The organism is Streptomyces sp. NPDC016677, from assembly GCF_055562815.1.
The window spans coordinates 222,559-333,424 of sequence record NZ_JBVHEO010000002.1; the positions used below are offsets into that span (position 1 = coordinate 222,559).

The 110,866-nt window shown below is 74.3% G+C and carries 105 protein-coding genes and 4 pseudogenes (2 of these 109 running past the window's edge); 53 read left to right on the top strand and 56 right to left on the bottom strand.

All coding sequences use genetic code 11. The annotated features are described in order from the left end of the window. Positions 1-522 carry the start of a phosphoketolase family protein gene (locus ACZ3IG_RS06310; RefSeq protein ID WP_467429556.1) on the bottom strand. It extends 1,908 nt beyond the left edge of the window, so the window shows 522 of its 2,430 coding nt (coding positions 1-522); the start codon lies at positions 520-522; its stop codon lies beyond the left edge, outside the window. A 219-nt stretch (positions 523-741) separates the two neighbouring features. Here ACZ3IG_RS06310 and ACZ3IG_RS06315 point away from each other — a divergent pair, with 219 nt between their 5' ends. Beyond that, the gene (locus ACZ3IG_RS06315) at positions 742-1,422 is read left to right on the top strand and encodes a TetR/AcrR family transcriptional regulator (RefSeq protein WP_467429558.1); all 681 of its coding nucleotides are present in this window, start codon (positions 742-744) and stop codon (positions 1,420-1,422) included. A gap of 171 nt (positions 1,423-1,593) precedes the next feature. After that, positions 1,594-3,165, top strand: a complete 1,572-nt coding sequence (locus ACZ3IG_RS06320) for an MDR family MFS transporter (RefSeq protein WP_467430519.1) — start codon at positions 1,594-1,596, stop codon at positions 3,163-3,165. Between the two features lie 92 nt (positions 3,166-3,257). On the opposite strand, the gene ACZ3IG_RS06325 is transcribed toward ACZ3IG_RS06320, so the two are convergent. After that, entirely contained in the window at positions 3,258-3,770 is a 513-nt protein-coding gene (locus ACZ3IG_RS06325) for a GNAT family N-acetyltransferase (RefSeq protein WP_467429559.1), read from the bottom strand. Positions 3,771-4,070: 300 nt separating this feature from the next. Here ACZ3IG_RS06325 and ACZ3IG_RS06330 point away from each other — a divergent pair, with 300 nt between their 5' ends. From ACZ3IG_RS06330 to ACZ3IG_RS06340, 3 genes are all read left to right on the top strand, one after another. After that, positions 4,071-4,523: a flavodoxin family protein gene (locus ACZ3IG_RS06330; RefSeq protein WP_467429560.1), complete on the top strand. Its 453-nt coding sequence runs from the start codon at positions 4,071-4,073 to the stop codon at positions 4,521-4,523. A 71-nt stretch (positions 4,524-4,594) separates the two neighbouring features. Beyond that, positions 4,595-7,234 (top strand): SpoIIE family protein phosphatase, encoded by a 2,640-nt coding sequence (locus tag ACZ3IG_RS06335; RefSeq protein ID WP_467429562.1) that lies wholly within the window; start codon positions 4,595-4,597, stop codon positions 7,232-7,234. Between the two features lie 196 nt (positions 7,235-7,430). After that, complete coding sequence (locus ACZ3IG_RS06340) at positions 7,431-8,615, top strand: Cmx/CmrA family chloramphenicol efflux MFS transporter (RefSeq protein WP_467429563.1); 1,185 nt, start codon at positions 7,431-7,433, stop codon at positions 8,613-8,615. A 237-nt stretch (positions 8,616-8,852) separates the two neighbouring features. On the opposite strand, the gene ACZ3IG_RS06345 is transcribed toward ACZ3IG_RS06340, so the two are convergent. Further along, positions 8,853-9,779 carry a M56 family metallopeptidase gene (locus ACZ3IG_RS06345; protein ID WP_467429565.1) on the bottom strand — a complete coding sequence of 309 codons (927 nt, stop codon included), beginning with the start codon at positions 9,777-9,779 and terminating at the stop codon, positions 8,853-8,855. A 6-nt stretch (positions 9,780-9,785) separates the two neighbouring features. Continuing rightward, on the bottom strand, positions 9,786-10,169 hold the full coding sequence (locus ACZ3IG_RS06350) for a BlaI/MecI/CopY family transcriptional regulator (RefSeq protein ID WP_215167261.1): 384 nt from the start codon (positions 10,167-10,169) through the stop codon (positions 9,786-9,788). A gap of 185 nt (positions 10,170-10,354) precedes the next feature. Here ACZ3IG_RS06350 and ACZ3IG_RS06355 point away from each other — a divergent pair, with 185 nt between their 5' ends. Then, positions 10,355-11,656, top strand: a complete 1,302-nt coding sequence (locus ACZ3IG_RS06355) for a phytase (RefSeq protein WP_467429567.1) — start codon at positions 10,355-10,357, stop codon at positions 11,654-11,656. A 30-nt stretch (positions 11,657-11,686) separates the two neighbouring features. On the opposite strand, the gene ACZ3IG_RS06360 is transcribed toward ACZ3IG_RS06355, so the two are convergent. The 3 genes from ACZ3IG_RS06360 to ACZ3IG_RS06370 all read right to left on the bottom strand — a co-directional run bounded on the left by ACZ3IG_RS06360 (position 11,687) and on the right by ACZ3IG_RS06370 (position 13,841). Beyond that, positions 11,687-13,348 carry a hypothetical protein gene (locus tag ACZ3IG_RS06360; protein WP_467429568.1) on the bottom strand — a complete coding sequence of 554 codons (1,662 nt, stop codon included), beginning with the start codon at positions 13,346-13,348 and terminating at the stop codon, positions 11,687-11,689. A 91-nt stretch (positions 13,349-13,439) separates the two neighbouring features. After that, on the bottom strand, positions 13,440-13,511 hold the full coding sequence (locus ACZ3IG_RS06365; RefSeq protein WP_467430522.1) for a hypothetical protein: 72 nt from the start codon (positions 13,509-13,511) through the stop codon (positions 13,440-13,442). A 39-nt stretch (positions 13,512-13,550) separates the two neighbouring features. Further along, on the bottom strand, positions 13,551-13,841 hold the full coding sequence (locus tag ACZ3IG_RS06370; RefSeq protein WP_467430524.1) for a lytic polysaccharide monooxygenase: 291 nt from the start codon (positions 13,839-13,841) through the stop codon (positions 13,551-13,553). A gap of 344 nt (positions 13,842-14,185) precedes the next feature. On the opposite strand from ACZ3IG_RS06370, the gene ACZ3IG_RS06375 reads away from it, so the two are divergent. The 9 genes from ACZ3IG_RS06375 to ACZ3IG_RS06415 all read left to right on the top strand — a co-directional run bounded on the left by ACZ3IG_RS06375 (position 14,186) and on the right by ACZ3IG_RS06415 (position 25,069). Next, complete coding sequence (locus tag ACZ3IG_RS06375; protein WP_467429569.1) at positions 14,186-14,839, top strand: class I SAM-dependent methyltransferase; 654 nt, start codon at positions 14,186-14,188, stop codon at positions 14,837-14,839. A 182-nt stretch (positions 14,840-15,021) separates the two neighbouring features. Beyond that, entirely contained in the window at positions 15,022-16,113 is a 1,092-nt protein-coding gene (locus ACZ3IG_RS06380; RefSeq protein WP_467429571.1) for a substrate-binding domain-containing protein, read from the top strand. Positions 16,114-16,238: 125 nt separating this feature from the next. Beyond that, positions 16,239-17,534, top strand: a complete 1,296-nt coding sequence (locus ACZ3IG_RS06385) for an ABC transporter substrate-binding protein (protein ID WP_467429572.1) — start codon at positions 16,239-16,241, stop codon at positions 17,532-17,534. 25 nt (positions 17,535-17,559) lie between these two features. Next, positions 17,560-18,549, top strand: a complete 990-nt coding sequence (locus ACZ3IG_RS06390; RefSeq protein ID WP_467429573.1) for a carbohydrate ABC transporter permease — start codon at positions 17,560-17,562, stop codon at positions 18,547-18,549. Further along, positions 18,546-19,412 (top strand): carbohydrate ABC transporter permease, encoded by an 867-nt coding sequence (locus tag ACZ3IG_RS06395; protein WP_467429576.1) that lies wholly within the window; start codon positions 18,546-18,548, stop codon positions 19,410-19,412. Before ACZ3IG_RS06390 ends, ACZ3IG_RS06395 begins: the two co-directional genes overlap by 4 nt. Before the next feature lie 47 nt (positions 19,413-19,459). Continuing rightward, positions 19,460-20,440, top strand: coding sequence for a hydroxyacid dehydrogenase (locus ACZ3IG_RS06400; RefSeq protein ID WP_467430526.1), 981 nt, complete (start codon positions 19,460-19,462; stop codon positions 20,438-20,440). Continuing rightward, positions 20,437-22,335 carry a DUF2264 domain-containing protein gene (locus tag ACZ3IG_RS06405; protein WP_467429577.1) on the top strand — a complete coding sequence of 633 codons (1,899 nt, stop codon included), beginning with the start codon at positions 20,437-20,439 and terminating at the stop codon, positions 22,333-22,335. The genes ACZ3IG_RS06400 and ACZ3IG_RS06405 overlap by 4 nt, the downstream gene beginning before the upstream one ends. 105 nt (positions 22,336-22,440) lie before the next feature. After that, complete coding sequence (locus tag ACZ3IG_RS06410) at positions 22,441-22,698, top strand: hypothetical protein (protein WP_467429578.1); 258 nt, start codon at positions 22,441-22,443, stop codon at positions 22,696-22,698. Positions 22,699-22,804: 106 nt separating this feature from the next. After that, a complete protein-coding gene (locus tag ACZ3IG_RS06415) occupies positions 22,805-25,069 on the top strand; it encodes a catalase (RefSeq protein ID WP_467429579.1) in 2,265 nt (754 codons plus the stop codon). Between the two features lie 166 nt (positions 25,070-25,235). Here ACZ3IG_RS06415 and ACZ3IG_RS06420 read toward each other — a convergent pair whose 3' ends face one another. Beyond that, positions 25,236-25,529, bottom strand: a complete 294-nt coding sequence (locus ACZ3IG_RS06420; RefSeq protein ID WP_467429581.1) for a hypothetical protein — start codon at positions 25,527-25,529, stop codon at positions 25,236-25,238. A 135-nt stretch (positions 25,530-25,664) separates the two neighbouring features. Between ACZ3IG_RS06420 and ACZ3IG_RS06425 the strand changes: the two genes are divergently transcribed. Beyond that, positions 25,665-26,030 carry an STAS domain-containing protein gene (locus ACZ3IG_RS06425; protein ID WP_467429582.1) on the top strand — a complete coding sequence of 122 codons (366 nt, stop codon included), beginning with the start codon at positions 25,665-25,667 and terminating at the stop codon, positions 26,028-26,030. Between the two features lie 17 nt (positions 26,031-26,047). Here the strand turns inward: ACZ3IG_RS06425 and ACZ3IG_RS06430 are convergent, their stop codons facing one another. After that, positions 26,048-26,398 carry an ATP-binding protein gene (locus tag ACZ3IG_RS06430; RefSeq protein ID WP_467429583.1) on the bottom strand — a complete coding sequence of 117 codons (351 nt, stop codon included), beginning with the start codon at positions 26,396-26,398 and terminating at the stop codon, positions 26,048-26,050. A gap of 440 nt (positions 26,399-26,838) precedes the next feature. On the opposite strand from ACZ3IG_RS06430, the gene ACZ3IG_RS06435 reads away from it, so the two are divergent. Beyond that, positions 26,839-28,056, top strand: coding sequence for a glycoside hydrolase family 64 protein (locus tag ACZ3IG_RS06435; protein ID WP_467429585.1), 1,218 nt, complete (start codon positions 26,839-26,841; stop codon positions 28,054-28,056). A gap of 477 nt (positions 28,057-28,533) precedes the next feature. Continuing rightward, complete coding sequence (locus ACZ3IG_RS06440; protein WP_467429587.1) at positions 28,534-31,233, top strand: SpoIIE family protein phosphatase; 2,700 nt, start codon at positions 28,534-28,536, stop codon at positions 31,231-31,233. Positions 31,234-31,368: 135 nt separating this feature from the next. Here ACZ3IG_RS06440 and ACZ3IG_RS06445 read toward each other — a convergent pair whose 3' ends face one another. Next, on the bottom strand, positions 31,369-31,542 hold the full coding sequence (locus ACZ3IG_RS06445; protein WP_467429588.1) for a CsbD family protein: 174 nt from the start codon (positions 31,540-31,542) through the stop codon (positions 31,369-31,371). Positions 31,543-31,715: 173 nt separating this feature from the next. Here ACZ3IG_RS06445 and ACZ3IG_RS06450 point away from each other — a divergent pair, with 173 nt between their 5' ends. Beyond that, positions 31,716-31,862 carry a hypothetical protein gene (locus ACZ3IG_RS06450; protein ID WP_215167017.1) on the top strand — a complete coding sequence of 49 codons (147 nt, stop codon included), beginning with the start codon at positions 31,716-31,718 and terminating at the stop codon, positions 31,860-31,862. A gap of 34 nt (positions 31,863-31,896) precedes the next feature. Here ACZ3IG_RS06450 and ACZ3IG_RS06455 read toward each other — a convergent pair whose 3' ends face one another. After that, positions 31,897-33,405, bottom strand: coding sequence for an MFS transporter (locus ACZ3IG_RS06455; RefSeq protein ID WP_467429591.1), 1,509 nt, complete (start codon positions 33,403-33,405; stop codon positions 31,897-31,899). A gap of 145 nt (positions 33,406-33,550) precedes the next feature. Here ACZ3IG_RS06455 and ACZ3IG_RS06460 point away from each other — a divergent pair, with 145 nt between their 5' ends. Both ACZ3IG_RS06460 and ACZ3IG_RS06465 read left to right on the top strand, forming a co-directional pair. Further along, on the top strand, positions 33,551-34,915 hold the full coding sequence (locus ACZ3IG_RS06460; RefSeq protein WP_467429592.1) for an FAD-dependent oxidoreductase: 1,365 nt from the start codon (positions 33,551-33,553) through the stop codon (positions 34,913-34,915). Positions 34,916-35,541: 626 nt separating this feature from the next. Then, on the top strand, positions 35,542-36,795 hold the full coding sequence (locus ACZ3IG_RS06465; RefSeq protein ID WP_467429594.1) for an AraC-like ligand-binding domain-containing protein: 1,254 nt from the start codon (positions 35,542-35,544) through the stop codon (positions 36,793-36,795). 138 nt (positions 36,796-36,933) lie between these two features. Here the strand turns inward: ACZ3IG_RS06465 and ACZ3IG_RS06470 are convergent, their stop codons facing one another. Genes ACZ3IG_RS06470 through ACZ3IG_RS06485 form a run of 4 tightly spaced genes read right to left on the bottom strand, consistent with a single transcriptional unit; the run spans position 36,934 to position 39,090 of the window. After that, complete coding sequence (locus ACZ3IG_RS06470) at positions 36,934-37,308, bottom strand: roadblock/LC7 domain-containing protein (protein WP_467429596.1); 375 nt, start codon at positions 37,306-37,308, stop codon at positions 36,934-36,936. A gap of 38 nt (positions 37,309-37,346) precedes the next feature. Beyond that, a complete protein-coding gene (locus tag ACZ3IG_RS06475; RefSeq protein WP_467429597.1) occupies positions 37,347-37,877 on the bottom strand; it encodes a roadblock/LC7 domain-containing protein in 531 nt (176 codons plus the stop codon). A gap of 38 nt (positions 37,878-37,915) precedes the next feature. Beyond that, the gene (locus tag ACZ3IG_RS06480; RefSeq protein ID WP_467429599.1) at positions 37,916-38,695 is read right to left on the bottom strand and encodes a hypothetical protein; all 780 of its coding nucleotides are present in this window, start codon (positions 38,693-38,695) and stop codon (positions 37,916-37,918) included. Continuing rightward, positions 38,692-39,090, bottom strand: a complete 399-nt coding sequence (locus ACZ3IG_RS06485; protein ID WP_467429600.1) for a hypothetical protein — start codon at positions 39,088-39,090, stop codon at positions 38,692-38,694. The genes ACZ3IG_RS06480 and ACZ3IG_RS06485 overlap by 4 nt, the downstream gene beginning before the upstream one ends. Positions 39,091-39,328: 238 nt before the next feature. Between ACZ3IG_RS06485 and ACZ3IG_RS06490 the strand changes: the two genes are divergently transcribed. Both ACZ3IG_RS06490 and ACZ3IG_RS06495 read left to right on the top strand, forming a co-directional pair. Then, positions 39,329-40,405: a YihY/virulence factor BrkB family protein gene (locus ACZ3IG_RS06490; protein WP_467429602.1), complete on the top strand. Its 1,077-nt coding sequence runs from the start codon at positions 39,329-39,331 to the stop codon at positions 40,403-40,405. Between the two features lie 38 nt (positions 40,406-40,443). After that, positions 40,444-40,791: a hypothetical protein gene (locus tag ACZ3IG_RS06495; protein WP_467429603.1), complete on the top strand. Its 348-nt coding sequence runs from the start codon at positions 40,444-40,446 to the stop codon at positions 40,789-40,791. Between the two features lie 49 nt (positions 40,792-40,840). Here the strand turns inward: ACZ3IG_RS06495 and ACZ3IG_RS06500 are convergent, their stop codons facing one another. Continuing rightward, positions 40,841-41,635, bottom strand: a complete 795-nt coding sequence (locus ACZ3IG_RS06500) for an SDR family NAD(P)-dependent oxidoreductase (protein ID WP_467429606.1) — start codon at positions 41,633-41,635, stop codon at positions 40,841-40,843. A gap of 196 nt (positions 41,636-41,831) precedes the next feature. On the opposite strand from ACZ3IG_RS06500, the gene ACZ3IG_RS06505 reads away from it, so the two are divergent. The 4 genes from ACZ3IG_RS06505 to ACZ3IG_RS06520 all read left to right on the top strand — a co-directional run bounded on the left by ACZ3IG_RS06505 (position 41,832) and on the right by ACZ3IG_RS06520 (position 46,900). Then, positions 41,832-43,022 (top strand): hypothetical protein, encoded by a 1,191-nt coding sequence (locus tag ACZ3IG_RS06505; RefSeq protein ID WP_467429607.1) that lies wholly within the window; start codon positions 41,832-41,834, stop codon positions 43,020-43,022. A 175-nt stretch (positions 43,023-43,197) separates the two neighbouring features. Then, a complete protein-coding gene (locus ACZ3IG_RS06510; protein WP_467429609.1) occupies positions 43,198-43,746 on the top strand; it encodes a (2Fe-2S)-binding protein in 549 nt (182 codons plus the stop codon). After that, on the top strand, positions 43,747-44,739 hold the full coding sequence (locus tag ACZ3IG_RS06515; protein ID WP_467429610.1) for an FAD binding domain-containing protein: 993 nt from the start codon (positions 43,747-43,749) through the stop codon (positions 44,737-44,739). Positions 44,740-44,770: 31 nt separating this feature from the next. After that, positions 44,771-46,900 (top strand): xanthine dehydrogenase family protein molybdopterin-binding subunit, encoded by a 2,130-nt coding sequence (locus ACZ3IG_RS06520; RefSeq protein ID WP_467429612.1) that lies wholly within the window; start codon positions 44,771-44,773, stop codon positions 46,898-46,900. 365 nt (positions 46,901-47,265) lie between these two features. On the opposite strand, the gene ACZ3IG_RS06525 is transcribed toward ACZ3IG_RS06520, so the two are convergent. Next, positions 47,266-48,675: a hypothetical protein gene (locus ACZ3IG_RS06525; protein ID WP_467429613.1), complete on the bottom strand. Its 1,410-nt coding sequence runs from the start codon at positions 48,673-48,675 to the stop codon at positions 47,266-47,268. Positions 48,676-48,916: 241 nt separating this feature from the next. Here ACZ3IG_RS06525 and ACZ3IG_RS06530 point away from each other — a divergent pair, with 241 nt between their 5' ends. The 3 genes from ACZ3IG_RS06530 (at position 48,917) to tgmB (ending at position 50,528) form a co-directional block, all read left to right on the top strand. Then, a complete protein-coding gene (locus tag ACZ3IG_RS06530; protein ID WP_467429615.1) occupies positions 48,917-49,204 on the top strand; it encodes a YkvA family protein in 288 nt (95 codons plus the stop codon). 120 nt (positions 49,205-49,324) lie between these two features. Beyond that, positions 49,325-49,516 carry a putative ATP-grasp-modified RiPP gene (gene tgmA, locus ACZ3IG_RS06535; protein ID WP_215167000.1) on the top strand — a complete coding sequence of 64 codons (192 nt, stop codon included), beginning with the start codon at positions 49,325-49,327 and terminating at the stop codon, positions 49,514-49,516. Between the two features lie 16 nt (positions 49,517-49,532). After that, positions 49,533-50,528 carry an ATP-grasp ribosomal peptide maturase gene (gene tgmB / locus ACZ3IG_RS06540; protein ID WP_467429617.1) on the top strand — a complete coding sequence of 332 codons (996 nt, stop codon included), beginning with the start codon at positions 49,533-49,535 and terminating at the stop codon, positions 50,526-50,528. A 26-nt stretch (positions 50,529-50,554) separates the two neighbouring features. Here tgmB and ACZ3IG_RS06545 read toward each other — a convergent pair whose 3' ends face one another. The 3 genes from ACZ3IG_RS06545 to ACZ3IG_RS06555 all read right to left on the bottom strand — a co-directional run bounded on the left by ACZ3IG_RS06545 (position 50,555) and on the right by ACZ3IG_RS06555 (position 51,744). Continuing rightward, positions 50,555-50,752 carry a hypothetical protein gene (locus ACZ3IG_RS06545; protein WP_467429618.1) on the bottom strand — a complete coding sequence of 66 codons (198 nt, stop codon included), beginning with the start codon at positions 50,750-50,752 and terminating at the stop codon, positions 50,555-50,557. A 104-nt stretch (positions 50,753-50,856) separates the two neighbouring features. Then, a complete protein-coding gene (locus ACZ3IG_RS06550) occupies positions 50,857-51,342 on the bottom strand; it encodes a hypothetical protein (protein WP_467429619.1) in 486 nt (161 codons plus the stop codon). A gap of 162 nt (positions 51,343-51,504) precedes the next feature. Beyond that, positions 51,505-51,744 carry a DUF5133 domain-containing protein gene (locus tag ACZ3IG_RS06555; RefSeq protein ID WP_437082332.1) on the bottom strand — a complete coding sequence of 80 codons (240 nt, stop codon included), beginning with the start codon at positions 51,742-51,744 and terminating at the stop codon, positions 51,505-51,507. Positions 51,745-51,972: 228 nt separating this feature from the next. Between ACZ3IG_RS06555 and ACZ3IG_RS06560 the strand changes: the two genes are divergently transcribed. After that, complete coding sequence (locus ACZ3IG_RS06560) at positions 51,973-52,332, top strand: hypothetical protein (RefSeq protein WP_467429621.1); 360 nt, start codon at positions 51,973-51,975, stop codon at positions 52,330-52,332. Between the two features lie 16 nt (positions 52,333-52,348). Here the strand turns inward: ACZ3IG_RS06560 and ACZ3IG_RS06565 are convergent, their stop codons facing one another. Together ACZ3IG_RS06565 and ACZ3IG_RS06570 are read right to left on the bottom strand one after the other, a co-directional pair. Next, complete coding sequence (locus ACZ3IG_RS06565; RefSeq protein ID WP_467429622.1) at positions 52,349-54,118, bottom strand: ABC transporter ATP-binding protein; 1,770 nt, start codon at positions 54,116-54,118, stop codon at positions 52,349-52,351. 158 nt (positions 54,119-54,276) lie between these two features. Further along, positions 54,277-54,822: a hypothetical protein gene (locus tag ACZ3IG_RS06570; protein ID WP_467429623.1), complete on the bottom strand. Its 546-nt coding sequence runs from the start codon at positions 54,820-54,822 to the stop codon at positions 54,277-54,279. A 539-nt stretch (positions 54,823-55,361) separates the two neighbouring features. On the opposite strand from ACZ3IG_RS06570, the gene ACZ3IG_RS06575 reads away from it, so the two are divergent. Next, positions 55,362-55,589, top strand: a complete 228-nt coding sequence (locus tag ACZ3IG_RS06575; protein ID WP_467429624.1) for a DUF397 domain-containing protein — start codon at positions 55,362-55,364, stop codon at positions 55,587-55,589. A gap of 125 nt (positions 55,590-55,714) precedes the next feature. After that, positions 55,715-56,638, top strand: coding sequence for a helix-turn-helix domain-containing protein (locus tag ACZ3IG_RS06580; protein ID WP_467429626.1), 924 nt, complete (start codon positions 55,715-55,717; stop codon positions 56,636-56,638). 21 nt (positions 56,639-56,659) lie between these two features. Here ACZ3IG_RS06580 and ACZ3IG_RS06585 read toward each other — a convergent pair whose 3' ends face one another. The 6 genes from ACZ3IG_RS06585 to ACZ3IG_RS06610 form a co-directional block, all read right to left on the bottom strand. Beyond that, on the bottom strand, positions 56,660-57,478 hold the full coding sequence (locus ACZ3IG_RS06585; protein WP_467430528.1) for an SAM-dependent methyltransferase: 819 nt from the start codon (positions 57,476-57,478) through the stop codon (positions 56,660-56,662). Positions 57,479-57,621: 143 nt separating this feature from the next. Further along, positions 57,622-58,896, bottom strand: a complete 1,275-nt coding sequence (locus ACZ3IG_RS06590; RefSeq protein WP_467429627.1) for an ABC transporter substrate-binding protein — start codon at positions 58,894-58,896, stop codon at positions 57,622-57,624. After that, positions 58,893-60,014 (bottom strand): branched-chain amino acid ABC transporter permease, encoded by a 1,122-nt coding sequence (locus ACZ3IG_RS06595; RefSeq protein WP_467429628.1) that lies wholly within the window; start codon positions 60,012-60,014, stop codon positions 58,893-58,895. Before ACZ3IG_RS06595 ends, ACZ3IG_RS06590 begins: the two co-directional genes overlap by 4 nt. Then, positions 60,007-60,903 carry a branched-chain amino acid ABC transporter permease gene (locus tag ACZ3IG_RS06600; protein ID WP_467429630.1) on the bottom strand — a complete coding sequence of 299 codons (897 nt, stop codon included), beginning with the start codon at positions 60,901-60,903 and terminating at the stop codon, positions 60,007-60,009. Before ACZ3IG_RS06600 ends, ACZ3IG_RS06595 begins: the two co-directional genes overlap by 8 nt. Beyond that, on the bottom strand, positions 60,900-61,700 hold the full coding sequence (locus ACZ3IG_RS06605; protein ID WP_467429631.1) for an ABC transporter ATP-binding protein: 801 nt from the start codon (positions 61,698-61,700) through the stop codon (positions 60,900-60,902). The genes ACZ3IG_RS06600 and ACZ3IG_RS06605 overlap by 4 nt, the downstream gene beginning before the upstream one ends. Further along, on the bottom strand, positions 61,697-62,479 hold the full coding sequence (locus ACZ3IG_RS06610) for an ABC transporter ATP-binding protein (protein ID WP_467429633.1): 783 nt from the start codon (positions 62,477-62,479) through the stop codon (positions 61,697-61,699). Before ACZ3IG_RS06610 ends, ACZ3IG_RS06605 begins: the two co-directional genes overlap by 4 nt. 613 nt (positions 62,480-63,092) lie before the next feature. Here ACZ3IG_RS06610 and ACZ3IG_RS06615 point away from each other — a divergent pair. Continuing rightward, positions 63,093-63,149, top strand: a pseudogene (locus ACZ3IG_RS06615) (hypothetical protein); the annotation flags it as partial. A gap of 222 nt (positions 63,150-63,371) precedes the next feature. Here ACZ3IG_RS06615 and ACZ3IG_RS06620 read toward each other — a convergent pair. Then, on the bottom strand, positions 63,372-64,646 hold the full coding sequence (locus ACZ3IG_RS06620; RefSeq protein ID WP_467429634.1) for a PucR family transcriptional regulator: 1,275 nt from the start codon (positions 64,644-64,646) through the stop codon (positions 63,372-63,374). Between the two features lie 279 nt (positions 64,647-64,925). On the opposite strand from ACZ3IG_RS06620, the gene ACZ3IG_RS06625 reads away from it, so the two are divergent. Further along, positions 64,926-65,240 (top strand): hypothetical protein, encoded by a 315-nt coding sequence (locus ACZ3IG_RS06625; RefSeq protein WP_467429635.1) that lies wholly within the window; start codon positions 64,926-64,928, stop codon positions 65,238-65,240. Between the two features lie 110 nt (positions 65,241-65,350). Here the strand turns inward: ACZ3IG_RS06625 and ACZ3IG_RS06630 are convergent, their stop codons facing one another. Together ACZ3IG_RS06630 and bdeA are read right to left on the bottom strand one after the other, a co-directional pair. Further along, positions 65,351-68,371: a helix-turn-helix transcriptional regulator gene (locus tag ACZ3IG_RS06630; RefSeq protein ID WP_467429636.1), complete on the bottom strand. Its 3,021-nt coding sequence runs from the start codon at positions 68,369-68,371 to the stop codon at positions 65,351-65,353. Between the two features lie 214 nt (positions 68,372-68,585). Then, positions 68,586-69,518, bottom strand: coding sequence for a bis(hydroxyethyl) terephthalate hydrolase (gene bdeA / locus ACZ3IG_RS06635; RefSeq protein WP_467429637.1), 933 nt, complete (start codon positions 69,516-69,518; stop codon positions 68,586-68,588). A 731-nt stretch (positions 69,519-70,249) separates the two neighbouring features. On the opposite strand from bdeA, the pseudogene ACZ3IG_RS06640 reads away from it, so the two are divergent. Together ACZ3IG_RS06640 and ACZ3IG_RS06645 are read left to right on the top strand one after the other, a co-directional pair. Beyond that, positions 70,250-70,456: pseudogene (locus ACZ3IG_RS06640) on the top strand (Gfo/Idh/MocA family protein); the annotation flags it as partial. A gap of 103 nt (positions 70,457-70,559) precedes the next feature. Further along, complete coding sequence (locus ACZ3IG_RS06645; protein WP_467429639.1) at positions 70,560-70,685, top strand: hypothetical protein; 126 nt, start codon at positions 70,560-70,562, stop codon at positions 70,683-70,685. Positions 70,686-70,701: 16 nt separating this feature from the next. On the opposite strand, the gene ACZ3IG_RS06650 is transcribed toward ACZ3IG_RS06645, so the two are convergent. Further along, positions 70,702-71,238 carry a hypothetical protein gene (locus ACZ3IG_RS06650; RefSeq protein ID WP_215166978.1) on the bottom strand — a complete coding sequence of 179 codons (537 nt, stop codon included), beginning with the start codon at positions 71,236-71,238 and terminating at the stop codon, positions 70,702-70,704. Between the two features lie 126 nt (positions 71,239-71,364). On the opposite strand from ACZ3IG_RS06650, the gene ACZ3IG_RS06655 reads away from it, so the two are divergent. From ACZ3IG_RS06655 to ACZ3IG_RS06665, 3 genes are all read left to right on the top strand, one after another. After that, positions 71,365-72,639 carry an APC family permease gene (locus ACZ3IG_RS06655; protein WP_467429640.1) on the top strand — a complete coding sequence of 425 codons (1,275 nt, stop codon included), beginning with the start codon at positions 71,365-71,367 and terminating at the stop codon, positions 72,637-72,639. Positions 72,640-72,823: 184 nt separating this feature from the next. Further along, positions 72,824-74,032 (top strand): beta-1,3-glucanase family protein, encoded by a 1,209-nt coding sequence (locus ACZ3IG_RS06660; protein ID WP_467429641.1) that lies wholly within the window; start codon positions 72,824-72,826, stop codon positions 74,030-74,032. 141 nt (positions 74,033-74,173) lie between these two features. Then, positions 74,174-74,395, top strand: a complete 222-nt coding sequence (locus tag ACZ3IG_RS06665; protein WP_467429643.1) for a hypothetical protein — start codon at positions 74,174-74,176, stop codon at positions 74,393-74,395. 10 nt (positions 74,396-74,405) lie between these two features. Here ACZ3IG_RS06665 and ACZ3IG_RS06670 read toward each other — a convergent pair whose 3' ends face one another. The 5 genes from ACZ3IG_RS06670 to ACZ3IG_RS06690 all read right to left on the bottom strand — a co-directional run bounded on the left by ACZ3IG_RS06670 (position 74,406) and on the right by ACZ3IG_RS06690 (position 80,627). Further along, the gene (locus ACZ3IG_RS06670) at positions 74,406-74,876 is read right to left on the bottom strand and encodes a DUF5709 domain-containing protein (protein ID WP_467429644.1); all 471 of its coding nucleotides are present in this window, start codon (positions 74,874-74,876) and stop codon (positions 74,406-74,408) included. 125 nt (positions 74,877-75,001) lie between these two features. Next, on the bottom strand, positions 75,002-75,853 hold the full coding sequence (gene prcB, locus ACZ3IG_RS06675) for a proteasome subunit beta (protein ID WP_467429645.1): 852 nt from the start codon (positions 75,851-75,853) through the stop codon (positions 75,002-75,004). A 71-nt stretch (positions 75,854-75,924) separates the two neighbouring features. Then, positions 75,925-77,421, bottom strand: coding sequence for a hypothetical protein (locus ACZ3IG_RS06680; protein WP_467429647.1), 1,497 nt, complete (start codon positions 77,419-77,421; stop codon positions 75,925-75,927). 114 nt (positions 77,422-77,535) lie between these two features. Beyond that, positions 77,536-79,890 carry a glycoside hydrolase family 65 protein gene (locus ACZ3IG_RS06685; protein WP_467429648.1) on the bottom strand — a complete coding sequence of 785 codons (2,355 nt, stop codon included), beginning with the start codon at positions 79,888-79,890 and terminating at the stop codon, positions 77,536-77,538. After that, positions 79,887-80,627: a beta-phosphoglucomutase family hydrolase gene (locus ACZ3IG_RS06690; protein WP_467429649.1), complete on the bottom strand. Its 741-nt coding sequence runs from the start codon at positions 80,625-80,627 to the stop codon at positions 79,887-79,889. The genes ACZ3IG_RS06685 and ACZ3IG_RS06690 overlap by 4 nt, the downstream gene beginning before the upstream one ends. A gap of 97 nt (positions 80,628-80,724) precedes the next feature. On the opposite strand from ACZ3IG_RS06690, the gene ACZ3IG_RS06695 reads away from it, so the two are divergent. Beyond that, a complete protein-coding gene (locus tag ACZ3IG_RS06695) occupies positions 80,725-81,402 on the top strand; it encodes a nucleoside/nucleotide kinase family protein (RefSeq protein WP_467429651.1) in 678 nt (225 codons plus the stop codon). A 196-nt stretch (positions 81,403-81,598) separates the two neighbouring features. Here the strand turns inward: ACZ3IG_RS06695 and paaE are convergent, their stop codons facing one another. From paaE to paaA, 5 genes are read right to left on the bottom strand one after another with little or no spacing between them, the layout of a single operon-like run. Then, positions 81,599-82,717: a 1,2-phenylacetyl-CoA epoxidase subunit PaaE gene (gene paaE / locus ACZ3IG_RS06700; RefSeq protein ID WP_467429653.1), complete on the bottom strand. Its 1,119-nt coding sequence runs from the start codon at positions 82,715-82,717 to the stop codon at positions 81,599-81,601. Beyond that, positions 82,717-83,232 (bottom strand): 1,2-phenylacetyl-CoA epoxidase subunit PaaD, encoded by a 516-nt coding sequence (paaD, locus tag ACZ3IG_RS06705; RefSeq protein WP_467429654.1) that lies wholly within the window; start codon positions 83,230-83,232, stop codon positions 82,717-82,719. The genes paaE and paaD overlap by 1 nt, the downstream gene beginning before the upstream one ends. After that, positions 83,226-84,068 (bottom strand): 1,2-phenylacetyl-CoA epoxidase subunit PaaC, encoded by an 843-nt coding sequence (gene paaC, locus ACZ3IG_RS06710; RefSeq protein ID WP_467429656.1) that lies wholly within the window; start codon positions 84,066-84,068, stop codon positions 83,226-83,228. The genes paaD and paaC overlap by 7 nt, the downstream gene beginning before the upstream one ends. A gap of 10 nt (positions 84,069-84,078) precedes the next feature. Next, positions 84,079-84,372: a 1,2-phenylacetyl-CoA epoxidase subunit PaaB gene (gene paaB, locus ACZ3IG_RS06715; protein ID WP_403534905.1), complete on the bottom strand. Its 294-nt coding sequence runs from the start codon at positions 84,370-84,372 to the stop codon at positions 84,079-84,081. Then, positions 84,369-85,355 carry a 1,2-phenylacetyl-CoA epoxidase subunit PaaA gene (gene paaA, locus ACZ3IG_RS06720; RefSeq protein ID WP_467429657.1) on the bottom strand — a complete coding sequence of 329 codons (987 nt, stop codon included), beginning with the start codon at positions 85,353-85,355 and terminating at the stop codon, positions 84,369-84,371. Before paaA ends, paaB begins: the two co-directional genes overlap by 4 nt. Positions 85,356-85,788: 433 nt before the next feature. Between paaA and paaK the strand changes: the two genes are divergently transcribed. After that, on the top strand, positions 85,789-87,135 hold the full coding sequence (paaK, locus tag ACZ3IG_RS06725) for a phenylacetate--CoA ligase PaaK (protein ID WP_467429658.1): 1,347 nt from the start codon (positions 85,789-85,791) through the stop codon (positions 87,133-87,135). A gap of 38 nt (positions 87,136-87,173) precedes the next feature. Here paaK and uppS read toward each other — a convergent pair whose 3' ends face one another. From uppS to ACZ3IG_RS06745, 4 genes are all read right to left on the bottom strand, one after another. Continuing rightward, on the bottom strand, positions 87,174-89,015 hold the full coding sequence (gene uppS / locus ACZ3IG_RS06730; RefSeq protein ID WP_467429659.1) for a polyprenyl diphosphate synthase: 1,842 nt from the start codon (positions 89,013-89,015) through the stop codon (positions 87,174-87,176). Between the two features lies 1 nt (position 89,016). After that, positions 89,017-89,391, bottom strand: a complete 375-nt coding sequence (locus ACZ3IG_RS06735; RefSeq protein WP_467429662.1) for a DUF6114 domain-containing protein — start codon at positions 89,389-89,391, stop codon at positions 89,017-89,019. 2 nt (positions 89,392-89,393) lie between these two features. Beyond that, complete coding sequence (locus ACZ3IG_RS06740) at positions 89,394-89,996, bottom strand: DUF6230 family protein (protein WP_467429663.1); 603 nt, start codon at positions 89,994-89,996, stop codon at positions 89,394-89,396. A 313-nt stretch (positions 89,997-90,309) separates the two neighbouring features. Further along, positions 90,310-90,474, bottom strand: a complete 165-nt coding sequence (locus ACZ3IG_RS06745) for a hypothetical protein (RefSeq protein ID WP_467429665.1) — start codon at positions 90,472-90,474, stop codon at positions 90,310-90,312. Between the two features lie 125 nt (positions 90,475-90,599). On the opposite strand from ACZ3IG_RS06745, the gene ACZ3IG_RS06750 reads away from it, so the two are divergent. The 3 genes from ACZ3IG_RS06750 to ACZ3IG_RS06760 all read left to right on the top strand — a co-directional run bounded on the left by ACZ3IG_RS06750 (position 90,600) and on the right by ACZ3IG_RS06760 (position 94,616). Next, complete coding sequence (locus ACZ3IG_RS06750) at positions 90,600-91,514, top strand: MurR/RpiR family transcriptional regulator (RefSeq protein ID WP_467429666.1); 915 nt, start codon at positions 90,600-90,602, stop codon at positions 91,512-91,514. 181 nt (positions 91,515-91,695) lie between these two features. After that, positions 91,696-92,079 carry a hypothetical protein gene (locus ACZ3IG_RS06755; protein ID WP_467429667.1) on the top strand — a complete coding sequence of 128 codons (384 nt, stop codon included), beginning with the start codon at positions 91,696-91,698 and terminating at the stop codon, positions 92,077-92,079. Between the two features lie 110 nt (positions 92,080-92,189). Beyond that, on the top strand, positions 92,190-94,616 hold the full coding sequence (locus ACZ3IG_RS06760) for a SpoIIE family protein phosphatase (protein ID WP_467429668.1): 2,427 nt from the start codon (positions 92,190-92,192) through the stop codon (positions 94,614-94,616). 30 nt (positions 94,617-94,646) lie between these two features. Here ACZ3IG_RS06760 and ACZ3IG_RS06765 read toward each other — a convergent pair whose 3' ends face one another. Continuing rightward, a complete protein-coding gene (locus ACZ3IG_RS06765) occupies positions 94,647-95,135 on the bottom strand; it encodes a flavin reductase family protein (protein ID WP_467430529.1) in 489 nt (162 codons plus the stop codon). 103 nt (positions 95,136-95,238) lie between these two features. Between ACZ3IG_RS06765 and ACZ3IG_RS06770 the strand changes: the two genes are divergently transcribed. Together ACZ3IG_RS06770 and ACZ3IG_RS06775 are read left to right on the top strand one after the other, a co-directional pair. Then, a complete protein-coding gene (locus tag ACZ3IG_RS06770) occupies positions 95,239-96,015 on the top strand; it encodes a TetR family transcriptional regulator (RefSeq protein ID WP_467429670.1) in 777 nt (258 codons plus the stop codon). A 112-nt stretch (positions 96,016-96,127) separates the two neighbouring features. Continuing rightward, the gene (locus ACZ3IG_RS06775; protein ID WP_403534949.1) at positions 96,128-96,541 is read left to right on the top strand and encodes a Zn-ribbon domain-containing OB-fold protein; all 414 of its coding nucleotides are present in this window, start codon (positions 96,128-96,130) and stop codon (positions 96,539-96,541) included. Between the two features lie 46 nt (positions 96,542-96,587). Here ACZ3IG_RS06775 and ACZ3IG_RS06780 read toward each other — a convergent pair whose 3' ends face one another. Beyond that, a complete protein-coding gene (locus ACZ3IG_RS06780) occupies positions 96,588-96,992 on the bottom strand; it encodes a PPOX class F420-dependent oxidoreductase (RefSeq protein ID WP_467429672.1) in 405 nt (134 codons plus the stop codon). Positions 96,993-97,044: 52 nt separating this feature from the next. Next, positions 97,045-98,202, bottom strand: coding sequence for a MalY/PatB family protein (locus tag ACZ3IG_RS06785; protein ID WP_467429673.1), 1,158 nt, complete (start codon positions 98,200-98,202; stop codon positions 97,045-97,047). 84 nt (positions 98,203-98,286) lie between these two features. Between ACZ3IG_RS06785 and ACZ3IG_RS06790 the strand changes: the two genes are divergently transcribed. Continuing rightward, positions 98,287-99,591: a S1 family peptidase gene (locus tag ACZ3IG_RS06790; protein WP_467429675.1), complete on the top strand. Its 1,305-nt coding sequence runs from the start codon at positions 98,287-98,289 to the stop codon at positions 99,589-99,591. Between the two features lie 7 nt (positions 99,592-99,598). Here ACZ3IG_RS06790 and ACZ3IG_RS06795 read toward each other — a convergent pair whose 3' ends face one another. The 5 genes from ACZ3IG_RS06795 to ACZ3IG_RS06815 all read right to left on the bottom strand — a co-directional run bounded on the left by ACZ3IG_RS06795 (position 99,599) and on the right by ACZ3IG_RS06815 (position 103,528). Next, entirely contained in the window at positions 99,599-100,426 is an 828-nt protein-coding gene (locus ACZ3IG_RS06795; RefSeq protein ID WP_467429676.1) for an EamA family transporter, read from the bottom strand. Between the two features lie 66 nt (positions 100,427-100,492). Then, positions 100,493-100,678 carry a hypothetical protein gene (locus ACZ3IG_RS06800; protein WP_215166945.1) on the bottom strand — a complete coding sequence of 62 codons (186 nt, stop codon included), beginning with the start codon at positions 100,676-100,678 and terminating at the stop codon, positions 100,493-100,495. Between the two features lie 118 nt (positions 100,679-100,796). Further along, entirely contained in the window at positions 100,797-101,711 is a 915-nt protein-coding gene (locus tag ACZ3IG_RS06805; RefSeq protein ID WP_467429677.1) for an SDR family oxidoreductase, read from the bottom strand. Positions 101,712-101,810: 99 nt separating this feature from the next. Beyond that, positions 101,811-102,440 carry an MBL fold metallo-hydrolase gene (locus ACZ3IG_RS06810; protein ID WP_467429680.1) on the bottom strand — a complete coding sequence of 210 codons (630 nt, stop codon included), beginning with the start codon at positions 102,438-102,440 and terminating at the stop codon, positions 101,811-101,813. Then, positions 102,440-103,528, bottom strand: a complete 1,089-nt coding sequence (locus tag ACZ3IG_RS06815) for an S-(hydroxymethyl)mycothiol dehydrogenase (RefSeq protein WP_467429681.1) — start codon at positions 103,526-103,528, stop codon at positions 102,440-102,442. The genes ACZ3IG_RS06810 and ACZ3IG_RS06815 overlap by 1 nt, the downstream gene beginning before the upstream one ends. Positions 103,529-103,644: 116 nt before the next feature. Between ACZ3IG_RS06815 and ACZ3IG_RS06820 the strand changes: the two genes are divergently transcribed. Further along, a complete protein-coding gene (locus ACZ3IG_RS06820; RefSeq protein ID WP_467429682.1) occupies positions 103,645-105,399 on the top strand; it encodes an ABC transporter ATP-binding protein in 1,755 nt (584 codons plus the stop codon). 68 nt (positions 105,400-105,467) lie between these two features. Here ACZ3IG_RS06820 and ACZ3IG_RS06825 read toward each other — a convergent pair whose 3' ends face one another. Further along, complete coding sequence (locus ACZ3IG_RS06825) at positions 105,468-105,986, bottom strand: metallophosphoesterase family protein (protein WP_467429684.1); 519 nt, start codon at positions 105,984-105,986, stop codon at positions 105,468-105,470. A 108-nt stretch (positions 105,987-106,094) separates the two neighbouring features. Between ACZ3IG_RS06825 and ACZ3IG_RS06830 the strand changes: the two are divergent. The 4 genes and pseudogenes from ACZ3IG_RS06830 (at position 106,095) to rfbC (ending at position 109,885) form a co-directional block, all read left to right on the top strand. Further along, positions 106,095-106,570 (top strand): annotated as a pseudogene (locus ACZ3IG_RS06830) (MarR family winged helix-turn-helix transcriptional regulator). 51 nt (positions 106,571-106,621) lie between these two features. Further along, positions 106,622-107,202 (top strand): annotated as a pseudogene (locus tag ACZ3IG_RS06835) (isochorismatase family protein). A 136-nt stretch (positions 107,203-107,338) separates the two neighbouring features. Beyond that, entirely contained in the window at positions 107,339-109,285 is a 1,947-nt protein-coding gene (locus ACZ3IG_RS06840) for a glycosyltransferase family 2 protein (protein ID WP_467429686.1), read from the top strand. A 3-nt stretch (positions 109,286-109,288) separates the two neighbouring features. After that, positions 109,289-109,885 (top strand): dTDP-4-dehydrorhamnose 3,5-epimerase, encoded by a 597-nt coding sequence (rfbC, locus tag ACZ3IG_RS06845; protein WP_467429687.1) that lies wholly within the window; start codon positions 109,289-109,291, stop codon positions 109,883-109,885. A gap of 302 nt (positions 109,886-110,187) precedes the next feature. Here rfbC and ACZ3IG_RS06850 read toward each other — a convergent pair whose 3' ends face one another. Further along, positions 110,188-110,866 carry the 3' portion of a class I SAM-dependent methyltransferase gene (locus ACZ3IG_RS06850; RefSeq protein WP_467429688.1) on the bottom strand. Its footprint extends 125 nt past the window's final position, so 679 of the gene's 804 nt are visible here — the last part of the coding sequence; the start codon falls outside the window, past its right edge; its stop codon occupies positions 110,188-110,190.

The window sequence follows — 110,866 nt, forward strand, 5'->3', positions numbered from 1 at the left end:
GGCGTGCGAGAGGGAGTAGCCCAGCTCACCGCCCTCGTGGATGGAGCCCGGGGTCTCCGGGGCGACGTGGCTGGGCACGCCGCCGGGGAAGGAGAACTGCCGGAACAGCCGCGCCATCCCGGCCGCGTCCCGGGTGACGTCCGGGTACGTCTCGGTGTACGTTCCCTCCAGCCAGGAGTTGGCCAGTACGGCGGGCCCGCCGTGGCCGGGGCCCCAGACGCACAGGGCGTCCAGGTCACGGGCCTTGATCACCCGGTTGAGGTGGGTGTGGACCAGGTTGAGGCCGGGTGAGGTGCCCCAGTGGCCGAGCAGCCGGGGTTTGACGTGCTCCGGGCGCAGTTCCTCGGTGAGCAGAGGGTTGTCCATGAGGTAGATCTGGCCGACGGAGAGGTAGTTCGCGGCGCGCCAGTGGGCGTCGAGGCCGGCCAGTTCCCCGTCGGTGAGGTCGTCGCCGGTCGGGTCGTCTTCGGTCGGGTCGTCTTCGGTCGGACGGTCGGGTGCCTCGTGCGGGTCGGCGGACATCCGGGGTCCTTTCCGTGTCGGGACGGCGGTCGGGCCGGTGGCGGACCGTGGTGCCGCCGGACCGCGCGGCCGAGGGGACCGGCCGGCCGCGGCGCCCGGTGCACATCCCACCACCCTGCGCGGACCGGCCGGGTACCCGACAGGGCCGTTCGGGTCACTCCCCCGGGGCCGGTCCGACCGGACAGGGCGAATTTTGCATGTCGTGCATCTTTGCATAACATGCAAGTTATGTCGGAGGGGAGTGCCGCGGGGGGCGGACTGCGCGAGCGGAAGAAGCGGGCCACACGGGCCGCTCTCACCGAGGCCGCGGTGCGTCTGGCGGCGGAGCACGGGGCGGAGAAGGTCACCGTCGAGGCGATCAGCGCCGCGGCCGGGGTGTCCGTTCGGACGTTCTTCAACTACTTCGACACCCGCGACGACGTGTTCGTCCTGGTGGGTGCCGAGACCGGCGCCCGCGTACGTCGAGCACTGCTCGCCGCACCGGCCGCGCTGTCCCCCCTCCAGGCGCTGCACGACGCCATGGCCGCCGAGCTGGCCGAGGCCGAGCAGCAGCACGAGCTGTGGCGGCTGCACGGCGAGGTGCTGCGCGCGGCGCCGCACCTCCTCGTCCGCAGCCTCGGCGCGCATCTGGCCGACGAGACCGAACTGGCCGAGGCCCTCGCCGAACGGATCCGCTCCGGCCCCGCCCCCGGCGGCACCCCGCCGGACCCGGCCGCCTCCCACGAGGAACGCCGCAAGGAGCTGGACCTGTACCCGCGACTGCTGGCCGCGGTGGCGGTCACCGCCGTCCGGGTCAGCGTCGACCACTGGTGCGCCCGCCAGGAGGAGCGCACCTTCCGCGAGGTGTTCCAGGAGGTCTTCGCGCTCCTGGCCGCCGGACTGCCGGCGCCGCCCGCGTAGTCCTCCCCCGCCTGCCCTGCCTCCCGCCGCGGCGCCGGCCCGGTCCGCGCCGGGACCACCGTTCAGCACCGCACATCGCTTCAACACCGTTCAGCACCAGCACCGTTCATCACCGTCGAAAGAGATGTCGTGACCGCATCGCAGGCGCCCGCCACCGCGCCGCCCAGTTCCATGACGCAGAAACAGATACTCCAGGCCATGTCCGGCCTGATGGCCGGCATGTTCGTCGCGATCCTCGCGGGCACCGTGGTGTCCAACGCGCTGCCGACGATCATCGCCGACCTGGGCGCCAGCCAGTCCTCCTACACCTGGGTCGTCACCGCCGAACTGCTGGCGATGACCGCGACCGTCCCGCTGTGGGGCAAGCTGTCCGACCTGTTCAACAAGAAGCTGCTGCTCCAGCTCTCGCTGTGCATGTTCGTGGTCGGCTCGCTGCTCGCGGGCTTCTCCCACGACGCCTCGCTGCTGATCTTCAGCCGGGTCGTGCAGGGCATCGGCGCCGGCGGTCTGACCGCGCTCGCGCAGGTCGTCATGGCCTCCGTCATCCCGCCCCGTGAGCTGGGCAAGTACTCCGGCATCTTCGGTGCCGTCTTCGCCGTCGGCACGGTGGCCGGTCCGCTCATCGGCGGAGTCCTGGTGGACACCGACTGGCTGGGCTGGCGCTGGTGCTTCTTCATCGGCGTGCCGTTCGCGCTGCTCGCCATCCTCCTGTTGCAGCAGACGCTGAAGCTGCCCACCGTCAAGCGCCAGGTGAAGATCGACTGGCTCGGCGCCTTCCTCATCGTGGCCGGTGTCTGCGCGCTGCTCATCTGGGTCTCGCTGGCCGGCAACCAGTTCGACTGGGCCTCCTGGCAGACCGCCGCGCTCGTCATCGGCGGCGTGGTGCTGCTGGGCCTGGCCGTCGTGGTGGAGACGCGCGCCGCCGAACCGGTCATCCCGCTGGACATCTTCAAGAACCGCACGGTCACGCTGACCACGGTCGCCAGCCTCCTGGTCGGTGTCGCCATGTTCGGCGGTACGGTCTTCCTCTCCCAGTACTTCCAGGTCTCCCTGGGCAAGTCGCCGACGGTCGCGGGCATGATGAGCCTGCCGATGATCCTCGGCCTGCTGGTGTCGTCGACCGTGGCCGGCCAGATCATCAGCCGGACCGGCAAGTGGAAGCGGTACCTGGTGGCGGGCGCCGTCATCATGACCGCCGGCCTGGCGCTGCTCTCCCTGATCGGCGCGGACACCCACTTCGGGCTGCTCAGCCTCTACATGGCGGTCCTCGGTATCGGCGTCGGCATGCTGATGCAGAACCTGGTGCTGGCCGCCCAGAACGACGTACCCGCCGCCGAACTGGGCGCCGCGACCTCCGTGCTGTCCTTCTTCCGCAGCATGGGCGGCACCATCGGTACCTCGGTGCTCGGCGCGATCCTGGCCAACCGGGTCACCGACGAGATGACCAAGAGCCTGGAGAAGGCCGGCGTCGCCGGCGCGGCGGGCGGTGACGCCGGCGGCGGTGAGAGCCTCCCGGACATGTCCACGCTGGCCGGCCCGATGCGGGAGATCGTGGAGCACGCGTACGGGGTCGCCACCGCCGACCTGTTCCTCGTCGCCACGCCGTTCGCCCTGCTGGCGCTGGTCGCCGTCGTCTTCATCAAGGAGAAGCCGCTGAAGACCACCAGCGGTATGGAGCGGCTCGCCGAAGAGGCGGGCGACGCCGCCCCGACCGACAAGGGCCCGGCGGCTCCGGTCCACTGAGCCGCCCCGGACACCCGCGCGCGGGGCCGCACACCCGTCCTGGGCGTGCGGCCCCGCGCGCTCGTACCCGGGGTTCCGGGGTGCGGCCGACGTCAGATGCCGAACGGCGCGGCGTAGCGGACGGTCCCCGCGGGCAGCGGCCGGCCGGGGTCCAGGGTGAGGGCCATGAGCGCCTCGTCCGGGACCTCGATGCTCAGGCCGATGCCGTGCGCCGAGGCACGGCCGAAGCCGAACCGGGGGTAGTACTCCGGGTGGCCGAGGACGACGACGTGGGCCTCGCCCGCGCGCCGGGCGGCGTCGAGGGCCGCCCGGACGGCCGCCGACCCGGCGCCCGCGCGCTGCCGTTCCGTGCGGACGGCGCACGGCGCCAGGCAGAGCGCCGGGCTCTCGCCGATGTGGCAGCGGGTCAGCAGGGCGTAGCCGACGGGACGGTCGTCGCCGTCGACGGCGACGAGGGAGAGTCCCTCGATCCAGGCGTCCGGATCGGCCCGGAGCGCGTCCACGAGATCGGCCTCCTCCGCCGTGGGGAAGGCGTCGAGAACGACGTCGCGGACGGCGGGGACATCGGCGGCGGTCTCGACCCGCGTGGTCCAGTGCTGGGGCATACGGCAGACGGTCCGTTCCTCGGGGCGGTGGGCGGGCGCGCGACAGTTTAGGGGGCGGTGGGCCGAGGGGACGGGCGTACGGACGTACGAGGAGCCGGGGACACGGCTGCGGACACGGACGCCGGCCCGGACCCGGGCCCCACACGGACACGGACCGGCCCCGGACCCACGCCCGACCCCGCACCCGGCCCCGCCCCGGCCCGCACGCCGCCCCGACGCCGAGCCTCCGTGACCACCAGCGCCCCGACGCGACACCCCCGTTCCTTGCCGATGCCGGGTGGGCGGCGGCAGGCTGCGGGGATGGCCACTTTGCTGATCGTGCATCACACCCCGTCACCCAACTGCCAGGCCCTGCTCGAAGCCGTGGTGGCCGGGGCGACCGCGCCGGAGATCGAGGGCGTCCGCGTGGTGCGGCGGGCGGCGCTGGCGGCCACCGTGTCCGACGCGCTGGCGGCCGACGCCTATCTGCTGGGCACGCCGGCCAACCTGGGCTACATGTCCGGCGCCCTCAAGCACTTCTTCGACCAGGTCTACTACCCGTGCCTGGACGAGACGCGCGGCCGGCCGTTCGGCGCGTACGTGCACGGCGGCAGCGACACCACGGGCGCGGTGCGCGCCCTCGACACGGTCACCACCGGGCTCGGCTGGCGGCGCGCGGCACCGCTGGTGACCGTGACCGGCGAGCCCGGCAGGACCGATCTGGAGGCCTGCTGGGAACTGGGGGCGACGCTCGCCGCCGGGCTGATGGAATGAACCGGGCCGGGTCCGCGAGCGGGCGCCGGGAGCCGAGGTGCGGGCCGGGCACCGCGCGGCACACTGGTGTCATGGGCGACGTCGACCGGCCGGAGAGCGTGTCACGGTGGTTCCCCGAGGTGCCCCGGAGCGCGGCGGCGGCCCGGCGGTTCGTACGGGCCGCGCTGGGCGACGGCGTGCCGCCGGAGCTGTCCGACACCGCCCAGTTGCTGACCGGCGAGCTGGTGACCAACGCGGTGCTGCACGCGCGCACGGCCGCCGAGGTGGCGGTGCGCGTCGACGACGGCAGGGTACGGGTGCGGGTCAGTGACGACCGGCCGGGCCGCGGCCCCGTACTCCGGGGCTACCCGCCGTACGCCGGGACCGGGCAGGGCCTGGCCCTGGTGGAGCGGCTGGCGTCGCGCCACGGGGCGGAGGCCGGCGGCCGGCGCAAGACGGTGTGGTTCGAGCTGTGGCCGGACGGCCCGCCGGCGCCGTCGCCCGGATGGGTCACGGCCGAGCCGTGCGGCGGCACCGGTACGACGGTGACGCTCGTCGACGTGCCCAGCGCCCTGTGCTCGTCGTCCCAGCAGCACCGGCACGCGGTGCTGCGCGAACTGGCCCTCGTCGCGTCGGCCGGTGACGTGCCGGGGGTGCGCGCCGAGGACCTCGCCACCGCCGCCGACATCGACCATGTGCTCAGCGCCTGTGTCGCGGCCGCGTCGGCGCGGCCGCCCCAGGAGGCGCATCTGGCCACCCTGCGCCTGCCGCTGCCGGCCGACGCCGCACCGGCGGTGCGGACCCTGCGCCAGGTACTGGACCTGGCCGAGGAGGCGGCCCGGGAAGAACGCCTGCTCACCCTGCCGGCGCTGCCCCGCGGCCGTGCCTTCCAGGACTGGATGTTCGAACAGATCCTGGGCCAGCTCGCCGGGGAACGCCCCACGGCGTGGACCGTGGTGCCCCGCGAGCCGGACGCCAGCGCCGCGGAGCTGGTGCCCTGGGACCCGGGAACCGTGCGGGCCAGCAGGTCCCCGGTCATCGCCGCCGACGCGGGCAACCGGATCATCGCGGTGAACGGGCCCGCCGCGGACCTGCTCGGCTGGCAGCCGGACGAACTCGTCGGACAGCGGCTCACGACGCTCATCCCCGAGCATCTGCGCCGCCGCCACACCGTGGCCTTCAGCTCGCTGCTGCTCACCGGGCGGGCCCGCATCGTGGGCCGCTCCGTGCCGCTGCCGGCGCTGCACCGCGACGGCCGGGTGGTGCCCGTACGGCTGTACATCGAGACCCAGGAGATGGCCGACGGCCGGACCGTCTTCGTCGCCCAGCTCTCGCCCCGGGCCACCACGTCCGTCGACGCACCGGCCCCGCCCGGCCGGAGCGCGGTGCCGTCGCTCCCCGAGGACTCCGGGGCGTCCGTGCCGGCCGCCCCGGAGCGCCGCCGGAGCACGAGCGGCGGGCGCACGGACCTGAGCGCGCTGGAGCGGCTCGCCCTGCTGGCCGACACGGGGGCCGCGCTGAACAACACGCTGGACCTGGGCGAGGGACTGCGCTCGGTCGGCCGGCTGCTGACCCGGCGGCTGGCCGACTGGTGCGCGGTGGACCTGTTCACCGAGGACGCCCGGGTGGAACGGGCCTGTGTGGTCCACCGCGACCCCCGCGGACTGCGTCCCGGGGCGTACGAGGGCCGGCTCCCCCCGGTGTCCGAGTCGTCCCGGGGCCCGCTGGCCCGGGTGCTGCGCGGCGCGGGGCCGCTGCTGCTCACCGACGCTCCGCCGGCGGGTCAGGTCGGCAGCGCGCTGGACGCCGACTACCGGGAGCTGTTCCGCGGGCTCGGCACGGGCAGTGCCGTCGTCGCGCCCCTGCGGGCCCGCCGGGAGATCTTCGGCTCCCTGACGGTGGCCCGTACGGCCGGGCGGCGGCCGTTCACGGAGGACGACCTGGTGCTCGTGGACGACCTGGTGCGCGGGCTGGCCCTGGGCGTGGACAACGCCCGCCTCTACCAGGAGACCCGCAACATCGCGCAGCGCCTCCAGCGCTCCCTGCTGCCCGTGCTGCCGGAGGTCGACAACCTCCAGCTGGCCGCCCGCTACGCCGCGTCCTCCACCACCGCGCAGGTCGGCGGCGACTGGTACGACAGTTTCGTCGTCCCCAACGGCGACACCGCCGTGGTCATCGGCGACGTCACCGGGCACAACCTGGACGCGGCCATCTCCATGAGCCAGCTGCGCAGCATGCTCCGTGGCATCGCCGTGGACCGCCAGGAGCCGCCCGAGGTGGTGCTGCGCCGGCTGGACCTGGCCAACCACAGCCTGTACCGGGAGGCCACCGCCACCTGCCTCTACGGTCTCGTCAAGGGCTCCGCGCAGGGCCCGTGGGAGCTGAAGCACTCCGCCGCCGGTCATCCGCCGCCCCTGCTGACCACCTGGGACGGCGAGGCCCGCTACCTGGAGGAGGGGTCGGGCCTGCTGCTCGGCATGGACCCCTCGATGCCCCGGCGCACGGCGCGCACGGTCCTGCCAGCCCGCTCGACCCTGCTGCTGTACACCGACGGCCTGATCGAGCGCCGCGACGAGGCCCTCGACCGCGGCCTCGACCGGCTGCGCCGGCACACGGCGGCGCTGGCCCGCGAACCGCTGGAGACGTTCTGCGACGAACTGCTGATCGGCCTGGGCGCCGACAGCGCCGACGACATCGCCGTCCTGGCCGTCCGCCCGGCTCCCCCGTCGTGAAACCGAGGTGCCCCGTCCGGCGCCGGTCGGGTACCGTGCGGGCCATGTCGAGCCCCGAGTCGGACGAGGTGGGGGCTTTCGGTCACGCCGTCAGCCCCCTGAACCACTAGTACGCGCACCATCGCGCTCCTGGTCGGGCGCTGACCGCGGTGACGAGCCGGCCTTCTCCCGCTCGCCCTCACCTCGGAGCCACTCGATGCCTCTTTCGCTGTACCTGCTCGCCCTGGCCGTCTTCGCCATGGGCACCTCGGAGTTCATGCTCGCCGGCCTGCTGCCGGACATCGCCTCGGATCTCGGTGTCACCGTCGGTACCGCGGCCATGCTCACCCCGGCGTTCGCGCTCGGCATGGTCGTCGGCGCCCCGCTCATGGCCGCCTTCGCCCGCGGCCGGTCCGGACGCTCCAGCCTGCTCGGGTCCGTCCTCGTGTTCGCGGCGGCCCACGCCGTGGGCGCCGTCACTTCCAGCTTCCCGGTGCTGTTCGCGACCCGGGTGGCGGCGGCCCTCGCCAACGCCGGGTTCCTCGCCGTGGCCCTGACCACCGCCGTCACCCTCGTCTCCCCCGACCGGAAGGGCCGCGCCCTCGCGGTGCTGCTGTCGGGCACCACGGTGGCCGTGGTCGCCGGTGTCCCCGGGGGCTCAGCGCTGGGCACACTGCTCGGCTGGCGGGCCGTCTTCTGGGCCGTCGCCGCGCTCTGCCTGCCCGCGGCCGTCGGCGTGCTCACCGCGGTCCCGGCCCGCCGGACGCGGCAGGACACCGCCGGCCGGCCGGCGCTGCGCGCGGAACTGGCCCAGCTGGCGCGTCCGCGGCTGCTCCTCGTCATGCTGCTCGGCGCGCTGGTGAACGCGGCCACCTTCGCCGGCTTCACCTTCCTGGCCCCCGTCGTGACCGGCCCCGCCGGACTGGGCGAGCTGTGGATCTCCGTCGCCCTGGTCCTCTTCGGCGCCGGTTCCTTCACCGGGATCACCGTCGCCGGGCGGCTCGCCGACCGCCGCCCCGGCCCGGTCGTCGCGGTCTGCGGCCCCCTGCTGCTGGCCGGCTGGCCCGCCCTGGCCCTGCTGGCCGAGCGGCCGGCCGCGCTGCTCGCCCTCGTCTTCGTCCAGGGCGCGCTGTCCTTCGCGCTGGGCGGCACGCTGATCACCCGGGTCCTGTACGAGGGCGCGGCGGCCCCCACCATGGCCGGCTCCTACGCGACCGCCGCGCTCAACGTCGGCGCCGCCACCGGCCCGGTCGTCGCCGCGACGACCCTGGGCACCGAAGCCGGGGACCTCGGGCCCCTGTGGGTGAGCGGCCTGCTGGTCCTGGTCGCGATGATGGTCGCGGTGTCCCTGCGAGGCGTGATGACGCGGCCCCGGTCACCGGAGACGTCACCCGCGCGCTGACCTCGACCGCAGGGACGTCACCCGCATCCCGACCGTGGCCGCTGACCTCGGGACGCCACCCGCGCCCCGGCCATGGCCGCTGACCCTCGGGACGCCACCCGCGCCCCGACCATGGCCGCTGACCCTCGGGACGCCACCCGCGCCCCGACCATGGCCGCTGACCCTCGGGATGTCACCCGCGCCCCGGCCTCGGCCGTCGGGGAGCCGCGCCCTACCTGCGGCGGACGTCCGCCCGCGTCAGAAGGCCGCCCGAAAGATCAAGAACATCGTCACCGTCGCGTTCGCGGACGACATCACCGACGCGGCGGTGCCCGCCGCCGCGGCCCACGCCGCCAGGCCCACCGAGGTGAAGACCGACGGGCGGCGGCGTGCCACCGGGGCGGGCCCGAGGAGGGCCGCCACCCGGCGCGGCACCGGGCCCGGCGCGGCGAGGCCGGCCAGGGTGGCGACCGGGGTGCCGCGGGAGACGAGGGCCGCCTTGCCGATGGCGGTGGCCACCGCCCGGCGGCTGCCGGTGACCCGGGCGGCCTCCTCGTCGGCCCACCGCTCGGCGGTGTACGCCACCGCCGTGCGCAGCGGCCTGAGGAACGGGTTGGCCAGCGCGGCGAGCCGGACGGCGAGCAGAAAGCGGTGGTGCCGGCCGGCCAGGTGGGCCCGTTCGTGGGCGAACAGGGCCCGGCGCTCGGCGGGTTCGAGCCGCTCCAGCAGGGCGGTGGTGACGACGACCCGGTCGCGCCGGCCGCCGGGCAGCGCGTAGGCGTAGGGAACGTCGTCCGGCAGGACGGCCACCGAGGTGCCGGGGAGTCCGGCCAGCGCCTCGTGGGCGCGGTGGCGCACCCGGCCGTGCCGCCACAGCGCCCGTGCGCAGGTCACGACGACGGCGCAGAGCGCGGGGATGGCGGCCTTGCCGGCCACCTCGTCGAAGGGGACGGCGGCCCGCACCTCCGGGTCGGACCAGCCGTCGGGCAGCGGGTTGCCGGGGAGCTGGGCGGTGCCGACCACCATCACCAGCCCCAGGCAGACCGTGCTGCACAGCGCCATCACCGCGGCCACGGCGGTCAGCAGCCGGGTCGCGGTCCGGGGGTGGAGATGCTGTTCGGCCAGGCGGGCGACCGGCCATGCCGTCAGCGGCAGGACCAGCGGGAGAAAGACGAAGAGCCCCATGAGGCGTCAGTCTTCCCCTTCGTCGCGGGACTGCCCCAGCAGGTCGCGCAGCAGCCGCTCGTCGTCGGGGTCGAGGCCGGTGACGAAGCTGGCCAGGACGGCCTCGCGGTCGCTCTCCCCGTCCAGGACCTTGCGCATCTTGCGGGCGGCCAGGCCCGCCTGGTCCGCCGCGGGGGTCCAGGCGAAGGAGCGGCCGGCCCGTTCCCGGGTGACCGCGCCCTTGTCCAGGAGCCGGGTCAGGATGGTGATGACGGTCGTGTAGGCGAGGCCGCCGCCCAGGCGCTCCTGCACCCAGCCGGCCGTCGCCGGGCCGTCCGCCTCGGCCAGCGCCGACAGCACCAGCGCCTCCAGTTCGCCCTGCCCCCTGCGGGGACGCGGGTGATCCGCCACGGTCCGTCTCCCTTCCGCCGCCGTCCGTTTCCCGAGGCGCCATCGTATAGACGCCGCGACGGGACGCGGTCCGTTCCCCCTCCGGACATCGTCCCGTCACCGGGAGAACGTCCGGCCGACCCCCTGCGCCACCAAGATCACAGAACGTACCGTGTTGTCATGTCTCCGACCTACGAGGAGTACTGGTGAGGCACCCCTTCGGACGGCTGGCCGTCTCCGTCCTGACCGCGGCCGCCGTCATCCTTCCGGCCGGCCCGGCCGTCGCACGGCACGGTCAGGCCGCGGCCCTGCCGACCGTACACCCCCGCGCCGAGACGGCTCCGCTGAGCGACGACGAGGCCGGCGGCAACGCCGACGCGGACGACCCCGCGATCTGGCGGAACGCGGCCGACCCGGACCGCAGTCTGGTCGTCGCCACGGCCAAGGAGGGCGGGCTGCGGGTCTACGACCTCGACGCGCGGCTGGTGCAGTCGATCGCGGCGCCGGCCGGTCCGACGCCCGAGGACGCGCCCGGCCGCTTCAACAACGTGGACCTGGTGCACGGCGTGCGGCTGGGCACCGGCCGCGCCGACCTCGCGGTCACCACCGACCGCGGCAACGACCGCCTGCGGATCTACCGCGTCGACCCCTCCTCCCCCGCCGGTCCGCTGACGGACGTCACCGACCCGGCCGCCGCGCCGGTGTTCTCCGCCGACCAAGCGGAGATCAACGAGGAGCGCACGGCGTACGGCCTGGCCACCTGGACCGACCGCTCGACCGGCCGCTCCTACGCCCTGGTCAGCCGCCGCGAGCGCACCACCCTCGCCCTGCTGGAGCTGACCCCCACCGCCTCCGGCACCGTCGGCTACCGCGAGGTGCGCACCCTCGACCTGCCGTCCTCCTTCCGCCTGCCCGACGGCACCTCCTGGTCCCCGTGCGCGGAACCGGACGAACTCCCCCAGGTCGAGGGCATGGTCGTCGACCCGGCCGACGGCGTGCTGTACGCCGGTCAGGAGGACGTCGGCATCTGGCGGCTGCGCGCCGACCTCACCGGCACGCCCCGGCTGCTGGACAGGGTGCGCGAGTACGGGGTGCCGGGCACCTACGACGAGAGCACCGAGGAGTGCGTCGCGGGCGCCGACCCCGGATTCGGCGGCACCCGGATCTCCGCCGACGTCGAGGGGCTGACGCTGCTCCAGGAGGACGACGGCGACGGCTACCTGTTCGCCTCCAGCCAGGGCGACGACTCCTTCGCCGCGTACGACCGCGAGACCGGTGACGGCAACGAGTACGAGGGCGGCTTCCGGGTCACCGCGGCCTCGGCCGCGCTGGACGGCTCCGAGGAGTGCGACGGGGCGGCGGTGCTCGACCAGCCGCTCGGGTCGCGCTACCCGGACGGGCTGCTCGTGGTGCAGGACGGCCATGACGCCCCCGGGGACGGCGAGACGGCCGTCACCAACTTCAAGTTCGTCGACCTCGGGGACGTGAAGGACGCCCTCGACGACTGACGGACGGCTTCGGGCGCGTGACAGGTGGCGTCAGGCGCAGCAGGAGCGCCGGTCGAGGCGGCACAGGCAGGACGCCTCGACCGGCACGTCCGCCAGCGCGGTCGCCGTCCGCAGCTGCTGGGCCACGATCCGGGCCTCGCCGTCCTTGCCGAGCCGCACCAGGCACTCGTGCAGCCCGTGCAGCGCCCAGACGTTGCCGGGGTGCTGGAGGGCGCGCGGCAGGGTGTCGTCCAGGCCCAGGTCGGCCCGGTACACCGCCTCGGCCTCCGCCACCCGCCCCTGTTCCAGGAGCAGGGCGCCGTACGCGTGCCGGGTGGGCTGCATCCAGCCCCACGGCTCGTCGTACGGGAGGCCGTCGTCCAGCTCGACGGAGCGCCGGAGGGCCGCGAAGGCGGCGTCGTGGTCGCCCTTGCGGTACTCCAGTTCGCCGTCGAGCATCGCGGAGGCGATGGCGAGGAGGTCGGCGCAGGTGTTGTTGAACAGGGTGCGGGAGGCGGGGACGCGCGCGGCGGCCTCCCGGAACAGTCCGCGTTCACGTTCGGCCTCGGGGACGCGGCCGGTGGCGGAGAGGGCCACCCCGCGCGCGTAGCGCAGCATCGCGGTCGTCACGCAGTACAGCTGCGGGTCGGCGGGCAGCGGCAGGGCGAGGATGTCCGCCCAGCGGCCGAACCGGATCAGTACGTGCGCGCGCAGGGCGAGGAAGCCCTCCAGCCAGTCGGCCATCGGCGGGCTCTCCACCCGCAGCAGCTCCTCCGGAATGGACGCCTCCAGGCGGTCCACGGTCTCCAGCGCGTCCTGGGAGCGGCCGAGGAACATCGCGCCGTAGATCTTGAAGTGGTAGTCGTGCGACCGGTAGAGGGTGTAGAAGTTCATCGATCCGGCCCGGGCCCGGTACTTCTCGTCGGCGGCGATCGCCGCGGTGTTGTCCGAGACCACGCGCCGGTAGTCGCCGCACAGGACCTCCAGGTGCGAGGGCATGTGCAGCAGGTGCCCGGCGTCGGGGACCAGGTGGCGCAGCCGGTCGGCGACGCTCAGGGCCGCCTCGGGGGTGGGGGACATCTCCATCAGGTGGACGTAGAGGTGCACGACGCCCGGGTGGTCGCGGCCGGCCTCCGTGGCGAGGGCGCGGTCGAGGACCGCCTTGGCCTCCAGGGTGCGGGCCCCCTCGGCCGGGCGGCCGGTGCGCAGGTCCCACAACCGCCACGGCGTCAGGTTCATCAGCGCGTCGGCGCGGAGGGCGGCGACGTCCAGGTCGTCGGGGGCGAGTTCGTGGACGGCGCGCATGGCGTCGGCGTACGGCGGGTTCCACACCGCGCAGTCCTCGACGGCCTCGGCCCGCGGGTAGCGGGCGCGCAGGGCGCCGATCAGCGCCTGCTCGACGGGGGTGGCCGCACCGGCCTTCGCGTGGGCGCGCTCCACGGCGGCGTGGGTCCGCTCCACCGTCAGCGCCAGTTCCCGGTCGTCGAACGCCTCCCAGGGCTTGTTGTAGTTGGGCCCGAGCGCGTAGGCGACGCCCCAGTGCGCCATGGCGCAGTCCGGGTCGGCCGCCGCGGCGGCCTCGAAGCAGGCGACCGCCTCCTCGTGGTGGAAGGCGTACGTCCACACCAGGCCCCGGTCGAACCAGGTCTGGGCCTCGGGTGACGTCGTCGTCACGGGCCGGCCGTGGGTTCCCAGGTCGTAGTAGTCGTCCATGCTGGACGTATAGCGCACGGCACGGGCGGGACCGTGGCCTTCCGGCACATTGCGCCGCATCGTGTACGGTCCGCCCGCCGGGCACCGGCGCTCAGGTGAAGGTCACGTCACTGCACAGGAAGTACGTCTGGTCCAAGGGCGACGTCTGCCAGACCGTGTACACGACGTGCCGGCCGCTCAGGCCCGAGGTGCTGACCGGATGTCACAGGTGTTGGCAGGGGCATACTTCCCGGTGGACGGTGAAGTCGCCGGTCGCGATGTCCGTGGTCTTCCAGGCGCCCACCGCGTCCGAGGCGTTGTACCGGCCGCCCTCGGTCCGGCCGCCGCTGCACAGCTGTCCGTCCGGGACGGCCGCCTGGAAGTTCCCGGCGGAGCCGTTGCGGTACAGGCCGTTCCAGTTCCACGTGGCGTCGGGGTCGGCCCGCCACGCCTGCCGGCACATGGGGTCCTGCTGGGCCACGGCGGGGTTCTGGAAGTCGCTGCCCCAGCGCAGCCGGCAGCCGTAGTTGCGGGAGGCCGGGTCGGCGACGGAGCCGTGTGCGACGGCGGGCGGTGCCGCTCCAGGGGATCAGGGCGAGCGTCGGGACGCGACGCCGCCCGGTCCGCGACATGGTGTTCATGTCGGGCTCATGCCAAGGCATGGGCCTCCTTCTTCCGGGGGGACCGATGGAGGTGGGCGCGCGGGAGCGCACAGGGCGCACCCTGCGCGCCAGGAGCGCTCCCACATGGAGTGCGGCGCTCGGCCCAGTGACCGTGCGGCCGAGGTCCTTCGGCCCGACTTGTCGGCCCCTCGCCCCGGTGGAACGATGCCGGGACCGGCCGGCGAAGGAGACGAATGTGACCGACGAGCAGCGGCGGGCGCGGGCCGCCGCCGTGTTCGACGCACTGGGCGCCGCCTACGAGCAGGCGTTCGCCGGTTCCGAGGCGCACCGGCGGTCGCTGGAGTGGCTGCTCGGCCGGCTCGCGCCCGGCAGCCGGGTGCTGGACGTGGGCAGCGGGACGGGGCGGCCGACGGCCGAGACGCTGGTGCGGGCGGGCCATGAGGTGCTGGGGGTGGACGTCTCGCCCGTCATGGTCGAGCTGGCGGCCCGGCAGGTGCCCGCCGCCGCCTTCCGGTGCGCCGACATCCGCGAGCTGCCGCTCGACGACGGCTCCTTCGACGCGGTCTGCGTGTACTTCGCGCTGCTCCAGATGGACCGGGCCGAGCAGGCGGACGTGGTCCGGCGGCTGACGCGGGCCCTGAAGCCGGGCGGGCACCTGGTCCTGGCCACCGTGCCGCTGGACGTGGAGGCCGTCGAGGGCGTCTTCATGGGGCAGCCCGTACGGGTGACCAGCTTCGCCGCGGCGGACCTGGCGACCGTGGTGGAGGGGGCCGGTCTGGAGGTCCTGAGCTGGGAGGAAGTGCTGTTCACGCCCGCGCACCCGGACGCCGTCCCGGAACCGCAGCTCTTCCTGCACTGCCGACGCGCGGACATCCGCCCGGCCGGCTGAGGCACGGCACGGTCGGCGCCGACGGCTCCCGGCTCCCGCTTCCGGAGAGGCGAGAGGCCCTTCCCGCATGATCACCTCTGACCCCGACGAGCCCCGCCACGCGCTTCGGACGATCGCTATGATGACCCGAAACGCTCAAACGAACATTCTCGGGTGAGACTCGGGTGGGTGGGGAGGCCCAGGTGCGGGAACCGGTCGATTCCAGGCGTCAGCGGATCCTGGCGGCGGTCCGGGCGCGCGGCACCGCGCGGGTGCGCGACCTCGCCGAGGAACTGCAGGTCTCGGTGGTGACGGTGCGCCGGGACGTGGAGGAGCTGACCCGGGAGGGCAGACTGCGGCGCGGCCACGGAGTGGTGCGCTCGACGGCGCCCGCCGCGGAGCCGCCCGCCGCGGACGCGCGGGACGGGGACCGGGTCGCCCTGGTGGTGCCGGAGCGGCACGCGTACCTGACGGAGGTCCTGCACGGCGCCCGGACGGTCCTGGAGAAGGCCGGCGTGCCCTTCACCCTGCACATCGCGCCCCGGAGCGCGGGCGCCGAGCGGCCGCTGGTGGAGCGCGCGCTCGCGGACGGCGCCCGGGGACTGCTGCTCGCGCCCCGCTGGCTCCGCCTGGCCGACGAGGAGGCCGACCACGGCTGGCTCGCCGCGCTGGACGTGCCGACGGTGCTCATGGAGCGGCGCCCCCGGCCGGGCAGCGCGCCGCACGCGCTGGACTCGGTCTGCTCCGACCACTGGTACGGCGCGCACCTGGCCGTGGAGCACCTGGTGGGGCTCGGCCACCGGCACATCGTGTTCGCGACGCGGGACGACAGTCCGACCGCGCGCACGCTGCGGGCCGCCTTCTGCGGGATAGCCCGCGACCACCCCCTGGTCGAGCAGTGGGCGTGGGCGCTGAGCGCTCCGGGGGCCGGGCAGGAGGGGCCGTACGCGGCGGACGAGACGGCCGACGTGCCCGCGCTGCTGCGCCGGGTGGGGGCCACCGCGCTGGTGGGGCACGGCGACGAGGACACCCTGATGATCGTCCAGCGGCTGGCCCAGGAGGGGGTGCGGGTGCCCGGGGACTGCTCGGTGGTGGCGTACGACGACGTGGTGGCCGGCCTCGGCACCCCGCCGCTGACGGCCGTGTCGCCGCCCAAGGCGGAGGTCGGGCGGGTCGCCGCGGAGCTGCTGCTCAACCGGCTGCGCGACGAGCCGGAGCGGTCGGCGCGGCGGGTGGAACTGCTGCCCCGGCTGACGGTGCGCGGCTCGACCCGGGGGCCGGCGTCCACTGAGTGAGCGTTTGATCGTTTGAGTTTCCTCTGATCGATCTATTGACCGTTTGAGTCAGGGCGTCCAGGATTCCCGTGTCCCCGAAGAGTCGTGCCGCCGGACGACGGCACGCAGGAGCCGCGGGAGGCGCCATGCCCGGTCGACACAGTCGTCGATCCGTGGGCGCCTGCAGCGGAGGCAGTGGCGGCAGCCGGTCGAGCGGCACGAGCAGTACCACGCGCATCACCTTCTGGTCCGCGCTGCGCGGCAGCCAGGAGGTGGTCGACGCGTTCAACCGCACCCACGACCGCATCCAGGTCGATTTCCAGCAGATCCCCTCCGGCGGGCAGGGCGGCTACGCCAAGCTCAGCAACGCCGCCCGGGCCGGCAACGCCCCCGACGTCGCCACCATCGAGTATCCGCAGGTTCCGGGGTACGCCATCGACGGCGTCGCCCGCGACATCACCGGCCTGGTCGACGACCGGCTGCGCCGCAAGCTGCTGCCGCAGGCGCTCGGGCTGACCACCTTCGAGGGCCGGGTGTTCAGCGTGCCGCTGGACATAGAGCCGATGGTGATGCACTACCGCGCCGACCTGTTCGACCGCTACGGGCTCTCGCCCGCCCGCACCTGGGACGAGTTCGCCGAGCAGGCGCGCACCGTGCGGCGCGCGGCGGCCGGCCGGCGGCTGGTGCTGTTCCCGACCGACGGCATGACCCAGATGGCCGCCTACGTCTGGCAGGCCGGCGCACAGTGGTTCGACACCTCGCGCGGCGCGTGGAACGTCTCCCTCGCCGACGCCCCGTCCCGGCGGGTCGCCGACTACTGGCAGCGGCTCATCGACGCCGACGACGTGTTCATGAACGCCGTCGAGAGCAGGCAGTCCGACGCGCAGATCGGCAACGGCCTGGTCCTCACCCGGCTCAGCGGGGCCTGGGACGCCGGGGCGCAGATGAACGCGCGGCCGGGGCAGAAGGGGCAGTGGCGGATCGCCCCGCTGCCGCAGTGGGACACCGCCCGCCCCGCCGTCGGCACCCACGGCGGTTCCACCTTCGCCGTCACCAAGGACAGCCGGCATCCCGAGGCCGCGATGGAGTTCATCGCCTGGCAGGTCTCCCACCCGGACGCGCTGCGGGCCCGCCTCTCCAGCGGCACCAGCAGCCAGTACCCGGCCGCGCCCGACCTGGTCCCCGTCGGCCGGGAGGCGTTCGACCGCTCGTACTACGGCGGGCAGGACATCTACGCCCTGTTCGAGCAGGAGGCCGAGAAGATCGGCGAACAGTGGCTGTGGGGCCCGCGGATGACCGCCACCCAGAAGGTCATGCAGGACTCCTTCGCCCGGGTGAGCGGCGGTCAGGGCAGCCTCGTCCAGTCGCTGCGCACCGCGCAGGAGGGCACCATGCCCGACCTCAAGGCCCTGGGCCTGGCCACCACCCAGCACAGCACCTGAGCCGCCGAAAGGCAGGTGACACCCCATGACCGCGACCACCCACGAACGGGTGCCGGCCGGCACCCCCCGCCCGGCCGCCCCGTCCCCCTCCGCCGCCGGTTTGCGCGCCCGCAGGGCGGCCGAGCGCCGTCGGCTGGCCGCCTGCGGCGTGCTCATGACGCCGTTCTTCGCGCTGCTGCTGACCGTCTTCCTGATCCCGGTCGGCACCGCCGTCTACCTCAGCTTCTACAGCGACGACCAGCCCGGCCTCGGCTTCGGCCCCGAACGCACCGTCTTCGTCGGCCTGCGCTCCTACGCGGCCGTCCTGACCGACCCGACCTTCCTCGGCGGGCTCGGCACGGTCGCGCTGTACTGCCTGATCTACATCCCGCTGATGGTCGCCGGCGCGCTCGTCCTCGCCCTGCTCCTCGACTCCGGCACGGCCCGGCTGCGCGCCTTCGCCCAGCTCGGCCTGTTCCTGCCGCACGCCGTGCCCGGCATCATCGCGGCGCTGATCTGGCTGTACCTCTACACCCCCGGCATCAGCCCGGTCATCGACCTGTTCGCACGCGCCGACATCACCGTCGACTTCCTCGGCGTGCACACCGTGATCCCGTCGATCGTGAACATCGCCCTGTGGAGCAACCTCGGCTACAACATGGTGGTCTTCTACGCCGCCCTGCAGGCCGTGCCCCGCGAGGTGATCGAGGCGTCGGTCGTCGACGGCGCCGGGCCGGTGCGCACCGCCCTCCAGGTCAAGACCCCGCTGGTGCGCGCCTCCATCGTGATGGTGGCCATCTTCACCCTGATCTGGGCGCTCCAGCTCTTCACCGAGCCGATGCTGCTCAGCCAGTCCTCCCCGATGATCAACTCTCGCTTCTCACCGAGCATGTACATCTACGACGCGGCCTTCAACCGCAACAACTACAGCCTGGCGGCGGCCGCCTCCGTGGTCCTGCTGGCCTGCACCATCGCCCTGTCCTACGGCGTCACCCGCTTCACCGGCCGCGCCGACACCACCGAGGAGGCCCGATGAGCGCCGTCGGCGGCAACACCCTGCCGCGCCCGAACCTGCTGGGCCGCCTCACCGTCAACGTGGTCGTCGCGGTCTCCGTCCTCTACACGCTGCTGCCGGTGCTGTGGCTGCTGCTGGCCTCCACCAAGACCCGGGACGCGCTGTTCAGCAGCGACCTGCTCTCCTTCGCCGACTTCTCCGTCGTCCAGAACCTCAAGGACCTGTTCGCCATGGACGGCGGGCTGTACGGCCGCTGGTACCTCAACAGCCTGCTGTACGCGGTGCTGGGCGCCGCCGTCGGCGCGCTGCTGAGCGTGGCCTGCGGCTACGCCTTCGACAAGTACCGCTTCCGGCACAAGGAGAAGCTGTTCGGCCTGGTCCTGGCGGCGGTCATGGTGCCGCAGACGGTGCTCGCGCTGCCGCTGTACCTGATGGCCTCCGAGGCGGGCCTGGTGAACACCTTCTGGGCGGTGTTCGTCCCCGTGCTGTTCAACCCGTTCGGGGTCTACCTCGGCCGGATCTTCAGCCGGGGCTACGTCCCCGACGAGGTGCTGGAGGCGGCCCGGGTGGACGGCGCGGGCGAGCTGACCGCATACGCCCGGGTGGCGCTGCGGATGCTCGGCCCCGGGCTGGTCACCGTCTTCCTGTTCCAGCTCACGGCGATCTGGAACAACTTCTTCCTGCCCATGGTGATGCTGTCGGACCAGGACCTGTATCCCGTCAGCCTCGGCCTGTACCAATGGAACAGTTCCGCCTCGGTCTCGCCGGAGTACTACCCCGTGGTGATCATGGGGTCGCTGCTCGCCGTCGTCCCCCTCGTCCTCGCCTTCGTGCTGCTCCAGCGTTTCTGGCGCAGCGGACTGACCGCCGGAGCCGTCAAGTGAGTCCGCACGTCCCTGGTCCCGGATTCCGGCCCCGCGCGGCCGTGGCCATGTCCCCGGCCGCCGCCGAGGCCGTCCTCGATCCGGAGTCGCGCGCCGCGCTGCGCGGGCTCTGCGACCTCGCCCCGTTCCCGGTCCTGGACGACCTGTCCACCCCGCGGGCGAGGGAGGTGCTGGCCGGCGTCGAGCTGCTGGTCACCGGCTGGGGCTGCCCGCCGCTGGACGCGCAGGTGCTGCGGGCGGCGCCCCGGCTGCGGGCGGTGGTGCACACGGCGGGCAGCGTCCGCGGGCACGTCACCGACGCCTGCTGGGAGCACGGCGTCGAGGTGTCCTCGGCCGCCGCGGCCAACGCCGTGCCGGTGGCCGAGTACACCCTCGGCATGATCCTGCTCACCGGCAAGCGGGCGCTGGAACAGGCCCGCGCCTACCGGGCGGCCCGCCGGCGCGACGACTGGCTGCGCACCCCGCGCACCGTCGGCAACCACCGTCGCACCGTCGGCATCCTCTCGGCCTCCCTGATCGGCCGCCGCGTCATCGAACTGCTGCGCCCGCACGACCTCGAAGTGCTGCTGCACGACCCGTACGTGTCCGACGCCGACGCGGCCGAACTGGGCGTGGAGCGTGTCGAGCTGGACGAGCTGTTCGCGCGCTGCGACACCGTCAGCGTGCACACCCCGCTGCTGCCCGAGACCCGCGGGCTGGTGAGCCGGGACCTGATCGGGGCGATGCCCGACGACGCGGTGCTCATCAACACCTCGCGCGGCCCGGTCGTCGACCAGGACGCGCTGACCGACGCCGTCCGGGCGGGCCGCGTCCGGGCCGTCCTTGACGTGACCGACCCCGAGCCCCTGCCGCCCGACCACCCGCTGTGGGACTGCGAGAACGCGCTGATCACCCCGCACCTCGCCGGTTCCGTCGGCAACGAGTGGCGGCGGCTGGCCGACCTGGCCCTCGCCGAGACCGCCCGCTGGGCCCGTGGCGAGGGCTTCCTCCACCCCGTACGACGCGAAAGGCTGGCCTTCCTGGCATGAACATCCCGTTCGAACTCCCCGCCGAGGACCGCGCGTCCAGCCCGTACACCGGGTACACCCGGGCCCACTGGGAGGCGGTGGCCGACGGGCTGCTGGCCGCCGCGTGGCGCTGGGCCACCCCGGGCGGCGCCCTGCTCGACCTGCCGGGCCGGCCGTCCCGCTCGGGGGTGCGCTCGGACGGCCTGGAGGGCTACGCCCGTACGTTCCTGGCCGCCGCGTTCCGGGTGGCGGGCGCCGGCGGCGACGACCCGCACGGCTGGCTGGAGCGCTACGCCTGGGGCCTCGCCTCGGGCACCCGCGCCCCCGGCCGCGACGACACCGAGTCCTGGCCGCTGATCCTCGACCACGACGTGCAGGGCCAGCCCATGGTCGAGTCGGCCTCGGTCGCCCTCGGCCTGCGGCTGACCGCGCCCTGGCTGTGGAAGCACCTCGACGCGGACGTCCAGGACCGGGCGGAGGAGTGGCTGCGCGGGGCGCTGCGGCACACCCCCGCGCCCAACAACTGGTACCTCTTCCCGTACACGGTCGCCGGTTTCCTGGAGTCGGTCGGCCGCGGTGACGCCGAGACGGCGGCGGCCCGGCACCGGGCGCTGGAGCTGCTGGAGGGGTGGTACCGGGGCGAGGGCTGGTACGCCGACGGCGACGGCCGCGCCTTCGACCACTACAACGGCTGGGCGCTGCACCTGTACCCGGTGCTCGACGCCCACCTCGGCGACGACCCCGAGGCCGCCGCGCGGTACGGGGAGCGGCTCCGCGCCCACCTCGACGGCTTCTGTCTGCTGTTCGGCGGGGACGGGGCGCCGCTGCACTTCGGCCGGTCGCTGACGTACCGCTTCGCCGCGTCGGCGGCCGTCGGGCTCGGCGCGCTGACCGGGCACACGCCGCTGGCGCCGGGCGTCTCCCGGCGGCTGGCCAGCGGCAGCCTGCGGTACTTCCTGGAGCGCGGGGCGCTGACCGAGGACGGGCTGCTGAGCCTGGGCTGGCACGGCCCGCACGAGGCCGTCCTCCAGTCGTACTCCGGTCCCGCCTCCCCCTACTGGGCGTCGAAGGCGTTCGTGTCGCTGCTGGCGCCGGCGGACCATCCGCTGTGGACGGCGACGGAGGAACCGGCCCCGGCGGAGGTGTCCGACCGGGTACTGGCGCTCCCCTCCCCCGGTCTGCTGGTGCAGGCGACCCGCGCGGACGGGATCGTACGGCTGCACAACCACGGCAGTGACCATGTCCGGCCGCACGAGGGCGAGTCGGCCGCCGAGGACGACCCGCACTACGGGCGCCAGGCGTACTCGACCCGGACCGGGCCAACGGCGCCCGGGAACGTCGCCGACAACCACCTGTCGGTGGAGGTGGCCGGCCGGCCGAGCGTGCGGCGCCGCGTCGAGCCGCTCGGCGCCGGGCACGGCGACGGCTGGGGCTGGGCGGCGTCCCGGCACCGCCCGGTCTTCAGGAGCGGGCCCCCGATGCTGCCGGGGCTGCGGGTGGACAGCGTGACCGTCGTGCTCGGCGCGTACGAGCTGCGGGTGCACCGGGTGGCCGGGGCGCCCGCCGGGGCGCGGGTCACCCAGACCGGGTGGGCCACCGGCCCCGACGAGCCCCTCGTCTCGTCCCTGCACGCGCTGCACGGCTTCGCCCCGGCGCCCGAGCCGCTGCGCGCCCCGCAGGGCACCGCGTACGTCCGCTGGGCGCGGGTGCCCCGCCTCGCCGGCCCGGCGGGCGGCACGTCCCTGCACGTGTGTCTGGCCGCCCTCACCGCCGCGCCGGGGCCGGGGCCGCTCGGGGAGGCCGTCACGGAGTTCACGGCGGACGGCACGAGGGGCGTCGAGCTGGCCTGGGCCGACGGCGGCGGGCGCACCAGGGTCTCCTTCGATCCGGTCCGGGTGACGCACGAGGCGGGCTGAGCCGCCCGGGCGGGCGGGTGTCCCCCGCCCGCCCGTGTCCGGTCGCGGCGCGCGCCCAGGGCCGTGAGGCTGGTACGGCACGGGTCACCGGAGCCGGGAGCTGCCATGCACAAGTCGTCCTGCGCGTTGGTCGCGGCGCTGGCCGTCGCCCTCGCCTTCCCCGTTCCGCAGGCGGACGCCGCCGCGCCGCCGCGCGTGCCCGGTGACGTCACCGCCGTCGAGTGCCTCGAAGGCGGCGGGTCGCTCCTCGTGCAGTGGGACGGCCAGGGCGGGTTCGTCCGGCAGTGCCAGGGCGGCGTCCACGACGGTGAGACGCTCGTCCCCCGCCCCTTCTCCCCGCTCGCCGCCGAACCGGCGCGCTGATCCCGGCGCCCGTGGGTACCCGCCGCGCGGCCGGGGGACTCGTGGCCCCCGGCCGTGACGACAAACGACCGGCCGGCCGTCGGCCGACATCGGAGGAATGAGACGTATGAGCGAGGCGAACCCTCTCAAGCGGGTGGCGGGCAAGGTCAGCGACGCCCTGCGGGGCGACGGACCGGAGGACGGCGTCCCCGGCAAGCCGGGCCCCCGGTCGCCGGCCGTCGGCGAACCCACCGAGCCGCGTGAGCCGTTGCCGCCCAAGGCCGACCAGAGCGGCCCGGACACCGTGTCGCCCACCGGGCAGCCGACCGGCGCCGACCAGGCGCGCAACGCGCAGTCCGGGGCGTACCTGACGAACGCGCAGGGCACGCGGCTGTACGACACCGATCACTCGCTCAAGGCCGGTCCGCGCGGGCCGGTGCTGCTCCAGGACCACCATCTGCGCGAGAAGGTCATGCACTTCGACCACGAGCGCATCCCGGAGCGCGTGGTCCACGCCCGGGGCGCGGGCGCGCACGGCACCTTCCGCAGCTACGGCACCGCGGCGAACGTCACCAAGGCGGCGTTCCTCGCGCCGGACGTGGAGACGCCGGTGTTCACGCGGTTCTCCACGGTGGTGGGCTCGCGCGGCTCCTCCGACACCGTGCGGGACACCCGGGGCTTCGCGACGAAGTTCTACACCAGCGAGGGTGTCTTCGACCTGGTCGGCAACAACATCCCGGTCTTCTTCATCCAGGACGCCATCAAGTTCCCGGACGTGGTGCACGCCGCGAAACCGCACCCGGACCGGGAGATCCCGCAGGCGCAGAGCGCGCACGACACGTTCTGGGACTTCGTCTCGCTGCACACCGAGGCGACCCACCACACCATCTTCTTCATGGGCGACCGGGGCATCCCGCGCTCCTACCGGATGATGGAGGGCTTCGGCGTCCACACCTTCCGGCTGGTGAACGCCGCGGGTGAGACGACGCTGGTGAAGTTCCACTGGAAGCCGAAGCTGGGCGTGCACTCCCTGGTGTGGGACGAGGCTCAGCTCATCAACGGCGTCGACCCGGACTTCCACCGCCGGGACCTGGCCGACGCCATCGAGGCGGGCGCCTACCCGCAGTGGGAGCTGGGCATCCAGACGTTCCCCGACACCCCGGAGCAGACCTTCGAGGGCATCGACCTGCTGGACCCGACCAACCTGGTGCCCGAGGAACTGGCTCCGGTGCAGCCGGTCGGGCTGCTGACCCTGGACCGCAACCCGTCCAACTTCTTCGCCGAGACCGAGCAGGTCGCCTTCCACGTCGGCCACCTCGTCCCCGGCATCGACGTCACCGACGACCCGCTGCTGGCGGGCCGGCTGTTCTCGTACCTGGACACGCAGATCACCCGGCTCGGCGGTCCCAACTTCCCGCAGCTGCCGATCAACCGGCCGCACGCGCCGGTCAACGACATGCTGCGGGACGGCATGCACCAGACGGCGGTCCACCGGGGCGTCGCGCCCTACCGGCCCAACTCCCTGGACGGGGGCTGCCCGTTCACGGCCGGCGCGGACGCCGGTGCGTTCGTCGAGGCGCCGGTGCGGGTGCCGGAGGGCCGGAAGGTGCGCGAGGCGCCCGAGTCGTTCGCGGACCACTTCAGCCAGCCCCGCCGGTTCTGGCTGAGCATGAGCCCGGTGGAGAAGGAGCACATCGTCGGCGCCTACACCTTCGAACTGGGCAAGTGCTACGAGCAGTCGGTCCGGGAGCGCACCCTCCAGGTGCTGGCCAACATCGACCCCGAGCTGTGCGAGCAGGTCGCCACGGGGCTCGGGCTGCCGGCGCCGGCACCGACGGTGCCGCTGGCCGACGTCGAGCCCAGCCCGGCCCTCTCCCAGATCGGGCGGACCTGGCCCACCGAGGGGCGGGTGATCGGCATCGTGACCGGCGGCGACGACCTGGACGGGGTCGCGGCCGTACGGGAGGCGGTGCTGGGCGCGGGCATGGTCCCGCTGGTCGTCGCGCCCACCGGCGGCACGCTCGGCGACGGCGCGCTGACCGTCCAGCGCACCTTCGTGACGGCGCGGTCCGTGGAGTTCGACGCCGTACTGCTGGCCGGGGTGCCGGGCGTCGGCAGCGACGCGTACACCGCGCGGGACGCCAAGTCCGACCCGGCGCCCGCGGGTCCGGCCGTCACCGATCCGCGGGTGGCGCTGCTGCTGTCGGAGGCGTTCCGGCACGGCAAGGCGATCGGCGTCTGGGCGGGCGGCGAGGCCGCGCTGGAGGCGTCCGGGGTGCCCACCGACGCGCCGGGCGTGGTCCTGGCCGCCACCGGCACCTCGGCCCTGGAGCAGGTGACCGGGCTCCTGGGCAGCCACCGGGTGTGGGAACGCTTCACCACACAGGTCTGAAGCACCGGCGGCGGGTGCCGTCCGGCGGGCACGGCGGGTCCGGTACGGGTCTCCGTACAGGGCCCGCCGTGCTCCGGGCAGTACCGGGCGCGGCGCCGCCCTCGGTCGGGCTGACGGACGGTGCCGCCCTGTTCTCTCCTGGGGGTCCGCGCCGGAAGGCGGGGCCCTAGCCGGGCGGGGCCGCCCCGTCACCGCTGTCCGGCCGCAGGGCCCGGCCCACTTCCGCCTCCACCTCACGGGGCGTCTGCCCGTGCCGCCTGACGTACTCGGCGAGCGCGGTGCGCCAGTCGCGGTCGAGGTCGCGCCAGGCCCGGACGGCGGTCTCGTAGGTACTGGACTGCCGCGGGGTCCACTGCTGCTGGGTGGGCGGCCCGTACGCGTCACGCAGCTGTTCGACCCGGCTCTGCGCCAGGTCCGCCGCACGCCGCTTGTGCACGAGTTCGTCGAATGTGTACGCCACAGGAAAAGACCCTAGTCACGGCAGGGCTTCCGCGCGCGTCGAACCGGTCCTCCACAAGTTGCCCACCAAGGGCCCCCGGACCCTTAACATCATGGTCACCAACCATGGCCGGACCTGCACGAGAAGTGAGGAAGCGTGTCGGACACCGAGGGAGCGGCGGTGCCTGAGCGGCTGCTGATCACCCGTACCACCACGGACGACGCCGTCTGTGTCGTCACCCTCGCGGGCGAAGTGGATCTCGACGGCAGCGCCCAGCTGCGCGACGTACTGCTGTCGGGCCTGGAGGGCGTCCGGGGCACGGTGGTCGACCTGGCGGACGTGGCCTTCATGGACTCCAGCGGCATCAACGTGTTCATAGCGGCGCACCAGGCGGCGGAGGCCGGCGGCGGCTGGCTGCGGCTGGCCGCCCCTCGGCAGGCCGTCCGGCGGGTGCTCCAGCTCGTCGGGGTGGACATCCTGATCGCCTGCTATCCGACGGTCGAGCAGGCGCTCGCCGACTGACGGCGGGCGGGCGGCGCTCACGACAGGGGAAGACGCGCGTACACGGTCTTCCCCTGGGCGTGCGGCCTGGTGATCACCTCGTCGCACAGCCGTGTCACGATCTCCAGTCCGTGCTGCCCGACCCGCAGCGGGTCGCGGGGCAGGAACGTGGGGAAGCCCTCCCCGGTGTCCGACACCGCGATCTCCACCTGCTCCTCCACCAGGGTCAGCACCAGCCGGCACGGCCCCGGCGCGTGCCTCAGGGCATTGGTGACCAGCTCGCTGGCGACCAGGCGCGCCGCGTCCAGGAACTCGGCGGACGCCGCCACCCCCGCCTCGGCGAGCCGTCCGACGAACCCCTGGACGATGTCCCGGGAGGCGGGGATCATCGCCGATCCGCCCCTGAAGTCCACCACCGTGGACAGGACGGACGAACCCGCGGCATCGGGTCTGCGCGCCGGAGTCATACAGAGCCTCACCGTCCGGTCCGGGGCCGAGTAGCGGAAGCCGAAGTCCGCGGCACCTCACGATACGCAGCCAACCGGCACTTGCGATTCGCTTGCCGTAACTCGCGCCCGTTCCGCGGATCTCCGGACACCGCCGAGGTGTGCCGCCGCGGACCGCGGGCAGAAGGGCGGCGCGGGCTGCTCCGCGTTCCTGTCCCGGTACGTATCAGGAGCAGCCCGTACACGCGGACCAGCCCACACTGTTGACATGCGCACACCCCACCGGCACTCTGAGAGCGCTCTCAGCAGGTCCGGACCAATACGTTCCCCCCTCCCCCCATGTCTCCGCGGCCCTGTCCTCAGGGCCCGTACGGAGGTTGCGCATGTTCGAAGGACTCCACAGACGACTCCGGCACCGGATCGCCGCGACGGCGGCCGCCCTGGCCACCACCGTGGCGGGCGCCCTCCTCGCGACCGGTACCGCCACCCCCGCCGACGCCGCGGTCCCCGCGACGATCCCCCTCCAGATCACCAACAACTCCGGCCGCTCCGGGCCGCTCTACGTCTACAACCTCGGCACCGAGCTGTCGACGGGACGGCAGGGCTGGGCCGACGCGAGCGGCGCCTTCCACGCGTGGCCCGCGGGCGGCGCCCCGCCCGTCCCGGCCCCCGACGCCTCGATCGCCGGACCGGGTCCCGGGCAGTCCACGACCATCCAGATCCCCAAGTTCTCCGGACGGATCTACTTCTCGTACGGCCAGAAGCTGGTGTTCCAGCTGGCCACCGGCGGGCTGGTGCAGCCCGCCGTGCAGAACCCGAGCGATCCGAACCGCGACATCCTCTTCAACTGGTCGGAGTACACGCTCAACGACTCCGGGCTGTGGATCAACAGCACCCAGGTCGACATGTTCTCGGCACCGTACGCGGTCGGCGTGCAGCGCGCCGACGGCACGACGGTGACCACGGGACACCTCAAGTCCGGTGGCTATAACGGGTTCTTCGACGCGCTGCGGGCGCGGTCCGGCGGCTGGGCCGGACTGATCCAGACGCGGTCCGACGGCACCGTGCTGCGGGCGCTGTCCCCGCTGTACGGCGTGGAGACCGGTGCCCTGCCCGCCTCGGTGATGGACGACTACATCAACCGCGTCTGGCAGAAGTACGCCACCTCGACGCTGACGGTCACCCCGTTCACGGACCAGCCGGCCGTGAAGTACTACGGGCGGGTCACGGGTGGTGTCATGAACTTCACCAACAGCTCGGGCGCCGTCGTCACCAGCTTCCAGAAGCCCGACGCGAACAGTGTCTTCGGCTGCCACCGGCTGCTGGACGCCCCCAACGACCAGGTGCGCGGCCCGATCTCCCGCACCCTGTGCGCGGGCTTCAACCGGTCCACGCTGCTGACCAACCCGAACCAGCCGGACACCTCCGCGGCCGGCTTCTACCAGGACGCGGTGACCAACCACTACGCCCGCGCGGTCCACGCCCAGATGGCGGACGGCAAGGCGTACGCCTTCGCCTTCGACGACGTCGGCAACCACGAGTCGCTCGTGCACGACGGCAGCCCGGCCAAGGCGTTCCTGACGCTGGACCCGTTCAGCTGATCCGTTCCCCCGGGGCGTACCGGACGGTGCGCCCCGGGTTTCCGGTCGCTTTCGGCGGCTTCGGCGGTGTGCGCGGCGGCCACCAGGGCCGTGGCGGCGACGAGCCCGGCCGTCACGGCTCTCCGTACGCGTGTCGGATACACGACATCCCTTTTCGGTGAATGAAGATATGAACGGCTCGAAACTTACGGTCTGATTTTCGAATGTCGCGAGAGAGGCCACGGATGCCCCACATCCGGGTCAACGGCCGTCACGACTCGTATTTCCGGAGGCCGGTGACACGCCGCCAACCCGTTACCTGGGGATGCGGCGATCGAAACATTCGGAACGATGTCATCGCCCGGGCACACCACCCGGACGGGCGTACCGGCGCCTGCCCACGGGGCGACCGCGTACCGGCCGCGGCGCGCGCCGTCGGCAGGCCGCCGCGGGGTGCGCCTGTCGCCCCATCCGGCCCCGCAGGGTAGACATGGACATATGGTCCGACTCCCGGGCGGATCGGAAGCCCGGCCCACCCGCAGTCCCGGCCGGCTCCGGCGCGCACCGGCCCCGGGGCTGCGGTCCGCGCTGTCCCGGCGCAGCCTGGCCGGGCAGGTGTTCGTCCTGCAAGTGGTCGTGGTGCTGCTCCTCGTGCTGGCCTCGGTGGTCGCGCTGGTGCTCCAGGCCCGCAACGACACCAGCACGGAGGCCCGCAACCGCTCGGTCGCGGTGGCCGGGGCCTTCGCCAACTCCCCCGGGATCGTCCAGGCGCTGCGCGCCCCCGACCCCACGGCGGCGCTGCAGCCGAGGGCCGAGGCCGCCCGCGAGGCGGCGGGCGTGGACTTCGTCGTCGTGATGAACACCGACGGGATCCGCTACACCCATCCGAAACCGGACCGCATCGGCCGCGAGTTCGTCGGTACCCTCGGGCCCGCCCTGGCCGGACGCACCGTGACCGAGGAGATCGAGGGCACCCTCGGCCCGCTGACCCAGGCCGTGGTCCCCGTCGAGACCTCCGACGGCACCGTCGTGGGGCTGGTGTCGGCCGGCATCACCACCGACCGTCTGGGCGGTGCCGTCCACCGCCAGCTGCCGCTGCTGCTGGGCGCCGCCGCGGCGGCGCTGGTGCTGGCCACGGCCGGCACGGCGCTGGTCAGCAGGCGGCTGCTGCGCCAGACCCACGGCCTGGGACCGGACGAGCTGGCCCGGATGTACGAGCACCACGACGCGGTGCTGCACTCCGTCCGGGAAGGGGTGCTGATCGTCGGCGGCGAGGGCACCCTGCTGCTCGCCAACGACGAGGCGCACCGCCTGCTCGACCTGCCCGCCGACGCCGAGGGACGCCGGGTGCTCGACCTCGGCCTCGACCCCGGCACGGCACAGCTGCTGGCCTCCGGCCGGGTCGCCACGGACGAGGTGCACCGGGTCGGGGAGCTGCTGCTGGCGGTCAACCAGCGCCCCACGGACATCCGCGGCGGTCCGCCCGGCAGCGTCGCCACGCTGCGCGACTCCACCGAGCTGCGTGCCCTGTCCGGCCGGGCCGAGACCACCCGGGAACGCCTGGACCTGCTCTACGACGCCGGCGTGGGCATCGGCACCAGCCTGGACGTCACCCGCACCGCCGAGGAGCTGGCCCGGCTGACGGTGCCGCGGTTCGCGGACTTCACCACCGTGGACCTGTCCGACGCCGTGCTCACCGGGGGCCCGCCGGAGCCGGGGCGTGGGCTGCGGCGGACCGCGGTCGGCGGGCTCGCGACGGACACCGCGCTCTTCCCGCCTGGCCGGCAGATCGACTTCGTCGGCTCCACACCACAGGCTGCGGCCCTGCGCACCGGCCGCGCCGTCCTCGAACCGGACCTGAGCCGGTCCCAGGGCTGGCAGGCGCAGGACCGGGAGCGCGCGGCGCGGCTGCTGGAGCACGGCGTCCACTCGCTGGTCGCCGTTCCGCTGCGGGCGGGCGCCCTGACGCTCGGGGTGGTCACCTTCTGGCGTGCCGGGCGGCCGGAGCCGTTCGACGCGGACGACCTCGCGCTCGCCGAGGAACTGGTGGCGCGGGCCGCGGTCTCCATCGACAACGCCCGCCGCTACACCCGCGAGCACGGCCTGGCGGTGACCTTGCAGCGCAGCCTGCTGCCCCGCACGCTGCCCGAGCAGAACGCCCTGGAGATCGCCTATCGGTACCTGCCCGCGCAGGCCGGGGTGGGCGGTGACTGGTTCGACGTACTGCCGCTGTCCGGGGCGCGGGTCGCGCTGGTGGTGGGCGACGTCGTCGGCCACGGACTGCACGCCGCGGCGACGATGGGGCGGCTGCGGACGGCGGTGCACAACTTCTCCGCGCTGGACCTGGCGCCCGACGAACTGCTCGCCCTGCTGGACGAGCTGGTCGCCCGCATCGACCAGGACGAGGAGGCGGCCGGAGAAAGTGCCCCGGTCACCGGCGCGACCTGCCTGTACGCGATCTACGACCCGGTCTCGCGCGGCTGTACGGTCGCCAGGGCCGGCCATCCGCCGCCGGCCCTGGTCCACCCCGACGGCCGGGTGGAGATCGTGGACGTACCGGCGGGTCCGCCGCTCGGGCTGGGCGGGCTGCCCTTCGAGGCGGCGGAGCTGCGGCCGGCCGAGGGCAGCCGGCTGGTGCTCTACACCGACGGGCTGATCGAGGACCGGGAGCAGGACATCGACGTCGGGCTGGACGAGCTGCGGGGCGCTCTGGCGGCGGCCGGGCCGTCGTCCGAGGAGACCTGCCGGGCCGTGCTCGACGCCCGGCTGCCGGACCGGCCCGGCGACGACATCGCCCTGCTCGTCGCCCGTACCCGGGCGCTCGGCCCGGACCGGGTCGCCCAGTGGCCGGTGCCCGCCGACCCGGTCGCCGTCGGCGAGATCCGGGGCGAGGTGACGCGGCGGCTGTCCGAGTGGGGGCTGGAGGAGCTGGCGTTCACCACCGAGCTGATCCTCAGCGAACTGGTGACCAACGCGATCCGGCACGGGGCGGAGCCGATCCGTGTCCGGGTGCTGTACGACCGCAGCCTGATCTGCGAGGTGTCCGACAGCACCAGCACCGCACCGCACCTGCGGTACGCGGCCATGACCGACGAGGGCGGACGCGGACTGTTCCTCGTCGCCCAGCTCGCCGAACGCTGGGGCACCCGTTACACCCCCTCGGGCAAGGTCATCTGGGCGGAACAGCCGGTGCCGTGACTTCTGCGCCGTGACCTCTGCGCCGTGGCCTCTGCGCCGTGTCTTCAAGGAGAAAGCCCCGGCGCCCGTGCGGGCGTCGGGGCTCGGTCGCCGGCGGCGGGGCGCACCCGTACGGAGCACCGGGCGCGCGGCGGGTCAGTGACGGAAGGCGTCCTTGGCCTTCTCCTTGGCCTGGCGGGCGTCGCCCTTCGTCTGATCAGCGCGGCCCTCGGCCGTCAGCCTCTCGTCGCCGACGGCGCGGCCCACCGCCTCCTTGGCCTTGCCCTTGGTCTGTTCCGTCCTGGCCTTGGACTTCTCGGTGCCTGCCACGGTCGTTCTCACCTCTGCGCTCTCATCGGTCGCGGATCCTCCGGGAACCCTCCGGGTTTCCCGCTTCCCGGCCGGGAAACGCCGCCGGGCCGCCGGGTGAGAGCGGGGCCGGGACGGGTAGGCGGGTTCTGCGCGGGCATCCAGCCCGCCGGGAAGACCACAGGAGGAACGTGATGGCCGCACTGCTGGAGAGGATCAAGCGGTACGCGCGCAGTCCGCAGGGGCGCCGGACGGCGGAGCAGGTGCGCCGGGCCGCCGCGGACCCCCGCCGCCGGGCGCAGGCCCAGGGGCTGCTGCGCCGGTTCGGGAAGCGCCATTGAGTCCTGGCTGATCCGGCCGGCCGGACCGGCCGGATCAGCCAGGGGCCGCGTGGCTGTGGCCGTGGGCCATTTCCGCCGGGCCGTGCCGGTCCCGGCCGGCACGGTCCCGCCGCCAGTCCGCGACGGCGACGGCCAGCGCGCACAGCATGAAGGCGACGCCGCTGCCGACGGAGAGCGCCACGGCGTCACGGTAGTTGTCGTGGGTGCTGGTCAGCACCAGGTAGAACAGGCCGGGCAGCGCGGCCGTGCCCACGGCCCCGCCGAGCCGCTGCCCCGTCTGCATGGCACCGCCCGCCGCGCCGGCCATGCGGACCGGGACGTCGCGCAGCGTCATGGTGACGTTCGGGGAGATGACGCAGCCGCTGCCGAGGCCGCCGAGGAACAGCAGCGGGGCGGCGACGAAGGCGGCGGAGTCAGCGGGCGCCAGCCACAGCACCAGTGCCGTACCGCCCAGCCCGGCCATGACGGCGACCAGTCCGCAGACGGTCAGCAGTCGCCCGAAACGGCCCACCAGGCGCCCCGCCACGGCGGCGGCACCGGCGGAGCCGGCCGCGAACGGCGTCACCGCGAGGCCCGAGCCGAGCGGTGAGTAGCCCAGCCCGTTCTGGAAGAACAGCGCGAAGACCAGCCAGACGCCGCTGAAGCCGACGAAGTACAGGGTGGCCAGGCTCGCGCCGGTGGCGTAGCCGCGGGTCGACGTGAACAGCCGGGGGTCGAGCAGCGGATCGCCGTCCCGGGCCGCGACCCGGCGCTCCCACCCCACGAAGCCCACGAGAATTCCCAGCCCCACCGGGAACAGCCACCACAGGCTGCCCAGCCCGCCGGCCTCCGCCAGCACCAGCGGCAGCATCACCGCGAGGATGCCGATGCCCAGCAGTGCCACTCCCACCGGGTCGAGGCGGCCCCGGCGTCCGGGGGCCACCCGGGGCAGCAGCCGCCAGCCGAGCACCAGGGCGACCAGCCCGACCGGCACGTTGACGTAGAAGATCCAGCGCCAGCCGTCGGCGCCGTCGGCGAGGGCGAGGATCAGGCCGCCCACCACCGGCCCGACGGCGCTGGAGACGCCGACGGTGGCGCCGAAGAGCCCGAAGGCCCGGCCGCGCTCGGCGCCCCGGAACAGCTGCTGGATCAGGGCGGTGTTCTGCGGCGACAGGGTGCCGGCGGCCACGCCCTGCGCGAGCCGGGCGACGACGAGCAGGGTCACCGTGGGCGCGGCGCCCGCCGCGGCGCTGCACACCACGAAGGCGGCCAGGGCGATCAGGAAGACCCGCCGCCTGCCGAAGGCGTCGCCCAGCCGTCCTGCGGTCACCAGGGTCAGGGCGAACGCCAGCGCGTATCCGGAGACGACCCACTGCACGGACGCGACGGAGGCGTCCAGTTCCCGCTGCATGGACGGCAGGGCCACGGCGACGATCGTGACGTCCAGCAGGGTCATGAACCCGGCGACCAGGGTGGCCCACAACGCCCGCCAGCGGTTCGGATCGTTCACGGGGACTCCCTCCACCGGTCCGGTCTCCGCCTTGGTGTCTGCGTCACCGGTCACCGAACCGGGGCGGTCCAAACAACCCGTAAGGGACTCATAAGCGGGCCTTATGGGCCCATAGACCGGACCCGCGTACCGACTTAGGGTCCCCTTAGCTTAGGCTTCCCGTCGAGTCGATCTGTCACCGCTCGAAGGGAAACCGCACATGCCCCGCCCTCTGCGGGTAGCCATCGTCGGATCCGGTCCCGCCGGAATCTACGCCGCCGACGCCCTGCTCAAGTCCGAAGTGGCCGCCGAGCCCGGCGTGTCCATCGACATCTTCGAGCGCATGCCCGCTCCGTTCGGGCTCATCCGCTACGGCGTCGCTCCCGACCACCCGCGGATCAAGGGCATCATCACGGCCCTGCACCAGGTGCTGGACAAGCCGCAGATCCGCCTCTTCGGGAACGTGGACTACCCGACCGACATCAGCCTGGACGATCTGCGCACCTTCTACGACGGTGTGATCTTCGCCACGGGTGCCACGGCCGACCGCGACCTGTCGATCCCCGGCGTCGAGCTGGACGGTTCCTACGGCGCCGCCGAATTCGTCGCCTGGTACGACGGCAACCCGGACTTCCCGCGCACCTGGCCGCTTCAGGCCGAGAAGGTCGCCGTGCTCGGCGTCGGCAACGTCGCCCTGGACATCGCCCGCGTCCTCGCCAAGACCGCGGACGAGCTGCTGCCCACCGAGATACCCCCGAACGTCTACGAGGGCCTGAAGGCCAACAAGGCGCTGGAGGTCCACGTCTTCGGCCGCCGCGGCCCGGCGCAGGCGAAGTTCAGCCCGATGGAGCTGCGGGAGCTGGACCACTCCCCCAACATCGAGGTCATCGTCGACCCCGAGGACATCGACTACGACGACGGCTCGATCGCCACCCGGCGCGGCAACAAGCAGGCCGACATGGTCGCCAAGACCCTGGAGAACTGGGCGATCCGCGACGTCGGCGACCGGCCGCACAAGCTGTTCCTGCACTTCTTCGAGTCGCCGGCCGAGATCCTCGGCGAGGACGGGAAGGTCGTCGGCCTGCGCACCGAGCGCACCGAGCTGGACGGCACCGGCAACGTCAAGGGCACCGGCAAGTTCACCGACTGGGACGTCCAGGCCGTCTACCGCGCGGTGGGCTACCTGTCGGACAAGCTGCCCAAGCTGCCCTGGGACATCGACTCCGGCACGGTCCCGGACCAGGCCGGGCGGGTCATCGAGGAGTCCGGCGAGCACCTGAAGTCGACGTACGTCACCGGCTGGATCCGGCGCGGCCCGATCGGTCTGATCGGCCACACCAAGGGCGATGCCAACGAGACCGTGGCCAGCCTGCTGGACGACTTCGCCAACGAGCGGCTGCACACGCCCTACGCGCCCGGCCCGGAGGCCGTCGACGCCTTCCTGGCCGAGCGGGGCGTCCGGTTCACCACCTGGGAGGGCTGGTACAAGCTGGACGCGGCGGAGAAGGCGCAGGGCGAGCCGCAGGGCCGCGAGCGCGTCAAGTACGTCGAGCGCGAGGACATGCTCCGCTGGAGCGGTGCCTGAGCGACCGCGTGACCGCGCTCCCGCGTCCCGCGTGACCGGTCCGACCCCCGGAAGCCCGGCTTCCGGGGGTCGGTCGCGTGCGGCGGGGGCGGCCGCCCGTGGCGAGGGCCCGGGGGCCGGTCGCGCGCTGCGGTGACGTCGCCGTCGACCGCGGTGAGCCGGATCGTGCGGCTGGCCGTGCCGCGGGCGGCGGGCACGTCGACCGAGGTGCCGCCGTTGTCGGTGGCCGCCCTGACCCGGTAGGCGGGCGCGTCGGCCGGCAGGGCGAGACGGACGGAGCCGTCGACCGTGGTCCCGCCGACGCCGGCCGGACGACGGCGCCGTACGGCCGGCCACCCCGCAACGGCTCGGTCCGCGCCGACGCGCTGCGCGCCGGGACGGTCCGCGCCGGGACGGTGAACGGCGACGTGACCCTCGCCCGCGCCACGGCACCGCCGCGCGCGGACGGTGACGGAGACGCCGTCGGGTAAGGCCACCCGGGGCATCCGCGGACACCGTCCGTCCCGTTCCGCGCGTTCCGCGCAGTCCAGATCGAGCACCGTGGTGTCGTCCCGGCGGGCCCAGCGGTGGCCGGCCCGGTCGTCCACGCCGGCCTCGTCGCCCGCGCCGGGGCGCAGGGTCACCCCGTGGTCCGTGGTGATGACGAGGTCGCCGCCGGCCGGCACCGGCAGCGCTGTCCGCGCGTCCGGCAGGCCGTCACCGCCCCCTCCCGCCCCGCATCCCGCCGTGCCGGAGACGAGCGCGAGGACCAGCGCCGCACACGGGCCGCTGTCGTCGGCTTCGTGCCGGACCTGCTTCCCCGTCCTGGACGGGACATGGCCCCGGGGGCCCGTGCGAGACTGCGCAACGAGGGGCGTGGAGGGGGAGGGCGGCACATGCTGGTGACGGAGTTCAGCACGGAGACGGTGGCGGCGCCGGAGCGGTTCGCCCTGTGGGAGGAGACCACGGCGCGGTCGCACATGCGCAACCTGATGCGCAGCGACGACCAGGACGACTTCCGCGCCCGGATGCTGCTCCTCGACCTGGGCGACGTACAGGTGTCCGCCCTGGCCTACCCGCATCTGGGCATCGCACGGACGGCGAAACTGGTACGGCAGTCCGATCCCGAGATGTATCAGACCAACTGCTTCATCGACGGACACGGGACCGTCCGCCTGGGCCGGAGCGAAACGGCGCTGCGGACCGGTGACCTGGTGCTGATGGACAGCAGCAGTCCCTATCAGGGCGATGTCCGGGCCGATCCGGGCAGTTGGTCGCATCTGACCGTGCAGTTCGCCCGCGGGCTGCTGCCGCTGCCGGAGCGGACGGTGCGGGACCTGCTCGCCGTCCCGGTCGACGGACGTCACGGCATGGGCGGGATGCTGGTCTCCTGGCTCACCGATCTCACCGCGCGCGCCGCCGAGTTCACCCCGGCGGACGCCCCCGCCCTCGCCTCGGTCACCCTGGACCTGCTGGCGTCCACGCTCGCGCGGTCACCGGAAGCCCAGGGGGCGCTGACCCCCGAGGCCCGGCGGCGTGCCCTGCGGATGCGGATCGACCAGTTCGTCGAGCGGCATCTCGCCGACCCGGAGCTGACGCCCCGGACGATCGCGGACGCCCACCACATCTCCCTGCGCACGCTGCAGCAGTTGTTCGCCCAGGCGGAGGAGTCGCCGGCCGCCTGGGTGCGCGCCCGCCGGCTGGAGCGCTGCCGCCTCGACCTGGCCGACCCGCGCCTGGGCGCGCGTCCGGTGCGGGCCGTCGCCGCCCGCTGGGGGTTCACCGACCCGGCGCACTTCAGCCGCCTGTTCCGGGCCGCCTACGGGATGCCGCCGCGGGAGTACCGGAACGCGGTGCGCCAGGAGGGGCGCGCGGATCATCAACAGTCCCGCGCGCGATGACAAGGCCGCGGGCGGCCGTCCTGGGCATGCTGGGTCGCGGGCCGGCCGCTCCGGGCAGGGGGAACCCGTGGCGGCGCCCTGTTTCCGGCGCGTCGCGCCGACGGGCCGGCGACCGCGCGGTCGCCGGCCCGAGCCGGTTCAGACCTCCAGTTCGGTCTCGATGCGGCGCAACTGGTGGCGGGCCATCGCCAGGTTCGCCCGGCTCGCGTCGAGCACCAGGTAGAGGAAGAGGCCGTTGCCGCCGCGCCCCTTGAGCAGGCGGATCAGGTGGTACTGGCTGCTGAGCGTGATCAGGATGTCCTCGATCTCCTCCTTCAGGCCGAGGAGTTCCATCGTGCGCAGCTTCGCCCGCACGACGTCGGTGTTGCCGGCGGCGGCGACCTCCAGGTTGAAGTCCTTGGTGCCGCCCAGGGTGCCGAGCGCCATGCCGCTCGTGTAGTCGACGAGCGCGGCGGCCGAGGCCCCGTCGATGACGCTGAGGCATTCCTTGAGCGAGGTTTCCAGGTTGGCCATGAGCCGATTTCCTTCCGGATGTGATCGATCGGGTCGGTTCAGGTCGGCCGGCGCTGACCGCCGGCCTGGGGACGGGGCGGATGGGCGGGCCGCTGCGGGGTGCGCACCGGCAGGGTGCCGATGGGGCGGGCGAGGCCGGCGGGGGCCACGGCGGGTCCACCGGCACCGGACCGGTCCCCGTCGGCATGGGCGGCACGGGTGTGGCCGGCGACCAGGTCGCCGATCCGCGCGCCGCTGCGCCGGCCCTCCAGGTGCAGCCGGCCCACGTTGACGCGGCCCCCGGCGAGCAGGGTGAGGACGGCGGCCGGACCGGCCGCGTAGGTGGCGACGTAACCCTCGGCGCCGCGCAGCAGCAGTTCGCGGAAGTCGCCGCGGCCGGTGGCGTCCGCCGTGCGGTGGGCGACACCGAGGGCGGCGGCGGTGAGCGCGGCGAGGCCCTCCGGTTCGGTGCCCGGCGCGTCGTGGGCGAGGACCAGTCCGTCGACGGTGGCCGCGAGGGAGCCGGTGAGCTGGGGCACGTGGTGGCGCAGACGGTGCAGTTCGGCCAGGACGTCGCTCTCGACGGCCATGAGCAGTCTCCTTTCGGCACGCTGGCGACGCGCGCGGATCACAGGGCCTCCAAGGCGTCTCGGAGCCGTCGCAGCAGGGCGGCGTCGGGGTCGTCCCAGGCGGCCCCGTACGGATCGGGGGCGGCCCTGCTGTCCTGCGCGGGGACGCGCGGGGCGGTGGTGACGAGTCCGTCGGCGGCCAGGCGGCGCAGTTCGACGAGGGTGTGGTACGTACGGCAGGCGAGGGCCTCCGCGATGGCGGCGGCGGTGCGGACGCCGTCGACCAGGGCGAGGACCCGTCCGCGCCGGGGCGGCAGACCGGCGGGGTCCGCGCCGGCCGCGCGCGCGAGCGGGGCGACGTCGACGAGGGGGTCGGGCCATATGCCGTGCAGCAGGTCGCGGCGGCGCCGCGACTCACGGACCACGGTGTCCACCGGGACCGGGCGGACCACGCCGAGCCAGTGTCCGGCGCCCGGCCGGAAGCGGTGCGCGCGCCCGTCGTGGGCCAAGGCGAAGTAGGCGGCGTCGAACAGCGCGCCCAGGTGACACAGCTCCAGCGCGCCGGCGGCGAGGCGCCCGTCGTCCACCAGCCGGCGGCCCACCCGGTGCCGGGCGCCGTCCCGGTCGATCGCCTCCCACCAGCCGTCCTCGGTGAGGGCCCCGCCGCGGACCAGCAGGACGCCGAGGTCGGGGGTGTGCGCGGACTCGACGTGCGTCACCCGGCCCGCCGAGAGGTAGAAGACGCCCCGCTCGCCGGTCAGGGCGCCGGTGGCCCCCTCGGCGGCCAGTGCGCCCAGCGCCGCCGAGGTGGTGTCGTACGCGGCCCAGGTCGTCGTCATCCGAGCACCAGCCGCCCCGCCATCTCGCCCAGCCGGATGCGGGCCAGGGCCAGGTTCCCGTCGTTGCGGTCCAGCCACAGGTGCAGGAACACGGTGCTGTCGAAGGGGGTGCTGACGAACCGGATCAGGTGGTACGCGTCCCCCGTCGTGACGATCATGTCCTCGACGGGGGACGTCCCGCCGTCCGCGCCGTCCGGGCCGCCCGGCGCCAGCGCACCGCTCTCCGCGGCGTGCCGGGCCAGCTCCGCGGTCACCGCGGCCGTCGCCTCCGCGTCGCCGCCCGGCGCCTCGCCCACCGCGCCCAGGGCCAGTCCGCTGATCCAGTCGACCAGCCACGCCCCGCGCGCGCCGGGCAGGCGCATCGCCTCCAGCAGGCTCTCGTCTATTCCGGGCACGCCGAAACCCCTCCCGCACGGCCGCACCGTCAACGTGACGGGGACACTACGGAAAGTGCGCGCGTCGGGTGGAGGCTTTGGCATTTTCCAGAGGAACGTGCGGCCGGTACGTCATACTGCGACGTCCACGGCCGTTCACGACCCGCGTCGGCGGTCGGGACGTGGCGGGAACGCGGACGGGCCCGCCTCGCCGCGGACCCGGATGCGTGTCCGGTGCCGGACGGGCTACTCGGGCTCCATGGCCCGAATCCACATGCCCCACCGCGGGAAACACACAGCAGGTCAGGACGGTGCCCCCGCCGCGCGGGGCGCCGGCGAGGACTTCGGTCCGGACAACGCCACCGAGCGCGCCGCGCCGGACTCCCCCACCGAGTTGCCGAAGCGCTCCTGGTCGGCGCTGCTGCGGCGGGTGGTGAAGGAGTTCAAGGACGACGAGCTCACCGACCGCGCCGCCGCCCTCACCTACTACGGGATCCTGTCCCTGTTCCCGGCCCTGCTGGTGCTGGTCTCGCTGCTCGGCATCGCCGGGCGGTCGGCCACCCAGGAGGTCCTGGACAACGTACAGAAGCTGGCCCCGGGATCGGCGCGGGACATCCTGTCCGACGCGATCCGGCAGTTGCAGGGCCAGGCCGGCCTGGGCTCGGTGCTGGCGGTGGTCGGCCTGGCCGGCGCCATCTGGTCGGCGTCCGGCTACGTGGCCGCCTTCATCCGCTCGGCCAACGCGGTCTACGACGTCCCCGAGGGACGCCCGGTGTGGAAGGTGCTGCCGCTGCGGGTGATCCTGACCGTGGTGCTGCTGGTGCTGGCCGTGGCCAGTGCGCTGATCGTGGTGTTCACCGGCTCGCTGGCCGAGCAGGCGGGCACCGCGCTGGGCATGGGCGACACCGCGGTGACGGTCTGGTCGATCGCCAAGTGGCCGGTCCTGGTCCTGCTGGTGATCCTCATGATCGCGATCCTGTACTGGGCGACCCCGAACGCGCGGGTGCGCGGCTTCCGCTGGATCACGCCGGGCAGTCTGGTGGCCCTGCTGATCTGGCTGGTCGCCTCCGCCGGGTTCGCGTTCTACGTGGCGAACTTCGCCTCGTACAACAAGACCTACGGGACCCTGGCCGGCGTGATCATCTTCCTGGTCTGGCTGTGGGTGACCAACCTGGCCATCCTGCTGGGCCTGGAGTTCGACGCCGAGCTGGCCCGGCAGCGCGTCATCGACGGCGGCCATCCCGCCGACCGGGAGCCGTACGTCGAGCCGCGCGACACCCAGGCCTGGGACGAGGCCGACCGGCGGCGCGCGGGTCCAGCGGATCCACGGGAGTGAACCGCTATGGCCCGGGCCCGGACGGGTACGCGGACGGCATGACCGATCAGCGCAGGACCCCCGAACCCGAGCACCGGGACGAGGCCGTCTCCGCGGAGTCGGAGCAGCGGCGCGCCGCGTCCCGCCCGTTCAGCCAGACCACCCCCGAGCGGCGCCCCCATGTGCGGGCCACCCGGCACATCAGCCGCGAGGAGGCCGACGCGGACCGCGTCCCCGGCGTGCCGGGCGGCTACGGCACCACCGGCGGCGGCCAGCCCGGCGGCGGCCGGAGCAGCCCCCGGCCGCACGCCGACACCGCCGACGAGTCCGGCGTCACCGACATCGTCGGCGGCCGGGAGCCGCACCCGGACCGCCCGAACCGCGGCGGCGGCACGGACCGCGAGTAGCCGATCCGGGCTGTCACGGCTGTCACGGCTGTCACGGCTGTCACGGCTGTCACGGCAGGATGGAGTCGACGTACCCGCCGTCGACGCGGACCGCCGCGCCGGTCGTGGCGGACGCCTGGGGCGAACTGAGGTACACCACCAGGTTGGCGATCTCCTCCGGCTCGATCAGCCGCTGGATCAGCGACTGCGGGCGGTGCTCGCGCATGAAGACGCGCTGGGCCTCGTCCCAGGGCAGGTCGCGGTCGACCAGCTGGTACACGAAGTCCTCGACGCCCTCGGTGCGGGTGGGCCCGGCGATCACCGAGTTCACCGTGACACCGCTGCCGGCGGCCTCCTTGGCGAAGCCGCGGGAGACCGCGAGCAGCGCCGTCTTGGTCATGCCGTAGTGGATCATCTCGGCCGGGACGACGACGGCCGAGTCGCTCGCGATGTACAGCACCCGCCCCCACCCCCGGTCCCGCATCCCGGGGAGGTGGGCGCGGGTGAGCCGGACGCCCGCGAGGACGTTGATCTCGAAGTAGCGGCGCCACTCGTCGTCGCTGATCTCCAGCGCGGGCGCGGCGCCGAAAACGCCGAGGTTGTTGACGAGGATGTCGACGTCGGGCAGCGCCTCGACCGCCCGGTCCGCGCCCTCCTCGGTGCCCAGGTCGGCCGCCACCGGTACGAACTCGCCGTCCGGCACCCGCTCCCGCAGCGCGGCGACGCTCTTGTCCAGGCGTCCGGCGTCGCGCCCGTTGACGCCCACCCGGGCGCCGGCGCGGGCCAGCCCGGCGGCGATCGCCGCGCCGATGCCCTGGGAGGATCCGGTCACCAGCGCGGTCCGTCCGTCGAGGTCGAGTTTCATCAGGTCGCTCCTTCGGGTGCCGTACGGTCGTCCGCTGTGCGTGTGCCCACCGCCGGCCGGGTTCCACGCCACCTCGCCCGTCCGCACCCCCGGCCGGCCGCACGCCCCGGCGCGTCGGCGTACCCCGGGTGATCCACGGCGGCCCGCGGCGACGATACTGGGCCTGCGCACGTGCCCCCGCCCTTCAGATGGACTCATGCCGACCTCTTCGACCGATCGCCCCACGACCCCGCCGACCGTGTGGCCGGCGCGCGGCCGCCACGTCGGAACCGCCGCCCGGGACGTCCTGCTGCGCACCCTGCGGCAGCACAAGGACGACGGCGTCATCGACGACTTCCACGAACTGCCGCAGGACGACGGGGACAGTGGCGAACACATCTTCGAGGCCCGCTGGCGGGTGGCCGGGGACGTCACCGTCCGGGCCCGGCTGACCCTGGGGGCCGGCTCGGCCGGCTCCCAGGAGTGGACGCTGCTCGCGGAGGCCGAGGAGCACTGGGACCAGGGCTGGCCCTCCCCCGCCGGGATGTTCTGGCCGGACGACCCGGACGTCACCTGGGACCGCGACGCCGCCACCGGCCTGCGGCTGCGGGGCCTGAACACGCTGCCGGAGGACGACAAGGCCGTACGGCGGCTGCTGCGGGACGCCGGACGCGACGCCTGGATGATCCACGTCGTCGTCCACGAGGCGATGACCCCCGACCACCGCGGCCGGGTGCCGCTGGTGCGGTGGCTGCCGCCGAGCCTGCGCCACCGCGTGATCGAGCACCGCGCCGCGCCGCAGCAGTTGCGGGTGGTGAACTGGGCCCTGGAGGAGTTCGGCGTCCAGGTGCCGCGCGGCGGCGCGGTGGTGCTGCCCGGCACCCCGGCCCCGCCCGAGCCCGGCGACCTCGGCGTGCGCACCGTCTTCCTCGACGGTTCGGAGCCCGCCGAGCTGATCGCCACGGTCCGGCGGTTCGCCGCGCAGGCCAGGCCGCTGCCGGACGGCGGCGAGGCGGCGCTCACCGCGCTCCGGGAGGACTGGCGGCTGCTGACGCTGCGGGAGGAACTGGAGCGGGAACGCCGACTGGTGGCCATGTACGCCGAGGCGCTGGAGGCGATGACGCGGTCCCGGGACCTGTACCGGGAGGCGGCCGAGAGCGCGGGCGAGGCGCTCGCCGCCCTCCGCGAGTCCACCGGGACGCCCCCGGCCGTCGGGCTCGAGCCGTCCGAGTCCCGTCCCGCGTCCCCGCTGCGCGCGCTGACCCGCGGGCTGGAACGCCTGAAGGCGGCCTCTGCGGCACGCTCCGCCGCGCCACAGAGCGGCACGCCGGACGGGGAGGGGAAGACCGACGGGGACGGGAAGACGGACGCGGACGCGGACGGTCGTTCCCGGCCCGAGGGGCGCTGAGCGGTCCGGTCCGGCGGTCCGGCCGGACACCGGGACGCGGCCGTCGGCGCGGGCTCCGGGAACTCCGTGTCCGGCGGGCTCCGGGAACTGCGTGTGACGTGTCAGCCGGGACAACCTGGATACGCGGACTGCACAGCCGTGCCGTACCGGCCCGTCCCGGAAGGTCACCGACGCCATGGACAGCCATCACACGACCGCAGTCACCGCCGTCGAGCACTCGGACACCACGCTCCGGGTCAACGGCAAACCCCACACGCTCACCGTCGACCACCGCCGGGTCCTGCTGGACCTGCTGCGCGAGGACCTCGGCCTCACGGGGGCCAAGAAGGGGTGCGACCACGGCCAGTGCGGGGCCTGCACGGTCCTGGTGGACGGGCGGCGCGTCAACAGCTGCCTGCTGCTCGCCGTGGCCCTGGACGGTTCGGAGGTCACCACCGTCGAGGGGCTCGGCGGCGACGGGGAGGGACTCCACCCGTTGCAGCGCGCGTTCCTGGACCGGGACGCCTTCCAGTGCGGGTACTGCACGCCGGGCCAGATCTGTTCCGCGCTCGGCGCCCTCGCCGAGGCCGCCGCCGGTCACCCCTCGCACGTCACCGACCCGGCGACGCCCTCGGGCGGGCCCGTGCCACTGGACCGGGCGGAGATCCAGGAGCGGCTGAGCGGCAATCTGTGCCGGTGCGGCGCCTACCCGCGCATCGCCGAAGCCGTCGAGGACGTGATCTGAGTGCGGCCCTTCGCCTACGTCCGCGCCGCCAGCGTCGAGGAGGCCACCGACGCCTTCGCCGCCCGGCCCGGCGCCCGCTATCTCGGCGGCGGCACCAACCTCGTCGACCTGATGAAGCTGGGCGTCGAGGCGCCGGCCGCCCTCATCGACGTCACCCGGCTCCCGCTGGACACCGTGGAGGAACTGCCCGACGGGGGACTGCGCGTCGGGGCGATGGTCCGCAACAGCGACCTCGCGGCGCACCCCGCGGTCCGCGACCGCTGGCCCGCGCTGTCGCAGGCGCTGCTGGCGGGTGCCTCCGGGCAGTTGCGCAACGCCGCCACCACCGGCGGCAATCTGCTGCAGCGCACCCGCTGCCCCTACTTCCAGGACCTGACCAAACCCTGCAACAAGCGGGAGCCCGGCACCGGTTGCGGCGCGCTCCAGGGCGTGCACCGGGACCACGCGGTGCTCGGCCACTCCGAACAGTGCGTCGCCACCCACCCCTCCGACATGGCGGTGGCGCTGGCCGCCCTCGACGCCCGGGTGGAGCTGCGCGGCCCGGAGGGCGCCCGGAGCGTCCCGGCCGCCGACTTCCACCGGCTGCCCGGGGCGCATCCGGAGAAGGACACCGAGATCCACCCGGGCGAGCTGATCACCTCGGTGGTGCTGCCGGCGGCCACGGGCGGGCTGCCGTCGCGTTACCGCAAGGCCCGGGACCGGGCGTCGTACGCCTTCGCGCTCGCCTCCGTCGCCGCCGTGCTGCACTGCGAGAACGGTGTCGTCGAGCGGGTCGGTCTGGCCTTCGGCGCGCTGGCGCACCGGCCGTGGCGGGCGCGGCGGGCCGAGGACGCGCTGGTGGGGGCGGCGCCCACGGCGGCGGCGTTCGAGTACGCCGTCGACCTGGAGCTGGCCGCCGCCGAGCCGCTGCGGGACAACGGCTACAAGGTCCCCCTCGCCCGCCGGCTCGCCCTCGACGTCCTGGGCCGGCTGGCGCCCCACTCCCCCGTCTGAACCGGCGTCCACGATCCACGAGGAGTACTCCATGACCGTCACCGAGACCGTCCTGGGCGCCGGGGCCGAACGCCGGGAAGGGCGGGAGAAGGTCACCGGCGCCGCCCGGTACGCCGCCGAGTTCGACGGGCCCGGCCGCGCGCACGCCCGGCCCGTACCGGCCGCCGTGGCGCGGGGCCGGGTGACCGGCGTCGACGCCGTGCCCGCCCTCGCCCTGCCCGGCGTACTGGCGGTGCTCACCCATGAGAACGCGCCGCGGCTCGCCGAACCGGACGACCCGGTGCTGGCCGTGCTGCAGGGCCCGCGCGTGCCGCACCGGGGCTGGCCCGTGGCGCTGGTGGTGGCCCAGTCGCTGGAGGCGGCCCGGGCCGGCGCGGCCGCCGTCCGCGTCACCTACGAGACGGAGCCGCACGACGTCACGCTCACCCCGTCGCACCCCGGTGCCTACGTGCCCGAGGAGGCCAACGGCGGTCACCCGGCGGTCCGTGAGCGCGGCGAACCGGAGGCCGCCTTCGCCGCCGCCGAGGTGCGGATCGACACCGAGTACCGGGTGCCGCCGCTGCACAACCACCCGATGGAGCCGCACGCGAGCACCGCGCGCTGGGACGGCGACCGGCTCACCGTGCGCACCTCCAGCCAGGGCACCACCGTCGTACGCGCCATGCTCGCCCAGATGTTCGAGGTGCCGGAGGAGGGGATCACCGTCGCCGCCGAGCACGTCGGCGGCGGCTTCGGGTCCAAGGGCACGCCCCGTCCGGACGTGGTGCTCGCCGCGATGGCGGCACGGCACACCGGCCGGACGGTCACGGTGGCGTTCCCGCGCCGTCTGCTGCCCGCCGTGGTCGGGCACCGCGCGCCCACCGTGCACCGGCTCCGCCTCGGTGCCGGCCGGGACGGCCGGCTCACCTCGCTCGGGCACGAGGTGACCACCCACACCTCGCACGTCAAGGAGTTCGTGGAGCAGGCCGCCGTACCCGCCCGCATCATGTACGCGGCGCCGCACAGCCGGACCGTCCACCGCGTGGTACCGCTGGACGTGCCCACGCCTTCCTGGATGCGCGCGCCGGGCGAGGCCCCCGGCATGTACGCCCTGGAGTCGGCGATGGACGAACTCGCCGCCGAACTGGGCGTGGACCCGGTGGAGCTGCGGATCCGCAACGAGCCGGAGTCGGAGCCCGACAGCGGCAAGCCGTTCAGCAGCCGGCACCTGGTCGAGTGCCTGCGGGAGGGCGCCCGCCGGTTCGGGTGGGCGGCACGCGACCCGCGCCCGGGGGCCCGCGCGGAGGGCCCCCTGCTGGTGGGCACCGGTGTGGCCGCGGCCACCTACCCGGTGCTGGTCGCGCCGTCCACCGCGGCGGTACGGGCGATGCCCGACGGCGGCTTCCTGGTCCGGATCAACGCCACCGACATCGGCACGGGCGCGCGGACGGTGCTCGCGCAGATCGCCGCCGACGCCCTCGGGGTGCCGCTGGAGCGGGTCCGGATCGAGGTGGGCAGCAGCGAGCTGCCGGCGGCCTCGCTGGCCGGGGGCTCCTCCGGCACCGCCTCCTGGGGCTGGGCCGTGCACGACGCGTGCGTCCGGCTCGCGGACCGGCTGGCCGAGCTGCCCGGCCCGGTGCCCGCGGAGGGGATCGGCGCCCACGCCGACACCACCGGGCGGGCCGAGACCGAGAGCGCCTACTCCCGGCACGCCTTCGGCGCGCACTTCGCCGAGGTCACGGTCGACACCGTCACCGGTGAGGTACGGGCGCGGCGGCTGCTGGGCGTCTACGCCGCAGGGCGCATCCTGAACGCCCGTACCGCGCGGTCCCAGTTCGTCGGCGGCATGACCATGGGGCTGGGCATGGCGCTGACCGAGGACAGCCACATGGACCCGGCGTTCGGTGACTTCACCGAGTCCGACCTGGCGTCGTACCACGTGCCCGCCCACGCCGACGCCGTGGACATCGAGGCGCACTGGGTGGACGAGGAGGACGCCCATCTCAATCCGATGGGGAGCAAGGGGATCGGGGAGATCGGCATCGTCGGCACGGCGGCGGCGATCGGCAACGCCGTCCACCACGCCACGGGCGTCCGTTTGCGCGAACTGCCGCTGACCCCGGACCGGGTGCTCACCGGGCTGCTCGCCCACGAGGCCCCGGCGGGCACGTTCGGCGGGTGACGATGTCCGGCGGAGGCGGCTGACCGCCCGGCGGACACGGCTGACCGGGGGCCGGACACAGCGCCCGTTGTGCGGTGGACGTGTCCGATGGACAGGTCCGGTGGACGTGCGCGGTGGACAGCTCCGGTGGACGTGCGGGGCGGACAGCTCCGGTGGGCGTGCGGGGCGGACAGCTCCGGTGGACGTGCACGGTGGGCAGGTCCGGTGGACGTGCACGGTGGACAGCTCTGGTGGACGTGCACGGTGGACAGCTCCGGTGGACGTGCACGGTGGAACGTGTCCGGCGGACGACGGGCCGCGTCCGAAGAGCCCGGGCCGCGTGTCGGCGGCCCGGGCCCGTGCCGTCGCGGGCGGCGGGGAGGCGATCAGTCCGTCGCGCCGCGCACCCCGGCCGCGGGCCCGGCCGCCCAGCGGCTGCCGGGCAGCAGGGAGGCGGCCCGTACACACAGCGCGGTCAGCGCCGTCAGCGACGCGGCCACGGCGACCGCGACGGCCGGCCAGGCGGGGGCGAGGGCCAGGTCCATGAGCCGGTCCAGCCGGGACTCCGCGGCCGTCATGGCGTAGAGCCGGGCGGCGGCCAGCGCCGCCGGTCCCACGACCGCGGCGGCGAGCACCGGCACGCGGGGCCGCACGGACATCACCAGGGCCAGCAGCAGGCAGAGCGCGGACAGGGCGAAGGCGGCGGCGTAGACGCGGGCGGAGGCACCGCCGGTGTGGAGGGGGAAGTACGCCACCCCGCATCCGGCGAGCACCACCACGGCCAGCCAGCTCGTCAGCGACGCCGTCCCGGGCACCGGCCGGCGCGCGGCGCGCTCGGCCGCGTCCTCCGGCGTTCCCCGGCGGGCGCCGGTGGTGCGGATCCGGCGTGCGCTCCAGGCGCGTTCGCGGCCCCTGCGGCCGACGCCGGTGAGCGCTGCGCCCAGGCCACCGTGCCGGGAACCGCCGCCTGGGGTCCCGGAGCCGCCCGGTTGGTCGTCGGCGTCGGCCGGCGGCTGCTCGCCGGGCTGGCCCAGCGGGTCGGGGCGCTCTTCGGTGAGGCGGCCGATCAGGTGGACGAGTTCCTCGACGGGCCGACCGGTGGCCGCGGCCCGGACCGCCTCCTTCCCGCAGTGCGGCTCCAGCGGGGTGCGGTGCAGCAGCGCCATCAGCCGGGTCACCTCCTCCACCGGACGGTGCTCGGCCGCGGCGCGGATCGCCTCGTCGGCGCTGTCGGCGTGGCGCGGCGGCCGGGTCAGCAGGCCGACCAGCCGGGTGACGTCCTCCACCGACCGGCTGACGCCGACCGCGCGCAGGGCGTCGAGGGTGGCCTGGGCGTACTGCGGTGACCGCTCCAGCGTCGTGATGAGCGAGACGACCTCCTCCAGCGGCCGGTCGGCCACGGCCGCCCGCACCAGGTCGCCGACCGGGTCGCCGTACGCCGCCGGATCGTGGCGTCGCCGAACGGGTTCACCGGACTCCGCGGGCTCCCCGGGCTCCCCCGACACCGCGGGCTGTCGTGGCCCCCTGGACCCCCGGGGCTCCTGGAACGCCGGTTCCTCGTCGGCGTAGGGCTCGTCCGGGAGGGGGCCGTCGGGGTACGGGGCGTCATCGGCGTACGAGGGGCCTGCGTACGCGTCGTCGGCGTACGGGCCGTCGGGCTGCTGCTGACCGGGCGCGGCGTCCGGCGGGCGCACCGGGTGGGTTCCGGTGCCGCTGGTGGTCTCCGCGGACGGCAGGTCCACGGAGGTGGCTATGGCGTACTCGTTCGGGCGGGGTGTTGAAGAGCCGGTGGTCATGGTCTTCTCCGTCTGAAGGAATGCGGCCGCTTCCTGCGTCCCCGACATGCGACGCGCGACTTGTGTGGTGACCATTACTAGGCGCCCCCGCACCGGTCTGCCACTCGGGTGAGCCGCGCGGATGAGCCGCGCGGATGAGGGGTGACGCGGAGCACCCGTCCGGCTGCCATATCCGCGCCGTGCGGGGGAATCCGGTGAGGGACGCGTGCGCCGCGGCGCACCGGAGAGAAGGGGGGCGGGGGTGGACACGACCACGTCGGTACTGATCGTGGCGGCGTCGCTCGCGGCGGTCGTGCTGGCCCTGGCCGTGACGGTGCTGGTGCGGCTGGTACGGACCCGGCGGGAGCTGCGCCGGGCCGGACTGCCGACCGGACCGCGCTGGATCTTCTGGGGCGCCGTCCTCTATCTCGTACTCCCCGCCGACCTGGTGCCCGATCCGGTGTACCTGGACGACGTGGGCGTACTGCTCCTGGCTCTGCGTTCCGCTCGCGGTTCCCTGGCGAAACCGCGTGGCGACCACGGAGAGTAAGGAAACCATTCACCCGTTCGATTCGTATAAGTCTCTGGAAGCCGAAGGAAGTCGGCGGACCAGGCGACGGCACAGGCGGCCCATCGCTTGATCGGCGCAGCACCCGACCAGGGAGAGACGATGCAACCGTTCGCGCTCGACTACGCACGTCCCGTAGGGGAGTTGGAGTTCGCCGCTCCGTACGTCTACGACTCCGGACTGCAGTTGAACGTGCTCCGCGACGGACGCGTGGCCGCCGGCGACCACGCGCTGCTGAGGGAGCTGGGGACCACTACCTCCACGGCGGGCTCGAAGACCCACTTCGACGACTGAACACGGACCGTCTTCGATGACCGTGTTGATCCTGACCTGTGAAGAGGACGTCACGGCGGACATGGTGGTCGTGCACCTGAACGAGTCGGGCGTGCCGGTGGTGCGCCTGGACCCGGCCGACCTGACCGATTCCGTCGCCCTGTCCGGGGAGTTCGTCCACGGCTCCTTCCGGGGGCACCTGTCCTCGGGGGGCCGGCTGGTGAGCATCGGCGGGCTGCGTTCCGTCTGGGTGCGCAGGCCGGGCACCCCGGCCGCCCGGGCGGCCACGCCGTCGCGGTGGCTGACCGAGGAGTCCGCGCAGGCCCTGTACGGCATGCTGCGCGGCTGCGGGGCGCGGTGGATGAACCATCCGGACGCGGCCCGCCGGGCCCGGCACAAACCCTGGCAGCTGCGGCTCGCCCAGCGGTGCGGGCTGCCGGTGCCGGCCACGCTGATCACGACGTTCCCGCGCGCGGCCCGCGAGTTCGCCGAGCGCTATCCGGACCTGGTGGTCAAGCCCGTCTCGGGCGCGCATCCGCAGGACCCGCCGCGGGCGGTGCCGACCAGCCGGGTCTCCCCCGAGACGGACTTCTCCGCGGTCGCCTTCGGCCCCACGCTGCTGCAACGGCGGGTGGCCAAGCGCGCCGACATCCGGCTGACCGCCGTCGGCGACCGGCTGCTGGCCGCGCGCAAGGCGACCGCCGCGGACTCGGCCGAGGTGGACGTCCGTTTCGACGACTCCACCGAGCCGTGGCGGCCCACCGAGGTGGCGCCGCGGGTCGCGGCGGCCGTCCTCGCCTACGTCCGGGAGGCCCAACTGGCCTACGGGGCCTTCGACTTCGCCGAGGACGGCGACGGCACCTGGTGGTTCCTGGAGTGCAACCAGTCGGGGCAGTTCGGCTTCGTGGAGGTGGACACCGGCCAGCCGATCGCGCGGACCATCGCCGCGTGGCTCGCCCGGCCCGGCGCCGGGGAGCCGGAGCCCGCCGACGACGAGGAGAGCGCGGGCGGCGCCGGCGCGGCGGTGCGCTGACCGCGGCGGCCGGCCGGCTCCGCCGGTCAGTTGGGGCCGGGCAGCAGGGCGGTGCGCTGCCAGCCGTTGCCCGGGGACGGCGGCCGTTCGCGGCCGGAGGAGAGCATCGGACGCATGACGGCCTCCAGTTCCCTGCTCACCCGCTCCGCCTCCCGCCGCACCACCGTGGGGACATCACCGCATTCGGCGACGAGTCGGTCGTAGATGGGCGAATCCTGGAACATCCGTCAACGTGCCTTCCTGTCGTCCGCCCCTGGGGGTCCAGGCGCGACTGCGCAGTCTAGTCGGGCGCGGCACCGGCCCCTCGAAGACGCGGGCGCGCCCCGGCTCAGGCTCCGGTCGTGGAGCCCGGGCGGACGATCATCAGGACGGTGACGGTGGCCCAGAGCAGGTTGAACAGGCCGGTGAACATGGCGAGCCGGACGGTGCCGGCGCGGTCCACGGCCTGTCCGCCGGTCAGTCGTTCCAGGAGGGCCTCCTGACCGGGCAGGACGAGAACGACGAGGAGTCCGGCGGCGACGGCGGTCAGCACGACGGAGACGATGAGCCAGGGGTCACCGAGCACGCCCATCGCCTGGGCGGTGACGAAGCCGAGAAGGGGAACGGCGATTCCGAGCCCCGCGTAGACGCGGCACACGCGGTGCAGCAGCCGTACGGTGCCCAGGCCGCCCGCCACTCCGGTCTCCCCGCCGCCTGCGCCTCCGGGCAGCGCCGCCCGGCGGACCGCGGGCGGGAACATGCTGGCGGCCACCGTGACGGGACCGATGGCGACGATGGCGGCCAGGACGTGCAGGGACAGGAACAGCTTTGTCATCGGTCGGGCTCCGGTGCGGGTGATCGGCGTGGTTCGGAGCCCCACGGTAGGAAGCCGTCGAGTGATCGCACAGGGGCGGGAATGACAGCTTCCGACGGATTCCCGCCAGGTGCCGGGGCGGTCCACCGGGGAAAGGGCCGGCCCGGCGGACCTCACCCGGGGTCACACGGCCAGCGACAGGCCGCTCTCCTCGTCCGGCTCGGCCGCCTGGGCGAGCAGCAGGGCGTCCGCCGCCGCCACCGCGTCATGGATGTCGGTGGTCCCCGTCATCACGCACAACGTGTAGCTGACGTCGGCCAGCTCGCGCGCCGTCGCCGGCCGCTCCCGCTCCGCCTGCGCGATCCGCAGTGCCGCGTATCGCGTCAACAGCTCCCTGACGACCTTCGGGTCCGGTACCAGCACGTAGCGCCCCTCTCTCGATTTTCACTGCGCCTGCCCGGACCCGGCCGAATCATTCGCAACATGCACGCCACTGCTCTCGATTGACCGGTTTTCTACGCTTACCGACCATCCGCCTCGGTGAACGGACGCCGACATGGCCGAAAATGGGCCGGTACGCCCCCGCTTCCCCGGCCTGCCGCCCCGCGTTGAGCAGCCTGTACGGCATCCTCGACGAACGGTGTTCCCCCGATGACGCGATCCAGCCGCCTGCTCTGCGCCCTCTACGTCGCCACCGGTACGGGACTCGCCTGGACCGCGGTCCTGGAGCTGCGGTACGGCCCCGGGTGGGCCGCCGCCGTGTTCGCGGGCGCCAGCGCGGTGCCGCTGATCGCCATGGTCCGCGAGACGGTCATCGCCGACCAGCGGGCCGTCGCCGCCCGGCGGCGCGCGCCGGTACGCCCGTCCCGCGCGCCGGCGGCTGCCGGAGCCGCCGACGCGCTGGTCCGGGCCGAGCTGGACGCGGCCTGCTGCGAACGCTGGTGGACGAGTCTGGGCAGCGACCACGACGCCGGCTGCGCCCGGCGGGTGCCCAGGAGCAGCGCGGCGTGACGGTCCCGCCGGCCGGTCAGGCGACCTGACCGCTGTGCAGCGCGGTGTACGCCCCGCCGCGGCCGAGCAGTTCCTCGTGGGTGCCGATCTCCTCGATCCGTCCGTCCTCCATCACGACGATCCGGTCCGCGCCCCGCACGGTGGAGAGCCGGTGGGCCACGACGAAGGTGGTGCGTCCGCGCAGCAGCCGGGCGAGGGCCTGCTGCACCAGCGCCTCCGACCGGGTGTCCAGCGCCGAGGTCGCCTCGTCCAGGACGAGCACCCGGGGATCCCGGATCAGCGCGCGGGCGATGGCCAGGCGCTGGCGCTGCCCGCCGGACAGCCGGGCGCCGTGCTCGCCGACCAGGGTGTCCAGGCCCTGCGGCAGCCGGTCGACGAACTCCAGCGCGTTGGCGTCGCGCAGCGCGGCCCGCACCGTCTCCTCGTCGGCGTCGTCCATGCCGTAGGCGACGTTCTCCCTGATGGTGCCGTCGAAGAGGATGGACTCCTGCGGCACCACCGACACGAACCGCCGGTAGGTGCGCAGGTCGAGGGTGTTCATGTCGGTGCCGTCCAGGAGCAGCCTGCCGGAGGTGGGGCGCAGGAAGCCGATGACGAGGTTGAGCACGGTCGACTTGCCCGCGCCGGAGGCGCCCACCAGCGCGATCGTCTCGCCGGGCGCGACGTCGAGGGTGAAGTCCCGCACCGCGGGCCGCCCGTCGCGGTCGTAGACGTGGCCGACGTTCTCGAAGGTGACCGCGCCGCGCAGCGAGTCCAGTTCCGCCTTGCCCTCGTTGTCCTCCAGTTCGGGCGCCTGGAGGACCTCGCCGACCGAACGGACGGACTCCAGGCCCTTGGTGATGACCGGGGCGAGGCTCGCCAACGTTGTCGTGGAGTTGGTGAGGGTGGTGAGGAACGCGCTGAGCATGACGATGTCGCCCGCGGTGACGCCCCACACGTCGTAGTACGAGATGAGCGCGGCGCCGGCCAGGACCAGCACGCCGATCACATTGAGGAGCACCCAGGCGGCCGAGCCGAAGCGGCCGTTGACGAGGTCGAGGCGGAGGGCGGAGGTGAGCAGGCGGTCCAGGGTGCCGTCCATCCGGCGCAGCGCCTTGCGCTCCAGGCCGTGGGCGCGGGTGACCGGTATCAGCCGGGTCATCTCCGTGACGCGGGAGGACAGGGTCTCCACCTCGTGGCGGAAGTGCTCGTTGTGACTGCGCAGCCGGGCCCGCAGCTTGGCCACCAGGAGCGAGGCGGCGGGCACGACGACGAGGAAGACGGGGAGGAACTCGGGGGTGCGCACGGCGATGATGACCAGGCCGCCGGTGAGCACGGTGAGGGCGCCGAGCCCGTTCTCCGCGGTCTGCTGGACGGCCGTCTCCACGGTCTCGACGTCCCGTACCACCTTGGCCTGGAGCACCCCGGCGCTAACCCGGGAGTGGTAGCCGATGGAGAGCTGCTGCATACGGGTGCACAGCGCGGAGCGCAGCGCGGTGCCCATGCGGCGGATGCTGCCGTACAGGAGACGGACGTACAGCAGGTGGAGCGGGTAGTTGACCACCAGGATGAACATGATGATCCCGGTACTGGTCCACAGTTCGCCGATCGGCCGGTGCTGGACGACCGTGTCGATGATGGAGGCGGTGATCAGGGGCAGCAGCCAGACCGGGCTGTGCTTGACCGTGAAGACGACGACCGCGCCGATCAGGCGGTCGCGGTCGGCGCGGAACAGGTAGACGAGGGTGCGTATCGGGTGCTCGCCGCGGTAGCGGTGGTCGAGCGGCTTTTCCAACGACGACGCCATCGGCGTGGTCCTCCAGTGCGGCCGTGGGTGGGGCAAGCGTGTGGCAAGCGCTTTCCTACCCGGTTCGGCCCGGAGTCCGCCATACCGTCCCACCCACCGGGAGACCCGCGCCCCCACCCCCGTGGAGGGCGCGGGTCCCGTTCCAGGGGCGCGCGGATCTACTCCCGTAGGGTGCGGGCCAGTTCGGAGGTGACACGGGTGATCTCGGTGTCGTCCTCCGCCATCAGCCGCTCCAGGGCGCCGCGCCGGGCGCGGACGGCCTGACGGGCCGCGCGCTCCCAGGCCACCGGGTTCTCCCGGTGGTTGAGCAGCTTGGGGTAGGCGGCGGCGGTGCTCTCCCACTGCCGGGCGTCCGCGATGCTCCGCAGCAGCCGGATGATCTGCGCCCGGCAGGCCACCTCGGGCCGCTGGGCCAGCTCCCAGAGGAAGGGGACCGTGGCGGCGGTCGCCTGCTCGACGACGAAGCCGTACTGGCAGACGCGGGCGCGCAGTTCGGCGAGGGCGGTACGGGCGGTCTCGGCGTCGCCGGTGGCCACCCGGTCGAGCAGGGCGGGGATGCCGGCGGCGGACCCGCTGGAGTCCTGGATGTGCTCCCAGGGCACCTGGTCGAGTCCGGGCAGGGACGCCGCCCGGGCGGGGCGGGCCGGCGGCGTCGGGCGGTCGGTGCGCTGGGTGCTCGGCTGCGAGGTCGGAGCGGTGCGCATGGCGTGGGGGCCTTTCCGCGGCGGTCGGGTCGGGGGGCAGGTCACGACAGGGGCCGGGCCGGAGAGCCGGTCCGGAGGGGCGCGCCCGTGGGGGGCTGGGGCGTCCGTTCCCAGGTGCCGGCCGACGGGTGGACGACGCGCGGGCCGTGGCCGTGCCCCCGCGGGACGCGGGCACCGGCCGGAGCGGGACGGCGGCCTCGGGTACGGGGCCGTTCCCCGTCCCGGGCGGCGGGCGTGGTCCGCCCCTCCGTACGGGCGGGCACCGACCGCACCACGGACCGGCCCGGTGCGTCCGCCGCGGTGGACTCGCTCGGCGGGCGGAGCACGAGGTACGCGGATGACGGCACGGCGCCTCCCTGATACGGAGTCAGCTTGGGGCGTCGACGCGGGAGTTGCGTCACAGCTATTATCCACGCTGACAGCGCTCGCGTGCAATTGCACGAGAAATTGCGCGAAAAATCGGCTGGGGAGCGCGCGAGGCCGAGGAGTCGCTGTCCGCTCCCTCCTCCCCACCCCCCGAACACGGCAAGGAGACCGCGGTGCCACCAGTACACAACGGAATACAGGCGAGTTCACTGGACGCCAGCTGGACCAAGAGCCGGCACAGCAACGCGGAGGGCAACTGCGTCGAGGTCGCCCGGGTGGAAGGAGGCGTCGCGCTGCGCAACTCCCGTGACCCGGACGGGCCGGCGCTCGTCTACACCACCGCCGAGGTCGCCGCGTTCCTGGCCGGGGCGAAGGAGGGCGAGTTCGACCACCTGGTGTGACGGCCTCCGCCGCGAGCGGAGCTCAGCAGCAGGTCAACTGCCCCTTTCCCAGAGGCTGATACGGTGCGGACCGGCAGGATGGGATAGTCTGTTCCCCAAGTCTGCCGGTCTGCTGGGAGTCAGGTATGTCCGCCGCGTCGTCGCCTCGTCTCTCCCGTCTCGAACCCTATCTGGACCGGCCCGAGCCGGCGCCCACCCTGCTGAAGATGCTGGTCGGTGTCCAGTTGGCGGGTATCCGCGAGGACGCCGGGCTGTCCCAGGAGCAGGCGGCGCGCGAGGCGGGCTTCAGCGCGGCGAAGCTCTCGCGCATCGAGTCGGGCAAGGGCCGCAGGCCCCCGACGGAGACCGACGTCCGGACCCTGCTGACGCTCTACGGCACCGACCCCTACGAGGCGTCGATGCTGATCAAGCTGTTGCGCCGGGCCGGTGAGCCGGGCTGGTGGCAGCGGTACGACAAGCGGCTGATGCCCCAGTGGTTCGACCGGCTGGTGGGACTCCAGGAAGCCGCCGCGACCATCCGGACCTTCGAGATCCAGTACGTCCCCGGTCTGTTGCAGACCGCCGCCTACGCCCGTGCCGTGGTGGAGCGCGGGCTGCCGCACGCGCCCGAGACCGAGGTGGCGCGCCGGGTCGAGCTGCGGACGCGACGTGCCCGGCTGCTGACCCGCGACGACGCGCCGCAGGTGTGGGCGATCATCGACGAGTCGGTGCTGCTGCGGGTGCTGGGCAGCGCGGAGGTGATGCGCGAACAGCTGGAGCATCTGGTGCGGACGGCCGCGTGGCCCAATGTGACGCTCCAGATCGTGCCGCTGAACGTGACCAACGCCTCGGCTCCCGCGATACCGGTCACCTATCTGCGCTTCAGCGGCGCCGATCTGCCCGACGTGGTCTACCTGGAGCACATCAGGAGCGCCAACTTCCTCGAGGACCAGGACGAGACCGAGGAGTACCGGGTCGCCCTGGACCGGCTGGCCGACGAGGCGCTCACCCCGCGCGAGTCGGTGGAGCTGCTACGCAGCACGGTCGAGCAGCGCTACCCCGCCGGCTGAGCGGACACCTCCCCGGCGCCGCTAACCGATGCGGCCCACGCCGCCGAACTCGATCCACTCCTTGGTGAGCTGACGGGGCACCACCTCGGTGTCGGGGCGCCAGGTGGAGACCTCCACCAGGCCCGGCTCCAGGATCTCCATCCCCTCGAACCACTCCGCCACGTCCTTCTGTTCACGCACGCGGCCCCAGTTTCCGTGGGTCGCCTCGTCCATGAAGGCGGTGACGGACTCGCGGACCTCGGGGTCCTCGCTGACCAGTTGGCACATCACCGCGTAACTGCCGGGCGCGAGGCGCTCGGCGACCCGGCGGGCGACGGCGGTGGGGCCGTCGGTGTCGCTGTCCGGGATGCAGTGGAAGACCGAGTTGAAGAGCACCGCCACCGGCTTCGAGAAGTCGATGAGCCGCTGGGTGTCGGGGTGCGCGAAGATCTCGTCGGTGGCGCGCATGTCCGCGTGGATGACCGCCGTGCGGTCGTTCTGGTCCAGCAGCGCCCGGCCGTGGACCAGCACCATCGGGTCGTTGTCGACGTACACCACCCGGCACTCGGGGTCGACGCGCTGGGCGATCTGGTGCACGTTGTCCTGGGTGGGCAGGCCGGATCCGTGGTCCAGGAACTGGCGGATGCCGTAGTCCTGGGCGAGGACCCTGACCACGCGCTGCAGGAAACGCCGGTTGTTCAGGGCGAGCCGACGCGTGCTGGGGACGACCTTGTCCAGCTCCTCGACCGCGGCGCGGTCGGCCGCGTAGTTGTCCTTGCCGCCGAGGTAGTAGTCGTACATACGAGCCGCTGTCGGTACATGGGCGTTGATCTCCCTGGACAGCTGCTTGTCGGCCTGCATCATTCCCCCAGCTTTCAACGGCGCCAATTGCACTGGCTTGACTGACAGTACATCCTAGGGAGTCGGTCTTCGCCGGAACCAGAGCGGTGACGGTACCGGTCCGGTCCGCGCGGTGCCGCGGACCGGACCGGCCGTCGTCGCCGTCAGCCCCGGGAGGCCAGGTACTCCTGGACACCGGGCGCCTCGTGGGCCTCCTCGACGGTCACCATGCCGCCCACGGCCTTGGCGTCCGGCTTGAGGACATAGGTGGAGCGGCTGGCGGGCTGGGAGACGTCGGTGAAGTCCTGCGGGGTGCCGAGGCCGGTGTCGGCGTTCTCCTGCGAGCGGTGCGCCTTGACCACGTCCTCGCGGGTGAGGCTGCCGCCCTCGCACGCCTTCTCCAGGTCGGCGCCCAGCAGTTGGGCCGCGTTGTACCCGGAGAGCACGCCGGAGTCGACCGGCGAGTCCGGGTACTTCTTGGCGTAGGAGGCGACCATCTTCTTGACGCCCGGCAGGTCGGAGCTGACCGCGGGCGCGGCGCTGACCACGTTCACCATGGCCTCCAGGGCCTTGGCGGCGGGGGTCTTCATCAGCTGCGGGGCGTAGCCGGGGGCGCTGGAGACGATCGGCACCGTCAGGCCGCGGGAGGCGGCGACGCCGGCGAGGGAGGCGGTCTGGGCGGGTCCGGCGCTGATCAGGACCGCCTTCACCCCGGCCTTGCGCAGCGCGGAGACCTGGGCGGACAGGTCGGTGTCGGTGGCCTTGATCTTCTGGCCGACCACCTTCACCCCCGCCTCCTGCCCGGCCCACTCCGAGCCTTCCAGCGCGTTGGCGCCGTAGTCGCCCTCGAAGTAGACGTGGCCGATGGTGTCGCCCTTGGCGACCTTCTTGGTGCGGGTGAGGTAGTCGACGGCGGCGATCATGTCGAGGTCGTAGGTGGTGCCGAGGACCTGGACGGCGTCCCTGTCCAGCAGCGAGGCGGCCCAGGCCTGCGGGAAGGTCAGGACGGTGTCGCGCTCGATGTCGTCGAGCAGGGCGGAGACCACGGGCGAGCCGATGACCTGGGGCAGGGCGACCACGTCGGAGGAGATGTCGGCGTAGGCGGTGACCGCCTTCTGCACGTCGTAGCCGTGGTCCTTGACGACGATCTCCACCTCGCGGTCGCAGATGCCGCCCGCCGCGTTGACCTCGTCGGCCCACATCTGCTGGGCCTGCACGATGGACTTGCCGAGGGTGGCGTAGGGGCCGGTCAGGTCGGTGAGGGCGCCCAGCTTGATGGTCTCGTCGCTGACGCCGGGGCCGGCCTTGACGCCGTCGGCGCCGCCGCCCGCGGTGTCGTCCTCGGCCTTGGAGCTGCAGGCCGTGCCCGCGAGCAGCACGGCGGCGACGGCCGCGGCCAGGGCGATCTTGGTGGTGCGGGGCCTGTGGCGGGTGTTCACGGGGTGGGCTCCTTGGCTCGTACGGTGGTTGCCGGGGGCCGGGGCGCGGCCCCGGGGTCGGTGGGTGCGGGGCGGTCACGGCGGCGGGCGAGGCGGGCGCGGGCCCGGCGGGCCAGGCCCGTCAGTCCGTCGGGCGCGAACAGCAGGACGACGACGATCGCGGCGCCGTAGAGGTAGCGGGCGGCCTCGGTCGGGCCGAGCGAGCCGTCGCCGCTGCCGGGGGCGGCGACCAGCGGCAACTGGTCGGCGTAGCGGGTCATCAGCAGGGGCAGCGCGGTGACGAAAACGGCGCCCGCGGTGGCTCCGGCGACGGAGCCGAGCCCGCCGATGACGATCATGGCGAGGTAGTCGACGGAGAGGGCGAGGGAGAAGTAGTCGGGCACCACGCGCCGGAAGGCGAGGGCGAGCAGGACGCCGGCCAGACCGGCGTACATGGAGGAGACGACGAAGGCGGCCGAGCGGTACTTGGCCACGTGCACGCCCATCACGGAGGCGGCGGTCTCGCTGTCGCGCAGGGCGACCAGGGCACGCCCCGGGCGTCCGCGCAGCAGGCCGCGGGCGGTGAACCAGGTCAGCGCGAACAGGGCGAGGCCCAGGTACCACAGGCGTTCCTCGGCGCCGAACGGCACACCGAGGACGGCGAGGCCGTCGCCCTGGTCGAAGGCGAAGCCGCCGATCTCCAGGGGCGGCACGGAGCTGCCGTTGAAGCCTCCGGTGACGGAGTCGGCGGTGAGCAGCACGTGGTGGCCGAGGAAGACCAGGGCGAGGGTGGCGACGCCGAGGTAGATGCCCTTGACACGGCCGGCGACGGGGCTGAACAGGCCGCCGGCGGCGCCGGCGAGCAGGACGGCGAGGACGAGGGCGACGGCGGGCGGCAGCCCGGGTCCGTCCTCACCGGCCAGCCATACGTAGCCGTAGGCGCCGACGGCGAGGAAGAAGGCGTGGCCGAGGGAGAGCTGCCCGGCGGTGCCGCTGAGCACGCCGAGGCCGACGGCGCCGATGGCGGCGGCCATGGAGAACAGGCCGATGCGCAGCCAGAAGGCGTCCAGGTAGAAGGGAAGCGCGCACAGCAGGAGTACCGGGACCAGGAATCCGCCGCGCTTGACCAGGTCAGACACGGGCCGCTCCCTTCGCCGCGAACAGTCCGGCGGGGCGGACCAGGAGGACGAGGACCATCACGGCGTACGGGGCGACGTCGCCGAAGCCCTCGCCGAGGACGTGCAGGTCGGACTGGTACCCGGCGACGAACGCCTCGGTGAGGCCGATCAGCATCGAGCCGACCAGGGCGCCGACGGGCGAGGCCATGCCGCCGAGGATCGCGGCGGGGAACGCCTTCAGGGCGATCTGCCCGGTGGTGCGTTCGAGACCCGGCGCCGGGAACGCGGCGAGGAACACGGCGGCCAGCGCCGCCAGGGCGCCCGCCAGGCACCAGGCCAGCATGCGCGTCCTGGTCAGCCGTACGCCCATCAGGGCGGCGGCCTCGGAGTCCTCGGCGGCGGCGCGCAGGGACAGCCCCCAGGGCGTGAACCGGAACAGGGCGAAGGCGCCGGCGATGGCGAGGGCGGAGACGACGATCGCGGCGACGCGGCTGTCGGCCACGGTCACCGGGCCCAGTCCGGTCACCGCGTCGCCCCAGGGGTCGCCGAGGGTGAGCAGGTCGCCGCCGATGCGCCGGGCGAGGTCGGTCAGGAGCACGATGTCGATGCCGATCGTGGCGATGGTGGCCACGTGGGCGGCGTGCGGGTCGGTGCCGATCCGCTGGAGGATCAGCCGGTCCACGAGTCCGGCGACGGTGGCCGTCACGACGACCGCGAGGGCGAGCGCCCCGGCGAAGGTCAGGTCGTCGTGGAAGACGGCGATGAGATAGCCGCCGAGCAGGAGCAGCGAGCCGTGGGTGAAGCTGAGGACGCCGGACGCCTTGAAAATCGTGACGAAGCCGAGGGCGATCAGGGCGTAGACGGAGCCGAGGGCCACGCCGTTGAGGAGACTGTCGAGCAGGCCGGTCATGCCGCGTCCTCCCCCGTCGCTCCGCTACCGAGGTAGGCGCGCAGCACCTCGGGGTCGCGGCGGACCTCGTCCGGGGTGCCGTGGGCGATACGGCGGCCGAAGTCGAGCACGGTCACCTCGTCGGCCAGCCGCATCACCAGGCCCATGTCGTGCTCGACCAGGACGACGGAGAGGCCGAGTTCGGCGCGTACGTCCCGTACGACCTCGGCCATACCGGCCCGTTCGCCGGCGTTCATCCCGGCCACGGGTTCGTCGAGCAGCAGCACACGGGGCTCCAGACAGAGGGCGCGGGCGAGTTCCACGCGCTTGCGGTCGCCGTAGGAGAGCAGCGCGACCGGGGCGTCGAAGTGGGCGCCGAGTCCGGTGAGTCCGGCGAACTCGCGGGCCCTGGCGAGGTGTTCGCGCTGCTCACGCACGGCGTGCGGCAGGCGCAGGGCGCTGGCGGCGAACCCGGCGCGGGACAGGGCGTGCCGGCCGAGCATCAGGTTGTCGGCGACCGTGCCCTGGGTGGTGACGATGTTCTGGAAGGTGCGGGCGACCCCGAGGGCGGCGATCCTGTGCGGGGCCAGCCGGGTCAGCTCGGTGGTGCCGAGCCGGACGGTGCCGGAGGCGGGACGGTACAGGCCGGACAGGACGTTGAAGCAGGTGGACTTGCCGGCGCCGTTCGGGCCGATGACGGCGTGCACCGTGCCGGGCGCGACGGTGAACGACACCTCGTCGAGCGCGGTGAGGCCGGCGAAACGCACGGTCACCTCCCGGACCTCCAGCGGGGGCGGCGCGTCGGTGCGGTGGGTCACGCGGCCCCCTGACCGTCGGCGGTCTCGCCCAGGTAGAGCCGGCGGACCGCGTCCGTGCGGGCGAGTTCGGCGGCGGGTCCGGACAGGCGGATCTCGCCGACCTCCAGGACGTGGGCGTGGCCGGCGAGGGAGAGGGCCAGGCCCGCGTTCTGCTCGACGAGGAGTACGGCGGTGCCCTGGGCGTTGATCTCGCGGACCACGTCGCCGATCCGCTGGACCATCATCGGGGCGAGCCCGAGGGAGGGTTCGTCGAGGAGGAGCAGGCGGGGGGAGGCCATCAGGGCGCGGCCGATGGCGAGCATCTGCTGTTCGCCGCCGGAGAGGAGGCCGGCCGCCTGGTGGGGGCGTTCGGCGAGCCGCGGGAAGAGCGCGAAGACGCGGTCGCGGGCCTCGCGGGTGCGGGCGGGGGCGCGGCGGGTGAGTCCCAGTCCCCCGGCCCGCAGGTTCTCGTCGACGCTGAGCCCGGCGAACACCCGCCGGCCCTCGGGCACCTGGACGACCCCGGCGCGGACGGCCGCCACCGGGTCGCGGCCGTCGAGGGTGGTGCCGCCGTAGCGGATGCGGCCGGCGGTGACCGCGCCGCGGTGCAGGCGCAGCGTGCCGGAGACGGCCCGCAGCAGCGTCGTCTTGCCGGCGCCGTTGGCGCCGAGCAGGGCGACGACGCCGCCGTGCGGGACGGTCAGCGACACGGAACGGAGGGCGGACAGGGCGCGGCCGTAGGTCACGTCGACTTCCTCGACGTGCAGCGCGGGCGCCTCGTCCGGTGGTGCTTCGGGCATCACGGCTCCTTGGCGCCGTGCCGGTGCGACCGGCACGGGTACGGGGGCTTCACAACTGCGGGGTTCGGGCGCTCGGGCGTTCGGGCGCTCGGGCGTTCGGGGAGGAACGCGCGCTCACGACAGCACGGGGGCCGGTGGCCGGTACAGCGCCGGGCCCCGGGTCGCTGCGGCGTCCCAGTCCGGGGGCGGTGACTCTGTGCGGACGCCCAGCGGACCGGGGCGGACCGAAGCGGACCGGAGCGGGGGACGCGGGTGGCCACGGCGCCGCGGGCGCCGGATGATCGGCGGATGCGTCCGCTGAGGCACGGCTGCACCGATCGCACCGCCGGCGACGGCGCCGCCGTGACGAAGACCTACGAGGGCCCGGGACACCGCCGCGCGGCCGCGCCGAACACCTGCTGGTGGGCCGGCTCCTCGGGCGGCTGCCGGTGCCCCCGGCGCGCGGGGCGTCCGAGGGCACCCTGCCGGTCGGCTTCGTGGCCGGGTGCCCGGACAGGAACTGCTGGACGCCGGCCGTGCCCCGGCGGTCCTGGCGAGCTGCGGCCGGCTGCCGCGCCGTGTCCACGGCACCCCGCCGAGTGTGCCGGCGGACGGGGAGCACCGAGCGGACGCGGTGCTCGCGCACGGTGACGTCGGTCCGCGCAACGCCCTTTTCGATCCCGGCACCTGCGCGGTCACCGCGGTGGTCGACTGGGAGTTCGCCCACGTCGGGGACCGGTGGGGGACCTGGCGTGGTGCGAGTGGTGGCGGCCGGACGGGCCGGGTGTACGGCGGTGGCGCGAGCGGGCCGCCGCTACGGCGACGTGGCGGGAGCGACCCGGAACCCGCGCACCGCCGCACTGCGCCGACGGGGCACCGCGGGGTGCCCGCGGCCCGGTCCGGACGACAGGCCCTACCGGTCCGGCAGCAGCCGCCGTGCGGTGAGGGCGAGGCTGACCTCGACGACGTCGGACGGGCGGGCCAGGGAGCGGCCGGTCAGCTGTTCGCAGCGGCGCAGCCGGTTGAGGACGGTGTTGCGGTGGCAGTAGAGCCGCTCCCCCGCCCGCTGCGCGGAACCGTCGCACGACAGCCAGGTGGTCAGAGTGTCCAGGAGCACCTCCCGGTCGGCGGGCTCCAGCCGCAGCAGCGGGCCGAGCACCCGCTCGGCGAGGGCGTGGCCGAGTTCGGGGCTGGCGACGACCAGGGCGGCGGGCAGGTGCTCGGTGAGCCGGACCGTGCCGCCGCCGGCGGGACAGATGCTCAGGGCCGTGTCGGCCAGGCGGCGGGCGTCGCCGACGGCGGCCAGGCCGTCGACGGGGCTGCCGACGCCGATCCGGACGCCCGGCGCGAGATCCGTGCCGCCCGGGGCCGGTGCGGGCAGGCCGTCGTCACCGAGCAGGACGATGCCGTGGTCCGCGTCGACCCCGGCGTGCCAGTGGACGCGCAGCCCGTCCGGTACGGCCGCGGCGCGGGCGGCGTCGCACCGCGCGGGGTGCGCGCCGGCCACGGCGACGACGACGTACCGGCCGTGTTCGGGCAGGTCCAGCGCCTGCGCGGTCTCCGGCAGGTCGGCGATGCGGCTGCTGCCGTCGAGGAGGGCGGCGGCCAGCAGCCGGGCCCGGTTCTCACGGCGGCGGTTGAGCTGCCACTCGACCTGCCGGTAGGCGTCCGCGACGAGGGTGGAGTGCTCGTCGACGAAGTTCCACACGTCGGAGGCGACGTGCACCAGCAGGCGTACGTCCTCGGGGGCCGTGCGGCTCGTCTCCTCGACCAGGCGCTGCCACACCAGGGAGCCGCCGAGGCGGAACGCGTGCAGCAGGGCGTCCAGCGGCAGCCCCTGCTCGGCGCGGGACGCGCCGATCCGCCAGGAGCAGCGGCGGGCCGCCTCCCGGTTGCTGCGCGGGTCGAGCAGCGAGGTGACGCTGTGCCGCAGCGAGCGGTGCGCCTCCTGCCAGGTCCCGGTGGGGTCTCCGGCCATGGCCGCGCGGTAGGCGGGCTCCTGTTCCTGGAGCACCGCCACCAGGCGGTCGGTGAGGTCGGGCAGGTCGTCCAGGAGGACGCGGGCGGCCCGGTGCAGGACCCGCAGCGCGTCGGCGTCGGTCAACGACGTGACGCGGCGGGTCCGCGGGCGTGGAACGGGTGCGGGTGCGGAGCGGATCGCTGCTCGTGACCGTACGGCGTGGTGCATCGCGGCCCTCCCCAAGGCTCGGGCTTCCAGCGGCGGCTCGCACCGGGCGACCGGAGTGTGCGCGGCTGTCCCCTGACTCGTCCTGCCCCGAAGGATGGCATACCGTCCGGTCGGTCCCTAGGTCCTCGGCAGCACGAATCCTGCGCCGGGCCGGGTCGGCCGGTAGGGTGCCGTGATCGTTCCGGGACGGGGGTCCGGAGATGTCCACGCGTGGCACGGGGTGGAGCGGGAGACGCGGCCGCGGGGGGGCCGCGGGGTGTTGTACGGGCGGTGGGGGCCGTGGCCGTCACCGTCGCCGTGTGCGCGTCGGCCGGCTGCTCCGGCACCGATCCCGAGGAGGCCCACAACCGCCGGGAGACCTACTGCACCAGGCTGGCCGCCTGGCAGCACGCCGAGCGCGCGGCGGAGGGCGGCGACGAGGTCGCCGGGTACGCGGTCGTCGCCGCCGCGAAGGCGCTGGACCAGGAGGGTCTGGACGTCGACGGCAGCCACATCCTCCAGGACACCGGCCTGGCGGTCGAGGGCGATCCGGCCGCCGGGGGCCGCGCGGCGGCCTACTGCGACGGCACGGGTTTCGAGACGCTGATGAAGTGAGGCGCGCGGTCACGGGGCGGCGATCACTGACCGGCGACGGTCACGGACGGGCGACGGTCACGGACCAGTCGGCGTGGGGCACGGGTGGGCGGCGTCACGGGTGGGCGGCGTCACGGGTGGGCGGCGGTCTGTTCCGACTGTTCGACCATGCGGGCCAGTTCCACCCGGGAGCGGACGCCCAGCGCCGCGAAGACCTTGCGGAGGTGGTAGTCGACCGTGCGGGTGCTGACCGCGAGGGCCAGCGCCACCTCACGGTTGGTGGCGCCCTCGGCGACGTACCGCGCGATACGGAGCTGCTGCGGGGTCAGCCGGGTCAGCGCGCCCGCGCCCTCGGCGCGTGAGGCGCCGCCGATCGCGCGCAGTTCGCCGCGCGTCTGTTCCGCCCACACCCCGGCGCCGCACCGCTCGAAGCCGGCCAGCGCGCCACCGAGGTGGTCCCGGGCCTCCCGCGGTCTGCGCCGGCGGCGCAGCCACTTGCCGTACAGCAGCGCCGTACGGGCCCGTTCGAAGTCACCGCCGTCGGTCTCGTCGTGCCGGGCCAGCGCCGCGCGGTAGAGGGCGTCGGCCTCCTCGGGCGCGGCCAGCAGGGCGCGGCAGCGGGCGAGCTGGCCGACGGACTGCCGGTCGGCGCCGAAGGCCGCCCAGTCGGCGAAGTCCGCCAGCAGCGTACGGGCCTCCTCGTGCCGTCCGGCGGGCACCGCGGCCTCCACGAAGCAGGGCACGGCGAGCCGCCACACCGCGAAGTGGCCGCGCCGGGGGCCGGGCAGGACCAGCAGGCCGAGCCGGTCGGCCGCGTCCAGGGGCCGGCCCCGGCCCAGGTCGACGCGGGCCGCCGCCCACTCGGCGAGGGTCGCGGCCTGCGCCAGGCCGTGCCGCCGGGCCGTGGTCTGCGCGGCGTCCACATGACGGGCCACGACGTCCGGGGCGTCCTCGATGGACGCCGCCAGGGCCAGTACCGCGTGGTGCAGGGCCGCCGTGTTGCGCTGCCCGGCCCGCAGCGCGGTGCGCAGCCCCTCCTCGGCGTGGGCGCGGGCCTGGGCGTGCCGGCCCGCGCGCAGTTCGGCGTAGGCGAGGTACTCCAGGGCCTGCGGGACGAGCGCGGCCGACCCCAGGTGCCGGGCGGCGGCCAGGGCACGCGACCCGGCCCGGCGGGCGGCGTCCACCTCCCCGAGCAGCAGGGCGGCGGCGGCCGACCGCAGCAGCGCCTCGGGCCGGTCGTCGGTGCCGGCCCGGCGCACCACGTGCCCGAGCGGCCCGGCCGCGCGGTCGAAGCGCCCTTCGAGCAGCGCCCGCATGCCGAGCCGGTGGTCGCCCACGGTGCCCCGCGCCCCCTCGCCGGTGCCGAGCGTGGCCAGGCAGGCGGCCAGGTCCCCCGCCGCCCAGGCCGCGTTCGCGGCGGCCAGGACGGCGGCGGCGGCCTGGTCGGGGGCGGGGCCGGCGAGCAGGGACGCCGCCAGCAGCAGGGACTGGTGGGCGTCCTCGACGGGACCGTCCCGCAGTTCGGTCAGCCCGCTCACCAGCTCGGCCCGCCCCCGCACCAGGGGCGGCGCGGCGCAGCCGCGGGCGGTGGCGAGCAGCGGGCGCGCCCGGTCGGGGCGCCCGGCGAGCAGTTCCTGTTCGGCCGCGGCGGTGTACCGCTCCGCGCGGACCGGGCCGTCCGCCGCCAGTTCGGCGGCGCGGGCGTACGCCGCGGCGCGCAGCCGGTGGGAGGCGGGCACCGTGCCGGCGGACGCCTCGGCCGCCAGCCGGTCCCCGAGCGCGGAGGGCGGTGCGGCCTCGGACCAGGAGCGGTGCAGCAGCCCGGGCAGCCGCTGTCCACCCGCCTCCAGTACGTCGGCGAGCGCCCCGTGCGCGGCCCGCCGCCGGTCGGGGGCCGCGGTGGCGCGCACGGCCCGCCGCAGCAGCGGGCTGAGGAAGCGCAGTCCGCCCTCGGCGACCGGTTCGAGTTCCGGGGGCAGCTGCGGGTGCGGCGCCGGGTGCGGCTCCGCCTGGGCGGGCCTCAGACGCCGTACGGCGTCCCGGACCAGGTCAGTGCCGGCGTCCGGGGCGTCGTCCGCCGCCCGTGCCGCCAGCGCCGCCGTCAGCAGCAGGTCCCGGGCGTCCGGCGACAGCCCGGTCAGGGCCCGTCCCGCCACGGCGGCCAGGGTGCCTGCGTCGGCGAGGGGCCGGGGCAGCGGGCGCCGGCCGCGCAGTTCGGCGGCGGACAGACGGCGGACCAGGGCGAGCAGCAGCGCCGGGTTGCCCTCGGCCTCGGCCAGCAGTTCGGCGCGGACGGCGGGTTCCACGGTGCCGTCGGTCACCTCGTCGAGGAGGGCGGTGGCCTGCGCCGGGGTCAGCGGGTCCAGGCGGACGACGGGCAGGGCGGCGAACTCCGCGTCGACGGCGCGGTGCCCGGCGACGGAGAGCAGCAGCCCCACCCGGTCCGCGGCGTCCGGCCGCCCGGCCACCGCGCCCAGGGCGGCGCGGCCGGCGGCGTCCCAGAGGTGGGCGTCGTCCACGCAGACCAGCAGGGGGCCGCCGTGCGCCGCGGCGCGGAAGGCGTCGAGCAGCGTGCCCGGGGCGACGCCCGGACCGAGGGTCCAGGTGTACGTGCGCCGCCCGGCGGCCCACCCGTCCGCACCCTGCGGGAGCCGATCGGGACGCCCAGCGCGTGCGCCCTGCCCGGCCTCCGGGCCGCCCTCCCCCGCGCGTGCGCCTCGGCCGGCTCCCCCGGCCCCGGCGCGCGGGCCGTGACCGAGGGGCCGTTCCAGGCCGTCCTGGTCCGGGGGCCACGCGAACCCGTCCTCTCCTCGGGGCCACGCCCGTCCGTCGTGGCCGTGCGGCACCACCGAGCCCTCCGGCCCTCCTGGACCTGCCGGCCCTCCCGGAACAACCAGCCCTCCCGAACCGCCCGGCCGGCCCGGGGCCGCACGGCCGCCGCCCGGGCCGGCCCGCAAATGAAGAACGTTCCCGGCCGTGAAGCCCTGGGCGGCCCAGCACAGGAGAGCGGTGCGGCCGAGGCCGGGCTCCCCGGTCACGACGAGTCCGGCGCCGTGCGTCCGCAGCTGGTCCAGCAGGGCGGCGACCGCCCGTCGTTGCGTGCTCCGCCCGTGCATCCGCACAGCCGGACGTACGATCGTGTTTCCGGTCATTCCCGGGAGGTTACGCGCGCGTAACCAGAGGCGGAAGGGAGGGGTCCGCACTGCGGGACGGGCTGCCGTCCCGTCCGGCCTGCGCATCCCTTGGTCATGCGGATGACCCGGACTGTGTCGGTGCCCAGCGCCCGGCGCCCGCGCCCGTGCACTCGCACAGCGACGGCGGCGGCCGCCGGATGGGCGACCGCCGCCAACTGGGGCCGGACGAGCGTCAGGAGGTGTGCGGGCAGTTGCCCCGGTACTCCTCGATGGTGAAGCTCGACGACGGCAGCGGGCACAGGAACTGCTCGTAGCGGGTGTCGTTGTCGATGAACCGCTTCAGCCACGAAATGCTGTACTTCGCGATCGTCGTGTTCGACGAGTTCGGCGCGAAGTGCGTCGCGGAGTTCAGCTCCAGATAGGCGCGGTCCGTGCCGGACGGCAGGCTGGAGTAGAACGGCTCGGCGTGGGAGGCGACCGGGGCGATGCTGTCCCCGTCCGCGCCGACGATCAGGGTGGGGGTGCTGACCTCCGGCCAGGTCTTGTCGGTGTTCCAGGGCGTGAGCGGGATCGCGGCCTGGAGCGAGGGCCGGTCCTTGGCCGCCTCCAGCGTGCCGCCGCCGCCCATGGAGTGGCCCATGACGCCGAGCCGGCTGCTGTCGATGCGGGTGCGCACGGTGCTGCGCTGGGTCAGGTAGTCCAGGGCCGCGAGGAGCTGCTCGCCCCGGGAGGCGGGCTGGTCCAGCGTGGTGTTGGTGTCGATGGTGAACACCACGAAGCCCTGCGAGGCCAGCCGCGGTCCGAGCCACGCCATGGAGGACTGGTAGGCCGTGAAGCCGGGCGCGATCGCCACGGCGCCGAACGTGCCGTCGCTGGTGCTGGTCGGGTAGTAGATGGTGCCGCCACCGAAGCCCGTCACACCGAGCGAGGAAACGGACGTCTCCGAGACGGAGTACGGGCCGCGCAGTGCCTCGATGCTGGACTGGGTGGGGGCCGGACCGCGCTCGTAGGGGTTGTCGGCGGCCTGGGCACCCGGGCTGGTGAGGGTGCTGAGCCCGACGACCGCGGTGATCGCCGCCGCCGCGCCGGCCAGCCGGCGCCGGGTCGGGCGGGGCGTTCTGCGCGAGCCACGGTGACCGGCGGGGGTGTGGGGGGTGGAGTGCACGACGAGTCGTCCTCTCTCTCGTGGCGACGGACCCGGCCGACGGTTCGTTCGGGTACCGGCACGCGGGGAACGGCGTTCCGGTGCCGCACCGGCCGGGCATCGCCGGTGGACTGGCCGTTTCACTGTCGACGGGCGGCGCGCTGTCCGGATCGGCAATATCACCGGCCACGCGAACGCACCGGCCGTCGGCCCACCGGACACCCGCCACCAGGGCACCCGCCCACCGGGCACCGGCCCTCACGGGTCAGCAGCGGGAACCGGGCGTCACGGGCGTACGCGTGAAGCTGGTGCACGCTCACGGGACGATGTGCCACGCTCGCCCTCGGCCGGGCCCGTCCTCCGGGCCCTCCCGGCGTTCCGGCACCTGAGGGAGGCGGCGGCATGCCCATCGGACTGCCCGTCGCCGGCCCCCGGACGGAGCCGGCGCACGCCCCCGCCCTGCGGCTCCACGACGGCCTCGACTTCGTCGGCGTAGGGGGACGCCGCTCCGAGGCGGCCGGGGAACTGGCCGACCGGCACGGCACCCGGGCCTACGACGACGTGAAGCCCTGCCGGCGGACGTGGGGGCGGTGGCCGTCGCGCTGCCCCCGTCGGTCCAGGCAGGCGGAGCCGGCGGTGCGGGCGGCCGGGGTGGCCTCGGTGGCCTTCTGCACCGCCCGCTTCCAGCCGCCGGTCGAGAAGTGGATCGGCGAACAGGCGGGCCGGGGCGGCTGGTTCACGGCGCGAGCGCAGTGGCTCGGCGCGGTGTTCACCGGCGACAACCCGTTCGCGGGGCGTCGTGGCGGCGGGAGAAGGGGGCGCTGTGGGACGTCGGCCCGCACGCGCTGTCCGTCCTGCTGCCGGTCCTCGGTGACGTCCGGCGGGTGGCGGCGGCCGCGCCCGGCCCCGGGGACACCGCGCAGGTCGTCCTGGACCACACCGGCGGCGCGTCGAGCGTCCTGACGCTCAGCCTGACGGCACCGCCGGCCGCGGCCGGCGCGACGGTGGAGCCGCGCGGCGAGGCCGGGGTGACGCGGCTCCCGGAGAGGCGCGGAGGGGGCCGTGCCCGCGCTGCTGCGGGCCGGGGACGCGCTGCGCACGCCCGTCCGGACGGGCCGCCCGCATCCGTGCGGCGGCGCGTTCGGCCTGCGGGTGACGGAGATCCCGGCCGAGGCGCTGCTGAAGTGACGCGGGCAGCGACGCGTCAGCCCTCGTCCGACCTGGTCAGGGCCTCGGTGATCAGGCGGGTGGCGAAGTCGGGATCATCGGTGATGCGGTTGATGTGCTCCGCGAGCAGGAAGGCGGTGGCCTCCAGCGGAGTCATCTCCTCCTCGGTCCAATACCCGTACTGCTTGCGCCAGAGGCTGGGGCTCAGGTCGGTGCCCGCGGCGATGACCAGGCCGGCCATGGTGGGGATGGTCTCGGGGGGAACGCTCTTGGGCATCATCCGCATCGTGGCCACGAGGTTGGGCACCACGTACTCGATGACGTCCTTGCCGTGGTCCTCGTGGGCCATCCGCAGCCACCGCATGAACATGTAGATGAGGGTGCAGGCGCCGTCGAGCACGTCGTCGACCCCGCCGGGGCCCAGGGAGGCGGCGAACTGGTCGATCAGCTCCTGCTGTTCGGGGTCGGTCCCGGTTTTGCCGTCGTGGATGCTTTTCAGCCGCGAGTCGATCATCATGAGCGCTGCGCCCACATCGCCGGCGGGAGCGTGCTGGGGGTCGCAGGGCGATGACACAGGGATCCTCCTCGGACGACCACGTTGGGTAACTCCGTTTATCCGTAGAGTAGACGTCCGCGGGGGTGGGTGTCCGACGAATCCGGACGAAGGTGAACGGGCCTTCCAGTGTTCGAGGAGCGAACGATGAGTACGTCGTCGGCGACTGCCGGAGCGGGCGAACTGAAGCGGCACCTGGGCCTGTTCGACGCCGTGGTGATCGGGCTCGGCGCGATGGTCGGCGCGGGGGTGTTCGCCGCCCTCGCCCCCGCCGCCCGCGCGGCCGGTTCGGCGCTGCTGGTCAGCCTGGCCCTGGCCGCCGTGGTGGCGTACTGCAACGCCACCTCCTCGGCCCGCCTGGCCGCGCGGTACCCGCGGTCGGGCGGCACGTACGTCTACGGCCGCGAGCGACTGGGCGACTTCTGGGGGTACCTGGCCGGCTGGAGCTTCGTGGTCGGCAAGACCGCCTCCTGCGCGGCGATGGCTCTGACCGTGGGCACCTACGTGTGGCCGGAGCGGGCGCACGCCGTGGCGGTCGCGTCGGTGGTGGCGCTGACGGCGGTGAACTACGTCGGGGTGCGCAAGTCCGCGTGGCTGACCCGCGGGATCGTCGCGGTCGTCCTGGTGGTGCTCGCCGCGGTGGTCGCCGCGTGCCTGGCCGGCGGCACGGCCCGGGGCGCCCGGCCGGCCGCCGGGCCGGAGGCCGGCTTCGGCGGGGTGCTCCAGGCGGCCGGGCTGCTGTTCTTCGCGTTCGCCGGGTACGCGCGCATCGCCACCCTCGGGGAGGAGGTCCGCGACCCGGAGCGGACCATCCCCCGCGCCGTCCCCCTCGCGCTCGGCATCGCGCTGACCGTCTACGCGGCCGTCGCCGTCGCCGTGCTGGCGGTGCTCGGGCCGGACCGGCTCGCCCGGGCCGGGGCCCCGCTCGCCGACGCCGTGCGCGAGGCCGGCGTGCCGGGGCTGGTGCCGGTGGTGGGTGCCGGGGCGGCCGTGGCGGCGGCCGGCTCGCTGCTGGCGCTCATCCTCGGGGTCTCGCGCACCACCCTGGCCATGGCCCGCGACCGGCACCTGCCGCACGCGCTGGCCGCGGTCCACCCGCGGTTCGGGGTGCCGCACCGCGCCGAACTCGCGGTCGGCGCGGTGGTCGCCGTCCTGGCCGCCGTCACGGACGTGCGCGGCGCGATCGGCTTCTCCTCCTTCGGCGTCCTGGTCTACTACGCCGTCGCCAACGCCGCCGCCTGGACCCTCACGCCCGCCGAGGGCCGCCCCGCGCGGATCGTGCCGGCCGTCGGCGCGGCGGGGTGCCTGGTCCTGGCCTGTGCCCTGCCCTCGGCTTCGGTCCTGTGGGGGGCCACGGTGATCGTGGCCGGTGCCGCCGCCTGGGCGCTGCGGCGGGCCACCGGCCGCGCCGGGGCGGATTAAGCGGCCCTTAAACGCCGGTTAAGCCGCGCCCGCGACGCTTCCGGTATCCCCGACTGCGCACTCGATCAACCGATTTGGCGCCCTCGCCGGCCGTTGGCCGCTCCCCTTGTCCTGCGTAGCATCGGGCCCGTTCTGAGAGCGCTCTCACGCGCCGCACCACGCAAGCCCTCAGGAGGCCCCCCACATGACCGCTCGTCACCAGCGTCCCCTCGGCCGCCGCAAGCTGCTCGTCGCCCTCGGCGGAGCGGCGGTGGCCGCACCCGCCATCGCCGCCATCGCCCCGCACGCCCTCGCCGACAACGGCTCGGAGGCGGATCGGGCCGGGACCGGAGCGGCGGGCGCGCTGCCGTTGACGGTCGTCAACGAGACCGGCTCCTTCGGCAACGGCGACGTCCACCTCTACGTCGTGGGCAACGTGGACGGCAAGCAGGTGCGGCTCGCCCCGGACGGCACCCTCGCCCCCATCGCCCTGTCCGACAACGGCGCCGACGGCTACACCGACTACGCCATCAGCCTGTCCGGCGGCGGCGAGACCCGGCTCTCCCTGCCGTACATGTCCGGCCGGATCTACGTGGCGCTGGGCGAGAAGCTGAAGTTCAAGGCGGTCACGGACGGCGCCGGCAACGCCGCGCTCCAGTACCCGGCGGGCTGGGTGTCGTCCGACCCCAACTACGGGGTGCTGCACGACTGCGCGGAGTTCACGTACAACGCCTCCGGCATGTTCTGCAACACCACGATGGTCGACATGTTCAGCGTGCCGATGGCCATCCGGCTGACCGGCGCGAAGGACCAGACGACGGGCACCGTGAAGGCCGGCGGCCGGGCGGCGGCGTTCGCGGCGGTCCGGCAGGTGGAGGAGTTCGCGCCGCTGGTCATCGACGACACCCGGATCATCGCCCCCGGGCACGGGCTGGACGCCGGACTGTTCGCGAAGGACTACTTCGCCCCGTACATCGACGAGGTGTGGAGCACCTACACCGGCAAGGACCTCACGGTCACCACCAACGCCGGGACCTTCACCGGCCGGGTGCGCGGTGAGCAGTTCACCTTCAGCGGACCGGCCCCGGTCTCCTTCGCCAAGCCGTCCACCCGGGACGTGCTGTTCTGCGACGGCGCCCTGGCCGCGCCGAACGACGGCACCACCGGCCCCGTCGCGGCGATCCTCGGTGCCGGTTTCAACCGCTCCACGCTGCTGTCCTCGCCCACCCAGCCGACCACCGACCCCGCCGCGTTCTACGGCACCGCGCTCACCAACCACTACGCCAAGGCGATGCACGCGGCCACCGAGGACGGCAAGGCGTACGGCTTCGCCTTCGACGACGTCGCCGACTTCGCCTCCTACATCCAGGACACCGCGCCCACCGGGATCCGGCTGACCCTCACGGCCTTCTAGGGCTTCTCTGGGGCTCCTCCGGGGCTCCTCCCGGAGCGCCCGGACCCCTCGGGGACGTTACGGTGATATCGGGAGATTCGGGACCGGAAGAGGGACGCCGGGACCGAACCAGTGATCCGGACCCCGAGGAGCGTACCGATCATGTCGACATCACAGCCCGACGCTTCCCGGCCGTCCGGGGCGGGCGCGGACGAGGACCGCGTCACCCCGGACGGTCTGCTCCACGCCCGTACCGGCACCGAGGTGTCACCCGAGGACGTGGTTCTCGCGGCCGGACGGGACCTCACCGAGAGCAACCTGGAATGGGCCCGGCGCAAGCTGGCCGCCGAAGGCCCGGCGGCCCTGGACAAGCTGCTGCCCTGACAGCCGGGCTTCAGGGGAGGTCCGTGTCGTCCTCGACGACGTGTACGGCGGCCTCCTCCGCGCCGGCCGCGCCGCCGTCGATGCCGACGTCCTCGGCGACGGTCTCCTTGGTGGTGTCGGTGCGGACGCCCTCGTCGGGGGCGACCAGGCGCCCGGAGCGGTCGGTGCCCGCCTCCGGGTCGACCGGCTCGCCCTCGCCGTCCGGGCTGTCGCCGATGCCGTCACCGGCGGGCGGGGAGACGTCGGGGACCTCCTGGGCCAGCCGTTGGTCCAGGGTCTCGCCGTCGTGCTGCTCGGCCGCGGTGGTACCCACCTTGTCGACGCCGAGCGGCTTCTCCGGCGGCGAGTAGCCCTCGTCGAGGGTGTCGTCGTAGGTGCGCTCGTCGAGGGCGTCCTCCATGTCCAGCGGCGCGGCGTCCTCCTGCTCCTCGTTGCTTCCGGTGGGCTGGTAGACATCGTCGGCCATCGGGTCCGTGCCCATCGCTGCCTCCCTCTCGCTCGCGCTGCGTCGCCTGGGGCGTCTCGGTCTGCTTTCGCGTTTCCCGTCACGCGATCTTTAACCTCGGCGGCGTCGAGGGGGCATGGCGCCAGGACGTGTCAAAGGGGTCAGAAGGCGGCGGGCGGTCCGTCCGGCCGGCTGTCGCGCTGCTCCACCATCTCCCGGCTCAGCTCCTCCGTCTCGGCCTCGGAGAGCCGCTCGAACCCGTCCTCGGTGATGACCGACACCACGGGGTAGATCCCCCGGCCGAGGTCCGGGCCGCCGGTCGCGGAGTCGTCGTCGGCGGCGTCCCACAGGGCGTGCAGCGCGGCCAGGACCGCCTCGCGCCGGGACATGTCCGCACGGTAGAGCTTCTTCAGCGCACCCCGGGCGTACGGGGAGCCCGAGCCCTCGGTGTGGAAGCCGTCCTTCTCGTAGAGCCCGCCGGCGACGTCGTAGGAGAAGACGCGTCCGCGTCCGCCGCCCGCCGCGGTGACGTCGTAGCCGGCGAGCAGGGGCACGACCGCGAGGCCCTGCATGGCCTGGCCCATGTTCTGCCGGATCATGGTCGCCAGTCTGGTGGCCTTGGCCTTCAGGGTCATCGGGATGCCTTCGATCTTCTCGAAGTGCGCCAGCTCGACCTGGTAGAGCTTGACCATGTCCAGCGCGAGCCCGACGGTGCCCGCGAACGCCACCGCCGTGTGGTCGTCGGCGGGGTGCGCCTTCTCCAGGTCGCGCTGGGCGATGAGGTTGCCCATGGTGGCCCGGCGGTCGCCGGCGATCAGCACGCCGTCGCGGTAGGTGAGGGCGAGCACGGTGGTGCCGTGCGGTACCTCGTCCGAGGCGCGCACCCCGTCGGGCAGGACGCGCCGGGTGACCAGCAGTCCGGGGCGGTGGGCCGCCAGGAACTCGGTGAAGGACGACGTCCCCGGCGTGAAGAACTCCGCCACCGGCCGCCCGTCCGCCTCGGCGCTCGCCATGCCTCTCCCCCTTCGCCCGGATACCGACAAGCGGAGTCCTACCTGACGCCGCCGGGCCCGAAACCCGTCCCTCAGCCGTCGCCGGCCGCCCCCGGCCGCGGGGCGACGAGGACGCGCAGGTCGCCGACGCGGTGCGGGGTCCAGGTGCGGGCGTAGCCGGGCGCCGCGCTGCCGGGGGCGGTGACCGCGGCGACCGGGAGGCGCCGGGCGGTGCGTTCGACCTCGGCGGGGGTGGTGTTCTCGTTGTGGCCGGCGGTGTTCCCGGAGGAGCAGCCGGTGTAGTAGCCGAGCGGGATGGCCTCGTGGCCGGTGAGCAGGCACGGCGGGCGCACGCCGAGGCGGTGCAGCGCGTCCGCCGCGCGGGCCCAGTCCTGACGGGCACGGGTGGTGCGGTCGACGGTGCGGTCCAGTACGGCGTACTGCACCGCCAGGTGTCCGGCCAGCGCGAGGGCGACCAGGGCCGCCGCGACCGGGCGCCATCGGCCGCCGGGGGTGCGCGCCAGATGCCGCAGGGCGTCGGCCACCGGGATGGCGAGCAGGGCGTAGGCGGGCTGGAGGAAGCGGGGCGCCGCGTACCCGATCATGAACAGGTAGGGCAGGGCCGCGGTCGCGGCGCAGGCGAGCGGCAGCAGCGTGCGGGCGGTGCGCCCGGCCCGTACGGCGACGACCAGGGCCAGGGCGGCGAGCAGGGGCAGCGCGAACCACCACAGGGCCACCGCGGGGTGCGGGAACGACCCGGTGCACGGGCGGCACAGGGCGCGTCCGCCCAGGCTGCGGAGCTGGTCGTCGACGGCGATCTGCCAGCCGAGGCCGCCCTGGATGCGGGACGCCTCGCGCAGCCGCTCGCCGAGGCCGCCGTACCAGGCGTACGCCTCGACCACCCACTCCACTCCCCCGGCCGCGAGGCCGCCCACGAGGGCGACCAGCAGCCGGAGGTGGCGGCGCCACAGGGCGACGACCAGGAGCGGGAGAGTGGTGTAGACGGCGTCCGTCGGGCGCATCCACGCCATCAGCGCGGCGCCCGCCACCACGCCCCACAGCGCGGCCCGCGCCGAGCGGTCGGCGCGGGCCCGCAGGAAGGAGCCGGCGCAGATCAGGGCGCCGACGGCGACCCAGTAGTTGGGCATGGCCTGGGGGCCGTAGAAGAGGGTCACCCACAGGGTGGCGAAGAGGGCGCCGGCCGTGGCGAGGACGCCGGCCGGGAACAGGCCGCGCCAGGCGCGCAGGGCGAGGAAGAGGCCGAGGCCGGAGAGAACGGCGAGGTAGCCGCGGAGCAGTTCGGTGGAGGACGACCAGGAGGCGACCGGGGCGACCAGCAGGGAGGGGCCGCGGGAGCGGGGGGCGCTGAAGAACGCGGCGGGGGTGTGCCCGGTGACCTGGCTGACGTAGACGATCTCGTCCCAGCCGAGACCCAGGCCGGGGCGGACGAGGAGGAGCTGGGCGAGGGTGAAGGCGCAGGCGACGGCGGCGAACAGGCGGGTGGCGGGGACGCGTCCGGGGACGCCGGGCCCCGGCGCCGGGCCGCCCCGCCGCCCGCCGGTCAGGACGGCGTGCGCGCTGTCGGCCATGTGTACCCCTCATCCGTACGTACGGATAACCCCGGGCGAACCCCGGGTGAACGAGATCAAGCTAACCCGGGGGGCGCGGGACCGCAGGTGAAAATCGGCCAGTCGCCGGACCGCTCAGCGGGCGTTCGGACGGCGGTGCGGCGGCTGTTCGGGCTCTGGGCGCGGGGCGAGCGGGGGGACGGCGCGGACGACGGGGCCGTCCCCGTTCACGGTGAACACGGTGCCGTGGTGGCCGACCCGCATGGGCGGCCCGGACAGCAGGGTGTACGTCGCCTTCCCTCCGTCGATCTCGACGCGCAGGCACCGGCCGCGGAACTGGAGCCGGAAGGCCAGCCGGCTGAACTTCTCCGGCAGTCGCGGGGAGAAGCGGAGCATGTCGCCGTCGCGCCGGGTGCCGCCGAACCCGGCGACCAGCGCCATCCAGGTGCCGGCGAGGGAGGCGATGTGCAGTCCGTCGCGGGTGTTGTGCTCCAGGTCGGCCAGGTCCATCAGGGCCGCCTCCGCCGCGTAGTCGTAGGCGAGGCGCAGCTGGCCCGTCTGGGCGGCGACGACGGCCTGGCAGCAGGCGGAGAGGGAGGAGTCGCGGACGGTGAGCGGCTCGTAGTAGGCGAAGTTGCGGGCGATCTGCTCCTCGTCGCAGTGCGCGTCGAACCAGCTGCCGCAGGTGTACATGGCCAGTACCAGGTCGGCCTGTTTGACGACCTGCTTGCGGTAGAGGTCGAAGTAGGGGAAGTGCAGCATCAGGGGGTACTGGCCGGCGCCGGTGCGGGTGAAGTCCCAGCGCTGGTGGCGGGTGAAGCCCTCGTGCTGCTCGTGGACGCCGAGTTCCTCGTTGTACGGGATGTGCACGGACTCGGCGGCGTCCCGCCAGGTGGCGCTCTCCTCGTCGTCGACACCGTGCCGGGCCGCCTCGTCCGGGTACCGCTCGCAGACCTCGGCGGCGGCCAGCAGGTTGGAGCGGGCCATGAGGTTCGTGTACAGGTTGTCGTCGGCGACCGCGCTGTACTCGTCCGGGCCGGTGACGCCGTCGATGTGGAAGACGCCGTGGTGGTCGTGGTGGCCCAGCGAGCGCCACAGGCGGGCCGTCTCCACCAGCAGTTCCAGGGCGGTGTCGCGTTCGAAGCCGGTGTCGCCGGTGGCGGCCGTGTACCGGACGGCGGCGTGCGCGATGTCGGCGTTCACGTGGAACGCGGCGGTGCCGGCCGGCCAGTACGCGGAGCCCTCGGAGCCGTCGATGGTCCGCCAGGGGAAGGCCGCGCCGCGCAGGCCGAGCTGGGCGGCGCGGTCGCGGGCGGCGGGCAGGGTGTCCTGGCGCCAGCGCAGCGCCTCGGCGACGGCCCGGGGCTCGGTGTAGGTGAGGACCGGGAGCACGAACATCTCCGTGTCCCAGAAGGCGTGGCCGTCGTAGCCGGAACCGGTCAGCCCCTTGGAGGGGATGGCGCGCCGTTCGGCCCGGGCGCCGGCCTGGAGGACGTGGAACAGGCCGAAGCGCACGGCCTGCTGGATCTCCTCGTCGCCGTGCACCTCGACGTCGGCACGGGCCCAGAAGTCGTCGAGGTAGGACCGCTGCTCCGCCACCAGGCCGTCCCAGCCGCCGTGCGCGGCGGCGGCCAGCGCGGCCTCGACCTGGTCGCTCATCGCGGGCCGGGAACGGGCGCCCGACCAGCCGTGGGCGACGGTCTTGCGCACCCGCAGCCGCTGCCCGGGCTCCAGTACGGAGGTGACGGTCAGCCGGGCCACGTCGTCGCTGGACTCGCTGCCGGTCGTGGTGGCTTCGGGGCCGTCCACCCGGTGGTCGGCGGCCACGGCGACCCTGAGGCCGCTGCGCCGGGTGCGGTGGACCAGGCGCAGCCGGGGGCCGAGGGCGTGGTGTTCCTCCGGTTCCAGCGGGGACTTGAGGGCCTTGCTGGCGCGCGGGTCGCCGTCGGGGTCGGGCAGGCTCTCGTTGGCGACCAGCTCCGACTGGATCACCACCCGGATGCGGCCGTCGACGGCCTCGACCTCGTAGTCGACGGCGGCGATGGCCCGCTGGGTCAGGGAGACCAGCCGGGTGGAGCGCACCCGTACGGTGGAGCCGGCCGGGGAGGTCCACTCGCAGACCCGCTCCAGGACGCCCCGGCGCAGGTCGAGGGTGCGTTCGTGGGTGACGAGGCGTCCGTAGCGCAGGTCGAAGGGCTCGTCGTCGACGAGCAGCCGCAGCAGCTTGCCGTTGGTGACGTCGATGACGGTCTGGCCGGACTCGGGGTAGCCGTAGCCGGCCTCGGCGTAGGGCAGCGGGTGCAGTTCGTGGACGCCGTTGAGGTAGGTGCCGGGCAGGCCGTGCGGTTCGCCCTCGTCGAGGTTGCCGCGCCAGCCGACGTGGCCGTTGGACAGCGCGAAGACGGACTCGCTCTGGGCGAGGAGGTCGAGGTTGAGTTCGGTCTCGCGCACCGACCAGGGGTCGACGGCGTAGGCGCGGTCGGTGATCACTCGCCGCTCCCGAGGTCGGCGAGGTCCTCGACCACACGGTCGGCGCCGTGCGCGTAGAGGGCGTCCCTCTGGCCGACGCGGTCGACGCCGACGACGTAGCCGAAGTGCCCGGAGCGGCCGGCGTCCATGCCGGCCAGGGCGTCCTCGAAGACAGCGGCGCGGGAGGGGTCGACGCCGAGGTCACGGGCGGCGGCGAGGAAGGTGTCGGGGCGGGGCTTGCCCGGCAGGCCGCGTTCGCGGGCCACGACGCCGTCGATCCGGGTGTCGAAGAGGCGCTCGGCGTCGATGGAGCGCAGGACGTCCGCGGTGTTGGCGCTGGACGACACGATGGCGGTGCGCAGGCCGGCGGCGCGTACCGCCTCGATGTAGCGCAGGGTGCCGTCGTAGGCCTCGACGCCGTCGGTGCGGATCTTCTTCAGGAGCAGCTCGTTCTTGCGGTTGCCGAGGCCGTTGACCGTCTGCCGGTCCGGCGGGTCGTCGGGGTCGCCCTCGGGCAGTCCGATGGAGCGTGAGGCGAGGAAGGTGCGCACGCCGTCGGCGCGGGGGCGGCCGTCGACGTACTCGCCGTAGTCGGAGTCGGTGAAGGGCCGGAAGTCCTCGCCGTCGCGTCCGCGCAGGAACGCGTCGAACGTCTCCTTCCAGGCGGCGGCGTGCACCACCGCCGTCCTGGTGACGACCCCGTCGAGGTCGAAGAGGCATGCCTGCACGGTTTCGGGGAGGCCGAGCTGCGTGGTCATACCCGTGACAGTTCCCCGCCCGGGCGCCTCCCATCGGGTGGTCCCTGACACAGCGCCGGGCCGGGGGCTCGTCGGCGGCGGTGGCACACTGCTGGATGTGCCGCTGACTTTCGACGACCTCCTGGCCCGTGCCCGTGCCCTCCCGGTGGACGGGCGGCGCGCGGTCCTCGGCATCGCCGGCAGCCCCGGGGCGGGCAAGACGACGCTCGCCGAACGTCTGGTGCGGGAGCTGAACCGGGACGCGGGGCCGGCATGGGCCGCGCACGTGCCGATGGACGGCTTCCACCTCGCCGACGCCGAACTGGACCGGCTGGGCCGCCGGGACCGCAAGGGCGCGCCGGACACCTTCGACGCGGCGGGGTACGCGGCGCTGCTGCGGCGCCTGCGCGAGGACGGCTCCGGCGAGTGCGGCGACGTCGTCTACGCGCCGGGCTTCGAGCGGGTGCTGGAGCAGCCGATCGCCGGGGCCGTCCCGGTGGAACCGGCGGCCCGGCTGGTGGTGACGGAGGGGAACTACCTGCTGCTGGACAGCGGTGCGTGGGGCCGGGTCCGGCGGGCGCTGGACGAGGTCTGGTTCTGCGAGATCGACGACGCGGAACGGGTACGCCGCCTGATCGCCCGGCACGAGCGGTTCGGCAAGTCGCCCGAGGAGGCGGCGGCCTGGGTACGGCGCACCGACGAACGCAACGCCGCCCTGGTCGCCATGACCCGGGAACGGGCCGACCTGGTGGTACCGGGCTCGGCGCTGCCGGGTGGGCCGGCGGGGGCCGGCTGAGCGGGCGGCGTAGCGGCCAGGGCAGCGGCCCTGACGCATCGCCCCGACCGGCCTCCTCCTCTCCCCCACCCCCGCCCCCACGCCCGGCACTCCCGGCCCGCGAAGGGAAGGGAGGACCCCCAGACCAATAACCCCCGGGCCGGAACCCCCAGGCCGAGATCCCCCGCAGGCCCGGCCGTCACGGTCCGCCGTCCGCTCAGCTGTCGAAGTCGACGGTCACGGCGTCCGAGACGGGGAACGTCTGGCAGGTCAGCACGTACCCCCCGGCCACCTCCGCCGGTTCGAGGGCGTAGTTGCGGCGCATGTCGGCCTCGCCGTCGGTGACGAGGGCCCGGCAGGTGCCGCAGACGCCGCCCTTGCAGGCGAACGGCAGGTCGGGCCGGATCCGCGACGCCGAGTCGAGCAGCGGCTCCTCGCGGGAGAGCGGGGACGTGGTGGAACGGCCGTCCAGGACGACGGTGACCCGGCTGACCGGCCCGTCGGGCCGCCGGTCCGCCCGGCGCACGGGCGCGAACGGTTCCTCACCGGCGTAGAACAGCTCCTGGTGGACCCGGCCGTCGGGCACTCCGAGCCCGGACAGCACCCGTCGCGCGTCGCGGACCATGCCGTGCGGACCGCACAGCCACCAGTGGTCGGCCCCGGCCACGTCGACCAGCCCGTCGACGAGCGCGGCCAGCCGGCCGGCGTCCAGCCGTCCGGACAGCAGTTCCGCCTCGCGGGGTTCCCGGGAGAGCACGTGCGCGAGCTGGAACCGGTCCGGGTAGAGGTCCTTCAGGTCGGCCAGTTCGTCGGCGAACATCACCGAGTCGGTGCGGCGGTTGCCGTAGAAGAGGGTGACGCGGGAGCGGCCGTCGGCGGCGAGGACGGACTCGGCGATGGAGAGCATCGGCGTGATGCCCGAGCCGGCCGCGACCAGGACGTGGTGACCGGGTACGGACAGGTCCGGGGTGAAGGCCCCGGTCGGAGCCATCACCTCCACGACGTCTCCCGGCCGGACCTCCCGCACCAGCCAGGAGGAGAACAGCCCGCCGGGCACCGTGCGGACCCCGATGCGGAGCCGGTCACCCACCGGTGAGCAGATCGAGTACGAGCGCCGCTCCTCGCGTCCGTCGACCTCGCGGCGCAGGGTGAGCGACTGTCCGGGCGCGAAGGCGAACTCCTCCGCCAGTTCCCCGGGAACGTCGAAGGTCACCGCGGCCGCGTCCTCGCACAGCCGCCGTACGGCCGCCACCCGCAGGGCGTGGAAGGCCGGGCGGCGGCGTGTGCGGCGGCCGGAAGCGGGGGTCTCGCGGGCAGGGGCCGACAGGTCCGCCATCAGATCTCCTTGACGTACTCGAACGGCTCGCGGCAGGCGCGGCAGCGCCACAGCGCCTTGCACGAGGTGGCGCCGAACCGTGAACGCTCCTCGGTGTCCGCCGAACCGCAGCGCGGGCACGTCACCCGGTGCCGCGTCGGCGCCAGCGTGAGCGGCACGGGTCCGGACGGGTGGCGCGGTGCCGGGCCGGGCGGGGCGATGCCGTGCTCGGTGAGCTTGCGCCGGCCCTCGGGGGTGATCCAGTCGGTGGTCCACGGCGGGTCGAGGACCGTGCGGATCTCCACGCGGTCGAAGCCGGCCTCCCCCAACCGGGCGGCCACACCCGCGCGCATCTCGGCCATCGCCGGGCAGCCGGAGTAGGTCGGGGTGAGGCTCGCGACGACCGTGCCGTCGTCGGTGACCTCCACCGCGCGCAGCACCCCGAGATCGGCGAGGGTGAGCATGGGCAGCTCCGGGTCCGGCACCTGCTCGGCGATGCGCCGGGCGCGCCGCGCCGGGGTGAGGGCGGTCACCATGTCGCCTCCGGGTCGGCGCGGGCCACGGACTGCAACTCGGCCAGCAGCGGAGCCAGGTGTCCGGTGTGCCGGCCCCGGCGACCGGGCCCCTCGTCGCCTGACGGCACCGCAGGCGGCACGTCCGGCAGGTCGAGGCCCGCCGCGTCGGTGACCTGCCGCAGAACGCCGAGGACCTCGTCCCTGGCGTCGTGGGCGTCGATGAGTTCGCCCAGGTACGGCACCACGCGCTGGAGCCCGGCCCGCATGCGGCGGTGCGACTCCTCGGTGCCGTCACCGAGCCGGACCACCCACTCGGCCGCGTACTGCCGGTGGTACGTCAGCTCCTTCACGCCCTTGGCCGCGACGGCGGCCAGCACGGGGTCGGGCGACGCGGACAGCCGCCCGAAGTGCGCGAGCCGCCAGCTGGAGAACACCAGCAGCCGGGCCGTCGTGAACGCGAAGTCGCCGTTGGGCAGTTCGGCCAGCGTCACGTTGCGGAAGTCGTCCGGGTCACGGAAGTAGGCGTAGGCGTCCTCGTCGCGGCCGGTGCCGTCGGCCTGGCCGCAGCGGGCGTACAGCAGGCGGGCCTGGCCGAGCAGGTCGAGGCCGATGTTGGCGAGGGCCACCTCTTCCTCCAGCTCGGGGGCGCGGGTGGTCCACTGCGCCAGGCGCTGGGCGCTCACCAGGGCGTCGTCCCCGAGGGCCAGGCAGCACGCGGCGAGTCCGTCCCGGTCGACACCGTCCGGGAGGGTGGTGTCCACGCCGTGCAGCGGGTCCTCGAAGCCGGTGCCGTACGCCCACCGGGTGTCGTCCCCGTGTCCTTCGGCCAGGGACATGTAGACGTGGTCGTCGCTCATGCCGGCGCTCCTAGATGTGGGGGACGTCGTCGGGGATGTCGTAGAAGGTGGGGTGCCGGTAGACCTTGTCCCCGCTCGGGTCGAAGAAGGGGTCCTTCTCGTCGCGGGTGGAGGCGGTGATGTGCTCACTGCGGACCACCCAGATGCTGACGCCCTCGTTGCGCCGGGTGTACAGGTCCCGGGCGTGGGTCAGGGCCATCCGGTCGTCGGCGGCGTGCAGCGAGCCGACGTGGACGTGGTTGAGGCCGCGCTTGCCCCGGACGAACACCTCGTACAGCGGCCACTCCCGCTTCTCGCCGGTCACGCCGCCGCTCCCTTCCGCGCGCGGGCCGCCCGCTTGGCGGCGTGGGCCAGCGCCGCCTCGCGCACCCAGGCGCCCTCCTCGTGCGCCGTGCGGCGCCGCTCGATCCGCTCGGCGTTGCACGGGCCGTCGCCCTTGATGACCCGCGCCAGTTCGTCCCAGTCGGGGGTGCCGAAGTCGTGGCGCCCCCGCTCCTCGTTCCAGCGCAGCTCGGGGTCGGGCAGGGTCACGCCGAGCTTCTCGGCCTGGGGGACGGTCATGTCGACGAAGCGCTGGCGCAGTTCGTCGTTGCTGTGGCGCTTGATCTTCCACGCCATGGACCGCGCCGAGTTGGGCGAGGCGTCGTCGGGCGGGCCGAACATCATCAGCGACGGCCACCACCAGCGGTCCACCGCGTCCTGCACCATCTCCCGCTGGGCGTCGGTGCCCCGCATCATCGTCATCAGCAGCTCGTAGCCCTGCCGCTGGTGGAAGGACTCCTCCTTGCAGATGCGCACCATCGCGCGGGCGTACGGCCCGTAGGAGGAGCGGCACAGCGGGACCTGGTTGCAGATCGCCGCGCCGTCCACGAACCAGCCGATCACACCGACGTCGGCGAAGGTCGGTGTCGGGTAGTTGAAGATCGACGAGTACTTCTGCCGGCCCTCGATCAGCCGCTCGGTGAGGTCGGCGCGGTCGGCGCCGAGGGTCTCGGCCGCCGAGTACAGGTACAGGCCGTGACCCGCCTCGTCCTGGACCTTGGCGAACAGGATCGCCTTGCGGCGCAGCGACGGGGCGCGGGTGATCCACTCCCCCTCCGGCTGCATCCCGATGATCTCGGAGTGCGCGTGCTGCGCCACCTGCCGGATCAGTGTCCTGCGGTAGCCCTCCGGCATCCAGTCGCGCGGCTCGATCCGCTGGTCCCGCGCGATCGTCGCGTCGAAGTGCTCCTGGGGTCCGCCGAGCGCGGTGTCCGCGGCCGACGAGGCGGCCCGCTGTTCCGTCATCCGTACCACCCATCCCAACCGACCGTTCGTTCGGTATATGATACGGCGCCCCTCCCCCTGTCCGGCAAGTGGCGGGAGCGAATCGTTCACCGAGGGAAGCGGACGACCAGCCTTCCGGGGGAACACACTGGAACACACCCCTTGACAGTCCCTGGCGCGGCTTGACTTACTGATCCGTGCCGCACGCTAACCGAATGTTCGGTCGGTACACGAGGTGGTGTCAGCCAACCATGACCGGAAGCGACGATCAACGGACACGGGACCGCCCACGGCGGCTGTCTGTTCCTGCTCGCCGGCACCGCGTGCGCCCGCGCCCGCAGCAGTCACGGCCCCGTCACGTCCACGACGTGAGCGTCGTACGCGGCGCGACGGTGATCGCGGAGTTCCGCGGTCGCGGCCGCGGTGTCCGGAACACGTGATACGAGGAGCCGCGATGATCAGCGAACCGACCGGACCGGTGGGCAGCCGGTCCCGGCGTGGCGAGCCCCTTCCGGCGGAGCTGCTGGACGACGCCGAGCGCATGCCGCGCGAGGAGGTGGAGGCCCTCCAGTTGCGCCGGCTGCGCCGGACGCTGCGGCACGCGTACGACCATGTGGAGCTGTACCGCAGGAAGTTCGACGCGGCCGGTGTCACGCCGGACGACTGCCGGACCCTGACCGACCTGACCCGGTTCCCCTTCACCACCAAGGCCGACCTGCGGGACACCTACCCCTTCGGCATGTTCGCCGTCCCCCTGTCCGAGGTGCGCCGCGTCCACGCCTCCAGCGGCACCACCGGGCGCCCCACGGTGGTCGGGTACACCGAACGGGACCTCGCCACCTGGGCGGACCTCGTCGCCCGCTCGATCCGCGCGGCCGGCGGCCGCCCCGGCCACAAGGTCCACATCTCCTACGGGTACGGCCTGTTCACCGGCGGCCTCGGCGCCCACTACGGCGCCGAACGCGCGGGCTGCACCGTGATCCCCGCCTCCGGCGGCATGACCGCCCGCCAGGTCCAGATCATCCGGGACTTCCGCCCCGAGATCATCATGGTCACCCCGTCCTACATGCTCACCCTCCTCGACGAGTTCGAGAGACAGGGCGTCGACCCGCGCTCCACCTCCCTCCAGGTGGGCATCTTCGGTGCCGAGCCGTGGACGGAGGAGATGCGCCGCGAGATCGAGGAGCGCATGGACCTGCACGCCGTCGACATATACGGCCTCTCCGAGGTCATGGGCCCCGGCGTCGCCCAGGAGTGCGTGGAGACCAAGGACGGCCCGCACGTGTGGGAGGACCACTTCCTCCCGGAGATCGTCGATCCCCTCTCCCCCGAGGTCCTCCCCGACGGCGAGCGCGGTGAACTCGTCCTCACCTCCCTCACCAAGGAGGCCCTGCCGGTCATCCGTTACCGCACCCGCGACCTGACGAGGCTGCTGCCCGGCACCGCCCGGCCCGCCTTCCGCCGCATCGAGAAGATCACCGGCCGCTGCGACGACATGATCATCCTGCGCGGGGTGAACGTCTTCCCCACCCAGATCGAGGAGGTCGTCCTGCGCACGCCGGGCGTGGCCCCGCACTTCCAGATCCAGCTGACCAGGCACGGCCGCATGGACCACATGACCGTCCGGGTGGAGGCGCGGCCGGACGCCGGCCCGGAGCAGCGCGCCGACGCGGTCCGCGCCGTCGCACGGGGCGTCAAGGACGGCGTCGGCATCAGTGTGGAGGTGCTCGTCGTGGAACCGGGGAGCCTGGAGCGTTCGGTCGGCAAGCTCCGCCGGGTCAAGGACCAGCGCGGGTCGTGATCCGCTCCCCGCGCGCACCGGCTGCCCCCTCGGGATGCTCAGGGTGCGGCGGCCTGCGCGACGACGCGGGGGACCGAGCCGTAGCGCCGGGTACGGCGGGCGTACTGGCCCATCGCGTCCCACAGGTCGCGGCGGTCCGCCTCGGGCCACGGTGTGTCGAGGAACAGCAGCTCGGCGTAGGTGGCTTGCCAGGGCAGGAAGTTGGAGGTGCGGTGGTCGCCTCCGGTACGCAGGAGCAGGTCGACGTCGGGCAGTTCGGGGACGTACAGGTACTGGGCGAAGGCGTGCTCGGAGACGGCGCCGGGGTCGGCCCTCCCGGCGGCCGCTTCCCGGGCGAGTCTCGCCGCGGCCGCCGTGATCTCGGCCCGGCCGCCGTAGTTGACGCACATGGTCAGGGTCAGTCCGGTGCGGTCGCGGGTGATCCGCTCGAAGCGGAGGAGCTGCTCGACGACGTCGGCCGGGAGCCGGGAGCGCGCGCCGGCCCAGCGGACGCGGACGTCCAGGTTCTCGTCCACCAGGTGACGCACGATCTGAGGGATCTCGTACATCAGTGCCTGCAGTTCACCGGCGGGGCGTTTCCAGTTCTCGGTGGAGAACGCGTACACGGTCAGGTACTCCAGGCCGATCTCCAGGGCGCCGTGGACGACGTCGACCAGTGCCTCGGCTCCTCGCCGGTGGCCGTCGGTGCGGGGCAGGCCGCGGGCGGTGGCCCAGCGGCCGTTGCCGTCCATCACGATCGCGACGTGGCGGGGCTTCGCCTCGCCGGGCAGCCGGGGCGGGCGGGCGCCGGAGGGGTGGGGCGCCGGAGCGACGGCCGGGCGGGGCGGGGAGACGGGAGGGTGTGCCCCCTCGGCCCGGTCGGGTCCTTCGGGTGTCGCCGGTGCCGGTGAGCCGGGCCGGACGGGGAAGGGGAACAGGCCCCAGGCCAGCGCGGCCTTGGCCCGGGCGGGCAGCAGCAGGCGCAGCCGGGCGCCGCGTGGCAGGGCGGGCCGGCGGTGCAGCAGCGCGGCGGGCGCGTCGGCAGCGGCCCTCAGGCGCAGCCGGTACAGGTCGGTGTAGGCGCCGAGCGCGACGCCGACCGCCGGGTGCAGCGCCGGCGGCGGTGGGGTGTGGTCCAGCCAGGTGCGGGCCCGGTCGGCGAGGCGGCGCACCAGTTCCTCGAAGGCCGGGGTGGCGCGCCGGGCCAGCAGGTCCGCCCGGCGCACGCCGGTCTCGTCCAGGGCTTCCTGCGGCAGCGGCACATGGCCGCGGCCGAGGTCGTCGGAGAGGTCGACGAGGGCGTCGGTGAGGTAGACCGCCTCGACGGCGGTCCGGCAGGCCACGGCCACGTCCGGCACGCCCGCGGCGATCGCCTCGGGCTCGGTGGACAGGCCGGTGGCCCGCAGCAGCAGTGAGCCCGCGCGCAGTACGAGCGGGGTGTTGATCAGGCTGTTGTAGTGCCGCCACTCCTGCCAGGTGGCGAACTGCCGCCCGCCGGCGTCCTGGCGGAGTTCCTCGAACAGCGTGTGCAGGAACCCCGGCGGCAGGTTCCAGGTCAGCATGGTGTGGATCAGCGCCTGCCGTACCGGGTCGCTGCCACGGCCCGCACGCAGGTCCGTGTCGAACGCCGAGATCCACGCCTCCAGCCGCGCGGCCCGCCCCGGGTCCGCCTCGCCCGCGGCTCCGGCCGCGTCGGCCAGGTCGTCCACGGCCCGGACGGCGCCGTACAGCGCCCAGGTGGCGGTCCGCAGCGGGGGCGGCAGCAGCAGGGAGACGGCGTACTCGATCTCGCCCGTCGCGCGGGTGGCGCGGCGGCACGCCTCGTAGCCGCGGCGCAGGGCCGGGTCGTGGATGCCGCTGCGCCGGTGGACAAGGGGGGCGGGCACGGCGGGAGAACGCACCTCACGCCTCCTCTTGTGGGGTCGAAGGTGCCGGCTGGGGAATCCAGGCCAGGGCCAGGGCGCTGCCGACGGCGGTGAGCAGGAAACCGAGCAGCAGGCCGCCGAGGTTGGCGGCGACCAGGCTGACCAGGGACAGCACCGCGGCCAGTACGCCGGAGAAGTGGCGCAGGGCCGGGTTGCGCCACGTCGTCACCCCGGCGACGACGAACCCGGCGCCCAGGGTCCACGAGGCGGCGCCCGCGGTGCCGGTGAACCGGAGAAAGCCCAGCCCGGCCCAGGAGACACAGACCAGCTCCAGACCGCCGAGGCACAGCAGCAGCCCCGCCGCGAACGGGCGGCCCCGGCGCCACACCCGCATCCGGGATCGCGTCCGCATGGTCATCGGGTGGCCCCCGGCGCGCAGCCGCCCTCTCCCCGGCGCAGCTCGATGGCGACGCCCTGGGAGGTGATGGTTCCGGCGGTGAAGGCGTGCGGCCGTGTGGTCACCGCGCTGCCGCTGACCTCCCGCGCGCCGACGGTGAACAGTCCGGTGGGCCGGTCCGGGGACGCCCCGGGCGTACGGAACCGCGCTCCGGAGAACCGCACCTTGCGGGCCGTGGCCATGCCCGCCTCCACCGTCAGACCGGTGGCGGTGGCCCGTTCGACGCGTACGACGGCCGTCACCGCTCCGATGACCGGCAGGTGGGCGGTGGAGTGGACACAGGCGTCCTCGACGGTCGCCCGCTCCATCCGCGTGGCCAGGGCCGGCAGCAGTCCGCCACGGCCCGAGGCGGCCGGGGAGGCCGACACGTCCGACCCGGACACCTGCGCGGCGTGGACCGTGACCGGCACCTCCCCCGCGAACGCCACGGAGACGACCCCCGCGGCGCTCCCGGCGAGCAGGGTGAAGGCGCCGGCGAGCAGGGGGGCCAGCGCCAGAGCGAACCGCCGGCGGCTGGTGCGCCCGCCGCTCGTCCGCGTGGAGGAGTCGTCATCGATCACGCCCGGCCCAACGACCACCTCTGACCGAAGTACCGCCAATCACACCATCGGATGAAAAGCCGCCGCCATCGGTTGCCCCGCCGGGTGCGGCCACCGGGGCGGCACTCGACCGACGGCTTCGTCGCGGGGGCGGACGGGCGGCCGGTCCCGGCGCGGGCGGCTGCGGTCGGCCGTCCCCTCGCACGACGCCTGCGCCGCCCGTTTTGGCCGGGACGTCCTCGTCTTCCGCCTCACCCCGGTCACCGCCCCGCCCGGGCGTGAGCACGGGAGCACGGGAACCGGCGGGGACGGACACTCGCCACCGGCGGGGCGGCTACTCCTCGTAGTCGGCAGGGCGGACGTGGGCCTCCTCCAGGGCCTCGCGCATCGTGCGGCCGGTCGCCCCGGCCTGGGCGCGGGCGTCGTCCTCGCGATTCTCCCGTTCGAGGACCTCGTCGGTCGTGTCGGTCTTCGGCCGGTTCTCTTCGGGGACGGTCATGTCACGTCTCCTCGTCGGTGGTACGGGTGTTCCGGGGCAGCGGGTTCCCGGACCGGCCGCGGCTATCCCTGGGCTATGTTGAACCTTCCGCGGGAGACGTCCTCGGCAGACGAAGGAGGCGCACGGTGCCATCGCCGCAGCAGGCACGCGCACAGGCGTCAGCGATCACCTCGAAACCTGCCGCCCCGGAGCCGGAGCCCTCCCCGGCGTCCCAGCTCAGGACGTTGTTCGACCGTCCCCGCCTCTCTCCCGGACAACGGCGCATCGCCCAGTACCTGATCGAGAACCTCACCGAGGCGGCGTTCCTGTCGATCACCGACCTCGCCGACCGGGTGGGGGTCAGCCAGCCCTCGGTGACGCGGTTCGCCTCGGCGGTGGGTTTCACCGGGTACCCCGCGCTGCGGGAGCGGCTCCAGTCGATGACGCTCGCCGTCCGCGGCGGCCCCGCCGAGGAGTACCGCGGCAACGAACTCCAGGCGGCGGTCGACGCCGAGATCGAGAACCTGGAGAACCTGCGGCGCGACTTCGCCGACCCGTACGCGGTGATCGACATGGGCCGCGCGCTGTCGGAGTCGGTGCCGCTGACCGTGCTCGGACTGCGCATCTCCGTCTCGCACGCCGAGTACTTCGCCTACGCCGCCCGCCGCATCCACCCCGATGTGCGCCTGGTGACGCGGGGCGGCAGCGTCGCCTACGACGCCCTGCTCCAGTCGCGGGAGGCCGGCGGCACCTGGGTGCTGGCGTTCTCCATGCCCCGGCACGCCCGGGAGACGCTGCAGGCGGTGCGGGTGGCGCGGCGGGCCGGCCTGCGGGTCGCGCTCGTCACCGACCTGGCGCTCGGGCCGGTCGTGGACGAGGCGGACGTCGTCTTCGCCACTGGCACCGGGTCCCGGCTGGTCTTCGACTCCTACGCCGCCACCGGGGTGCTGTGCGCGGCGCTGCTCCAGGCCATGACCGACGCCGATCCGGAGCGGACGCAGGCACGGCTGGAGGCGTACGAGCAGATCGCCGAGGAGCACCGCTTCTTCCTGCGGGACTGAGCGCCGGTCCGTACCGAGTCGCGCCGAGCCCGTGCCGAGTCCGTGTGGGGCCCGTGTCGAGTACGTATGAATGTTTTCATGCTTCTTGAAAACCGGACCGCATATATAAATACTGCTCACGGAACGCGACCCGGCCGTACCGGACCGCATCCGCGAGACCGCACACCCGGAAGCGAAGATCATGCCCCTGACGTCCACGCGCACCGGCCCGGACTGGCCGTGCCAGGTCAAGCCCCCCGGCAGCTACGACTGGGAACGCTCCGCGGTCAGGTGGCTGCGTGAGCTGGTGCCGGCCCGCTACGCCGGTTACCCGGCCCTGATCCGCCATCCGGTGCTGCTCGCCCGCCACGCGCACCTTCAGGTGCAGCAGGAGATCCGGGTCGCCCGCACCGCGCTGCAGAGCGCCCGGGCCGACCTGCCCCGGCTGGGCCTGCCCGAGTCCGTCATCGAGCACACGATCAAGCTGTACGCGGCGGAGGTCGGTCAGTTGCAGCACATCGCCCGCAGCGTCCGCGCGGTCACGACGGCGCTCTCCGACGGCGTCGGCAGCGGCGCCGGCCGCTGAGGGAACCCGGTCGGGAGCCCGCCCGCGACCCGGACCACCGGCACCGGCCCGCGACGGCCGGCGGCCCGTCGCCGGGACGGCGCGACGAGCAGGACAACGGAGACAGCCCGATGTGCGATGCTCGTGGCGTGACGAGCGAGCACGCCACGCCCGACCCGGCCACTCTGGCCACGGTCGTCGCCAGACAGCGCGCCGAGATGGACCGGTTGCGCGACCTGGCCGCGACGTCGGCCGTCCTCGAACGTGCCAAGGGCGCGGAGATGGCCCTGCGCGGATGCTCGGCCGACGAGGCGCGCGAGGCGCTGCTCCAGCGGGCGAAGGACCGCCGCCGCACGCTGCTGGAGGAGTGCTGGATCACCCTCGGGACACTGGGGCCGCCGGTGACCGGACCGGACCGGCGACCGGAACTGGCCGTGGCCGGCACCGGCGGCCCGCCGTCCGGCTCCGCCGCCCCCGGGCTCCCGTCGGCGTCCCCCGCCCCGGACGACAGGGCGACGGCCCCCGCCCCGGACGACGTCCCGGCGGCCCTCGCCCGGCTCGCCCGGACCCTGGTCCGCGTCGGGTCCCCGCGGGAGCTGGCCCGGGCCCTGCTGGAACACCTCGGCCCCAAGACCGCCGCCGACGCCGTCCTGCTCTACGCGCGGCTGCCCTCGGGCGCGCTGGAACTGGCGGGGCACGCCGGGATCGACGACGCGCTGGCCGCCCAGTGGCGGCAGGTGCCCCCGCTCGGCGGACTGGCCGCCCCGGACGCCCTGCGCACCGGTGAGCCGCGCTGGCTGGAGGATTTCGACCGCGACCGGGAACGGTACCTGCTGATCGGCGATCCGCCCGAGCGCTGGCGGTCGCGGGCCTGGCTGCCGGTGCCGGGCGGCGAGGCGCCCGGCTTCTGCCTCGGTGTACTGCGGCGCCGCGGCGGCGCCTTCCCGCCCGCCGACCGGGAACACCTGCTCGCCGTCGCCGGGCTGTGCGCCGGCCGGCTGCGCGCCTTCGGCACCCGCCAGGAGCCGGCCGCGGACACCGACGCCGTACAGCGGGTGTTCGACGCGCTGCCGGTCGGGGCGATGCTGCTCACCCCGGTGCGGTCGCCCACCGGCGAGGTCCGGGACTACCGCATCGACGCCGCGACCGAACCGGCCGGCCGGGCCGCCGGCCGCACCGGCCCGGAACTGGTCGGGCAACGGTTCCTGGAGTGCTTCCCGGCCCTGGCGGGCGAGCCGCTGTGGCCGGCCTGCCTGACCGTGCTGGCCACCGGCACGCCGTACGAGGGCGAGCCGTTCGCGCACCAGAACGCGGGGGCCGGCACCGAGCCGGCCACGTACTCGGTACGGGTGGCGCCGCTGGGCGGCGGGCTGGTGCTGACCTGGCTGCGGCACGGCCCCTCCGACCGGCAGGAACAGCGGCTGGCGGACCTGCAACGGCTGGGCGACCTCGGCTGGGTGAACTGGAACCTGGTCACCCACGAGGCCGGCTGGTCCGCGCAGGTTTTCGCCATCTTCGGGCGCGACCACGGGCTCGGCCCGGTCCGTCCGACCGAGCTGCCCGCGCTGTCCCTGCCGGAGGACCGGCCGGCGCTGGCCCGGGCCGTGCGGGCCCTGGTGGACGAGGGACAGCCGTGCGACGTCCCGTTCCGCACCAGGACCCCGGCCGGTGTCCGGCACCTGCGCTTCGTCGCCGAGGCGGCCCTGGACGCCAACGGCACCCCGATCGAGGTGCACGGGTTCGTGCAGGACCTGACCGCCCGGCGCCGGGTGGAACTGGCCCTGGTCGAGAGCGAGCGGGCCATGCTGACCCAGCACGACGTGCTGCGGGCCGAGCGTTCCCTGGTCGCGCAGCTCCAGCACGCGCTGCTGCCCCTGCCCAAGGGCCGGCTCCGGCTGGCCGGGCTGCGCGTCGAGGTCTCCTACCTGCCCGCGCAGTCGGGGGTGCACGTCGGCGGCGACTGGTTCAGCGCCATCGAACTCCCCGACGGCGACGCCCTGCTGGTGGTCGGTGACGTCGCCGGGCACGGCGTGGACGCGGTCGCCACGATGGCCCAGCTCCGGTTCACCGCCAAGGGCATGGTCATCACCGGGTCGTCGCTGACCGGTGCGCTCACCCGACTCAACACGCTGCTGCTGCACTCCCGGGACACCCACGGCACCGCGAGCATGGTCCTGGCCCGCTACGAGCGCGCCCGGCACCGGCTGCTGTGGGCGCAGGCGGGGCATCTGCCGCCGCTGCTGGTGCGCGACGGCGCGGCGCGCTATCTCGACCGCCCGCGCGGCATACTGCTCGGCGCGACGCCGTCCCCGGTCTTCGGGGAGGGGGAGTGCGTGCTGCGGCCGGGCGACCGGCTCGTGCTGTACACGGACGGCCTGATCGAGCGGCCCCCGGAGAACATCGACCGGGGTCTGGAGCGGCTCGCCGAGGCCGCCGCGGCGTCCACCGAGGACACGCCCGACTCCCTGGAGCCGCTGCTGGCCACGCTGCTGGAAGGGGAGGAGCGGCGGGACGACGTCTGCGTCCTGGACATCCGGGTGCCGGACGAAGCCGCCTGACCGGCTCGGGGAAGCGGGGACGGCGGGTGGTCAGTCCACCGGGTGGCCGGGACGGATCGCTCCCGCGTCCCGCTGCCGCAGCAGCGGCCGGTCCCCGTCCGCGCGCCCGCCGCACTCGACCGGATCGAGGACGAACCCGACGTGGTCGCCCCCGTCGGCCCGGTGCGCGATCCGCCCGACGAACCACGCCTCGACGTCCTCCAGGACCACGGCTCCGCCGTACCCGGTACACCACCGGACACCCTGGAACTTGTCCGTCCGGTGACCGGTCCGGCCGCCGAACAGCTCCGCCAGGGCGCGCTGGTCGCGGGCGAGCAGATGGACCGCGAGGAACTCCGCCGAGCGGGCGACCTCGTAGGTCCGGTTGAGCTGGGACAGCCACACCGCGAACCGCACGGGACGCAGCGAGCACTGCGAGGCGAAGCCGACCAGGCAGCCGGCCCGCTCGCCGCCCGCCGCGGCCGTCACCAGGCACATGTCGGGGTCGAGCCGCCCGAGGAACGCGTCCATGTCCACCATGTTCACACCGCTTCCCGCCGCGGGCCCGCTGAATCCAGCACTCAGTACCGTCCAGCCCTGCACCGAGTGCCATCGGGCCGGTCAGATGCTACGTTCGGCGTCCATGAACGCCAGCAGTGCGGCACCGCGCCGCGACGGCCGGCCGCCGATGCGCGAGGCCCTGGTCGCGGCGGCCTTCCGGCTGTTCCTGGAACGGGGCTACGAACAGACCACCGTCGACGACATCGTGGCGCTGGCCGGGGTCGGACGGCGGTCGTTCTTCCGCTACTTCCCTTCCAAGGAGGACGTGGTCTTCCCGGACCACGAGCGGTGCCTGGCCGACCTGACCGCCTTCCTCGCCGCCTCCCCCGCCGACGCCGAACCGGTGCGCCGGGTCTGCGACGCCGCCCGGCTGGCGTCGCGCATGTACGCCGAGAACCCGTCCTTCTCGGTGCAGCGCTACCGGCTGACCAAACGGGTTCCCGGGCTGCGCGCGTACGAGCTGTCCGTGGTGTGGCGTTACGAGCGTGCCCTCGCCGCTTATCTGCGCGGCCGGTTCGCCGACCGTCCGGACGGGACGCTGCGGGCCGATGTGATCGCCGCCGCGGTGGTCGCGGCGCACAACAACGCGCTGCGCGCCTGGCTGCGTTCGGACGGCGCGGGCGACGCGGCCGGCCCGGTGGACCACGCGCTGGGGTACGTGCAGTCGGCGTTCGGTGACGGCCCGCCGACGGCGGCGCCCGTGCCGACCGCCGTCGCCGAGGGGCCCGAGGACGTGGTGGTCGTCGTGGCCCGGCGGGACGCGCCCCTGTGGCGGGTGGTCCAGGAGCTGGAGTCCACGCGCGGCCCGCGCGGCCCGCGGGCCGGCTCCTCGGATGATACGGAGTGCCTTTACGGCTGACACTGAGTGCCATACTCTGCTGTCGTGCACGGTGGCACCAGCGGACCGCGCACCCGTGTGCCCGAGGGACCGCGCACACGGCTTTCCGGCCGAGCGCAGGGAGTTGACCAGCGTGTACCACCACTCAGGAAGCGTCGCCCAGCAGACCGCCGGCGCCCCGGCAGGAGTGCTCGAAGCCTCCGCCCCGGTCACCGACGCCCTTGTCTTCCAGCGCTGCACCTGGTGCGGGACCGCCATGTACCACCGGGTGCTGTGTCCGGTGTGCCGGGGCAGCGATCTGCGCACGGAGCGCAGCGAGGGCACCGGGACGGTGCGCCACTCCACGGTGGTGCACCGCAACACCCCCGCGACGCGCAATGTGTCGCTGATCGAGATGGCGGAGGGCTTCGTGCTGCGCGGCCGGGTCATGGGCCCGCCCCTCGGCATCCACAGCGGGGACCGGGTGCGGCTGTCCACGGCCAAGGACCCGGTGCGCGGCGAACCGGTCTTCCAGCTCGTCGACGAGCCCTACCGGGCCTGGACCTGACGGCTCGCCGACAAGCCCTGCCGGAAGCCCCGGAGCCGACGGCCCGTCACGTACCGGTCCCGGCCCCGGGCGTGAGGGTGACCCGGATGCCCACGGTGCCGTCGAGGCCCCGGCGCAGCCTGCTGCCGAGGAGGACGAGCCGGCCGGGGAGCCCGTACTTGCGGGCGATCAGCTTCCGGTAGCGGGCGGTGGCCGCCGCGTCGCAGATCCGCGCGGTGGCGGGGGTCAGGTCACCGGTCGGGTTGCCGCGCGCGTCGCAGGGGCCGACCAGGACCTCGGGGCGGTGGCGGACCCGCTTGACCTTCCACGAGTCCGCGGCCGTCCAGACGCCGAGCGCGTCCCCGTCGCGCACCACCCACACCGGGGTGGCGACCGGGGTGCCGTTCTTCCGGTAGCTGGTGAGCAGCAGGTAGCGGCCCGCGCCGAGCCGGGCCAGCGACGCCTCGTCCATGTCCGGGCAGTCTAGGCCGCTTCGCCGTCGGCCACGAGGGTGCCCTCGCCGTTCAGGCGAGGGCGGACGCCATCCGCCGCACGGCCTCGTCGAGCACCTCCGGTGACGTCGCCAGGTTGAGCCGTACGTGTCCGGCGCCGCCGGTGCCAAACGGGAGGCCGGAGTTGACGGCCACCCGGCCGCGCCGCAGGAACACCTCGGCCGGGTCGTCGCCGAGGCCGAGGGCGCGGCAGTCCAGCCAGGCGAGGAAGGTGGCCTCTCCCGCGCGGTGCACGACGCCGGGCAGCCGCTCGGCCAGCAGGTCCGTCAGCAGCCGCCGGTTGTCGTCGAGTCCGGTGAGCAGCGCGTCCAGCCAGGCGGTGCCGTCGCGCAGGGCGGCGGTGTGGGCGAGCACCCCGACGTGGCTCGCGCCGTGCCCGACCTCTTCCGGCATCCGGGCCAGGTCGTCCGCCGCCCCGGGGCCGGCCACGGCGAGGGCGGCCTTGAGTCCCGCCAGGTTCCAGCCCTTGGACGCCGACATCAGCGACAGTCCGCGTTCGGCGCCGGGCACACTCAGGTACGGCACGAACCGCGCGTGCGGGGAGACCACCGGGGCGTGGATCTCGTCGGCGACGACCCGGACGCCGTACCGCTCGGCGAGCGCCGCCACGGCGGTCAGTTCCTCGGCGGTGTGCACGGTGCCGGTGGGGTTGTGGGGGTTGCACAGCAGGTAGGCGGCCCGTCCGCCGGCCGCGACGCACCGCCGGAAGACGTCCCGCAGCCCGGCGAGGTCCAGCCGCAGGTCCGGGCCGAGCGGGGCCTCGGTCACCCGGCGGTCCAGATGGGTGACGAACTGGTAGAACGGCGGGTAGACGGGCGAGTTGACGATCACCGGGTCGCCCGGCCCGGTGACCAGTTTGAGCAGTTCGACGGCGCCCAGCATGACGTCGGGCACGATGGCGGTCCGTGTCACGGCGAGCCCGTCCCACTTCCACCGCTCGCCCGCGAAGCGGGCCAGTGCCTCGGCGTAGGCGGTGCCGGCGGGGTAGCCGGTGTCGCCGAGTTCCATCGCCTCGGCGACGGCGCGTACCACCGGCGCGGCGAGCGGCACGTCCATCTCGGCCACCCACAGCGGCAGTACGTCCTCGGGGTAGGTACGCCACTTCATGCTCGTACGTCGCCTCAGGTGGTCGAGGGTGAGCGCGCGCAGGGGGTTCGGTTCACCGGTCATGGCCCACAAGATAGGGCTGAACGCCACCGGCCGCAGGGACGTATGGAGGGGCGACGGCGCCGGTCCGGCCACGGGAGAGCACGTATGAGCCATGTACGACGACGCATCGTCCGGCGGGCGGTGCGGCTGGCGGCCGTCGGCGGACTGCTCCTCGGGGGCGCGATGGTGACCACGGCCGTCGCGGACGAACCCGCCGCCCCACGAGCCGAGGAGGTGACGGCCGCCGGACTCGTCTCGCGGCTCGGGGCCTCCCGTACGGCGGGACACTGGATCGGGGCCGACGGGAGGCCGGTGGTCGCGGTCACCGACGCGGGGACGGCGGCCGAGGTCCGGCGCGCGGGCGCCACGGCCAAGCTGGTGGCGCACAGCATGCGCGAGCTGAAGTCGGCGACGGCGACGCTGCGTTCACTGCCCCGGGTGGCCGGGACCGCGTGGACCGTGGACTACCGGTCGAACGAGGTGGTGGTACGGGGTGACAGCACCGTCTCGTCCGAGGACTGGTCGACGCTGACGGACGCCGCCGCGGACATCGGCGGCTTCGTCCGCACGGAGCGCACCGAGGGCGCCTTCACCCCGCGGGTGAGCGGGGCGCAGCCCATCCTGTCCACGGCGGGGCGCTGTTCGGCCGGGTTCAACGTGACGGACGGGAACGACGACTTCGTCCTGACCGCGGGGCACTGCGGCCCGACGGGATCGGTGTGGTTCGCCGACGGCCGCGAGGTCGGGGCGACGGTCGCCGGGAGCTTTCCCGGTGACGACTTCTCGCTGGTGCGGTACGCGGACGGGGACGCGGGCGACGGCGCCGAGGTGGTGGCGGTGGGCGACGGCAAGGGCGTGCGGATCACCGGCACCGGGGAGGCGGCCGTGGGGCAGCGGGTGTTCCGCAGCGGCAGTACGAGCGGGCTGCGGGACGGCCGGGTGACGGCGGTGGACGCGACGGTGAACTATCCGGAGGGCACGGTCACCGGCCTGATCGAGACGGACGTGTGCGCGGAGTCCGGGGACAGCGGCGGCCCGCTGTTCTCGCAAGGGGTCGCGCTCGGCATCACCTCCGGCGGGAACGGGGACTGCGCGTCGGGCGGTACGACGTTCTTCCAGCCGGTGTCGGAGGCGCTCCGGTCACTCGGTGTGCGGCTGCTCACCGCCGGGCCGGCCGGGTCGGGGCAGGGGGTCTCCGCCGTGCCGTCGGCGCCGGTTCCGGGCGCCGCCGCGCCGGTGCCGGGTACCGATGCCTCGACGCTGCCGGCCCGCCTCACCGACCGGCAGAACGTCGGCCCCGGTCTGCTGGTCGTCGCCGGGAGCCTGCTCATGTGGGTCGCGGCCCGCTGGATCCGTACGGAGCACGACCGCAAGGCGTACCGGCGGCACTACTCGGCGACCTGGGGCTGAGCCCGGCTCAGCCCAGGGTGAGCAGCACGGTGGCCGCCGCGGCTCCCAGCAGTCCGGCCGCCTGGCGCGGGGTGAGCCGCTCGTGCAGCAGGACGATGCCGAGGAGGACCGGGAGGGCCGGGTAGAGCGAGGCGAGGACGACGGTGACGGCCAGGAGCTGCCGCTGGGCGGCGAGCAGGTAGAGGATCAGGGCGAGGGCGGCACCGGCGCCGGTCAACAGCGCCTGGGCGGCCCGGTGCGGCGGGGTCCGCGGGCGTCGCGGGTGGCGGGCGGCGGCCGGCAGGAGCAGGAGGACGGCGGCGGCGCGGCCGGCGGCCACCGGCCACAGCCCGCTGCCGGGACCGGCCTGACCCAGGGCGAGGTACTGCACGGCCACCCCGGCACTGGCCAGCAGCCCGTCCGTCACGGCGGGGCCGCGGCCGGTGCCCCCTTGGCCGCAGACCAGCCAGAGCGCGGGTACCGTGACGGCGATGCCCGCCCAGGCGACGGCGCCGGGCCGGTCGCCGAGGACGAGCACCCCGCACAGTACGGACAGCGCGACGCCGGTGACGGCGCTCACCGGCACGACGACGCTCATCGCGCCGCGGCTCAGCCCCCGGTTGAGGAAGAGCATGGCGACGCCGCTGCCGACGCCGGACAGCGCGCCCCACAGCAGGTCGGCGTGGCGCGCCTCCGGTGCGGCGAAGAGCGACGCCGCGGCACAGGCGAGCAGCAGCCCGCCGAGCTGGCCGAGGAGGGAGACGGTGAGGTGGTGGACCCGGCGGGAGAGCATGCCGCCCGCGAAGTCCACGAGTCCGTAGCAGACGGCCGAGGTCAGTGCGAGGAGGGCTCCCATCCGGTGGGGGTGCCCCGGACGGAAGCCGCGATGCGCCGCTGCCGAGGGTGGCCGGGAGACCGGCGGTCAGGCCGCCTTCACCGGATGCGGAACCGCGGCGGCCCACTCCAGGACGAGTCGCTGGTACTCCTCGCGCTGCTCGCCGCTCAGGGTTCCGCCCGACCGGTGCCACAGGGCCCGGATCTCCTCGTTGACCTCGGCAGCCGATCGCTCGGAGGAAGGATCAACAGTGGTGGACATGGTGTGAAGCATACGGCTCGCGACGTGAAGGCACCGTGAGTAATCGCGAGCCAAACGGACATACCGGACCGTGTCTCTGGTCACGTCATATGCCCCGGCGTGCGCGGGACTTCCCGCGGTTCGGCGGACGTCAGCGGTACCCGGTGACGTCCGCCGGCTTGCCCGGGTCCTGGACCTCGACGAGATAGCGCCAGGCGTCGGGGCGGCTGCCGTCGAGGTCGGTGAAGCCGTACTCCCGGGCCAGGCCGCCGCTGGACAGGGAGCGGCCGTTGTGGCGTGCCACGTCCGGATCGGCGGCGAGCGCGGCGACGGCGCGGCCGGCGTAGCGGGGTGTCTCCGAGATGGCGAAGTGGGGCGTGGCCGTCAGGGCGTCGCGCCAGTTCTCCTCCCGTACGCCGTAGTGGTCGAGCATGATCTCCGAACGGAGCCAGCCCGGGGTGAGCGCCACGGCGGTGGCGCCGCGGGGGCCGAGTTCATGGCCCAGGGCGAAGGCCATGCGCAGCACGGACGTCTTGGCGAGGTCGTAGAAGAAGGAGACCCGGTAGTGGTCGCGGTTGTAGTCGGCGGTGCCGTCGGTGACCTCGACGACCAGGCCGCCGGGGCGGCGCAGCAGCAGGGGCAGGGCGTGGTGGCTGGTGACGGCGTGGGTCTCGACCGCGAGCCGCAGCAGCCGCAGGCCGCGTTCCAGGTCGTGCTCCCAGACCGGGGCCTCCCACTCGAAGAGGTTCTCGCCGCCCCAGATGTCGTTGACCAGGACGTCCAGGCGGCCCTGTTCGCGGTCGATCCGGTCGACGAGTGCCTCGACCTGGTCCGGTTCCAGGTGGTCGACGGGTACGGCGACGCCCCGGCCGCCGGCCTCGGTGACCAGGTCGGCGGTGTCCTCGATGGTCTCGGGACGGTCGTACTCGGAGCGCCGGGCGCGGGTGCTGCGCCCGGTGACGTAGACGGTGGCGCCGGCCGCGCCGAGTTCGACGGCGATGCCCCGTCCGGCGCCCCGGGTCGCCCCGGCGACGAGTGCGACCTTGCCCGTGAGCGGCTGTGACATGTCCGGCCTTCCGTTGGATGGAGGAGTCCTCGTGTGTTCCTGGTCGAGGATTCCCGGAAAGCCGGACACCTTCTGTCGCCTTTGCGGGCGGGTTCCTCCTCAGTGCCCGCGCTTGATCCAGTCGTCCAGGTGGGGGGCTTCCGCGCCGATGGTGGTGGGGTCGCCGTGGCCGGTGAGGACCTTCGTCCCGGGCGGCAGCGTCAGCAGCCGGTCGCGGATCGAGTCGATGATCGTCGGGAAGTGCGAGAAGGAGCGGCCGGTGGCGCCGGGACCGCCCTGGAAGAGGGTGTCGCCGGTGAAGACGGCGCCGAGCCCGGGGTCGTACAGGCACACGGCGCCGGGCGCGTGCCCCGGCGTGTGCAGCACGGTCAGGTCGGTGCCGGCCGCTTCGATCACCTGACCGTCGGCCAGCCAGGCGTCGGGGTCGCGGTCGGGGTGGGTCTGCCGCCACAGGGGGAGGTCGTCGCGGTGCAGCCAGATCACCGCCCCGGTGCGCTCGGCGAGCGCGGGGGCGGCGCCCACGTGGTCGTTGTGGGCGTGGGTGCACACGACGGCGGTCAGCCGGCGGTCCCCGACGGCGTCCAGGATCGCGTCGGCGTCGTGCGCGGCGTCGATGACGACGACCTCGTGGTCGTCACCGACGAGCCAGACGTTGTTGTCGACGTCCCAGGTGCCGCCGTCCAGGCTGAACTGCCCGGAGGTGACGACGCGTTCGATGCGGGCGGACATCAGAGGACCACCACCGAACGCAGCACGTCACCGGCGTGCATCCGCTCGAACGCCTGCTCCACCTCGTCGAGCCGGATCGTCTCGGTGACGAACTTGGCCAGGTCCAGGCGGCCCTGGAGGTGCAGGTCGATCAGCATGGGGAAGTCGCGCGAGGGCAGGCAGTCGCCGTACCAGGACGACTTGAGGGCGCCGCCGCGGCCGAAGACGTCCAGGAGCGGCAGTTCGAGTTTCATCTCAGGGGTCGGGACGCCGACCAGGACGACCGTGCCGGCCAGGTCACGGGCGTAGAACGCCTGCTGGTACGTCTCCGGGCGGCCGACCGCCTCGATCACGACGTCGGCGCCGAAGCCGCCGGTCAGCTCGCGGATCGCCTCGACGGGGTCGGTGGCGCGGGAGTTGACAGTGTGGGTGGCGCCCATGGTGCGGGCGGTCTCCAGCTTGCGGTCGTCGATGTCCACGGCGATCACCTTGGCGGCGCCTGCCAGGTACGAACCGGCGATCGCCGCGTCCCCGACGCCGCCGCAGCCGATGACGGCGACGGTGTCGCCGCGGCCCACGTTCCCGGTGTTGATCGCGGCGCCGATGCCGGCCATCACGCCGCAGCCGAGCAGCCCGGCGACCTCGGGGGCGACGGCCGGGTCGACCTTGGTGCACTGTCCGGCGGCGACCAGCGTCTTCTCGGCGAAGGCGCCGATGCCGAGCGCCGGGGAGAGTTCCTGGCCGGTGGAGGCGAGGGTCATCTTCTGCTCGGCGTTGTGGGTGTCGAAGCAGTACCAGGGCCGGCCGCGCAGACAGGCCCGGCACGTGCCGCACACGGCACGCCAGTTGAGGATCACGAAGTCACCGGGGGCGACGTCGGTGACGCCCGCGCCGACCGACTCGACGACGCCCGCGGCCTCGTGGCCGAGCAGGAAGGGGTAGTCGTCGCTGATGCCGCCCTGCTTGTAGTGCAGGTCGGTGTGGCACACGCCGCAGGCCTGGATCTGGACCACGGCCTCGCCGGGGCCGGGATCGGGCACGACGATCGTCTCGATCCGCACGGGCTCGTCCTTGCCCGGTGCGATCACGCCGCGTACTTCCTGCGCCATGGTGCTGGCTCCTTGTTCTCGGCCACGGTGGTATCCCTGCCGACCCTAGCCGCAAGCGGACGGCGCGGACCGCCGACGTAACCTGAGTCGTCGTGCCGACCCGCCGAAGGAGCACCGTGAACGTCATCACCGAAGAGACCGGCCCGCCTCCCTGGCGGCTGCTCCTGGAGTACATACGGCCGCACCGATGGGCCTTGTTGGGTGGCGCCGTGCTGTCGCTGCTCACCGGGGCCACCGGGCTGCTGCTCCCGCTGGCCGCCCGCGGGCTGATGAACGACCTGTCGCACGAGCGGGCCATCGCCGGCGCGCTGTTAGCGATGTCGGCCCTGGTGATCGTCAACGCGGCGGTGGGCGCGCTGGGTTCGTACGTGCTGCGGCGCACCGCCGAGTCGGTGGTGCTCGGCGCGCGGCGCGCCCTGTCCTCGTACCTGCTGCGGCTGCGGATCACGGCCGTGGACCGCACCGAGCCGGGCGACCTGATGGCCCGGATCACCTCGGACACGACCCTGCTGCGCGCGGTCGCCTCCGAGTCCCTGGTGGGTCTCGCCACCGGCGGGCTCACCCTTGTCGCGACGATCGTGATGATGGGGCTGGTGGACGCCATGCTGCTCGGCGTGACCCTGGCGGTGATCGCGGGCGCGGGCGTGGTGATCGCGCTGATCGCGCCGCACATCAACCGGGCGAGCAAACAGGCCCAGCAGGCGGTGGGTCTGATGGGCGCCGCGCTGGAGCGGGTCCTCGGTGCCCTGCGCACGATCAAGGCGTCGGGCGCCGAGCACCGCGAGGAGCGCGCCCTGCACGAGGCGGCCGAGGAGTCCTGGCGGCAGAGCGTGCGTGCCGCCAAGTGGTCGGCAGCGGCGGGCAACACGGTCGGGCTCGCCATCCAGATCGCCTTCATCACGGTGCTGGCGGTGGGCGGCGCGCGGGTGGCCACCGGCGCGGTCGACATCGGCACCCTGGTCGCGTTCCTGCTGTACGTCTTCTTCCTGATCCCCCCGCTCCAGCAGATCATCGGCGCGGTCACGCAGTACCAGACGGGCGCGGCGGCCGTGCTCCGCATCCAGGAGGCGCTGCGCCTGCCCGCCGAGCCGCCGGCGCGTGCCGCCCCGCTGCCCTCCCCCGGCACCCGGCCGGCCGCCGTCGCCTTCCACGACGTCCGCTTCCGCTACGCCGACGACCTGCCCCCCGTCCACCACGATGTGACGTTCTCCGTGCCCGCGCGGGGCATGACGGCGTTCGTCGGCCCGTCCGGCGCGGGCAAGACCACCGTCTTCTCCCTGATCGAGCGGTTCTACGACCCCGAGTCCGGCACGATCACCGTGGACGGCCGGGACCTGGCCGACTGGGAGCTGCCGGCGCTGCGCGCCGCGATCGGGTACGTCGAGCAGGACGCGCCCGTGCTCTCGGGTTCCCTGCGGGACAACCTGCTGCTGGGCAACCCCGAGGTGGACGACGACGAGGTCGCCCGGGTGGTGAAGACGACCCGCCTGGACGGGCTGGTCGCCCGGCTGCCCGACGGTCTCGACACGCTGGTCGGGCACCGGGGCACCAAGCTGTCCGGCGGTGAGCGCCAGCGCGTCGCGATCGCCCGGGCCCTGCTGCGCCGCCCCCGGCTGCTGCTGCTCGACGAGGCCACCTCGCAGCTGGACGCGGTGAACGAGGCGGCGCTGCGCGACACCGTCGCCGACGTGGCCCGCACGACGACGGTGCTGGTCGTCGCCCACCGGCTGTCCACGGTGACGATGGCCGACCGGATCGTGGTGATGGACGCGGGCCGGGTCCGGGCGGTCGGCACCCACCGGGAGCTGGTGGGCGCCGACCCGCTGTACGCGGAGCTGGCGGCGACCCAGTTCCTGACCGCCGGCGGCTGACCGGGAGCCACGCATCCGGGTGGCCGACCGCGCGAGCGCCGTCGAGGATGCGCGGGACGCCGGGGGCCTCAGCGCCGGCGCGACGGCGTGCGCGGCGGCAGCCGGTGGAGTTCGACGGCGTCGAGCCGGCCGCCGGTGACCGCCGCGGTCAGGTACGTGCAGTACGGCTGGCGGCGGCGGTCGGTCGGGGAGCCCGGGTTGAGCAGCCGCAGGCCGGTGTCGGCGATGGTGTCCCACGGGATGTGGCTGTGGCCGAACACCAGCACGTCCAGGTCGGGGAAGCGGGCCGCGCAACGCGCCTCCCGCCCCTTCGCGGGGCCGGTCTCGTGGACGACGCCGAAGCGCAGGCCGCCGAGGTCGGCGCGGGCCACCTCCGGCAGCCGGGCGCGCAGCTCGGGCCCGTCGTTGTTGCCGTACACGGCCACGAGCCGGCGGGAGCGGTCCGCCAGGAGGTCGAGGGTGGCCGTGTCGACCCAGTCCCCCGCGTGGAACACGACGTCTGCGCGCGGCAGTTCGGCCAGCAGCGGGGCGGGCAGCTCCCGGGCGCGCTTCGGCAGATGGGTGTCGGACATGATCAGCAGGCGCACCGGGCCAGCGTAGATCCCCGTCGGCCGGACGGACCGCACGGACATGAACAGGTGAAACTGGGCAGCCCTGACTGGACAGCCTGGGCTGTCGATCTTGGGGTCGGGAGCATGGACGCCGGGAACACGAACAGGCAAGCCGCCGAGCCCGCCGAGGGCGTCTGCGACTCCGCCGCCCGTGCCGCGCACGACCTGCGCGTGGTGTTCAGCCGGCTGCGCCGCCGGATCCGGGAGGTGGCCCGGGACGAGGACCTCGCCCCGTCACAGGTGTCGGCCCTCACCCTGGTCGGCAAGCACGGTGCCGCCACCGCCGGCGCGCTCGCCTCCGCCGGGGGGCCGTCCGCAGTCCACATGGGGCGACGCTCGCCGCACTGGCCCGGCACGGACTGATCCGCCGTACCTCCGACCCCGACGACGGCCGCCGGCAGCTGGTCACCCTCACCGGCGCGGGCCGGGCCCGCGCCGAGGGCGACCGGGAGGCACGGGGCGAGTGGCTGGCCCACGCCGTCCAGGACCGGTGCAGCGAGGAGGAACGGCAGACCGTTCTCGCCGCGCTCGCCGCACTGGAGCGGCTCACCCGGCCGTGACCGGTGCCCGACCTCCGTACACCGCATCACCGAAAGGCCCCCGCCCCCCATGTGGCTCTCACCGCCCTCGACCCCCGTACCGCCCTCGTCGTCATCGGCTTCCAGGCCGGCATCCTCGCCGCGCCCGTCGTCCCGCACAGCGGCGCCGGAGTCCTCGCCCGGAGCGTCGAACCGGCCGAGGCGTTCCGGGCCCGGGAGCCGCCCGTGGTGCTGGTCCGGGTCTCCTTCGCGGCCGACGGGGCGGACGCCGTGCCGGGCCGCACCGAGGCCGGCTCCGGGGCCGCGCGGCCCGAGGGCCGGGACGTCATCGCCGGGGAACTGGCCGGACACCCCGGCGACATCACCGTCACCCAGCACAACGGGGCGCCTTCCACGGCACCGGCCTCGATGTGCGGCTGCGCCGCCGGGGCGTCACCCAGATCGTGCTGACCGGCATCGCCACCCGCATCGGCGTGGAGTCCACCGCCCGCGCCGCGCACGAGCACGGCTGCCACGTCACCCTGGTCACCGACGCGATGAGCGACATGGACGAGCGGACGCACCGCAACAGCGTGGAGCGGATCTTCCCGAGGCTCGGCGAGACGGGCACGACGGCCGACGTCCTCGCCCCGCTGGACAGGGCGCACGGCTGACGCACGGCCCAAGTCGCCCCACCACGCGGTCTCTTCCATGGGCCGGAGGCGGCGGCCGCAGCGGACCGCGTTAGCATCGGGCCACCTTCGCCACACCAGCACGTGAACGGCAAGAGACCCAGGGGGCTCCAACCTGATGCCGGTCAAGGTCAGCGTCATCGTTCCCGTCTACAACCCGGGGACATACATCGAGGACTGCATCGCCTCGTTGCAGCGGCAGTCGCTGCCTCCGGAAGCGTACGAAGTGATCTTCGTCGACGACGGCTCCACCGACGCCACCCCGGCCCGGCTCGACGCGCTCGCCGCCGAGGACCCCCGGATGCGCGTGATCCACCAGGAGAACTCCGGCTGGTCGGGCAAGCCCCGCAACGTCGGCATCGACGCCGCCCGGGGCGAGTACGTCATGTTCGTCGACAACGACGACTACCTGGGCGACGAGGCCCTGGAGCGGATGTACGGCTACGGCGTCGCCCACGGTGCCGACGTCGTCGTCGGCAAGATGGCCGGCAAGGGCCGCCCGGTGCCGGTGGAGCTGTTCCGCCGCAACCACCCCCGGGCCACCCTGGCCAACGCGCCGCTGATCGACAGCCTCACCCCGCACAAGATGGTGCGCCGGGAGTTCCTGGACCGGACCGGGCTGAGGTTCCCGGAAGGCCGGCGGCGCCTGGAGGACCACGTCTTCGTGACGGAGGCGTACCTGCGCGCCGAGAACGTCTCCGTCCTCAGCGACTACGTCTGCTACTACCACGTCAAGCGGGACGACGCCGCCAACGCGGGCTTCCAGCGCTTCGACCCGGTCGGCTACTTCGGCAACCTCCGCGAGGCCCTCGACATCGTCGAGAAGTACACCGAGCCCGGGGCCCTGCGGGACCGGCTGTTCCGGCGCTGGCTGCGCAACGAGATGGTCGAACGGCTGCGCGGCAAGCGGCTGCTGGCCGCCCCCGAGGACTACCGCCGGCAGCTGTTCACGGAGATCCACAAGGTCGTCGTCGAGCGCTTCGGCCCCGGGGTGGCGGCCGGGCTCCAGCCGACCCAGCGGGTCGTCGCGGCGCTGACCGCCGCCGACCGGTTCGACGACCTGGTGGCGTTCGCCGAGTGGGAGGCGTCCGTCGCGCTCAGCTCCGCGCCCGAGACGGTGACCTGGCGGGACGGCGCGCTGGAGATCGGTTTCCGGACCGAGTACACGTGCGCCGGACAGCCGATGACCTTCCCCGCCGAGGCCGTGAGCACGCCCCTGGACGGTGCGCCGAAGGACGTCGCCGAGGCGATCGCGTGGGTCGAGGAGCAGACCGCGGTCCGTTACGAGGCCGCCACCGCCGACCTGCTGCTGCGCGAACGCTCCAGCGCCGCCCAGCACTTCCAGCCGGTGCGGTTCACCCGCGAGCCGCATCCCGCCGGGGACGACGGCCGGGTCCGGCTCACCCTGCGGGCGACGGCCACCGTGGACCCGGGCACGCTGCCCGGCACCGGGATCTGGGACGCCCTGGTCCGGGTCAAACTGGGCGGCTGGACCAAGGAGTGCCGGCTGGGTCCCGTCCCCCGGCCCGGGGGACGGCTCGCCCCGCCCGCCGGGGTCGTCGCCGCCCGCGCCGTACTGCCGTACTGGACCGATCCGCACCGCAACCTCTCCCTGGACCTCGGCGCCTCCGCCAGGCGGCTCGGCGTGCCGCGCGCGGACCTCTCGGTGTCCGGGGACCGGCTCGGCGCGGGGCTGCCGCTGTACGTGCCGGGCGAGACGGAGGTACTGGTCCGGTTCACCGCGCCGGGCCGGTCCGTCGACGTGCCCGGCACCCTGTCGCCGGCCCCGGACCCCGCGCGGTCGCGGCTCACGGCCGTCCTGCCCGCCGCCGTTCTGGCCGGCGGGACCTGGAAGACCGCGGTCTGCCTCACCCCGCAGGCCGACCGTCCCCGGTTCCACGCCCTGCCGCAGCCCTTGCGGGTCGTGGGCGGCGAGGTGCGGGTGGGTCCGCCGCCCCGCCTCGGGTTCGGGGAGCGACTGTGGCGCAAGGCCCGGCGGATGCTGGGCGCCGCCGTACGGAAGACGGCTTCCCGGATCGCGGAAGCCCGGAAAGCGAGGACGTGAGACGTGCGGGCACTGGGGATAGCGGGCGCCTGGGTACTGGAACCCACGGTGTTCCCGGACAACCGGGGCAGTTTTCACGAGTGGTACCGCGGCGCGGAGTTCCGGGAGGCCACCGGGTACGACCTGTCGCTGGCGCAGGCCAACTGCTCGGTCTCCCGCCGGGGCGTGCTGCGGGGCGTGCACTTCTCCGAAGTGCCGCCCGGCCAGGCGAAGTACGTCACCTGCGTGCGGGGCGCGGTCCTGGACGTGGTGGTCGACGTCCGCACCGGCTCCCCCGCCTTCGGGCAGTGGGAGGCGGTACGGCTCGACGACGAGACCCGGCACGCGGTGTTCCTCGCCGAGGGGCTCGGGCACGCCTTCATGGCGCTCACCGACGACGCCACGGTGGTGTACCTGTGCTCGACGGGGTACGCGCCCGGCCGGGAGCACGGGGTGCATCCGCTCGACCCCGAGCTGGGCATCGCCTGGCCCGAGGGCGTCGCGCCGGTGCTGTCCGGCAAGGACGCCGCGGCGCCGACACTGGCGGAGGCGGAGCGGGCGGGGCTGCTGCCGAGCTTCGCGGACTGCTCCGCGTACTACGAGCGGCTGCGCGGCCGGTAGCCGGGCCGCCGCCCCGCGCGCCGGCGGGGCGGCCGGCGGGCGACGGCGGCTGTGCGCGGTGCCGGTGGCGGGAGCCGTGAGCGCGCGCTGAAGACGCGCGTGCCGGGTCCGCGCCGCGTGCCGGATGCCCCGCCCGGCCCCGGCGGGGGCCGAAGCCCCGCGTGCCGGTTCGCGGCCGGGCGGACCTTGTCGGGGGCGCCGCGATGTCGCCGCCGTTCTCCCGTCCGCCCCGCGCGCGAGCGGGACGGACGGGAGAACCGCCGCCGGGCCCGAGGCCCCGGCGGCTCCTGTGACCGATACGCCTACCGGCTGACGCCGACCTGTTCCACCGCGCGGCGCAGCGGCTCCCAGCCACGGGAGCGGCCCAGGCCCAGGTTGCGGGCCTTGACCAGGCGGCTCCAGAAGCCCGCCTGGAGCAGGGTCTCGGCCGGCACCGCCGCGGACCGCTCCAGCAGCGTCTCCGGCACCTTCTGCGGGTCCTCGACGAGGTACTCGGCCATGATCTCGTCGTACTTGTCCTGGAGCACCGTGTTGTCCGGGTCGGCGCCGAACACCACGAGCTGGCCGGTGGGCTGGGTGTCCACCAGGACGGTGACCAGGTCGGGCCGGTACCGGGCCAGCACTTCGGTGATCTTGTAGACGTCACCGGTCCAGGCGTCGGTGTGCCGGTCCCGGGCCGCCTCGTCCACGCTGCGCGGCAGCATGTCGTCGAAGACGATCACGCTGGACCAGCCCGAGTGCTTCTCCACGTTGATGAAGTCGCGCAGCGCGTACTCGAACAGGTGCATCCCGTCGATGAACGACAGGTCGAGCGTGGTCCGCCGCCAGTAACCGGTCAGGGACCGGCCGCGCCGCATGTTGCGCAGCGGGTGGCGGCCGCTCTTGAGGTGCGCGAGGGGGTTCTTCCGGGCGAAGAAGTCGTCACTGGTGGCCTTCACCAGGTGGACGTCGCACTTCAGCTCCGAGACGACCTTGAAGGCC

Excerpts from the sequence above, each read along its gene's own strand:
- ACZ3IG_RS06495 (WP_467429603.1), top strand. The coding sequence starts at position 40,444 with ATGACCGATCAGCGCAGGACCCCCGAACCCGAGCACCGGGACGAGGCC.
- ACZ3IG_RS06660 (WP_467429641.1), top strand. The coding sequence starts at position 72,824 with ATGACCGCTCGTCACCAGCGTCCCCTCGGCCGCCGCAAGCTGCTCGTC.
- ACZ3IG_RS06610 (WP_467429633.1), bottom strand. The coding sequence starts at position 62,479 with ATGCCCGAAGCACCACCGGACGAGGCGCCCGCGCTGCACGTCGAGGAA.
- ACZ3IG_RS06395 (WP_467429576.1), top strand. The coding sequence starts at position 18,546 with ATGAGCGCCGTCGGCGGCAACACCCTGCCGCGCCCGAACCTGCTGGGC.
- paaK (WP_467429658.1), top strand. The coding sequence starts at position 85,789 with ATGATCAGCGAACCGACCGGACCGGTGGGCAGCCGGTCCCGGCGTGGC.
- ACZ3IG_RS06480 (WP_467429599.1), bottom strand. The coding sequence starts at position 38,695 with ATGACGACGACCTGGGCCGCGTACGACACCACCTCGGCGGCGCTGGGC.
- ACZ3IG_RS06790 (WP_467429675.1), top strand. The coding sequence starts at position 98,287 with ATGAGCCATGTACGACGACGCATCGTCCGGCGGGCGGTGCGGCTGGCG.
- ACZ3IG_RS06810 (WP_467429680.1), bottom strand. The coding sequence starts at position 102,440 with ATGTCCGCCCGCATCGAACGCGTCGTCACCTCCGGGCAGTTCAGCCTG.
- ACZ3IG_RS06410 (WP_467429578.1), top strand. The coding sequence starts at position 22,441 with ATGCACAAGTCGTCCTGCGCGTTGGTCGCGGCGCTGGCCGTCGCCCTC.
- ACZ3IG_RS06315 (WP_467429558.1), top strand. The coding sequence starts at position 742 with ATGCAAGTTATGTCGGAGGGGAGTGCCGCGGGGGGCGGACTGCGCGAG.
- ACZ3IG_RS06500 (WP_467429606.1), bottom strand. The coding sequence starts at position 41,635 with ATGAAACTCGACCTCGACGGACGGACCGCGCTGGTGACCGGATCCTCC.
- ACZ3IG_RS06505 (WP_467429607.1), top strand. The coding sequence starts at position 41,832 with ATGCCGACCTCTTCGACCGATCGCCCCACGACCCCGCCGACCGTGTGG.
- tgmB (WP_467429617.1), top strand. The coding sequence starts at position 49,533 with ATGACCGTGTTGATCCTGACCTGTGAAGAGGACGTCACGGCGGACATG.
- ACZ3IG_RS06390 (WP_467429573.1), top strand. The coding sequence starts at position 17,560 with ATGACCGCGACCACCCACGAACGGGTGCCGGCCGGCACCCCCCGCCCG.
- ACZ3IG_RS06565 (WP_467429622.1), bottom strand. The coding sequence starts at position 54,118 with ATGGCGTCGTCGTTGGAAAAGCCGCTCGACCACCGCTACCGCGGCGAG.
- ACZ3IG_RS06780 (WP_467429672.1), bottom strand. The coding sequence starts at position 96,992 with ATGGACGAGGCGTCGCTGGCCCGGCTCGGCGCGGGCCGCTACCTGCTG.
- ACZ3IG_RS06460 (WP_467429592.1), top strand. The coding sequence starts at position 33,551 with ATGCCCCGCCCTCTGCGGGTAGCCATCGTCGGATCCGGTCCCGCCGGA.
- ACZ3IG_RS06680 (WP_467429647.1), bottom strand. The coding sequence starts at position 77,421 with ATGGCCGACAGCGCGCACGCCGTCCTGACCGGCGGGCGGCGGGGCGGC.
- paaD (WP_467429654.1), bottom strand. The coding sequence starts at position 83,232 with ATGGTGACCGCCCTCACCCCGGCGCGGCGCGCCCGGCGCATCGCCGAG.
- ACZ3IG_RS06785 (WP_467429673.1), bottom strand. The coding sequence starts at position 98,202 with ATGACCGGTGAACCGAACCCCCTGCGCGCGCTCACCCTCGACCACCTG.
- ACZ3IG_RS06800 (WP_215166945.1), bottom strand. The coding sequence starts at position 100,678 with ATGCTTCACACCATGTCCACCACTGTTGATCCTTCCTCCGAGCGATCG.
- paaA (WP_467429657.1), bottom strand. The coding sequence starts at position 85,355 with ATGACGGAACAGCGGGCCGCCTCGTCGGCCGCGGACACCGCGCTCGGC.
- prcB (WP_467429645.1), bottom strand. The coding sequence starts at position 75,853 with ATGGCGAGCGCCGAGGCGGACGGGCGGCCGGTGGCGGAGTTCTTCACG.
- ACZ3IG_RS06735 (WP_467429662.1), bottom strand. The coding sequence starts at position 89,391 with ATGCGGACGCGATCCCGGATGCGGGTGTGGCGCCGGGGCCGCCCGTTC.
- ACZ3IG_RS06475 (WP_467429597.1), bottom strand. The coding sequence starts at position 37,877 with ATGGCCGTCGAGAGCGACGTCCTGGCCGAACTGCACCGTCTGCGCCAC.
- ACZ3IG_RS06415 (WP_467429579.1), top strand. The coding sequence starts at position 22,805 with ATGAGCGAGGCGAACCCTCTCAAGCGGGTGGCGGGCAAGGTCAGCGAC.
- ACZ3IG_RS06760 (WP_467429668.1), top strand. The coding sequence starts at position 92,190 with ATGTGCGATGCTCGTGGCGTGACGAGCGAGCACGCCACGCCCGACCCG.
- ACZ3IG_RS06550 (WP_467429619.1), bottom strand. The coding sequence starts at position 51,342 with ATGACAAAGCTGTTCCTGTCCCTGCACGTCCTGGCCGCCATCGTCGCC.
- ACZ3IG_RS06450 (WP_215167017.1), top strand. The coding sequence starts at position 31,716 with ATGGCCGCACTGCTGGAGAGGATCAAGCGGTACGCGCGCAGTCCGCAG.
- paaC (WP_467429656.1), bottom strand. The coding sequence starts at position 84,068 with ATGAGCGACGACCACGTCTACATGTCCCTGGCCGAAGGACACGGGGAC.
- ACZ3IG_RS06795 (WP_467429676.1), bottom strand. The coding sequence starts at position 100,426 with ATGGGAGCCCTCCTCGCACTGACCTCGGCCGTCTGCTACGGACTCGTG.
- ACZ3IG_RS06325 (WP_467429559.1), bottom strand. The coding sequence starts at position 3,770 with ATGCCCCAGCACTGGACCACGCGGGTCGAGACCGCCGCCGATGTCCCC.
- ACZ3IG_RS06665 (WP_467429643.1), top strand. The coding sequence starts at position 74,174 with ATGTCGACATCACAGCCCGACGCTTCCCGGCCGTCCGGGGCGGGCGCG.
- ACZ3IG_RS06585 (WP_467430528.1), bottom strand. The coding sequence starts at position 57,478 with ATGCAGGCCGACAAGCAGCTGTCCAGGGAGATCAACGCCCATGTACCG.
- ACZ3IG_RS06335 (WP_467429562.1), top strand. The coding sequence starts at position 4,595 with ATGGGCGACGTCGACCGGCCGGAGAGCGTGTCACGGTGGTTCCCCGAG.
- ACZ3IG_RS06525 (WP_467429613.1), bottom strand. The coding sequence starts at position 48,675 with ATGACCACCGGCTCTTCAACACCCCGCCCGAACGAGTACGCCATAGCC.
- ACZ3IG_RS06435 (WP_467429585.1), top strand. The coding sequence starts at position 26,839 with ATGTTCGAAGGACTCCACAGACGACTCCGGCACCGGATCGCCGCGACG.
- ACZ3IG_RS06520 (WP_467429612.1), top strand. The coding sequence starts at position 44,771 with ATGACCGTCACCGAGACCGTCCTGGGCGCCGGGGCCGAACGCCGGGAA.
- ACZ3IG_RS06385 (WP_467429572.1), top strand. The coding sequence starts at position 16,239 with ATGCCCGGTCGACACAGTCGTCGATCCGTGGGCGCCTGCAGCGGAGGC.
- ACZ3IG_RS06440 (WP_467429587.1), top strand. The coding sequence starts at position 28,534 with ATGGTCCGACTCCCGGGCGGATCGGAAGCCCGGCCCACCCGCAGTCCC.
- tgmA (WP_215167000.1), top strand. The coding sequence starts at position 49,325 with ATGCAACCGTTCGCGCTCGACTACGCACGTCCCGTAGGGGAGTTGGAG.
- ACZ3IG_RS06340 (WP_467429563.1), top strand. The coding sequence starts at position 7,431 with ATGCCTCTTTCGCTGTACCTGCTCGCCCTGGCCGTCTTCGCCATGGGC.
- ACZ3IG_RS06690 (WP_467429649.1), bottom strand. The coding sequence starts at position 80,627 with ATGACCACGCAGCTCGGCCTCCCCGAAACCGTGCAGGCATGCCTCTTC.
- ACZ3IG_RS06805 (WP_467429677.1), bottom strand. The coding sequence starts at position 101,711 with ATGTCACAGCCGCTCACGGGCAAGGTCGCACTCGTCGCCGGGGCGACC.
- ACZ3IG_RS06765 (WP_467430529.1), bottom strand. The coding sequence starts at position 95,135 with ATGGTGGACATGGACGCGTTCCTCGGGCGGCTCGACCCCGACATGTGC.
- ACZ3IG_RS06620 (WP_467429634.1), bottom strand. The coding sequence starts at position 64,646 with ATGCACCACGCCGTACGGTCACGAGCAGCGATCCGCTCCGCACCCGCA.
- ACZ3IG_RS06345 (WP_467429565.1), bottom strand. The coding sequence starts at position 9,779 with ATGGGGCTCTTCGTCTTTCTCCCGCTGGTCCTGCCGCTGACGGCATGG.
- paaE (WP_467429653.1), bottom strand. The coding sequence starts at position 82,717 with ATGGCGGACCTGTCGGCCCCTGCCCGCGAGACCCCCGCTTCCGGCCGC.
- ACZ3IG_RS06545 (WP_467429618.1), bottom strand. The coding sequence starts at position 50,752 with ATGTTCCAGGATTCGCCCATCTACGACCGACTCGTCGCCGAATGCGGT.
- ACZ3IG_RS06330 (WP_467429560.1), top strand. The coding sequence starts at position 4,071 with ATGGCCACTTTGCTGATCGTGCATCACACCCCGTCACCCAACTGCCAG.
- ACZ3IG_RS06490 (WP_467429602.1), top strand. The coding sequence starts at position 39,329 with ATGGCCCGAATCCACATGCCCCACCGCGGGAAACACACAGCAGGTCAG.
- ACZ3IG_RS06360 (WP_467429568.1), bottom strand. The coding sequence starts at position 13,348 with ATGGACGACTACTACGACCTGGGAACCCACGGCCGGCCCGTGACGACG.
- ACZ3IG_RS06755 (WP_467429667.1), top strand. The coding sequence starts at position 91,696 with ATGCCCCTGACGTCCACGCGCACCGGCCCGGACTGGCCGTGCCAGGTC.
- ACZ3IG_RS06840 (WP_467429686.1), top strand. The coding sequence starts at position 107,339 with ATGCCGGTCAAGGTCAGCGTCATCGTTCCCGTCTACAACCCGGGGACA.
- ACZ3IG_RS06400 (WP_467430526.1), top strand. The coding sequence starts at position 19,460 with ATGTCCCCGGCCGCCGCCGAGGCCGTCCTCGATCCGGAGTCGCGCGCC.
- ACZ3IG_RS06320 (WP_467430519.1), top strand. The coding sequence starts at position 1,594 with ATGACGCAGAAACAGATACTCCAGGCCATGTCCGGCCTGATGGCCGGC.
- ACZ3IG_RS06405 (WP_467429577.1), top strand. The coding sequence starts at position 20,437 with ATGAACATCCCGTTCGAACTCCCCGCCGAGGACCGCGCGTCCAGCCCG.
- ACZ3IG_RS06430 (WP_467429583.1), bottom strand. The coding sequence starts at position 26,398 with ATGATCCCCGCCTCCCGGGACATCGTCCAGGGGTTCGTCGGACGGCTC.
- ACZ3IG_RS06670 (WP_467429644.1), bottom strand. The coding sequence starts at position 74,876 with ATGGGCACGGACCCGATGGCCGACGATGTCTACCAGCCCACCGGAAGC.
- ACZ3IG_RS06655 (WP_467429640.1), top strand. The coding sequence starts at position 71,365 with ATGAGTACGTCGTCGGCGACTGCCGGAGCGGGCGAACTGAAGCGGCAC.
- ACZ3IG_RS06770 (WP_467429670.1), top strand. The coding sequence starts at position 95,239 with ATGAACGCCAGCAGTGCGGCACCGCGCCGCGACGGCCGGCCGCCGATG.
- ACZ3IG_RS06600 (WP_467429630.1), bottom strand. The coding sequence starts at position 60,903 with ATGACCGGCCTGCTCGACAGTCTCCTCAACGGCGTGGCCCTCGGCTCC.
- ACZ3IG_RS06470 (WP_467429596.1), bottom strand. The coding sequence starts at position 37,308 with ATGGCCAACCTGGAAACCTCGCTCAAGGAATGCCTCAGCGTCATCGAC.
- ACZ3IG_RS06745 (WP_467429665.1), bottom strand. The coding sequence starts at position 90,474 with ATGACCGTCCCCGAAGAGAACCGGCCGAAGACCGACACGACCGACGAG.
- ACZ3IG_RS06815 (WP_467429681.1), bottom strand. The coding sequence starts at position 103,528 with ATGGCGCAGGAAGTACGCGGCGTGATCGCACCGGGCAAGGACGAGCCC.
- ACZ3IG_RS06560 (WP_467429621.1), top strand. The coding sequence starts at position 51,973 with ATGACGCGATCCAGCCGCCTGCTCTGCGCCCTCTACGTCGCCACCGGT.
- ACZ3IG_RS06630 (WP_467429636.1), bottom strand. The coding sequence starts at position 68,371 with ATGACCGGAAACACGATCGTACGTCCGGCTGTGCGGATGCACGGGCGG.
- ACZ3IG_RS06580 (WP_467429626.1), top strand. The coding sequence starts at position 55,715 with ATGTCCGCCGCGTCGTCGCCTCGTCTCTCCCGTCTCGAACCCTATCTG.
- ACZ3IG_RS06570 (WP_467429623.1), bottom strand. The coding sequence starts at position 54,822 with ATGCGCACCGCTCCGACCTCGCAGCCGAGCACCCAGCGCACCGACCGC.
- ACZ3IG_RS06510 (WP_467429609.1), top strand. The coding sequence starts at position 43,198 with ATGGACAGCCATCACACGACCGCAGTCACCGCCGTCGAGCACTCGGAC.